Below are 115,343 nucleotides of genomic sequence, written 5' to 3'. Positions count from 1 at the left end.
TTACTGTTGAGTAATAAAACACGCTAAATTAAGTGATTAAAAAGCCCTGAGAGTCGTGATGACTCTCTGGGCTTTATTTTTACGCACAATTCAGTGCTTGCCGCTTATCATTTAAATTACTTTTGGATTAATACAACGCGGCATTCATACGGACGCAGTATTCCACCCTCTTGCGGTGGTGTAGATTCGACATCACCGTAGTTCGCTAAAATGTATTCCGATTGCTTCCCTGTTAAATCTAAAGTAATAGGAACGTCATTACCGTAAAAATTATGTACCGCAATCAAACGATGCGTCGTATTTTCACGTTGGTAACAAAATAGAGATTCATGCTCAGGCATAAGATCGCGATAATCCCCAGTAGTAATGACATCAATACGCTTACGCAACTGAATCAATTTCTGATAAAAGTAAAACACGGAGCTTGAATCACTGACTGCTTTTTCTGCATTTACACTCTTATAGTTAGTCGCAATCGACAACCACGGTTTTCCTTGAGTAAACCCAGCATTTTCCAAATCATTCCATTGCATTGGGGTACGGGAATTATCTCGTGATTTCTGGTCTAAAATCTCAAGCATCTCATCGTCTGAAACTGACTTATCTTGGTTCACCATGATGTTGTACATATTGGTACTTTCAAGATCACGATATTCATCAATAGAAGTGTAGTGTGGGTTGGTCATCCCAATCTCTTCACCTTGATATATATACGGTGTTCCTTGCATCATGTGTATTGAGGAAGCAAGCATCTTGGCTGATAATTCACGATACTCACCATCGTGACCTAAACGGCTAACCACTCTTGGTTGGTCGTGATTACACCAGAACAATGCGCCCCAGCCTTTACCATTCAAACCTGTTTGCCAATGATTAAAGATGGATTTCAATGATAAGAAATCAAATGGGAATTTCGTCCATTTATCGCCATTTTTATAATCGGCTTTAAGATGATGGAAGTTAAACACCATCGACAGCTCTTTGCCTTCTTTCGCTGAATATTGTTGGCAATGCTCTAATGTGGTCGATGACATTTCACCAACCGTAACAGAACCATACTTTTGAAAAACAGCGTCACTTATCTCTTGTAAATATTGATGTACCTTAGGGCCATCAGTATAAAATCGGCGGCCATCTCCCACATCGTCATTCAGAAATTCTTGTTGTTTTGAAATCAAATTAATGACATCTAAACGGAATCCATCAATGCCTTTTTCTGCCCAAAAGCTAATAATATTTTTCACTTCTTGACGAACCTTTGGATTCTCCCAATTTAAATCCGCTTGTTCTTTAGCAAAAAGATGCAAATAATACTGTCCAGAGGACTCATCTAACGCCCACGCATTACCCCCAAATTTAGACTGCCAATTCGTTGGTTCTTTATCATCAACGGGATCTTTCCAAATATAATAATCTCGATATTCGCTGTCTTTATTTCCCAATGCCGATTGAAACCAATGATGCGTTGTCGATGTATGATTAACAACGATATCCATAATAATACGTATACCACGAGACGTTGCTTGTTCAAGCAATTCATCCAGATCATCCATCGTTCCAAAATCAGTATTAATGGAATAATAATCTGAAATATCATAGCCATTATCAACCATTGGCGATTGATAGACAGGTGTCAACCATATCGCATCAATTCCCAGTTTTTGTAAATAATCCAGTTTTGAAATGATCCCTTGGATATCTCCGGTACCTTTATCGGTACTATCACAAAAGCTTTTTGGGTAAATTTGATAAACGGTCGCTGTGCGCCACCACTCTGTATTTGTCATTCTATGTTCTCTAAACCACTAAAAAAGAGAACACCTTTGCACTATTTCAATCAACATAAAGACAAAGGTGTTAAATAATTACGCTACGGAAACGTACAGCTGTTCTTTTACTTGCGCTCGTTTATACAAGGCAAGCGTTAACATCGCAGGAACGACGATCGCGACAAGCATAGCTACGCCATAAATACCCCAGTATTGCGGCTGAATAGAAAGAATACCCGGCAAACCACCAACACCAATACCATTCGCCATGACGCCTGCACTCCCACAAATAGCCGCCGCCATCGCAGAGCCAATCATCGCACTCAACATCGGAAATTTGTATTTCAAGTTAATACCGTACATTGCGGGCTCAGTAACGCCTAAATACGCAGAAATAGCCGCAGGTACTGAAATATCACGCTCACCGCTTTTTTTACTGATAATAATGATGCCGACAACGGCCGATGCTTGAGCAATATTTGATAACGCAATGAGTGGCCAAATTGGGGTTCCACCGAGTTCTTGCATCAATTGCAGATCAACCGCATTCGTCGTATGGTGGATCCCCGTGATCACTAATGGTGCATAAAAGAAACCAAAAATCACAGAACCAACAATTGCAAAGTCTCCTGTCATTGCTGCTTTTGCTGCCATTGCAACTCCGTCACCAACAATACGCCCAAACGGGCCGATGAAAGCGTGAGCTAAAATTACAGACAACAAAATAGAAACAAATGGCACAACAACAAGGTATAGATAAGAAGGAATGATGCGCTTCAAATTTGTTTCAATAAAGGCGAGAGCAACTCCAGCAAGCATCGCGGGTATGACTTGAGCTTGATACCCAACTTTCTCTATCACAAATAGCCCAAAATCCCATACATCAGGGACTTCTTTACCAATAAGGTACGCATTCATCAATTGTGGTGACACTAAAGTAATGCCTAGAGTAATGCCGAGAATTGGTGTACCGCCCAACTTTTTCACCGTAGACCAACACACACCAACGGGTAAGAAGAAGAAAATGGCTTCGCCAATCAACCACAAGAAAGAATGCACAGTGGCCCAAAACTGGCTAATTTGAACCAATGTCTGACCATCAAACATTTTGATGTCGCCAATGACATTTCTAAACCCTAAAATCAAACCACCTGTGATAATCGCTGGCAGTAAAGGAACAAATATCTCAGCAAGGTGCGATATTCCACGCTCAATAATATTCATATTTTGACGAGCGGCTAATTTAGCATTCTCTTTTGAGGTGCCTTTTTCACCCGTCAATTCATTTAAAATCGTAAAAACGTCATCAACTTCAGTACCAATAACAACTTGAAACTGTCCTGCATTGGTAAAACACCCTTTTACCATTCGAATTTTTTCAATGCTTTTTACGTCGGCACACTTCACGTCATTTAATACAAAACGTAAGCGAGTTAAACAATGGCTTACACTCGCAATGTTCTCTGATCCCCCGACTAGTTCTATCAAACGTTGTACGTCCTTTCTCTCTATTTTACTCATGCCTTTAATCCACGTTGATTATTGTTTTACATTGATGGGAATGTTCCCATTTTATTTTCGAGTATAATTACAAAGATGAAACAAGAAATAAATGAGAGTCTTCCCACAAGGTGAATTAGATCACAATAAAGTCTCTTTTGTAATAAGACTAAACCGTCAGTGACTGAGTAAGATGCGTGATCGTTACGTTGCCATCTAATTGCTGTAAAAGCTGCTTAGCGGCACTTTTTCCCGCTAATTGATAACCAGGGTTAATACTGATGATATTTGGAAATAAGAAAGAAAGTAGCTCATGCCCACCGACACCGGTTACTTGAATGTCATTACGGTGTAACTCCTGAAGCCGTTTTGCTACCCCAAGCGCTATCGTATCACTCGCACACACAATGGCCTGTAATTCTCGGTCTAAAACAGAATCAACTAACGCATACGCACTTTGGTGATCAAGCTGCCCTGTCGCAAACTTTGGGGGAAGGTTTCGCTCATGACACCACTCAAGGTAAGCCTCTAGACGCAATTTACCCGTTGTTTTGTCACTAGGATCAACGCCAATATAGGCAATGTTCTGCAAGTTCATGTCAGACAGATGGTAAAGCGCTTGTCGAATAACCCCTTCATTATCATAATTAATCGAGCTGACTTTATCAGTATCCATTGCGATCACAACCATGCGCTCATTCCAACGCTCAATCTCAGTCATATCACAATGTGTAAATCCGAAAAAAATCACACCATCAACGCTGCGTCGTCTTAATACCTCTAAATGTTCATTCGTTTTTTGAGCATCAAACTGACTTTCCATGATCACTGCATCATAACCATGTTGGTAGATAACCTCTAGAATACCGCTAACGGCTTTATTTTCAGAGGGAGAGTCAAGACGAGAAGTAATAACACCAATGACTTTCTGGCTGCCACCACGCATGCTTTGAGCCGATTTGGAAGGGATAAAACCAGATTCTTTAATTATCTGTTCTACTTTTTGACGAGTTTCTAACTTCACTTTAGGATCGTTCGTTAATACACGAGATACGGTTGATTTCCCAACGCCAGCCAGTTTCGCAACATCAAGGATCGTCAATTTCTTCGTCATGTTTACTTCATCCATCTGTGTTTATTTAATTTACAATAATACCGTTATCTTCTTTTTTCTGAATCTAATTCATCCAGATTTACAACCTTTCATAAAAAACGCACAAGCTATCTCGTGCGTTTTATTATTCAATGCGTCTTATGAAGAAATATTAAGACTTCCAGCCATCATAAGCACGAGTAATCGTCTCGTTTGCGGCTTTCCACTCTTTGCTGCTTCTCAGTGTTTTTCGATCAAAGCTTTGTGTTTTTAACAACGAATGAGCTTTCTCTACGGTTTGAATCGCGAGATTATCTAACACTTCAACCGCTGATTTTCTGTTATTACACATTAAGAGCATATCGCAACCGGCCTCTAATGCTTGCTGAGAACGTTCTGCAGGCCCCCCCATTATCGTTGCCCCTTCCATACTAAGGTCATCAGAAAACACCAAACCAGTAAAGTTGAGTTGTTTACGTAAGATGTCTTTTAACCAGAATGATGAACCACTGGCTGGTGATGAATCGTATTCAGGGTAAATCACATGTGCTGGCATCATCGCATCTAAAATACCGGCATCAATTTGTGCTTTAAAGATGGCCATGTCTAGCTCAACAATGTTGTCGCGATTATCATAAGGGGTTTCTAAATGAGAATCGGCAATCACACCACCGTGGCCAGGAAAATGCTTGCCCGTTGTCGACGTTCCTGCCGATTTCATTCCTTGCATAAAGGCGGTGCTGTACTTAACAATGGTATTAATATCATCGCCAAATGCACGATTACCAATCGCTTTACAATCAAAGCCGCTGTCTAACACTGGTGCAAACGTTAAATCGATGTCATGAGCGACTAATTCAGCACACAATAGCCAACCCGCTGTTTTCGCTAACTCGATACCATTGTTCATCTCGGCATACGCTTGAGCGGGTGGGATTAAGGTAAATTCATCTCTGAAACGTTGAACACGCCCACCTTCTTGGTCAACACCAATAATAATAGGGCGACCTGTCGCTTTACGAATTGACGCGATGAGCGCTGACAACTGTGCAGGATCGTGATAATTACGAGCAAAAAGGATTAAACCACCCACAGTAGGATGCTGAAGTAGCTCACGCTCTTCTGCATCAATTTCATACCCTTCAACATCTAGCCATAACGGACCCATTACATTCTCCAAATCATCTTAATTTTTATAGGCTTAAAGTATCACGCTCTTTGCCGTTTTAAAATCTTATATCTTGAACTTAGGTTCGAAATCTCAAACAAACCCTAGGTATATTTCACTTATTCTATGGCACAATGAGTTTCAGTTTTATTCACCATGATAAAATGCAGATAGCGACATTAAATATGGAGAGGTTAAGATGGAAAAATACGTAGGCTTAATGTCAGGCACGAGTTTAGACGGTGTCGATGCCGTATTAGTTGAAACCAACGGTACAGAAATCACACTTCTCGGTCACGCAGATTACCCAATGGATGCACAATTAAAATCCGATGTATTGTCTGTTTGTACTGGGCAAGCCACCAATTTAAAAATGATTGGGGAAATAGATCATCGCTTAGGGCATTTATTTGCAGACGCTGCCTTACATTTACTCAACACTCTCTCTGTTGATCCTGCCAGTATTACTGCGATTGGTAGCCATGGACAAACGCTCTTTCACTCCCCTGATACTCAATACCCATTTACGACCCAATTAGGGGATGCCAATATTATCGCGGCGAAAACGGGAATTAATACGATTGCCGATTTTCGTCGCAAAGACATGGCGCTTGGTGGTCAAGGCGCACCACTGGTTCCTGCATTTCATCACACCTTATTTGGCAAGCCAGAAAGCACACTTATTGTGCTAAACATTGGCGGTATTTCTAATATCTCGATTCTTCAAAAAAACTCGCCAGTCATTGGCTATGATACAGGCCCTGGTAATATGTTGATGGATGCGTGGATATATGAGCACAAGCAAAAAAATTATGATCACAATGGTGAATGGGCTCGCCACGGCATTATCATTCATCCATTATTAAGCAAACTAAAACAGCACTCGTATTTTGCTCGACCTTATCCCAAAAGCACAGGACGTGAGCTATTTAACTTAGAATGGTTTACTCAATACATTGAAAATCAATCGTATAAAGCACAGGACGTGCAAGCAACCTTATTAGAATTTACCGTCACGACTATTGTTGACCAAATAACCACGTTTCGCGTTGGTAGCGAGGCTAAATTACTGGTATGTGGTGGTGGCGCGCATAATCAATGTTTGATGGAACGATTGCAACAACACCTTCCTAAGTGGGCAGTATCCACCACCAACGACTACAATGTAGATAGTGACAATATGGAAGCGATGGCCTTTGCTTGGCTTGCTCACCAACGCGTTCACGATCGACCAAGTAATGAACCGGATGTTACCGGTGCTTCACGTTATGCAAGTTTAGGTGTAATCTACCCGGCGTTTTAAATACAAATAAGAATAATTACTAAGTAGTCCCTTTATGCATATTTCAGCTCAACTACAGCCAATTTGGCACAGCAAAAAGTCATCCGATCCATGCCATACTTTAGAAGATCAATTGGCATGGCTGCGCAATGCTGACGATAATATTAAACTTAAAACCTCTGATCCAAAGAAGATAGAGAAAGATCATCTAGCTTTAAATCAATGGTTACCACAACGCTTACATTCTGCCATTGAGTTGTTTGCTAAAAAGAATGAGGTTAATCAAAACGTTGCGGCTTCTATGTGGCTAAAATCGTTTAACAACCAATTTTTCACCAGTTTGGTGGCTCTACGTCTAAAGTTCAATCGTGTTCCTATTATTCAGTTTAATGATATTTTCATTTCAACCCCAAATGGTGAGAAAATAAAATCATTACAAATTAATAAACACTGCCCTTTTGTTTGTCTTTCTGATGATCCTCTTTCTTCTGAGTCGCAAGCGACAACCGTAAGCAATCATGAAGAGCTGGATCTGGCCTTTACGCACCTTTTACAGCAAGTCGGCGGTGGATTAAGCGTTCTCTTTGAACAAGAAAAATTGAAACATCGACCATTTTGGGGGGCCGTATCGTTAGCTGTCAGTGTTTTCTTTATGCGTTTAACCGAAAATGGCATATCCCATAAACAAGCGAATAATATTGCCCCAGAAGCCGATAAATGGGTCGACAACATCATGCCAGATATAGGCAAAGGATTGACTCATGTCCGAGTGGCCGAAAATACAACTCAAGCCATTTTGTATGTGCAACGCGAAACCTGTTGCATGAAGTACAAAATCGATGGCAAGAAGAATTGCGCGACATGCCAATTACTTGATGAAGACAAACGCCACAAGAAAAACATCAAACGCATCCCTTCTAAATAATACGCATCTTATCAATTGTAATGTGTCGGTCATTTGACTGACACATTACTTTTATAAATTTTAAACAAAAATTACATCAATCTTTCATATAGTTTTTTTATCTTAGATACCAAGCAAACAATTACACCAAAACGGATTGTTTTGGTTACTTTAAAGGTATGGAATCTAATGAAAAAATTATTACTATCAACGGCTATATTGTCTTCTCTTACATCAACCACTCTCTTCGCTGCAACCGTTTATGATCAAGACAATACTCAATTAAAAGTTGGTGGCAGAGCCGAAGCACGAGCGAATATCTCAGACAATAATGAAACAACGGACAACAGTTCATTTAAAGATAAAAGTCGTGCACGTATTAATTTAAAAGGTAAAACAAAAATCAATGAAAGCTTAGGTGCCTTTGGTACTTATGAAGTCGAAATTGGGAGTGGTAAAGACAATACAGTAAATACCCGTTACCTATTTGCAGGCTTAAGCACTACCGTTGGTAACTTCTCTTACGGCCAACAAGATTCAGCGCAAGTTATGCTCACCGATTACACCGATATTCTTGCTACGTTTGGTGGTGACGCTGCCGATTTGACGACTGGCAACAAAGATAAGCGTGAAAACAACTTTTTATACTCTGGTGAATTTGATGCATTAACAGTGCAGGCAAACTACATTGCCAGCAATGAAAAAGACGATGATAGCTTTGGTATTTCGGGCATGTACGCCTTACCAATGGGATTGGACTTTGGCCTAGGTTACACATCAGGACAGCAAGCCTCAACAGGGTTAAATTCTGTCGATGCCGACCAAATCAACCTCGCAATTCGCTATACAGTAAATGCTTTCATGGTATCAGGCTTATTTACTACTGGTGAAATCGATAATAAAGACGCCAATGGTTACGAACTGGCTGCGGCTTATAAACTTGACCAATGGGTTTTCCAAGGCGTATATAACTTTCAAGACGTAGACAGTACCGACACAGAAAACAACGTGGCTATTGAAGCCATTTACAAACTCAATAAAAGTTTCCGCACGTATGCAGGCTACAAATTTGAACAAATCGACAATAAAGACGACCAACTGCAATTTGGTCTACGTTACGATTTCTAAGTAAAATCGTTAACAATAGTAAATTTTAGCACTCTGGGTGGAGGCTAAATACAAATCCGAAACGGTTATTTTACGGTTTCGGATTTTCATTTTGGCACATCGTACCAATTTCTGTTATAACGTAGCCTCAAATCACTATTTAACGGTTAATCATGAAATTACTAGTTCGCAATTTACCTCGTACAATGACTGAATATGAATTAAGAGAAATGTTTAAAGCTCACGGTTCACTTGGTTATTGCACATTAGTTTTAGACGAAGCGACTGGCGAATCTAAAGGTTTTGCATTTGTTGACATGCCAAACGATGAAGAAGCTCTAGCTGCTATCGAAGCTGAAAATGGTAAAAAGTTTGATAAAGACAAGATTCGCGTAAAAGCAGCAGAATAATTCCATTATTTTGTAGGCTAAACGCATTCTAGTGATTCAAATATCATGGCTCTCAAGCTGGTATTTGAATCACTTATTTTGATCACCCACTCCCCTAAAAACTCTGCCAATTAGATAAGATGATGCCAATGTCTGATCCTTGCTTTACTTCTTTTGTACACCCTCTCGATAGCTATTCTTTACCTGAGCGATTCACTTTCCCGTTTTACTATGAACCGCATCCATTATGTGAGCTCGCCGCCAAGCAGTTACAGGGTCACTTAATATCCCAAACAGAATGGCAACACAACTTTGGATTAGAAGAAAGCAACGATAAAGCCATTGGTAAAATGTTTGGAGTATTACTTGTACGCCACCCTTCTGGTGAAGTCGGATTTTTATCTGCTTTTTCAGGAAAAATTGCTGACAGTAATCACCTCCCACATTTTGTTCCTCCCGTATTTGATATGCTCAAGGAAGACGGTTTTTTTAAAACTGAATTGGCAGACATTACCGATATAAACACGGCGATAAAACAACAACAAAGCAATCCGTTATTGGGCGAATTAAGCACCACTCTATCTATAGAAAACACAATCTCTCAAGAACAACTTGAAGCCCAGCGCCAAGTCATGATCGAAGGCCGAAAATCACGAAAAGAACAACGTGCAGATGCAGAACGTAATGCATCATCAGAATCCGGCGAGCGCTTAAAAATAGAATTAGGAAAGCAGAGTGTTCAAGAAAAGAACGCCCTGAGAGATTTAAAAATACATTGGGACACAAGAATCAATAAAATTCAGTCTCAATTAGATGACTTAAATAACGCTATTAACGCATTAAAAACACGTCGTAAAGTGTTATCTTCTGCCTTACAAAAAAAATTGTTCCAACAATACAAATTCCTAAACATCCATGGCGTAGAAAAAGATCTTAACGATATTTTTAAAGATACCCCAAATCATGTTCCTCCAGCAGGCTCTGGCGAATGTGCCGCACCAAAATTGCTTCAATACGCATTTGCACATGGTTTTACCCCACTTGCTTTGGCTGAATTTTGGTGGGGAAGCGCTCCAAAATCAGAAATACGTCAACACAAAAAATTCTATGCGTCTTGTCAAAGTAAATGCCAACCAATCTTAGGGCATATGTTGGATGGTATTGAAATGGATGAAAACCCACTGTTAATCAATCCAGCAGAAGGCAAAGACATCGATATTATTTATGAAGATGAATTTATGCTCATCATCAATAAGCCAGCGGATTTCTTATCGGTACCGGGTAAAAATATTAATGACTCTGTTTATACCCGCGTACAGCAACGTTACCCAAATGCAACTGGTGGGCTAATTGTGCATCGCTTAGACATGGCAGCCTCTGGTTTAATGGTTTTAGGGTTAACCAGTAAAGCGCATAAACGTCTGCAGAAACAGTTCATCAATCGTACTGTAGAAAAACGCTACACCGCATTACTTGATGGTTTATTACCACATCGCGAAGGACAGATCACGTTACCATTGCGTGGGGATCTTTATGACAGACCGCGTCAGTTAGTCTGCTTTGAATACGGAAAACAGGCAGAAACAACGTATAACGTGATTGAATATAAAGAAAAGCAAACTCTTGTGCACCTTTACCCAAAAACAGGGCGAACTCATCAATTACGTGTGCATTGTGCCCACCACTTAGGATTAAATATGCCTATCATCGGTGATGGTTTATATGGTCAAAAAGCGGATCGTTTATATCTGCACGCGGGCTATTTATCAGTGACTCACCCAATAACAAAAGAGCCTATGGAATTTGTAGTTGAGGCTCGATTTTAATATGACACAACATCAATTTACCCGATTCTCGACGAGCATTGATCAGTACTCATTACCTGCGAATTTTACGTTCCCATATTACTATGTCCCTCACCCATTAGCGTTACTAGCAATGAGTGAGCTACAGCATTACCTAGACACTCAACAAGAATGGCAATACGACTTTACCGCGATTGGACACATGTTTGGCGTGCTTGTCGTTAAAAACCAACAAGGAGATATCGGTTATTTATCTTCTTATGCAGGAAACGAGTTAACTAATCATAAAATACACAGTGACACTCCTAGCCTTTTTGTCGATACAATTGTTGACCATCACTATGATCAGCCTTACTTTACTGAAAAAACACAACATATCAATACGCTTCGCCACCATATATCTACATTAAAAAGCACCCCAGAATTTAGTGCCCTTACTGACAAATTGGTGTTAAAAAATTCACAAGCTGAGCAAGAAATCACTGCATTTCAACAATCGATGGCAAAAAGTAAGAAGCAGCGTAAACAATTACGAACAGAAGCAGAATCAAACCCTGCATCAACAGTAAACACAGCACAACTTGAAGCGTTAATTCACGATCTTGGTAACCAAAGCAGCCGAGAAAAAAGAGAATTAAAAGCCTTAAAAGAGCAATGGAAAGCCAGCCTTGCAGAATTAACGATTCAACATAATACGATGCTTACTTCAATTGCTCAGAAAGAAAATGAGTACAAACAACTGTCTAAAAATCTAGACATCGAAAAGTTACGAGCTTGCCAATTTACAAACCAATTGGGCTCAACAAAAAGCTTATATGATTTATTCACTGCTGTTGATGATGAATCATCTCCGATTTCACACTCAAGTGAAGAGAATGCACCCAAATTACTTCAAGCGGCCTTTAAAATGGGACTAACCCCTTTAGCGCTCGGAGAGTTTTGGTGGGGTTCTTCACCTTATGAAACAATCAGACAACACAAAAATGTCTATCCTGCCTGTCAGAGTAAGTGTTTTGAAATCTTAGAGCACATGCTTGAAGGAATAGAACTGGATGACAATTCATTAAAACAAACGCCCTCTTATGGAAAAGATCTTGAGATCGTTTATGAAGATGAGGCCATTGTTATCGTAAACAAACCGGCTGAATTTTTATCGGTTCCAGGGAAATTTATTACAGACTCAGTACAGACTCGCATTAAAGCGCGTTATCCACAGGCAACAGGTCCATTAATCGTACACCGCTTAGACATGTCGACGTCAGGTCTATTAGTATTAACTTTAACGGCTGAAACAAATAAGCAGGTACAAAAGCAGTTTATTGATAGAACGGTAGAAAAACGCTACACCGCGCTTCTTGAGGGTAACATTGCCTTAAATGATGGCATCATAGATTTACCTCTCACTGGTGATTTAGAAGACAGACCACGACAAATGGTAGACCATAAGCAAGGCCGAAAAGCAGAAACCACTTTTCAAGTAATAGAGCGAAACAACAACCAAACAAAAGTCTACCTTTACCCAAAAACAGGTCGAACTCACCAGTTGCGCGTACATTGTGCTCATCAAGCGGGTTTGGGCACCCCTATTGTCGGTGATGACTTATATGGGTTTAAATCTAACCGATTGCATCTACATGCTGGGTACCTAAAATTTACGCACCCTATCACTGGTAACGAGGTCGAATTTTCAGTGAAAGATGATTTTTAATACATTATCGATAGTAATGTCAAAAATTGAATGTTCATTCATCTGAAAAGATTGCTTTTTTTCATAAAATCGTTAATTTAGCTAACTTCTGCATCTCACAGTGCAGAAGCCTTGAACAGTGTTCATTTATTAATCCATACTCATATAGAACAAGCATGAAAAAACATTTTACATTACCGCAGATAACTCTTTTTCTGTTTAGCTTATTGCTTGTATCGTTATGCATTAATATTGCTATGTCATCCATTCAAACACAATTTGAACCTACTGATACCTCGTCTATGATGGATAAAAATAGACTTAATGGCAGTGAGATGAACATTCATCATGCTGATCAAAGATTACTATTAACCCCTTTTTCACACCCTTTACGAATAGAACCTCTCTCTTTTTTAAAACCTAGAGTGATTGATGCGCCAACGAAGCCACCATCAAATCCCCCTACCGTGACTGTTGCAGACAGACGCCTACAAGTAAAACAGTGGGTTTCTTTGGCGATGACCGTCATTATTATTCCATCAACATTCTATAAGCAAACTATTGATAACAATCGATTGGGTGGCTGGAAGGAATCGAATCTCCAATATAAAACCGTTAAATAGATAGGCCGTTTTATTACGACTGAACTATCGCTCTATACATTCTCATTCTGAGTCTCTTTTACGTTTTATAATGAATAGTATTTATGTTTAATTACAGACCACGTATCGATTACCCTTTATTGTTTGCTATATTTGTATTGATTTTACTCGGCTCTCTAACGGTATGGAGTGCTAGTGGATTCAGTGAGCCTATGTTACAGCGTCATCTTATCCGAGCAGTAATGGCGATTGGATGTATTGTTTTTATGTCCGCTATTCCTCCCTTGAATTACCAACGCATGACGCCTTTTTTATATGGCTTAGCAGTTATTCTTTTATTAGGTGTTATTCTGATTGGTGACAGTACAAATGGTTCTCAACGTTGGTTAGTTATTGGACCGATTCGTTTTCAACCCTCTGAACTGGTTAAGGTAGCAATACCACTGATGGTAGCTTGGCTTTTGGTTGTTGATGCCGGACGTCCTGATTTAAAAAAGATAGCTATTTGTTTGCTCGTAACTGCCGTCCCTGCCAGTTTGATTTTCATTCAACCCGATCTTGATGGGGCAATTTTCACCGTCATCTATGCCCTTTTTGTATTGTATTTTGCAGGCATGAGTTGGAAAATTATTGGTTCTTTTCTTGGCGGTCTCGCAATCACGATCCCCGCCTTATGGATTTTTGTTATGGCGGCTTACCAAAAGAAACGAGTCACCCAGTTTCTGGATCCTGAATCTGATCCTCTTGGTGCTGGTTACCAAATTATCCAATCACTGATTGCGATTGGCTCTGGTGGCTTACGTGGAAAAGGTTGGATGAACGCTACACAAGGACACCTTGGTTTCATTCCAGAAAGTCATACTGATTTCATTTTTTCAACTTACGCTGAAGAGTGGGGATTTTTTGGCAGTGTATTGTTGCTAGGACTGTATTTATTCATCACTGGTCGTGTCATTTGGCTGGCTTGTCAGTGTGAATCTCCCTTTAATCGATTGGTCAGTGGCGCATTTGCCCTTAGCTTCTTCCTTTATGCCTTTATTAATATGGGAATGGTCAGTGGATTGCTTCCTGTGATGGGAAGCCCATTGCCATTTTTTAGTTATGGGGGAACCGCGATGATAACCCAAGGGATCTGCTTTGGTATTATTATGTCACTTTGTCTTTATAAACCTTATAAGACTAAATAACCGCCTATCCATTAACTAAAAGCGCGATACCTTCGCGCTTTTAGTTAAATGGAAATACTACGTTAATTAATGAAATTGTGACGTTACCTCTCCAAGCACCAGTTTAAACTCCTTAACCACATAAGTTAAAGCTAAGTGGCTTTGAGGTATTCGATTTATTTTCATGGCAACATCAACAACGTCAATTTCAGATAACCCCCCTTCAATTTCAATTCGCGATTGATAAAGAGAAATAAGATCATTCATTATACCAACCTTATTTGTACTGTCTGTTTTCGTATATTGAATCACCGTGTCATTAATCGCATATGCCGAAATGGTTTGAATACTAACGCCTTCCGCTTTCATTTGTAAACACAGCCCTTCCAGAAAGTGTTTTCTTAACGTTTTAATGTGTTCTTTTTGAATACCGACAATAATGAATGAGAACAATGTTCTCTCTTCCATAAACACCAACACATTATGATTATCTTCCTCAAAAGAATGCACAAACCAATTACCTAATGCAAATTTCTCAGGCACTATAACCTTAAGTTCACTAGGTGTAATACCAATAAAATCTTGAACTTTTTTGGTACATTTAAATTGAAACATCGCTCAACCTCTGAGACTAAAAATCATAGTTTACATTGGTAATATAGTCGCAGCATAACCCTTTCTTATCATGCACATCTATTTACACCAATTCCAATAAACATCTGTTTATTCTTACTAAATCAATTACATAATTATAGAATAACTGCTTATCAGGTTTTTATTCTTAGTGATTTTTCTACTAATAAATAGAGTATTCAGTTAATTGCATTAATAGTAAATTTACGCCTTAAAACAAAAAACACTCGGTAAGCAAAGAATACCGAGTGTAATAAATTATAGTGTTAGTAGAATTATGCGCTTAACTAAGGGCTCATAATCATGTTATCTTTTTTAGATTAGTAATTTCTCAACCAAACATCTTCATCTGCTGATGCTCTATTTTTACGTTTTTTCTTACCAGTGCCTTCAGGTTTTGCCATCGGCTTTTCTACGTCTGATAAAGAATCACTTACTGCTTCATCGACTTCAAAACCTTCAACTTCTTCACGTTCTAGTCGAATTTTGTTCTTCTTCTCGATGATTTTAAAGTGATGGTAATCTTCATGATCGATAAGTGATAATGCTAAACCAACTTCCCCAGCACGACCACTTCGACCAATACGGTGCATATAATCTGATGGACTTCTTGGCAAATCAAAATTAATAACAACCGGTAGTTTTTCGATATCTAAACCACGAGCAGCAATATTTGTCGCAATTAAAACTTCAATCTCACCCAATTTAAATGCTTCAAGTATACGAGTACGCGCACCTTGGCCTTTATCACCATGAAATACTTCAGCGGTAATTCCACGTTTAGACAGTTTATCCGCTAAATGCTCACAACTATTTTTCGCATTAACGAAGATAAGTGCTTGTCGCCATTCGTTTTGTTTGATCAAATGCGCTAGCAATGCGGTTTTTTCACCTTTATTAACGGTAAAAACACGCTGTACCAAAGTACTTGCATCTGCGCTTTGCACTTGAATTTCAATAGGATCGTTAAGCAGTTCTTGAGTTAATGTTTGTACTTGTTCAGGAAAAGTCGCTGAAAACAATAACGTCTGCTTTTGCTTTGGTAATAAATCCAATAACGCTGATAGCTCTTCAGTAAAGCCAAGGCTTAACATTCGATCGGCTTCATCAAGCACTAATGTTTTGACTTTATCAAGCTTAATAGCATTACTTGAAATAAGATCGAGTAATCGACCCGGTGTGGCTACTAAAATATCAGTGCCGCCACGTAAAGCCAGCATTTGAGTATTTGCAGATACGCCACCAAAAACAGCAACGGTTTTAATTGCACCGTTAAAATGCACAGCATAAGATTTAATACTGTCAGCAACTTGTTTTGCCAATTCACGAGTCGGAACTAAAATCAATCCAGTAACATAGTTACCTTTCCCACTTTTAGTGCTAAAAGGCTTATCTTCATGCAACTGCTGTAATATAGGCAGTGCGAACGTTGCTGTTTTACCTGAACCTGTATTTGCCCCTGCAATTAAGTCACGCCCAGCCAATACACTTGGAATAGCTTGCGCTTGAATTGGCGTTGGCTGTTGATATTCCAGCTCAGTTAATCGAGCTAACAAAGGTGTAATAAGGCCAAGTTCTGTAAAGTTGGCAGGCGTTGTGATAGTGGTCATTAATATAAAGGGCTCAAAGCTAAGATAATAGCCAGCCATTTTAGCCTATTTATGCCCGATTCAGTTAATTAAATATCTCAAACGCCCCCGTAATACCACCTACACCGTATAAATCACGCTTAATCTGCACCAAAATACTAAACGTAGGACAAACAAAAGGACCTAAATTTCTTTAGGCCCTTTTTAAAAATAAGTCTACGTGGGTAATAAATAACCACTTAACTATTACGACAACTTAGCGGGATGAGATCCTCGCTTACTATCATTTGTTCTTATTTATAAAAAGCTTCAACTTTACCTTTCAATGTGATCATAAGAGGTTGACCACGACGATCCAATGCTTTAGGTGATGGGATTTTTACCCAACCTTCACTAATGCAATACTCTTCAACATCAGTACGCTCTTTGTCATTAAGTTTAATACCAATGTGATGTTCAAAGCATTCTGCCACATGATGTGGGCTACGAGGATTGCCCGAAAGGTGATCTGGTAAAGCTGGTTGCGATTTAGCGTCGTTCATGTTCGTGACCTGTAGTCAATAAAAGTGCGCTATTGTAGACAATATAGACCTAACGCTCAAGATATGTTGTAATAAATCGTGCTCTTATATTTCATCCACTTAGCTCTTTGGTAGGAACTCAACCAATACGCTTTCATTCCTATAGGTAATGGCCCTGCTTTACTGGAGACTTTTTAAGCCGCTTTTTCAAATTCTATATACTTTCCATGCGGAGTTAAATAATCCAACCCACTATGGCTACGTTTGTAATTGTAAAAGGTAATATAATTTACCACTTCACTAATCACGGACTCATGATTAAAAAAGAGCAGTAAATTAAGATGCTCACTTTTTAATGATCTAAAGAATCGTTCCATTACAGCATTGTCTAAACAATTCCCACGACGACTCATACTTTGCGTTATTTTCAATGTTCTTAGGTAGTCTCTGTAGTCTTTTGTAGTGGTCAAGTAAAACTGGCCACCGATTTATATTCTAACTAATACTGTTGCTCTGCAAGGTTAGGTGGTAATCCATCATTGTGCTGATGAGGCCTAGTACTGCTGAAATAACCTATGATATATTTAGTTATTGAATGTTTTGCTTCAGCAAAACTTTTATATCCATTCTTAGGAACCCATTCACTTTTTAAACTTCTAAAAAACCTTTCCATTGGGCTATTATCCCAACAATTCCCACGACGACTCATGCTCTGAATTATTTGATATTGCCACAATTTCTGCTTGAATTTTAAACTGGTATAGTGACAGCCTTGATCGCTATGGTACATGACATTTAATGGCTTTCCTCGTAACTCATAAGCCATTGAAAGCGCATTGCTTGTAAGGTTACTATCTGGGGAAAGTGATAATGGCCAACCAATCGGTTTTCGTGAAAATAGGTCAATAACAACAGCCAAATAAGCCCATCTTGTACCTATCCAAATGTAAGTCACATCTCCGCACCAAATTTTATTTGGTTGTTTAACATCAAATTGTCGTTTCAATAAATTAGGAGCAATAATACTTTCATGGTTTGCTTTCTTATAGCTATGCTTCGGTATTTGCGTACTTACTAAGTTGAGTAATTTCATTAACTTAGTTGCACGGTAGCGACTAAGTGGCATCCCTCTCTGGGATACCATTTTAGCTATACTTCTCGCCCCTGCAGAACCATTACTACAGCGATATACCTCTTTAACTTCCGAGCATAAGTCTAAGAATTCACGGTCTATGTTTCTTGGTTTTGCCTTCCAATACTTATAGCTACTCCGATGTATACCAAAAGTTTCACAAAGAATACTTATGCTGTGGCTCTGTCTGAGTTTATCTATTAATGCGAATTGTTCAGTGAGTCTGACATCAACAGAGCCGTAGCCTTTTTTAGTATTTCATTATGCTCCTCAAGACGAGCAAGTTTTTTCTTTAACTCACGAATTTCTATTTGCTCGGGAGTTATAAGTGATGCCGTTGGCATCACTCCGCTTAATTCACTTTTTAGCTGTTGAACCCAATTAGTCATCGCTGATTTACTTACGTTCATAGCTTGAGAAGCTTCAGTAATTGAGTAACCTTGCTCGGTGACTAACTGAGCTGCTTCTAACTTGTATGACGCGCTATAGTTCTTTCTTGGACGTTTTGTCATTATGTACACCTAATTAATTCTGAGATGATTATAACATCTCTAACTAGGTGGCCAAATTCACTATGCCACTACATACTTAAAATTGACGCCTTAAAACGAGAAACACCCGGCAAACTGAGATTGCCGAGTGTAGTAAATCGTGTTGATGCATTTGTTAAACGTACATCTAACGGCTAGTGCGATACTTAACCAATGACGGACTTTCACAATCTATTGTTTCTATGTAGATATTACGTTCCTTCCACATGACTTCAATATCATAAAGACAAAACGAATATTTAGTTGGATCTACAACCCAAACCCCATTAACTTGAACTGATACTGATGTAAATAATTCATTATCATTACCCCAACAAGCTAAAACCAAATACTTACAACTTGCACCATTATGAAAAATAACGAACGCAGCCGTTTGATCCCATTCGAGAGTTATTTCAGATTTAACCTCTGTTAGTCGTTGATGAAAAGCGACCATATTGATTGGTTCTTCATTTGCTGAAATGGTATAAATCTTAACTCCATCCACATCTAGCCAATCTTGCTCACCTTCCAGTTTTCGTAATTTATACATTGTACCTCCTTGTACGATTAACGCCGCAATAACACGTGCGAAAGACTGACTTACCAAACCAATTATACTCTAAACCGCGAATGCCGAGTGTAATAGCATCGTGTTGATTGCTTTGTTACACGATCTTTGTCAACGCTTCGCTTTAATTGGTAAAGAACTGATTTACCAAGATTTACTATAAACTAAGTTTAATTAGACTGGCTCAATTAAGCGAGCAAAATATCTAATCAACGGCAATAACTGTGAAACGAAACAATCCCTTTTTCTTACACCATTTGTACGACTTGGTTTCAACAAGTTTGGAGCTAATAAACCAAACATCCAAACCACAATTGGGATTGAAAATACTGCGAGCAAAACACTGATTCAGGATAAAATGAGGCATAACCAAAGAACAATTGAAGCGTAAATTAGCCGCTGAAACGCCTGAACTTGGGGCAATAATAGTTCAATGCCGAACCTGATGAAATGAAAACTAAAAGGCAACAAAGAAGAAATTCACGCTTACTAAGCCGAAACTACGAAAACTGAGATTCTATTGATGAACCGTGAAAAAATTTCGGACTCAGTACGCACAACGCCTGCATAACACGTTTACTACTATGCAATTATACTTAATATTGACGCCTTAAAACGAGAAACACTCGGCAAACTGAGATTGCCGAGTGTAGTAAATCGTGTTGATGCATTTGTTACATGCGACTCAAAGAATGAGCAGATACTCTATCTTTAGCCAACTCAATTACTGCATGCCCTAATTGAACCAAAGTACCAAAACTTGGTGTCGTTTCAGGTTTTAATGAACGATAAGCACTCGTTCTACTTTTAATTCCTGCACGCTCAATTACAACACTGTGGCCAAATTGTTCAACATAAGAACGAATGGCCGCTTGCAAAATGTCAGCTCGACCTTCTTGCATTGAATCCCATGAAGCCTGCTTGATTACCATTTCCATTTCTTTAACGTCAAAAGGCGTTAAATCAGATTCAGTATAACTACCAACCGTGATTTCTTTTAACGTTGCAGCAGATAATTCAGCACCACTCCAATCAAGAGAGCCGTCAGCCGTTAATGCAAACTTTTGAAAATTAGCCACATGGCTAAATGCTTCTTTTTGGAAATACTCAGTTAAGTTTGCTTCACCGGTATAACCGTCACTAAAAGTAAGCTCAAGTGTAAAATTAGCTACCAAATCAACATCAATTACTTTCAACATACGTCACCTATAATTTACCCGGATTAATACCAGCAACTGCTTGTTTCCACATTGCCATCAATTTTACTCGATTGCTTTCAATGTGAGCTTCTGCTCGTTTTCGTTGCTTATTTGGTAAATAACCCTCTAAGCACTCACCTGTTTCAATTGCTATAATTAGCTCATAGCTACCATATTTGACATGAATATGAGGCAATTTATGCTGCTTGTTATCGAAAAAATACAGACAAAATGAAAGCCCAAGCAATGCATCTATCTCTGGCATAGCAACCTCTAATTATCAAATCTGGTTAAACTATAGCACCGTATCTCAAAAGAGACAACTTTAGCATGTAACGCCTAGAATAATGCGTGTAAACGACGGATTAATAGCACTAAATACACTTTAAACCACAAACGCCGAATGTTATAAGCATCGCATTGATTCGATTGTTAAATTTGCCACTAGTGACTCGGTTACAGCAGCTGTTAAATTTGACGAGCAAGCCTGCGCCGATGTCTTTGTGATTTCTATATGCTAAAACAAGGGAAATACTCATTTCACTTATCTAAATATCTATTTATTTCAAGTAAATAAACCAACTACCACACGATAACTGGAACCGCTTGCAGCAGCAAGCTTTCTACACGAAATAGAATAATCCTTATCACATTTTCAATGAAAAAATAAATTCACCGTTTATCACTTTGAATCGAGCCAATACCGTAACCTTGCCTCCACATTCATCACAACATGGTACCTGCTCTTTGCTTTCCGCGTATTCTCGCCATAATAAAGGACTAATGTCCTTTATCCGCTCTTGGCCAAGATACTGTCGAGCTTTATTCAGCCTCTCTCGACATCGATTATGATACAAACCAACAAAGTGGTATTGCTGCTTTTTTGGTATCGCTATATGACTTAATATACGCTCAATAAAATGATTAGGCTCTAGCCTAATCATTTCTGTTTTCTTTGTTTGATGAGATTTGTACTTAACTCGCACTTCCTTGTTCGACACGTGCATAATTTGACTGTTTTTTATGGCTCCGCCACGAACATATCGCGCTAAATATTTAACAACGCCAGCACCATGTGAGTACGGTTTTGCACAATGAACAACCCAGTCCAAAACACCCCATTTATTAAAAAGATTTAGAACATCTTGTTTTGAAAGCGTGTCAGGATAATTTAACTCTCCTTTATTCATTGCTGCGCGTAGCGCTGCAATGAACTTACCGCGAAACAGCTTCATCATAACTCTGGCAGGAAATAGAATACTTTTCTTTGGTTCAACCCAACCGTCATCACTCAATCCACCATGAGTAATTAAGCAATGAAGATGAGGATGAAAAGTTAGATTTCGAGCCCAGGTATGTAGAGCCAAAACACACCCAACCTTAGCACCTAGAAATCGCTCATCCGCGCTTAATATCTGAATCGTTTTACGTACAGAGTCAAACAGTGTTTGCTGACATAATGCTCTGTTATATCGCCATATTTCATGTAACTCATGCGGAAGAGTAAATACCCAATGATGATGAGAAGTATCTAAAATAAACGAATCAACTTTCTTAAGCCATTGCTCTCTTTTAAGAGCACCACATTGTGGGCAACTTCGATGCCCGCAGCTGTTGTACCAATAGCCATTGAGATGACCATTATCACAATACAGCGCATGACCTCCCATCGATGAAGTTCGACAAGATGAAAGCCGACTGATCCCCTTAAGTTGATATAAAGGGAGTCGATGGTTCTTCGAATATGATTCAAACCTTTTTTGTAAAAAGGTTTGAACTGTATGTTTACTCATACAGTAAATCTAACCATGAAGGAGATGTTTAAGAGGGATAATTACGAGGCAGCGCACTCTTCGAGCTTGCTCGGCAGATTTAACGCCGCAATAACACGTGCGAACGCCTTAATTACCAAACCAATTATACTCTAAACCGCGAATGCCGAATGTAAATAGCATCGTGTTGATTGCTTTGTTACACGATCTTTTTCAACGCTTCGCTTTAACTGGTAAAGAATTGATTTACCAAGATTTACTGTAAATTGAGTTTAATTAGACTGGCTCAATTCAGCGAGCAAAATATCATTTCAACGGCAATAACTGTGAAACGAAACAATCCCTTTTTCTTACACCATTTGTACGATTTGGTTTCAGCCAGTTTTGAGCTGATAAACCAAATATCCTTACCACAATTTGGATTGAAAATGCTGCGAGCAAAACACTGATACAAGATAAAATGAGGCATAGCCAAAGAACAATTGAAGCGTAAATTAACCGCTGAAACGCCTGAACTTGGGGCAATAATAGTTCAATGCCGAACCTGATAAAACGAATATTAAAAGGCAACAAAGAAAGAGGAAATCCACCCTACTTTCACGACTAAAAAACTAACGGCTCAATCGCTGAACTGAGCCAAAAAACTGCAATCTTAGAGTTCGTGTAACGCCTGCATAACACGTTTACTACTATGCAATCATATCTAAAATTGACGCCTTAAAACGAGAAACACCCGGCAAACTGAGATTGCCGAGTGTAGTAAATCGTGTTGATGCGATTGTTAACTGCGCTTCAAATTAATAATGATAGCGACAGGAAATTATTGTCAAATGTGCATCATTAACTGCATAAACTAATCGGTTGGTGTCATCAATTCTACGTGACCAAAAACCTGCCAAATTTTCTTTCAATGGCTCAGGTTTACCAATACCTTCGAAGGGAGAACGCTTCACATCAGTAATTAATTTATTGATGCGTTTCAGCGTTTTCTTATCCTGACCTTGCCAATACAAGTAATCATCCCAAGCATCGTCAGTCCAAGCTAACATTCGACTCATTCAAGCAAGCCTCTTTCCGTAGTTTGACCAGCATTGTATTGAGCAATTGATTTGTTTAGATGAGCAGCATTAGCTGGAGAACGAGATAAATAAATCGTTTCCATTAAGCTATTATAATAATCCATAGACATTACAACTGCATCTTCAGAATCTCGACGAGTGATAACTGTGCAGTCCGCATCATTAACTACGCCATCAAGAACAGATTTAAGACCATTTCGAGCTTCAGTAAAAGAAACTATACGCATAATTACCTCTTTGTTAAGTTGTACTTAATATTGAACAAGTCTAACTCATTAAAATTGAAATGTACAATTTATTGCACAGGTAACAAAGAAGCAGTTAACGCCGCAATAACACGTGCGAACGCCTTAATTACCAAACCAATTATACTCTAAACCGCGAATGCCGAATGTAAATAGCATCGTGTTGATTGCTTTGTTACACGATCTTTTTCAACGCTTCGCTTTAACTGGTAAAGAATTGATTTACCAAGATTTACTGTAAATTGAGTTTAATTAGACTGGCTCAATTAAGCGAGCTTAATATCACATCCACGGCAATAACTGTGAAATGAAACAATCCCTTTTTCTTACACCATTTGTACGATTTGGTTTCAGCCAGTTTTGAGCTGACAAACCAAATATCCTAACCACAATTGGGATAGAAAATGTCACGAGGAAAACACTGATGCAAACTAAAATGAGGCAAAACCATGAACAATTGAAGCGTGAATTGGTTTCTGAAATCCATGAACTTTTGGCAATAATAGTAAATTGCCGAGCCTGATAACACGAATATTAAAAGGCAACAAAGAAAAAGGAAAACCACCCTACTTTCACGCCTAAAAAACTAACGGCTCAATCGCTGAACTGAACCAAAAAACTACAATCTTTGAGTTCGTGTAACGCCTGCATAACACGTTTGCTACGATACAGACTTACCTGAATTTTACCGCCTTAATCACTGAAACTAAAGGCAAACTTATAACGCCGAGTGTAGCAAATCGTGTTGATGCATTTGTTATATTTTATTAACCAAACGTTCTTCCAGTTTCTTCAAAAGTTCACCATTTTCAGTTTTCCAACTTTGAGGCCCACTTCTACTATTTCCAGCGACAAGAGCAGCGGCATAAGATGATGAACTAAGGAGCTTATCTTTATTTAGCTCATAATATGTTGGGAATGCTGTCAAAGTACCTTCATTAATCATTTGTTCTTTAATACTTAAACTTTTCCCGGGCATGCTAGTTGAATTATTAAGTGAGATTTGTGAACCTTTTAGTAATAAAAAACCATCATCAGAGACACGACCTGTCGCTATGATTTTATTCACATTAAACTTGAGTAAATGATTACTTAAAGTATCCATTTTCTCTTCAGGAGCAGCTACTTGAGCAGATATTGACTCTAATATTTTATGCCCTAAACTACCTAGTACTAATTTAATATTATCTATAAATTCTTCCATTGCCGCTGCATCAGCTCGAGGAAGGCTTGATTTTGTTGGATTATTAGAGTTTTCTAATTTATAACGTTCTGCAGATTTACTTAATTCAACCAATCTTGCTTCAAGGTATTTCACGTGAGCTTTAGTCAAATTCTCATCTTTGCTTGTGAAAATAATAACTTCATTCCAAAAGTCTTTTTCACGATCATGATTAACTAAACGCTTAAAAACATCCTCTGATTCTCCAATATAAGCAGAATGACTGTCATCATTCGATGTTTTTTCAAAGAGGAAATAAACCCCTGGTCTTTTAGATTCATCCCAGCGATTAAGCTCAGAGAAACGACTTCTTGGACAAGCTAATGCTTGACCTGACCAATTTGCGATTTCAACGTGTCGTAAACCTGTAGGAGTACCGTCTGCCAAGAAAATCCTTATACTTCGACCAAATTTAGACATAAATCCTCAATACTAAAATTAAAATATAACGCCTGCATAACACGTTTACTACTATGCAATTATACTTAATATTGACGCCTTAAAATGAGAAACACCCGACAACCTGAGATGCCGAGTGTAGTAAATCGTGTTGATGCATTTGTTATGCGATAGTTTACTTGCGTTCTATAACTTTAATCTCTGCGTCAAAACGAAAATTTACCATTCTAATATAGCCATTATGGTAAACTGGAATACCGTATGTTACACCATCCCCAGTAACCTGACCCACAACCTCACATACAACTTCTTTATCATCTAATGCGCAAAGAATTTTCCAGCCAATCATATTGTTTTTCCTTTAATAATTATAACTAATAAAATATAACGTTTAAAACTAATTAACATTGTAGCTAATTTCAAATAATCCTATTATTTTTACTCGAAAATAATCATTAAACAAACTAACTTTTTGATTTCAAATGTGATTTCCATCTGAAATATCGCATAACACGTGCTGACGACCAACTTTACCAAACCAATTACACTTCAAACCAAAAACGCCGAATGTAATAAGCATCGTGTTGATGCGATTGTTGTGCGTGCTTACTTTCGGCTTGGCCTACTTGGTAAAGAACTGCCCTGCCAAGATTTTCTATGCCCTGATTCTAATTTACCGGTAGTAATTAAGCGAACAAAATGTTCTTAAATTGCGAGATAAAGTGAATGGAAAACAGATACATTTTTTACGTCATTTGAACGGCTTGGTTTCAGCCAGTTTTCGGCTGATAAACCAAATACCCTAACCACAACTGGGATTGAAAATGCTACGAGCAAAACACTGATGCAGAACAAAATTAGGCATAACCAAAGAACAATTGAAGCGTAAATTAGCCTCTGAAACGCCGGAACTTAGGGAAATAAGGGCTAATTTGCCGAACTTAATAATACGGAAACCAAAAGGCAACAAAGAAGAAAGGAACGCTTACGAAGCCAAAACTACGAAAGCCGCGATCCTATTGATGAACCGTGCAAAAAATTTCGGACTCAGTACGCACAACGCCTGCATAACACGTTTGCTACCATGCAGATTAAGCCTAAATTTACCACTTAATACGGTAAACTCAAAGAAACCTATAATGCCGAATGTAGTAAATCGTGTTGATGCATTTGTTATGTTTTTATTAGCTATTTCTTCTAAACATGCTTTACATCACATAAAAGTAAATACTTATCAATATACTCATTAAACTATAATAATTTCAGTTGGTTACAAAATGCGCTACAATCAGAAAAGATCTTTTTATGAAGCTTTAACTCGATATAATTACTTTCCAAACCAAAAAAGTACAATTGGTGAGTTACCACCCTGTTTAAGTACTCGTAGATTTACCCCCGAAATAGTCGAAGAAATAGCAGCAATTCCTAAAGGTGATAATCCCGAACCCCGTGGAAAGGGTTATGACTTAGTTGAATATAAGGCTACTAGATATAATAATGTTCCAAGAGTACTTTCTTTAGTTCACCCTAAAGCTCATTCGTTACTATGTAAGCATATCTATGACAATTGGGATAAACTTAACCATATAGAAACTAACGAAAATAGCAAAATTAAACCTGAATACCATGAGGATGGTCGATATGTAATCATGGGATATGGGTGTGCTATAGATAAAATAGACGCTATACACTCTAAGAGTTTTGGAAAAAAATTTAGAGTTCATACCGATATATCAAATTGTTTCAATAGTATTTATAGCCATTCTTTGTCTTGGGCATTGGTCGGAATTGATGAAGCTAAAAAGAAATCAGGCAACAAATTTAACTCGGAATGGTTTAATCAATATGATTTTCATTTACGCAATACAAAAAGGGGAGAAACTCAAGGTATACCAATAGGACCAACAACATCAAATGTTGCTGTAGAAGTAATATTAGGTAAAGTTGATGGTGTATTAATCGAAAATAAATTCGATTTCCAGCGCCACATAGATGACTATGAATGCTTTTGTCTTACTAGAGAAGACGCTGATAAGTTCATTCTAATTCTTGGTAAAGAATTAGCAAAATACAAACTCACGTTACATTTAAATAAAACCAAAATTATTGAACTCCCTCATCCCCATGAGGATGAATGGACAATTGAACTCAAATCTGCCCTTCCAAGCAGACTTCAAAATGACAATGATGCTCCTAAATTAAGCCCATCAGAAGCCTTGTCTTTTTTAAATAAGGCCGTTTTACTAAATAAAGCTACACCTGATGGTAGTGTCTTAAAATATGCTATACATATTATATTAAATTATTTACAAGATAATACAGCCCCATCGGTTTATTCATGTGTATTAAATTTAGCATGGCACTACCCAATATTAATTCCTTTTTTAGATACCTTAATTGAAAAATCTGATTTAAGACCTGATTCTTACACCGAAAATTTAAACCAAATAATTATTGAAAATGCTAAGCATAGTCGCTCCGATGGCATGTGCTGGCCATTGCATATTTTCCGTAAATACGAAGTTGTCCCTTCGGATGAAATTATAGATATAATCCTCGAAAGTAAAGACTGCGTTGCAATTACAATATTAAATTCCTTTATTAAAGATAACAATAAAATTAAAGAGTTTGCAAAATCAATAATAGAAACTGATGACTTATATGAAAAAGACCGATATTGGTTACTTTTATATCAATTATTTTTTAATGGCGATATTAAAAATGCATATAAAGATAAAAAAGTGTTTGAAATAATGAAAAAAAACCAAGTTGACTTTATTCCTACGGATGAAATTTCAGAAGCAGAAAAGGAATGTGAACGATTAAAATTGGTTGGTATATTTGGCCCTATTGAAAAGCTGATTTTTTAAATAATAAACCGACCTTTAAACTTCTTTGAAGGTCGATTTAAAAACATAACGCCTGCGTAACACGTTTATTACTATGCAGACTAAGCTGAATTTTACTGCCTTAAACACCAAAACTAAAGACAAACCTACAACGCCGAATGTAAGAAATCGTGTTGACGCATTTGTTATATGCATATAGACTCTGTACAACTATGTATTACAAAGTATAACTTATTAAGGTTTAATTATGAGAAATGAAATGCTAAGCACCCGCATAGACCATGATACCAAACTTGCTTTCACTAGCATCTGCGGTGAAGTTGGCCTAAGCACATCACAAGCAATTAAACTATTTGCTAAAGCTGTCATTAACCATGGTGGTATTCCATTTGATCTACGAGTTCCGCAGCCAAATGAAGTTTCTGCTGCTGCAATGAAAGAACTTGTTGAAAATAAAGGACATAAAGCCAACTCTATAGATGAGATGTTTTCTGAGCTCACTGAAGGCAAAGTGACAAATGTATAACCTAGAATACTCCACGCAATTTAAAAAGGATTTTAAGAAGATAACTAAAATGCCAATCTCCAATATCATCGAAGTTGGCAATATCATCTCAAAATTACAAAGAAATGAAACATTAGACCCTAAAAATGTAGATCATTCTTTAACGGGAAATTGGAGTGGTTTTCGCGACTGTCATATAAAACCAGACTTAGTTCTCATTTACCGTATATTTGATGGGCAACTACAACTAGCAAGAATTGGGTCACATAGCGATCTATTTTGAACCTGACACTGCATATAACGCCGCAATAACACGTGCGAACGCCTTAATTACCAAATCAATTATACTCTAAACCGCGAATGCCGAATGTAAATAGCATCGTGTTGATTGCTTTGTTATACGAGCCTTGCTTTCGCTCCGCTTAAATTGGTAAAGAACTGATTTACCAAGATTTACTGTAAACTGAGTTTAATTAGACTAGCTCAATTAAGCGAGCAAAATATCATTTCAACAGCAATAACTGTGAAACGAAACAATCCCTTTTTCTTACACTATTTGTACGATTTGGTTTCAGCAAGTTTTGAGCTGATAAACCAAATATCCTAACCACAATTGGGATTGAAAATGCTGAGAGAAAAACACTGATGCAGACTAAAATGAGGCATAACCAAAGAACAATTGAAGCGTAAATTAGCCGCTGAAACGCCTGAATTTGGGGTAATAATAGTTCAATGCCGAACCTGATGAAACGAACACCAAAAGACAACAAAGAAAAAGGAATCACCCTGCTTTCACACCTAAAAAACTAATGATTCAATCGCTGAACTGAACCAAAAAACTGCATTCTCAGAGTTCGTATAACGCCTGCATAACACGTTTGCTACCATGCAAACTAAGCTGAATTTACCACTTAATACGGTAAACTCAAAGAAACCTAGAATGCCGAATGTAGCAAATCGTGTTGATGCAATTGTTAACTGCGCTTTTCAGCTTTAGTTACACAAACAGAAAACAGCTCTTTCATTGGCACATAGTTACAATGATAACCATGGATATTTGCGGCTACCCACTGCTCAGAAGTAATCCCAGTAAAATTAATATTGTAACCACAGTTGATTGCAATATGTTCAAACAATAAACGTTGGGCACGACCATTACCTTCACGGAATGGATGTAGAACATTAATATCGCAATAATACTCAGCTAACTTAGTAAGAAATTCATCGTATGGTAAATCTACTAAATACTTATCTTTTTCTAACATTGAAAATAGATTATTTGCTTCTTTTTCAATCCTAGCCACATTACAGAAACGTGTATTTCCCTTTGAAATATCAATCGTTCTTAACTCGCCAGCCCATTCAAATAGATCGGAGAATAACATATGATGAATTGAACGCAGATAGCTGAAATCGTAAGGAGGCAATTGAAACTCTACATACATTGCAGCTAACGTTGTTAAATCACGTTCTGCAGCCTCTAATACCGCTTCATTGTTGATATTGAGCTTATTAACAAGAACCGTACTATTTTCGTAAGTGTAAGGATCTTGTGTTGTGCCATATTTATCAGCCATTGAGCGCCTCTAACGAATTTACGTTTGAGTATTTGTTTAACAAAATTTGACGTTGTTGCTCTCTGTCGAGTGATAAATCGAAATTACTAGCAACATCATGCCCCTCTAAACGCATACTTTCTTTAAAGTTATCCATTTTAACTTGCTCGAAATAGGCATACTTTTCTTCGTAAGAAGAAAGCATTGAATTACTTGGCATAACTAAATCAATATCATTAAGTTGAGATTGGATCGCTTTCCCTGATTCAAAAACACCCCAGCTATTAATAGAAAAACGGAAGGTTCGGCCCTGGCGCTCTCTTTGAATGTTTAAGCCTAAATTTTCAACTAATGAGTTAACTACGGATTGTACTTTACGTTCAGAAATCCCAGTTGCAGCCACGATAGCTTGAGTATTTGGAGATTCCAATCGTGTCATTGCAGCTAAAACTAATAATTCGTACTTCATGCTTACCTCGCACATTTATGCGGAAATAGTATTAGTCTACTACTCAAAGAGAATGATTACCATATTTGAAAGCTAAATTAACAAAGAAGCAGTTAACGCCTGCATAACACGTTTGCTACCATGCAGATTAAGCCCAAATTTACCACTTAACACGGTAAACTCAAAGAAACCTAGAATGCCGAATGTAGCAAATCGTGTTGATGCGATTGTTATGGTGATTGTCTTGCACCTAACTGAAATGAGCAATATAACAGTTACTTTAAACTTGCTTGGATGATTAGCAATTCAATGTCTTCGGTAGAATCATTTAATAAGCCATGAGTACCAAAACGTTTATTCACAATCATGTCGCCAGCAATAACTCGTTTAGTTTCACCCTCAATAATCATTGAGCCTTCACCTTTGAGGATTATATACATTTCTTCATCATTTTCGTGAGAATGATCCCCCATTGAACTACCTGGCGGCATAATGACACGAATAGCAAAATCCCAAGCACCATCAAAATCTTTACGTCTAAATGCACGGTAAATATCAATAGAGCCAACACCATCATGGCTATTGTTATCAACTTCTTTATCACAATTGTAGAAATTACGAATCATTGCTATCCCTTTCTATTCTTGTCCAATTAATAATATTTCTTACCGCTAAGATGTTAAATTAAAAACAGTTTACGCTCTACCAAAACCACATAGAAAATGTCACAAAAATTACCATAACGCCTGCATAACACGTTTACTACTATGCAATTATACTTAAAATTGACGCCTTAAACCGAGAAACACCCGGCAAACTGAGATTGCCGAGTGTAGTAAATCGTGTTGATGCGATTGTTAAACGAACTCTTACTGCAAACCACGGTCATTAAGAACAAATTGGCGTAACTCGCGCTCTTCTCTCATAACGTAAAGGATATACACAACATCGTCATTGGTTACTTTGTAGAAGATACGACATGGCGGTAACACTATTTCACGATAATCTAAATGAGGAAGCTCCGGCACATTACGACCTGAAAATGGAAAGTCTTCCAAACGTTCAACACAATGAAAAACTGACTTAACTAACGCTTTAGCCGCTAAGATATTATTAATGGCTATGTATTCCGCAATTTCGTCTAAATCTAGTAATGCTGATTCAGTCCAATTAATTACAGCCATTTATTCATCTTCTCTTTTGCTACTTCATGAGAAACGACACGATTATCTGAAATAGCTTTTTCACCACGGGCGATGCCTTCAAGAATGGCAATACGTTTTTGCATAAATTCATAATCATCGACATCCAACAAATACGCAGATGGTTGACCATGCTCTGTAATTAATACCGGCTCTTTTGAGGCATGAAGCTCAGAAAGAATTTTAGTAGCTTGACGCTTCAATGTAGTGACTAATTCAACTTTCATATTCAGTTTCCATTATCGAAAGAACAAAGTATCACTATTGTATCACTTAATTAGCCATTGAGACAGTTCATTTAACGCCTGCATAACACGTTTGCTACCATGCAGATTAAACCAAACTTACCACTTAATACGGTAAACTAAAAGAAACCTAGAATGCCGAATGTAGTAAATCGTGTTGATGCATTTGTTATATGGTTATGACCTCACCGGAGTTCCAACACCATACCCAAACTGCAATATTAGAGATAGATGATTCTCTCCAAAAATAAGATGAATAACGCTCAAAGCACAAATTTTGAGGTTGAGTGTTTTGAATGTTTAAAATAACTTTATTCTTTTTAGAATCGTCTCTATTTGGCTCAGAATCAAATACTCCGACAAGAAAAAAGTAGCGTTTGGAATTAATATCAACAGTAGATAATTTGTTTAAATCCGCTTCCCAAGTCTTTAATTGTTCACCAGGTTTATTAACCCAAGATGATAAATGCCAACACCGTTTAATTTCCATCCAAACTGGCTGTTCTCCGGAATTGGCGGCCCAAATATCACATTCTATATTTTTACCATTATCAACAGATTGATAATTTCTTTCACAGCAAACATAATCAAATTTATTCTTTAAAGCGAAGAATATACAAGATCGTATTTGTTCTTCTTTTGGAAGGCGTTCATTCGGTTCAGATTCTGAAACTTTTTTTAAATCATCAATAACCGTATTTATTAACTTGTCGACTTGCATATTTACCTCAAAACCATATAACGCCTGCATAACACGTTTGCTACCATGCAGATTAAGCTCAAATTTACCACTTAACACAGTAAACTCAAAGAAACCTAGAATGCCGAATGTAGCAAATCGTGTTGATGCATTTGTTATATTCACTCTTACGTCTAAGTGAATAACTGACCGACTGTTTTCATCGGAATGAACATTCTTACACGACCATTGATTTCACAAAGAACCTCGAAACCATATTTTGCGTAGAATGACTCAGCTTGTTCAGTTAAACAATCAACAACAATGGCATATGCTCTCATGTGAGAGTTAATTTCCCAAAGATATTCTAGAGCTTTGATTAAGCTAACTTTACCTAACCCACTTCCATGAAATTCTTTATGAACTGCCAATTGAGCTAAAAGAAAAACAGGAATTGGATAGCGTGGTAATTTTTTAGCCATGGCTTGTGGCAACGTATCACGGCTAATTGAACTTGGCGCAATACTATAAAATGAACAAATTGGATATTTTTGATTTGGTAGAGGCACAGAAGCAGGCAAAACCATAGTGCGGCTGATACCTGCTTGCATATGTTTAGCGGCTTGAGTTTGGATAAAATCATTTAACTCTTTTTCACCGCAGTCAAATGATGCTCTATCGTGTTGTGATTTATCCAATTCTTTAAAAGTCTTGGAATAACTCACTTAAACTCACCACTTTTAGTAAATGCAGCAGCTCCAAGTAATGCTTTATTCGGAGCTTTAGCCTCGTCACAAGCAATCATGAATTGGTCAAATACATTTGCTTCAACAGTGATGCTTTCATATTCAGAAATCACCTGAGTTGAATCTTCGTCCATTAAACGAACAACGTATTCAGTTAAGCTTTTTAAACCAAGTAAAGCTGAAGCTTTCTCAGCCTTAGCTTTGATTTCTTCATCCAAACGGATATCAAGTCTTGCAGTAGCCATAAAACCTCCAATCGTACGGAGTAATTCCGTAATTAACCTGAGTATAAGATTTAAACAACCAAAGCGCAACTTGTACGGAACTAATACGGATTTAATTTTTAAGCTTTGTGAATATAACGCCTGCATAACACGTTTGCTACTATGCAGATTAAGCTCAAATTTACCACTTAATACGGTAAAACCAAAGAAACCTAGAATGCCGAATGTAGTAAATCGTGTTGATGCATTTGTTATGTGTTTGAACTTAAAGTAAATTCCATTTCTATTAACCCATTCACTTCCACGGTTTGCGTAAACCCTTTTTCTTTATATAACTTGATTGCTGGATTTTCGCTGAACACACGAAGAAGTAACTTTTTTGATTGATGCTGTCTAGCGTGGTTTATAATCATATCGAGACTTTTCGCACCAATACCCTTCCCGTGAAATTCTGGGCTTAACTGTAAATCTCGCAGAAAAGTGGTCGATTCATTATAGCTAAAACGAACAATACCAACTCGATGATTATCCGCGAATATTTCAAAGTTATCCAAGATAGTCCAATTGTTGATAAACAGATTGCTGTCCCAAACGATATTCCGAGTTAAATAATAACTAGCCATATTGGATTGAGTTAGTGACTCAGCATATTTTAGCTCAGAAGCTCTTTTAAACTGGATATCCATACTTACCCCTTGGGAACACATAACGCCTGCATAACACGTTTGCTACGATACAGACTTAGCTGAATTTTAACGCCTTAATCACTGAAACTAAAGGCAAACTGACAACGCCGAATGTAGCAAATCGTGTTGATGCATTTGTTATGTGTAATTATGTTATTTAGTAAGGATCTCGAGATCTTTCAAACTCAAAATTGATCTTAGAAGCATGGAAGAGAGTGCATGAAACAATATCAGCAGATTCAAGATCAAACAAAGCAATATTATGCCCTCCACCTAAAGAACTTCTGTAAGCTATTCCATCATACCCTTTTGATTTTATAAACTCTGATATTATCTGCGTAGGAGCATAATCTGATTTCAAATCAGAAGTTTTAGTTGGTTTAGAAAACGCGTTATCAATATGAAACCAAACAGATTTAATAATTTCTTCATCTGATGGTTCAGAAAAGTAAAATGAATGATTATGAATACTTTCTTCTTTATCTGTAGCAAAAACTATAATTCGTAAATCTCTAGTTATTTTAAATAGCCCTACCGACATTACAGAGCCAAGCCACGGCCTTACCTCTGACATTGCTGTTTCTTTATCCGTTGCGACATATAAGCATGGAATACCCTTTGGGTTAGCTCTACCTTCCGAAGCACTATTTTCTAATGGTTTCATTCTTTTATATTGATAAGGACGCTCAATATCATCAACATGAATGTCCTCTCCAGTTTCTGGGTCCTTTTGGTAATACGGTTGTAAATCATATCCATTTTGCGCTCTCACTACAGATGAACCTTTTTTCAAGATTTGCGTTCGTTCTTCGCAAGTATCTATTATTGAATTCAAAAAATCTTTAGATTCATCATCTAAGATATAACGCAATTTCGTATGAACAGAATGGCTAAATTCCCAATAACTATTCCAAGATTTAAAACTCGAGACTAACTCCTTCTATAAAATTACACATAACGCCTGCATAACACGTTTACTACTATGCAATTATACTTAATATTGACGCCTTAAAACGAGAAACACTCGGCAAACTGAGATTGCCGAGTGTAGTAAATCGTGTTGATGCATTTGTTATATTTGAGCGTCATAGCCTGATGCTCGACTACATTTTTCAAAATTTGCTATATTTGAAATTAATTTTATTGCACTCTCATTAACTTCCTTTCCAATTGATAACTGTTTAAGAAAAAACAAAATGTTCATCCATGATTTCATATGCTGACTACTCAATTCAGTGCATGATTGTGTTATTGACATTAGCAATTCAAGCTCGAATTTAGCTAGATTTGCAGCTTCTTCATAAAAAGCACTATCAACAGTTTCTTCAGAAACTTTAGACATAAGCTCGACAAAAAGAGTCTGATTTTCTAGGTATTTATTTGCGTGGAATTTAAAATCAGCACAGGTTTCTTCATGTATGATTTCAACATCTTCAAATATCCTTCTGATTAAAACTCTCAATTGATGCCTCAATCGCCGTTCAATTTCTATTTTTCTACGTAACTCAGACAGTTTTTGATTTTCTTCTAACCGCTTTAGTTCTAATTCTGCTTTCTTCTCTAATTTGACGCGTTCAAATTCCCGTATAACATCAATAACAAATAGAAATAGTAAGACCTCAATAACCATTCCCGATATTTCCGGTAACAAATTACCTGAAAAATAGTCCCACAATGGGTAAGTTATACCATTTTCATTTTGTTCAGTCGTAGGGTAAATCTCAAGGGTTATCCGTAGTAAACTCAAAAAGAGTAAAATTAAACCAATATATACATTTTGCATCGCTCTACTTGAATCAAAGAATGCTCGGAGAATTGTCCTTCTCACCTATTTACCTCATTTTTAGCCAAAAGCTAGATTAAAAATATAACGCCGCAATAACACGTGCGAAAGACCGACTTCCCAAACCAATTATACTCTAAACCGAGAATGCCGAATGTAATAGCATCGTGTTGATTGCTTTGTTATACGAGCCTTGCTTTCGCTCCAATTAACTTGGTAAAGAACTGATTTACCAAGATTTGCTGTTAACTGAGTTTAATTAGACTGGCTCAATTAAGCGAGCAAAATATCATTTCAACGGCAATAACTGTGAAACGAAACAATCCCTTTTTCTTACACCATTTGTACGATTTGGTTTCAGCAAGTTTTGAGCTGATAAACCAAATATCATTGCCACAATTGGGATTGAAAATGTTGCGAGCAAAACACTGACACAGGCTAAAATGAGGCATAAACAAAGAATAATTGAAGCGTAAATTAGTCGCTGAAACGCCTGAATTTGGGGCAATAATAGTTCAATGCCGAACCTGATGAAACGAATATCAAAAGGGAATAAAGAAAAAGGAAAACCACCCTACTTTCACGCCTAAAAAACTAATGGCTCAATCGCTGAACTGAACCAAAAAACTGCATTCTCAGAGTTCGTATAACGCTGGCATAACACGTTTATTACTATGCAAACCAACCTGAATTAACCGCCTTAATCACGAAACCTAAGACAAACCCAGAACGCCGAATGTAATAAATCGTGTTGATGCGATTGTTGTGCGTGCTTACTTTCGACTTGGCTAACTTGGTAAAGAACTGCCCTGCCAAGATTTTCTAAGCCTTGATTCTAATTTACCGATAGCAATTAAGCGAACAAAATGTTCTTAAATTGCGAGATGAAGTAAATGGAAAACAGATACATTTTTTACACCATTTGAACGGCTTGGTTTCAGCTAGTTTGGAACTGATAAACCAAATACCCTTGCCACAACTGGGATTGAAAATGCCAAAAGGAAAACACTGATACAGGCTAAAATGAGGCATAACCAAAGAACAATTGAAGCGTAAATTAGCCGCTGAAACGCCTGAACTTAGGAAAATAAGGACTAATTTGCCGAACCTGATAATACGGAAACCAAAAGGCAATAAAGAAGAAAGGAACGCTTACTAAACCGAAACTACAAAAGCCTCGATCCTATTGACGAACCGTGCAAAAAATTTCGGACTCAGTACGCACAACGCCGCCATAACACGTGCTGACGACCAACTTTCCAAACCAATTATACTTTAAACCAAAAACGCCGAATGTTATAAGCATCGTGTTGATGGCTTTGTTACACGATCTTTGTCAACGCTTCCATTAACTTGGTAAAGAATTGATTTACCAAGATTTACTGTAAACTGAGTTTAATTAGACTGGCTCAATTAAGCGAGCAAAATATCCAATCAACGGCAAAAACTGCGAGATGAAACAATCCCTTTTTCTTACACCATTTGTACGACTTGGTTTCAGCCAGTTTTGAGCTGACAAACCAAATATCCTAACCACAATTGGGATAGAAAATGTCACGAGGAAAACACTGATGCAAACTAAAATGAGGCAAAACCATGAACAATTGAAGCGTGAATTGGTTTCTGAAATCCATGAACTTTTGGCAATAATAGTAAATTGCCGAGCCTGATAAAACGAATATTAAAAGGCAACAAAGAAAAAGGAAAACCACCCTACTTTCACGCCTAAAAAACTAACGGCTCAATCGCTGAACTGAACCAAAAAACTACAATCTTTGAGTTCGTGTAACGCCTAGAATAATGCGTGTAAACGACGGATTAATAGCACTAAATACACTTTAAACCACAAACGCCGAATGTTATAAGCATCGCATTGATTCGATTGTTAAATTTGCCACTAGTGACTCGGTTACAGCAGCTGTTAAATTTGACGAGCAAGCCTGCGCCGATGTCTTTGTGATTTCTATATGCTAAAACAAGGGAAATACTCATTTCACTTATCTAAATATCTATTTATTTCAAGTAAATAAACCAACTACCACACGATAACTGGAACCGCTTGCAGCAGCAAGCTTTCTACACGAAATAGAATAATCCTTATCACATTTTCAATGAAAAAATAAATTCACCGTTTATCACTTTGAATCGAGCCAATACCGTAACCTTGCCTCCACATTCATCACAACATGGTACCTGCTCTTTGCTTTCCGCGTATTCTCGCCATAATAAAGGACTAATGTCCTTTATCCGCTCTTGGCCAAGATACTGTCGAGCTTTATTCAGCCTCTCTCGACATCGATTATGATACAAACCAACAAAGTGGTATTGCTGCTTTTTTGGTATCGCTATATGACTTAATATACGCTCAATAAAATGATTAGGCTCTAGCCTAATCATTTCTGTTTTCTTTGTTTGATGAGATTTGTACTTAACTCGCACTTCCTTGTTCGACACGTGCATAATTTGACTGTTTTTTATGGCTCCGCCACGAACATATCGCGCTAAATATTTAACAACGCCAGCACCATGTGAGTACGGTTTTGCACAATGAACAACCCAGTCCAAAACACCCCATTTATTAAAAAGATTTAGAACATCTTGTTTTGAAAGCGTGTCAGGATAATTTAACTCTCCTTTATTCATTGCTGCGCGTAGCGCTGCAATGAACTTACCGCGAAACAGCTTCATCATAACTCTGGCAGGAAATAGAATACTTTTCTTTGGTTCAACCCAACCGTCATCACTCAATCCACCATGAGTAATTAAGCAATGAAGATGAGGATGAAAAGTTAGATTTCGAGCCCAGGTATGTAGAGCCAAAACACACCCAACCTTAGCACCTAGAAATCGCTCATCCGCGCTTAATATCTGAATCGTTTTACGTACAGAGTCAAACAGTGTTTGCTGACATAATGCTCTGTTATATCACCATATTTCATGTAACTCATGCGGAAGAGTAAATACCCAATGATGATGAGAAGTATCTAAAATAAACGAATCAACTTTCTTAAGCCATTGCTCTCTTTTAAGAGCACCACATTGTGGGCAACTTCGATGCCCGCAGCTGTTGTACCAATAGCCATTGAGATGACCATTATCACAATACAGCGCATGACCTCCCATCGATGAAGTTCGACAAGATGAAAGCCGACTGATCCCCTTAAGTTGATATAAAGGGAGTCGATGGTTCTTCGAATATGATTCAAACCTTTTTTGTAAAAAGGTTTGAACTGTATGTTTACTCATACAGTAAATCTAACCATGAAGGAGATGTTTAAGAGGGATAATTACGAGGCAGCGCACTCTTCGAGCTTGCTCGGCAGATTTAACATTTAATTATACCAACTAGATTCGTAATATCTCTACTATCTATCTCAATACAATCAAGTCATCACATTCTACTTTAAAACCAATATCATAGCAGCCATCGCATCATAAAACGTGATAGAAATAGCAGAATGTAATTCGTATATCCTGATTAAAACCCTATTCGCATGTAACTGATTAATTTAACATTTCCAGTAAAATCATAAGTCAGCCATAAATATGCGAAACTACATGGAAAGTTATTATCAAGTAACTACACTACCTTCATTATTTATCAAAAATCAGAGATTATGGACATTCCATTAAACCTCAATCCCACCTCACAACGCTTTATTGATCAACTTCGTATTTTCATTCGCACTCGTGGTTTAGCTTACAATACAGAAAAGCACTATATTTATTGGATAAGTAGTTTTATTCGCTTTAAAAACTACACCTCTAAAGAAGAAATTGAAGCCTTTGACATCCCAAGTTACCTTGAGCATCTCGTCATAAAACAAAACGTATCGCCTAATACACAGAAAACGGCCCTTAATGCGCTTGTCTTTTTATGTCGAGAATTTTTACAACAATCCGTTGATAGTTTAGATTTTAAACGCTCAAAAAAGGCCACAAAACTGCCAACCGTATTTACGCATAAAGAAGCCATGGATGTTATTCACAATCTAAATCACCCAATTAAGCTCATTGCACAACTGATGTATGGCAGTGGATTGAGGATCAATGAAGCGCTTCGACTTCGAGTTAATGATATTGACCTAGATAAAAAGATAATCACGATTAAAAGCGGCAAAGGGAATAAAGATCGCACCTCAATATTGCCTGAAAGTGTTGTCGACGCGATAAAAACACAACTTGCGTTTGTTAAACAACAGCATAAACTCGATGCGATAAACGGTAATGATGAAGTCTATATGTCCTACGCTTTGGCTGAAAAATACCCAACGCAAGCAAAAAGTTATGGTTGGCAATATGTCTTCCCATCCCCACAAATCAGTAAAGACCCACGATCAGAGAAACATCGTAGACATCATTTGTTGGATAGAACAATTCAATCCGCAGTAAAAAAATCCATACTAAAAGTCGGCATTGATAAAAAAGCAAGTTGTCACACATTTAGACACAGCTTTGCAACGCGAGTATTAGAAAGAGGGGCAGATTTAAGAACAATACAAGAACTTCTAGGTCATTCTGATATTAAGACGACTCAGATCTACACACATGTAATCGGTTTGCATTTTTCAGGAACTAAGAGTCCGTTAGATTTTGATTAAAACCTAACGAATCAGCTCAATTAATTACAGTTCATATTGGCGATGTTTTAGCAATAACACAATAGATCGAATTGCTTTCGCCAAAAAGAAGACAGCCACCACCACAAAAAACTTGCTCACCATAAAATCAGGTGATAGATAAGACACAATCACACAAAATGCCCCAATAAGTGCAGACACATCCATTCTCTTTGCATAGTTAAATTACTAATCGAGCCATTTCAACGCCCGAACCTCTTACTTCATCAAGGCTACCAATCACATCGGTATTTAAAAATAATATATCCGCTTCAATCTGCTCAGATAGCCATACTTTTTTAGCATCAAACGTTTCTAATCTATCCCAATCACGATTAATCGCATTAGCCAAACGAATCGTAGCCGCTAATGGTGAATAAATGTTATCCACTTTTGGTTCATACTGCTCTGAAATAGCAAAAACAAGCTCTTCAGAAAAGCGCCAACTCTCAGCTAATTTAGCGCCTAATATCGCACTATCAGTACCAATGGTTGACCTCTGCGCATTCACTTTTAAGCTGCCCGCTTCTATTTTCTCAAAAATCGCAGGAACGTGATCTGTCATAACGGTATAAATCATCAAATCGCCAATATTATGCATCATTCCAGCCGTAAAAGCATCGTTTGGATTAACCGCACAACTTTGGGCAATCGCTTTACTTAGCACTGCAATTTCAAACGTTTCTTGCCAAAAGCCTTCTAAATCGATGACTTCAACATACGGGAAGGCGCTAACTAACGAAGACGCAATGATCAACGTTTTTAATGGTTCAAGACCTAAACGAACCACCGCTTGGTTTACTGAAGACACACTTTTCCCACGGGAGAAATGTGCCGAATTAGCCAAACGCAATACACGTCCGCTCACAACTTGCTCTAATGAGATGGTTTGTGATAGTTCTTGCAGTTCAACCTCAGGATCATTCACTAATTCCATCATCTCACGGATAACTTTAGGAATTTTTGGTAGCTCATGAGCGTGACTTAGAATTTCATTTTCTTCCATACATATCTCCACAACAAGTCGCTACTTTTTTCTCTTCATCACAGCCACAGTAAAGCGGCTTGTGCAGACTAAGCGTTCTCGTTGATCTTTAATATCAATCACCCAAACCTGAGTGGTTGCACCTAAGTGCAAAGGTTTTGCAGTCGCGAAGACAGTGCCTTCACGTACTGCACGAATATGATTGGCGTTAATCTCTAAGCCAACACAATATTTAGATTCATCAACACACCAATTGGCCGCAATTGAAGCAACCGATTCAGCAAGCGCTACCGAAGCACCACCATGTAACATGCCTAGCGGTTGATGTACCGTAGGGGTCACTGGCATTGATGCGGTAATCGACTCGTCATCGTAAGCGCAATATTCAATATTAAGCGCCTCCATTAAGGTATTTCGAGAGGTCGCGTTTAAAACACTTAAATCCATCACTCGCTTCCAAATACTCATCGTTATCTCCTTAATGTGTGCCATGACGGTGTGTCTTGACAGTTTACACTCAACAATCGAGTTGAAAAACATATTTTCGCTTGTTGAGCCCTTTTACTAACTGATAAACTTCATAAAATTTTTAGCCCTACCCTTACATCAGGATTGATATGTTAAATAAAAGCATGATCACTAACTTAATCTCATTGGCATTGTTATCAGTTGGTTATTACACGCAACAAAATACCGTATATTACATTGGTTTGTTTGCTTTCTCTGGCGCGTTAACAAACTGGTTAGCCATTCACATGTTGTTTGAGAAAGTACCAGGTTTATATGGATCAGGAGTGATTCCTGCACGCTTTGAAGAATTTAAAGCAAGCATCAAACGCCTAATGATGGATCAATTCTTTACTAAATCGAACGTTGATAAGTTTTTATCAAAAGGAATGGGTTCATCACTTAATATCAACCTAGAACCCGTCATTGATACGATTGACTTATCACCGACGTTTGATTCTTTAGTCGACGTGATCATGAACTCACAATTTGGCGGGATGATCGCGATGATGGGTGGCAGTGAGGCCATTCAACCTTTGCGTGAACCCTTCATGGAAAAGATGAAGCTATCAATCACTGAAATCAGCCAACAAGAGCAATTTAAAACGGCATTAAAGGCTCAACTTGAAACGCCAGATATGATGGATGATATTCAAAAGACCATTGAAGAGATGATTGACCAACGCCTTAGTGAACTAACCCCAAAATTAGTTAAAGAAATGGTTCAAGATATGATTAAGAAGCATCTTGGCTGGCTTGTGGTCTGGGGCGGTATATTCGGTGGTGTGATCGGCTTGCTATCAACCCTAATCTAATTTGTATTTATAGATATTCTTATTATTACAAACAAATAAAAATGCCAGCATCGAGAGAGACTGGCATTTTTTATTGATGTCACCCAAACATTAATTAATGAATTGGGGCATCGTCATCGGTATTGAACTTACCAAAATGTGCTTCAAGTATTTCAGGGGTTAATTCCCCCGCGGCTTCAAGACGTTTTAGTTCGGCAACAATCGCTTTTTGATCTTCAATTGAAGGCAATGCCACTTCTGGTTCATTTGAACCCTGCTGTACCATTTCTTGAAGTTCTTTTTCAATATCACTCATGATTATTTTCTCAATTCATTAAAACAATTAGGGGGATTCTACAAGAGTTCCCCATAAAAGTTAAACTTTGAATGCACCAACTAATTGATCTAATCGTTGTGAAAGCGAATTAAGCTGCTGACTTGAATCGGCAAGCTCTTGCGCTGTCGCCGTGGTTAGCTCATTAATGCCATTAATCTCTTCAATATTTTGATTAATCGTATAAACCACGGTTGATTGCTCTTCTGTTGCGGTGGCGACTTGTGTATTCATGTCTGAAATATCAGTAATGCTTAATGCGATACCCGCAAGCACCTCTGTTGCCGTGTCTGCTGATTTTACACCACGCGCAGTAACTGCGTGACTGGCTTCCATCGCATCAACGGCATTTTTGGCTTCACTTTGGAGTTGATCAATCATCTTTTGAATTTCATCAGTAGACACGGAAGTACGGCTCGCTAACTGACGCACTTCATCCGCAACAACAGCAAACCCACGACCATGTTCCCCCGCACGTGCTGCTTCAATCGCCGCATTCAGTGCCAATAAATTAGTTTGGTCTGAAATACCACGGATCACATCAAGGATTGAACCAATGTCTTGAGTGGATCCGTGAAGGCTTTCAAATACTTCATCGACAGGCACTTCAGTCACAATAAACCACGCCATCGAAGGAATGTAATGCGAGGCAATAAAGATCTCTTTGCCATTTTTGTCCATGCGGCTTAAATTGAAGTTTTGTTTTTTCAGTAATACCGCGGCTTCTTCTCTTCCCACAACATCACTGATGGATTGTTTACCCATAATGGCGCTGTTTTTATGGATTTTAATGTTACCTTCGCCATCCATTAAGTACACAAAACCCGTTTTCTCAATACGAAAACCGTTTAATAATGAAACCATGTCATCTAAGGATTTAGAGAAACCCGCCATGGATAACCCATTCAATTGCTGAAAGTTAACAAACAGCTTCACATCGCCATTTTGTTCAGTGAATACGTTCAGCATGCGCTCAGGGCCACTTTGAATAAAATCGAAGAACCATGCATCTTGCTGTGGCGTTAATCGGCGCAAGAAGCCATCTTGATTCCAATAATCCGCCGTTTTACGGTTAGCAACCGAAGCATCATTCAGACTAAACTGTTGTTTGAGTTGATCGATAAGGATCGTTTCTTCGTCTGCGGTCATATCAGTATCAGCGATGGCATTAAGAATAAACGGGTTATTCGCCATTTGTTCAGCGGCTGATGAGATAATAGAGACTTCTTTGTCGACTTCACCACCAATGCGGTCAAGAATGGTCGGCAGTTCTAGCGTTGTTAGCCTTTCATCAAGGGTTTCATACGCTTTTTTTGAGCAACAATGCCCACAAGAGACGTTGAAGCAATAATAGCGATAACAATACCGCCCACGAGTTTCTGTTTTATTGTTAGATTAATCATAATTTTTCCACAGCTAAAATAGACCCTTTGTATAACGACCGAGCCAATCATTACTTTAATAAATAATTGGATTTAAATTCATTTACTAAATAGTTGAATAATCGTAATTAAACCCAATATTATTAGGAACTAATGTGGCTTTCATCAGTCACAACACAATAATTACGAAACAATCGATACATTGGGTGAACTATGCCAGCGTTAAAAATTCAGCAATTACAAACTTATCTTGAATCTCAAGTTATTGGTCAACCGGATTTAGTAAAACAATTATTGATTGCCTTGCTTGCCGATGGACATATCCTCGTTGAAGGCCCTCCAGGTCTTGCAAAAACACGTGCCGTTAAAATTTTAGCCGATTCTATTGAGGGGGATTTCCACCGCATTCAATTTACCCCTGATCTATTGCCATCGGATTTAACGGGAACGGATATCTATCGCCAAGAAACCGGCGAATTTACTTTCCAACCGGGGCCTATCTTTAACTCTTTAGTGCTTGCGGATGAGATCAATCGTGCGCCAGCCAAAGTTCAAGCCGCCATGCTTGAAGCCATGGGAGAAAAACAAATCACCGCAGGTCGCAATACGTATCAACTGCCTGATTTGTTCTTAGTAATGGCAACGCAAAACCCGATTGAGCAAGAAGGGACTTACCCACTGCCAGAAGCACAACTTGACCGCTTCTTAATGCATTTGGATGTGGATTACCCTGGCGCGGAAGACGAGCTTGCCATTCTTCGTTTGAACCGTGGTGAAGCATTAGGCGAACAAGCAGAGAAACCACAACCATTAGCGCAAAGTGAGATCTTCTCGGCTCGTAAAGAAGTGCTGTCTATTTATATGGCACCTGAAATTGAGCAATACATTATTCGTATTACCATGGCGACACGTAAGCCAATGCAATACTGCCAAGAGTTAGCAAGCCAACTTGAAATGGGTGTCAGCCCTCGTGCCACACTCGCGTTAGATCGCTGTGCTCGAGCGCATGCATGGTTAGCTGGCCGTGATTTTGTTAGCCCTGAAGATGTGCAAGCAATGGCCTACCCGGTATTGCGTCACCGTCTGCTTCTTAGCTTTCAAGCCCAAGCAGAAGGCATGACGGCAAATAAAGTGGTTGAGCGTTTATTGCAAATGGTTGCCGCGTCTTAGTTAGTGATTACGTATCGCTAAACACAACGCTAATAAATAAGCAGATATTGTGAAGAAAACAAATACTCTATCACTGCCACCACACAGTAACGGCGTTACATTGTCACTTAATGAAATGGTTCACTACAAGAACCATTCATTACAGTGGTTACCGCCTTCTCAATCTGTTTGGTCAAAAATGAATGGCAGTCATCAAAGCCGACAAAAAGGCCGTGGCATGAACTTTTCTGAAGTACGTCAATATCAACCGGGCGATGACATTCGTTCGATTGACTGGCGCGTTACCGCACGTACAGGAAAAACACACACGAAGTTATACAGTGAAGAACGTGAGCAGCCAACCATGCTGTTTGTGGATGTCAGTGACACCATGCGTTTTGGTTCTCAATTACTGTTTAAATCCGTACAAGCCGCGCACTTTGCCAGTTTATTAAGTTGGATAACCTTAGCAGAGAAGGATCGTGTCGGAGGGATCATTTTTGATGGTCTTTCGACTCTTGATTGTAAACCGTCTTCTCGTCAAAAAGTGGTGTTGCAGTTTCTTCAAAAAATCATAGAAAAACACAACACTAGCACAAGTAGTGAAACGAAAAACGCGGCAGAGCAAGCGGATTCTTTTGTGAAAGGATTACAACAACTTCACCGTCTTTGCCCTAAAGGCAGCGAGATTGTGATCATCAGTGATTTTTACGCCCTCACTGGTGAGTGTAAAGCCATCTTCAGCCAATTGAGTAAGCACAATCGAATTCAATTTGTGATGATTAACGATCCTCTTGAGCAAGGTGTTACCCGCTTTAATGGCGTTGAGCATGTGTCTGATAATAAACGAACCGCGTGGTTGGATTTCTCTTCTCTTTCCACCAAGAATGCATTGCAACAACAAGCGAATTTACATAAAGCGTACGTGCACAACATGGCAATGCAATTAGGTATTCATCTTCATACGTTGTCATCAGGCTTACCCCTGTTAAGTCAACTGACCTCGTTATCGGATAAAGGAGCGAAATAATGTCTTTATCTTCCATCGCAGATCCCGGCGCTGCACCGCAGTCTCCCGCTTTACCTTTAGCGGATATTCACTTGCCAGCGGCTCCAAGCCTGTCTTTATCATGGCAAGGTTACGGGATGATTATTTTCATCATCTTAGTGATCGCCCTACTCGTCTGGGCTTTGATTCGTTATCGTAAAAAACGTCAATTACAACGTGTTGCTTTAGCTCAATTATCAACGCTAAAACCAACACAAACCCGAGAAATTGCGACTTTATTAAAGCAAGCGGCATTGAGCCATTTTCCTCGCCAAGACATTGCGGCATTACATGGCCTTGCATGGTGGCACTTTATTGAGCAAAAACTGCCCGTGAAGAAACAAGCAAACGTGCATTTCTCTTCCCGTTCAGAAATGTTAGAACAGGCACTGTATGGACAACACGAATTATCAGAAATCAATCAACAACGTTTCTATGATGACACTCGTTATTGGTTGACCCATGCACTGCCCATTAAACGAGTAGGCTCACTACTCTCATCAAGATCATCAAAAGGAAAACAACATGATTGAGTTTGTGTGGTGGTGGGCATGGTTTTTATTGCCAATTCCTTTTCTCTTTTATTTCTTTGTGCCAGAAGAAAACGTAGGCGAAGCGATTCATCTTCCTCGCTTACCAGAGCAAGGCGAATATAAGCAACCGAATAAACGCGTCAATATCGGTTTGATGTCAATCGCTTGGGTTTTATTGGTTGGCGCATTGGCTCGCCCCGTTTGGTATGGCGACCCTGTTGATATTCAACCAGAACACAGAGACATGATGTTGGTGGTCGATTTATCCGGTTCAATGTCAGAAGAAGACATGAAAACAGATTCCGGTTTTGTGGATCGCTTAACGGCGGTAAAGCGCGTAGTGTCTGATTTTATCGAGAAACGCAAAGGCGACCGATTAGGGTTAGTCTTATTTGGCGATCATGCGTATCTACAAACCCCCCTTACGTTTGATAGAAACACAGTACAAGAACAGCTCAATCGTACGGTACTTGGTTTGGTAGGACAACGAACCGCCATTGGTGAAGGGTTAGGATTAGCCACCAAAACCTTTATTGAGAGTAACGCACCTCAGCGAACCATCATTCTATTGAGTGACGGTGCAAATACCGCTGGCGTATTAGATCCAATTGAAGCGGCACAACTGGCCAAAGACAATAACGCCAAAATTTATACGGTGGGTATTGGTGCTGGTGAAATGCAGGTACGTGGATTCTTTGGTAATCAAACCGTCAACACGGCGCGAGATTTAGACGAAGACACACTAACAAAAATAGCAACGATGACCGGTGGACAGTATTTCCGTGCACGTAATGCCGATGAATTGGCAGAGATTTATCAAACCATTGATAAGCTAGAACCAGTGACTCAAGCAACTCAAACTTGGCGACCTCATGAGGAATGGTTCCGTTACCCTCTCATGGGCTATTTATTCATTATTTTCATTATCGTAGGAGTAAGAAAACGCCATGGCTGATTTTACTTTCCTTTATCCGATGTGGTTTTTAGCGCTTATCCCTTTGGGATTGTTGGTTATTGTTCAGCGTAAAAACCGCCATCATGTGGGCTTAATTGCGCCGCACATTGCTAAACAACTTGGAATGGTTCAGAAAAAGCAATCCAATACGTTTTTATCTGGCTTAATATTGACGTGGGTATGTATTACGACGGCATTAGCAGGCCCAAGTTTTGGCTATAAAGACACGCCGAGCTTTCAGCTTTCTGGTGCTCGTATTTTAGTGATGGACATGTCTCGCTCGCTTTATGCGACAGACGTAAAGCCCAATCGCTTAACGCAGGCAAAATACAAAGCGAATGATCTTCTGCCTTATTGGAAAGAAGGCATGACAGGGTTAGTTGCCTACGCCAATAACAGCTATTTGATTAGTCCATTAACCGAAGACAGTAAAACGTTAGAGAACTTGATTCAAAATTTATCGCCAGAAATCATGCCCTACAAAGGCAAAGGCAGTAATTTATCTAGCGCGATTTCTCAAAGTATTGAGATGATGAAAAAATCAGGCCATCAGCAAGGGGACATTATCGTTATCACCGATGGCATTTCAAACGCACAGCTAGATAAAGTCACCGAACGGGTAAAAGGCACAAAATGGCGCATTAGCTTGTTAGGTATTGGGACTAAAAATGGCGCGCCCATTGAATTGCCTTCAGGTCAATTATTGACAGACCGTTCAGGAAAAACCGTTGTTGCAACCTTGGATCCTCAACCGCTCATTACCTTAGCGAATGAAACCAAAGGCATTGCTGAGTTAATTCAATCAGACAACAGTGACATTGAAGCCATTGCTCGATTAACCAAAACTCCCGTAGAGCAAATCACTCAAAACAGTGATACACAAGTAAATAGCCGAGCGAATCATGGGTATTGGTTACTCTTCCCTATTGTCTTATTAACTCTGCTTTCTTTTAGAAAAGGGCTGATCTTAGCCTTATTGTTGGTATTGCTTCCGGTAGATAAATCGATGGCAAATACTCTGTTGTCTGATGACTACAATGCGCATCAACAATTTGAACAAAAGAATTACCAAGAAGCCAGTGGGCAATTTAACTCGAAAGAGTGGAAAGGCGCAGCACAATACAAAGCCGGTGATTATAAAGGAGCCATTGAAAGTCTGTCTGGATTAAAAGACCCTCAATCTCAATATAATCTGGCAAATGCATTGGCACAAAGTGGTCAGCTTGAAGAAGCAAAAGAAAAATACGAGTCGTTGTTAAATAACAATCCTGACATGGAAGATGCGAAAAAGAATCTTGAGGTTGTGAAAAAAGCGCTAGAGCAAAAACAGCAACAGCAACAGCAACAGCAAGATGACAAAAACAAAAAATCAGATAACAAACAAGACCAAAAGAAAGATCAGAAAAAGGATCAAAAAAAGGATCAAAAACAGAATTCAGATAAGCCATCCGACTCTAAAGATTCTAAGTCTCAAGATTCACAGCAGAATCAGCAGAATCAGCAGAATAAAGAATCAAAGTCTGAAAAGTCTGAAAAGTCTGAAAAGTCTGAAAAGTCTGAAAAAGATGCCGCGTCAAAAGAAAAAGAACAACAGCAAAAACAAGAAGAAGAGAAATCAGCCGCAGCTAAAGCTGAAGAAGACAAAAAAAGCGAGCAAGATAAAGCAGACGAGAAACAACAAGCTCAGATGCAATCACAACAAGTGCCACCAAACAGTGATGTGATAAAAACCGATCCTCGTTTACAGAAACTAGAGCAATCTGGCGCAAAAGAAGATCAATTACTTCGTGCCCAACTCTATTTACAAGCTCAACAACAAGAAGCGCCACAAGCTTCTGAAAATGAATGGTAATTTTGATGAGTATAAAACAAGTCACCCTATCTTCCATGATGAAGGCTTCTACAATGCGCTTTTCTATTATTAATACGTCTCTAATAAAAAAAGTCGTCTTATTTGCAGTGCTGTGTGTAAGTGGCATCTCGTTAAGTTACGCTCAAGCGACAGCAACCGTGAGCAAAAACCAAATTACTGAAAACGAAGTGATTCAGTTAATGGTGTCAGTCGATAAAAGTGCCGATCAAAGTAAGTTTGATACAAGCCAGCTTGGTAACGACTTCCGCTCAGGCCAAGTGAGCTTTGGTAGCTCACGATCACTCGTCAATGGCGATTACAGTGTACAAAGTCAATGGACGGTCTCTATTGCTCCAACAAGAATGGGCACGCTAACCATTCCTAGTTTGAACGTTGGCGGTGAGAAAACCAATCCAATCACAATTCGAGTCAACAAAGACGCCACTGCACCAAAAAGCAGTGATGTGATTAAAGTCAGTGGTGAATTAACCAAGTCAGAATTATACGAAGGTGAAACGGCACAATTTCATGCCAAAATTGCCATCTTTGCTGATACACGTCGTTTAAAAGATCCCAACATCATAACCCCACAAGGCAATGGCGTTGAGTTTTCCCCTGTTGGTGAAAGTAAACAATACCAAACCGTGATTGATGGATTGCAAGCCACCGTCGTTGAACAGACTTTCAATGTCAGCGCAGATAAAGTAGGTGAACTGCATTTTTCAGGCTTGGCTTTTACTGGCGGCCTGATCCAAACGGATCGTTATGGACGTAGCACTAAACTGATCCCATTAAACATCTCACCAGAGAATTATCAATTAACCGTATTAGCAAAACCTGCCGACTTTAAAGGCACTTGGTTACCAACCTCTAGCTTAAAACTAGGTCAACAATGGCTAATTGATGGAAAACCAATGACATCGACAACCATTGAGGCCGGCACTGCTATCACTCGTCAGATAATTCTGAACATGGCTGATGTTCCGCCAGAAAAATTACCAACACTGTCCATTGAGTACCCTAAATCGGTTCGTATGTACGATGAAAAGCCAGTGATAGGCACAGACAGTGAAGGAAACAGTGTGATGACAATTAAACAAGTTATCATTCCACACAAAGCGGGAAGCGTGACATTACCGGCAGTTTCCGTTCAATGGTGGAACAGTAAGACACGACAATCAGAGACCGCAACCCTTGAATCATTGCAGTTAATTATCACACCAAGCACTCAAACTGATGAGCAAAAGATCCAGCAGCAAACATATGCGCAGCCTGTTGACGTAGAAAAACGTGATGAAGCTCAAGGTTTTTGGCCTTATACCACCGTTCTGTTCGCTTTATTATGGTTGATAACGCTTCTTGCATGGTACATCCACCATACAAAAGTTCAGTCTTCTAAAAAAGAAGAAAAGCACACAGTAGGTACAAGTACTATTGACACAAAAGCACTCATTCGTGCAGTAAGTGATAACAACAGTATATTAGCGCATCAAATTTTAACGGATCTAGCCCCTTTACTTTTAGAACAAAGCATTGATGTAAGTGCAATTAAAATGTGCATCACTGCACTTAGCCAGCAACAATACTCAAAAGAAAACAATAAGTTAAGCTCAACAAAATACATAATCACTGAGATTAATGCTTTATTGAATAAGAAAAGTATCGCAAGTTCAAAAGGGGTCACCTTAGAACAACTATAGCGCTAAGTGCTCTCTTTTAATCATCCCAAATAGCCAGTTGAGTAAACTGGCTATTTTTTATTACGAATGATCATCTACCCCTTATTCCCCCTCACTTTTATCACTATTCTTTATTTACGATTTGAATTAAGCCTCTATTGGTTTTTGTTCCTAGTTTACGCAAACGATCTCTATCAAATTTTCAAATAAAACTTCTTCTTATTCTCTTTATTTTATTATTTACCATTGACATCTATCCCATAAAGCTCAATTATTGATGCATCAAATGTTCACTGCCATTTCATTTGTTCAAGCAAATGAGAATCAATGGCAGCGAAACGGACTTTAAAGAAGATGCTAAACAGCATGTGATCAGTAAGGGTAAGTAGTATGACAACTCAATTAGAACAACTTCGTAAACTAACAACAGTAGTAGCAGACACTGGTGATATTGAAGCAATTGCGAAATACACACCTGAAGATGCAACCACTAACCCTTCTCTAATTCTAAAAGCAGCACAAATTGCAGAGTACGCGCCATTAATTGATGCTTCAATTGAATACGCAAAAGCACAAAGCAACGACAAAGCACAGCAAGTACAAGATACGTGTGACATGCTTGCAGTGAGCATTGGTAAAGAAATCTTAAAAGTAGTTCCTGGTCGTATCTCTACAGAAATAGACGCTTGTCTTTCTTACGACACAGAAGGCAGCATTGCAAAAGCGCGCCAACTTATCAAAATGTACAACGAGGCGGGCATCACTAACGATCGCATCCTTATCAAACTGGCTTCAACGTGGGAAGGTATTCGCGCTGCTGAAGTGCTAGAAAAAGAAGGCATCAACTGTAACCTAACGCTTCTTTTCTCTTTCGCTCAAGCGCGTGCATGTGCTGAAGCAGGCGTTTTCTTAATCTCTCCTTTTGTTGGTCGCATTATGGACTGGTACAAAGCAAAAGAAGGTCGTGATTTTGAACCAAGCGAAGATCCAGGTGTTATCTCTGTTGCTGGTATCTACAATTACTACAAAGAGCACGGCTACAAAACAGTCGTAATGGGCGCAAGCTTCCGTAACATCGGTGAAATCCTTGAGTTAGCAGGTTGTGACCGTCTAACAATTAGCCCTAACCTACTTCAAGAACTTGAAGACGCGACTGGCGAAGTGGTTGAGAAACTGATTGATACTAACGGCAATAAAGAATGCCCAGCAGCAATGACTCACGCGGAATTCTTATGGGATCACAACCAAGACCCAATGGCGGTTGAGAAACTGGCTGAAGGCATCCGTAACTTTGCGGTTGACCAAGGTAAGCTAGAAGAAATGATCGCAGCTAAGCTATAAAACTAGAACGCTTCGCTACTATAAGAGCAAAAGCAATCACGTTATAAGTAACATTCTCAACGTGCCTATTCCATGCTCTTATAGTTTCTAGAAGCGAAGCGTCTATCGTTTCTAGCTCGCCACCATATTCAAATCGGGTTGAGCCTCTCAGCCCTTCATTTTCAAATATTCGAGTTAATCATTATGAACCGTAAACATTTAGCTAATGCTATTCGTGCTCTAAGCATGGACGGCGTACAACAAGCAAACTCTGGTCACCCTGGCGCACCAATGGGCATGGCTGACATCGCTGAAGTACTTTGGCGCTCTCACCTAAACCATAACCCTGCAAACCCTGATTGGGCTGATCGCGACCGTTTCATTCTTTCGAATGGTCACGGTTCTATGCTGATTTATTCTCTGCTTCACCTTGCAGGTTATGAATTATCAATTGAAGATCTTAAAAACTTCCGTCAATTGCATTCTAAAACACCAGGCCACCCTGAGTATGGTTATGCACCAGGCATCGAAACAACGACCGGTCCTCTAGGCCAAGGCATCACAAATGCCGTTGGTATGGCGATGGCTGAAAAAGCATTAGCCGCGCAGTTCAACAAAGAAGGCCACGACATCGTTGATCACTTCACTTATGCCTTCATGGGTGATGGTTGTTTGATGGAAGGTATCTCTCATGAGTCATGCTCTCTAGCGGGTACGCTTGGTCTTGGTAAGCTGGTTGCTTTCTGGGATGACAACGGCATCTCTATCGATGGTGAAGTGGAAGGTTGGTTCTCTGACGATACGCCTAAACGTTTTGAAGCGTACGGCTGGCATGTAATTCCTGCGGTTGATGGTCACGATGCAGATGCAATTAATGCAGCAATCGTAGCAGCAAAAGCAGACCCTCGCCCTACTCTGATTTGTACTAAAACTATCATCGGTTTTGGTTCTCCAAACAAACAAGGTACACACGACTGTCACGGTGCTCCACTAGGCTACGACGAAATTAAAGCAGCGAAAGCACAATTAGGTTGGGAGTACGGTTCTTTTGAAATCCCGTCGGAAGTTTACGCAGAATGGAACGCGAAAGACGCAGGCGCAACTAAGGAAGCGGCGTGGAATGAGAAGTTTGCAGCTTATGAAGCAGCCTACCCAGAACTTGCAGCAGAATTTACTCGCCGCGTAAACGGTGATTTACCAGCAGAGTGGGAAGAAAAAGCAAATGCAATCATTGCAGAGCTTCAAGCTAATCCTGCAAACATCGCATCACGTAAAGCATCACAAAATGCATTAGAAGCGTTCGGTACCATGTTACCTGAATTCATGGGCGGCTCTGCTGACCTTGCTCCTTCTAACCTAACAATGTGGTCTGGTTCTAAGTCACTAACCGCGGATGATTTCTCTGGCAACTACATTCACTACGGTGTTCGTGAATTTGGTATGACAGCTATCATGAACGGCATGGCGTTACACGGTGGTTTCGTACCTTACGGCGCAACATTCCTAATGTTCATGGAATACGCGCGTAACGCAATGCGTATGGCTGCACTGATGAAAATTCAGAACATTCAAGTGTACACACACGATTCAATCGGTCTAGGCGAAGATGGTCCAACTCACCAACCGGTTGAGCAAGTGGCTTCTCTACGTCTAACACCAAACATGAGCACATGGCGTCCATGTGACCAAGTTGAATCTGCTGTAGCATGGAAACTTGCTATTGAACGTCGCGATGGCCCATCAGCACTTATCTTCTCTCGCCAAAATCTTGCACAACAAGAGCGTGATGCAGAGCAAGTAGCGAACATTGCTAAAGGCGGTTATATCCTTAAAGATTGTGAAGGCCAACCTGAGCTTATCTTTATTGCGACGGGTTCTGAAGTTCAACTTGCTGTTGAAGCCGCAGCGCAACTTACGGCTGAAGGTAAAGCGGTACGTGTTGTATCAATGCCTGCAACTGATGCATTTGATAAACAAGATGCAGCGTACCGCGAAGCGGTTCTGCCATCATCAGTAACGAAACGTATTGCAATTGAAGCCGGCATTGCTGACTTCTGGCACAAATACGTTGGTTTTGGTGGTAAGATCATCGGTATGACAACGTTTGGCGAATCAGCACCGGCTGAAGAGCTGTTCAAAATGTTTGGTTTCACTACTGAAAATGCAGTGAAAACAGCAAAAGAGCTTTTAGCTTAATGCTAGATCGTAACAATAACCGACACACTCTTACCGTTTAAAAACTCGCTCGGACTCAGAAAATTTAATGTCTTTCTAGGTCGAGAATTAATCAAAAACTCTGCCTGTTTAATCTCTTTTGCAGTAAGTTCTCCAATGGCCATTCCCTTTGGGAAAAAACGTCTTAGTAAACCATTGGTATTTTCATTCAAACCTCGTTGCCAAGAATGGTAAGGTTTAGCAAAATAAATGTCACAGTTCAGATGCTTAGCTATCTTAGCATGACCTGCGAACTCTCCGCCATTATCAAATGTGATTGTTTTGCAAAGCTCTTTAAAGGGCTTCATCATGCGATTTATCCCGCGAGTAACGGCCTTTTTGGATTTATTGCGTACTTTGCACGTAACTAATAGCTTAGACACTCGTTCTACCATCGTTACTAAATACCCGTCTTGACCATAAACAGTGTCACCTTCCCAGTGACCAACCTCAGATTTATCATCGACAATAGCAGGGCGTTGAGATATATCAATGCGGTTAGGAATGAGTCTTGCTCCTGCTTCTACACCTTTGCGTTGTTTGTATTTTTTGCCTTTTCGAGCAAGCATCCTTTGCCACTGCTCTCTTTTAATTGCGTTGTAAATAGTACTGCAACATATTGTATTTTCTATTTTTTCTCTACGCATTCGTCCAGATATTTGCTCTGGGCTCCAACCAAGCTGAAGATATAGGTGAATTATTTTTTTATTCTTTTGGCTGCATTTTGTGTGCTTAATCGAAAGTGTTCTTTTTTGGAAAGCGTGTTTATGCGCTTGCTCGGCAGAATAGCTTCCAGCAGGACAACGTCGTAGTTCCTTTGAAATGGAGCCATTGCTCCGTTTTAATTTTTGTCCTATTTCACGAGCAGAAATACTATGTGTATTCCACGCTTCAATCTGGTATCTTTCACCTAGTGTCAGTTGCTTATATTGGTATCCCATGGGGTTACCTTAGTTGATTGTGTGAGAGCTTGAAGCTTATAGGCAACTGACTCTCAAATCTATACCAAAGTGTGTCGGTTATTCTTGGAACCTAGGAATTAAGCAAATCGCTTCACCGAACAAACAAAACAATACAAAAAAGGACTTACTATTACAGTCAGTCCTTTAACAAAAAACCTCGTAGGATCTCCAGTTTATACTTGAGCCTCGCGAGGTTTTTTTATGCTTTCTTTTATAGTTAAGCCGTCCCCTTAATCGTGCAGGATCACATTCTTATATCTGTCTTGATCTTGTGCACTCTCAGGTTGAGTTTTAAAACGCTTATGCAACCACATCCATTGAGAGAGCCCTTTATTAATTAAACGCTCAATCTCATGGTTCAATACTTTAGCGGCGGTTATCGCGTCTCTGCGAGGGATTTCATCGCTTAAATCATTACCCACTTCTAACGTATAGTGACTGCCTTTTCGAATACTCGATCCTGACATCACCGCACATTTAGACATATCAATTAAGAAACTAGATCCCGTCGTTGTTGCCGCTTCTTCTACAGCAAAAAATGGAACAAATACGGCGTTTTTCTTGCCATAATCATGATCAGGCAAATACCAAAGACGATTGCCAGATTTAAGTACTTTAACCATACTTTTTACATCATGACGATCGATCATCTGGTGGCCTTTACGGGTACGACCTCGGTGTTGAATAAACTCAAATACAGGGTTACTGTTAGCACGATAAACGCCATAGCCAGGAGCAAATAGACTGAATATTCGAGCCGTCATTTCCAAGTTTAAAAAGTGACAACATATAACTAGTACGCCTCGCCCTTCTTTTTCTTGCTCTAATATTTTTTCTTTACCAATGATCGATACGTGACGTCTAACTCGCCAATCAGGCCAAAACCACGCCATTCCCATTTCAATAATGGCTAAGCCTGTGTTTTTAAAATTCTCTTGAACGATCTTTTCTATTTCTAATCGCGAATAATGAGGAAAACTGAGCGTTAAGTTTTTTCGAGCAATATCTCCCCGCTTCTTTAAAAATAGCTGAAAGACTTTTCCTATTCCACTCCCCAATAATTTAAGGATAAAAAAAGGAAGGACATTAACTAAAAGAGCAAGAACAGCAAAAAAGCCCCATAAAAACCAATATTTCGGAGACAATAGATTCCATGTAAATTTAGGGCTTGGAACGGTTTTCATCATTCAACCTTATCAAAACTGAGATTAGTATCAGTATAATACAAGTGTCATGAAATTTTAGTGAAAATAGCAGTCATAATAGAAATTCTTACTTCAACTAGCCTAAAGCCTAATGAATTTCGTTTATCTATCTTGTGATGACAACAATTATGGCTGATAACTACGCTATGACGTGCCTTATACTTACTTATTACATGGTCATTCGAATGGAAGCCATGAACAAAAAAACCAGCAATTAAGCTGGTTTTTATTATTTAAACGCTTACAAAACAGTAATTACATCATCAAACACTTTACGAGATTTTGGTAAGCCTGCGTTGTAGTCTTCACTGGCATGGTGGTAACCAATAGCAAGCGCAACATGACACTCATAACCGTCTAATTGTTCTGAAAATAATTCACCCACAAGTTGAGGATCAATGCCTTCCATTGTCGTCGAATCGATATTCAAGCGAGCAAGCGTATGCAGTGCATTTCCAAGTGCAAGATAGGTTTGAGACTTAGTCCATGCCTTATGCTCACCCTTTTCATCTTTATTCAGTTCAACAAAACCGTATGCACCAAACGCCGCTTCTTTCTTATCTTCAGGCATACGTTTATCCGCAATGCCTTTATCAACCACAACTTCGTAATCTTCACGCGTGTACTTAACTTTATGAGCAAATAAAATCACATGAGAAGAGGCTTTAACATGAGGCTGGTTGAATTGGTGCATATTCGCGAATGAGTCATGCATGCGTTGTTTCGCTTCATCGGATTCAATCACAACAAATTTCCAAGGTTGAGAATTAATTGATGACGCAGACAAACGCAATGCTTCTAGCAACACTAACGTAAGCGTGCGGGGAACTACACCTAACAAATAAAATTCATTATGCGTATCTTACGATCTTTCATTTAACGAGAACGTAATTATGCAAAAAGATAAAAAGAGAACACCAGAGCAATGGCACGCTCTATTTGAATCTCAGCAATCTAGCAAGCTTAGTGCCGCTGAATTTTGTCGTAACCATAATATTCTGCCAAAGACATTTAGTGCACGTAAAGCACGATGGAAACAAAAGATTAACGCTTCTACTTTCTTGAAAGTAGAAGCGTTAACATCAACTATCATCGCCACTCCACAATTACCAGATATTCAACTTTCTATCGGAAAATTGCGATTAACATTGCCAGCTAATACTGAACCTCACTGGATAGGACTCTTATTAAAAGGGTATCAATCATGAATGTATTTACTGATGTTTCCACCATTTATCTTCATCGTGATTTTGTCGATTTTCGCAAGGCCATTAATGGCCTTGTCGTGATTGTTGAGCAAGAAATGCAACTATCACCGTTTAGTGATGCTCTATTTATATTTTGCAATAAGCCTCGTGATAAACTCAAAATATTGTATTGGGATAAAACAGGATTCGCTTTATGGTACAAGCGATTAGATGAAGACCGCTTCAAATGGCCACGAAATATAAATAACGATACGTTAGCATTATCAGAGCAGCAACTGACACTGCTATTACAAGGTTTTGATATCTTAGGACATCAACCGGTACATTATCAAACAACCCTTTAAATAGTTGATTCTCAGTCAAGAATAGGAGGCAACCGATTGATTACCTGTATTATCGTTATATAGTCATCTACATGACTGATAAAATAAAACCACTTCCTGATACCATTGACGAGCTGAAAGCACTTGTGCTTCAGCTTGAAAATAAATATAACCGTCTTCTAGAGCAATTTCGACTGGCTCAACATCAGCGCTTTGGTAAAAGCAGTGAATCTGACTCGACTCAATTTGATTTATTCAATGAAACAGAAGAAGAAATCATCATTGAAAATGATGACACACAAACGATTACCTACACTCGTCAAAAGCCAAAACGCCAACGCTTACCTGAAGACTTACCGCGTACTGTTATTATCCACGACATAAAAGATAAAACTTGTAAGTGTTGCGGTCTAGAGATGCATGCGATGGGTAAAGACATCAGTGAAAAGTTGGAATTTGTACCAGCTAAAGTGGAAGTTATTCAACATGTTCGTCCTAAATATGCTTGCCGAAATTGTGAAAAAAACAATACTTCAGTAGACATTAAACAAGCCCCAATGCCAGCGTCACCAATCCCTAAAGGGATTGCGACCGCAAGTTTACTTGCTCAAATTATTACGGCTAAATTTCAATACAGTCTTCCACTTTATCGTCAAGAAACGTTATTTCAGCAATGGGGTATCATTATTGGACGGCGAACGATGGCGGATTGGTTAATAAAATGCTCGGTACTATTTACCCCTCTTAATAACGAGTTACATCGTATTTTGCTTGAACAACCCACTCTGCATTGTGATGAAACAACGGTAAATGTGTTGGATGTTGAAAAAGCAAAATGTTATATGTGGGTCTACTGCTCTGGCTATGATTCTCCAGGCTCTGGTGTTTTGCCTGGAATTGTACTTTATGATTATCAATCTAGCAGGCATGGCTACCATCCAGTTAACTTTTTAAAAGGTTATAACGGGTATTTACATACCGATGGTTACCAAGGTTATGAACAAACTGAAGCGATTTTAGTTGGCTGTTGGGCACACGCACGTCGACGATTTATTGAGGCTCAACGTGTTCAAGTAAAAGGGAAAACAGGGAGTGCAGATTGGGTATTGAGTAAAATCCAAAAGCTATACCGGATCGAATCGTTATTAAAAGAGGCTTCCCCTGAAGCCAAGTATGTTGCTAGGCAGACAGAAGCCCGCGATTTACTTAAAGAGCTCCGTGATTGGCTTGATAGCGCAGTTAGTCGAGTATCACCTAAAACAAAATTAGGTGAGGCGATTAGCTATACATTAAATCAATGGGATAAATTAGTTCGTTATATTGATGATGGATTGTTATCTATTGATAACAATCGAGCAGAGCGAGCGGTTAAACCGTTTGTTATCGGCCGGAAAAACTGGTTATTTTCGGGTTCAACGGCTGGTGCAGATTCAAGTGCAATGCTTTACAGCATTGTAGAAACAGCAAAGGCAAACGGATTAATCCCTTACGATTATATTAGGTATTGTCTAGATCGTTTATGTGTTGGATCGCCAGATATCGATTCACTTTTACCTTGGAATGTAAAAGACAAGGTGTAGTTCCCCGCACACTTACAATACAACAAGATCGTCTTGAGATACTTTCTTGCTTGAGTCGTATTTTTTAGCGGTATAACGGTTTTCTAAATCTTGAATAATTTGATGCTTCATTGTAATTCTGCCTGTCATCTGTTTGATTGATTCAAATGTAGTTAAGCTTTGATTAAATAAGTTTTGCACCAGTAGAGAATGAAGTCAACCAGTTAACTTTTAGTAACCTAGTTTCTTTTTTACTCATTCCATTGTATTTATGGCACCTCGACAAAGTCACTCACAATAGTCACTTTATTTCGTCCACTCTCTTTCGATGTATAGAGTGCGGCATCCGCTCGTTTGTAAGCATAACTAAATGACGTATCTCGGCTTACCACACCACCGATAGAAATCGTAACTTCAATCCCTTTAATCTCATGCTTTTCAATCACAGCTCGAATTAGATCCGCTTTAATGGCTAACTGATCGTCTGTTAAGGGCTCAAAAGCGACGATAAACTCTTCGCCTCCCCAACGAACCGCGATGTCTTTAGGGCGAATTTGATTCAAAATACGTACGGCAACTTCTTGGATCACTTCGTCACCAATTTTATGCCCGTAAGTATCATTAATACGTTTAAAATGGTCAATATCAATAAGAAGTAGCGAATGCGATGTCTTTTTCTGTAAACGTTTCTCGTAAAAATCACGTCGATAAAAGCCAGTCATGCGATCAAACTGCACTAATTTTTTACGATGATTGAAATTTAATCGTAAAAGGTAAAAACTTAACGACAATAATAACGAAGGTATTAAGATCGCTTTGATAAGATCGATCAATCGTATCCCTAGTGTGATCTCATCTTGAGCTGAGCAAGGTAAAAGCATCGATTCTTGATAACTGTTATTCATGCTATTGCTGTTAATAACAGTGTTATTTTCATCATTAAATATCCTAACTTTATCAGAAAGTAACGACGCTTTAATATCAACAATTAATAATGAATCAAGGTGTTTATTATTGTATATCGGGTAATAGACAGAACGAATGATTTCATTCATGCCTTTCTCTGTATACTTTTCTGTTAATTTTAAATTACACCCATAAAAAGATTGATAGGTGGCATTTAAACTTTCTTTATCTACAATTTCTTCGATGACATTTTCGCTATTCACTCCGTCATAAAACATTTCATAGCTTTTTCTCAATGGATCAAAATGCACATATTGAGACGGATTTTCAAAAACAGCAATCGTCCATAAGCTATTTCCAATTAACTTTTCTAATTCGGTCCGTAATTTTTTAATACCAGTAGACAACACTTTTACTTCAGTATCCGCGTTAACAACAATATGGACGCCATTACGGTTGTATTCACCTTTATCTAAAAAGATAGAATCGACATTATTATAATAAGATGAGAAACGACGACTGATGGAATAAATGCCTTTGTAATCTTCGACCACACCACGCTCTAATCGATGCAAAGAAACGATATTAAAGAAAAAATAGAATACCCAAAGTACACACAGAATTATCCCCCATATTTTCAAGAAAACAAAAGTTTCATGAGTAAGTGCATAATTTTGTTTACTATTCGGCATTTTATTCCTCACAAAAAATCATCAAATATAAACCAAGACATAGATAATACAATCAGTATTTTTATATAAGATGGGACAAGATCATGATTTAAATAAAAGAGTTTCAATTCAACAACATAAATTCAGAAAATAAAACCTCTGTAACACACTCTTTAAACATAAAAAGGCCGCTCAATGCGACCTTTGATTTCTACAGTTAGTATATACCGCTGATTATTTAGCGATTGTTGCTAATGCCAATTTATTAAGTACCGTAGATACTTTACCAATAACAGCATCGCATCCTTTCATGTTATGACGCTCTTTAAGGTAACTCGGATTATTATATGATAACCATACTTTTTGATTTACATCTTCGGTAATAAGCACCTTTTGAGGCAGATCAATGGCAACATCTTGCGCGCACTGCATTAAGAGTGTTCCAACCTTGGGGTTACCAAAAATAATCACCTCGGTTGGTCTTAAGTCCATATTCACACTGGCTGCATTTTTTTGATGATCTACCCTTGTGAACAGAGTAAACCCTTTACTTTCAGCAATAGATTCAAATCTATTAGCGGTTTCTTTTACAGAGTACGAACTCTCGTATTTAATCACACTTTCTTCTGCACTTACTGCAAAAGAAGCGGTAAACATAATGACACCAAGCGAAATAAACTTAATCATAAACATACCTTTTATTTTAATTATATGAAGACGTATTCATTCTCAATTTTCATCGATTTATTACTTGATAACACCACACACTAAACGAGCGCCACCGCCACCCAGAGCTTTAGGATGGTCAGAATGATTATCACTGCCAGCATGTATCATTAATGCACGACCAGATAAGTTAGCAAGCGTGATTTTAGGTGATAAGACGGGTTGCACTGCATTGCCGTCCATATCGACGTAAAGCGGAGGCAGATCCCCTAAATGGCTATCATTAGACCATGGAAAACCATGTTGCCCTGTTTTCATTGGGTCATAATGGCCTCCTGCTGCACCGCCTAAAATAGTTTGACCATTCTTTTCAGAGGTATCACAAGAAGGATTTTCGTGGACATGAAAACCATGTAAACCTTGTGGTAATCCTGACAAATTAGGTGTAAATACCACGCCATACTCATTTTGCTCTGCTGATACATAACCCACGATTTTACCTGAGTCTAAATCTTTCATCTCAATTGAAATGTCTGAGGCACTCGCTCCAGCTGACGCGACGAACAAGGTAGTAAGTAAAAGTTTTTTAAACATGAAATTATCCTTAATATAAAAATTTCACCGCATTTATAGCATGGCTCCGAAATTATAAATAACGATTAATTTATCAGTTATCAATCGATTTTTTCGATTGATGTGGCAAATGATACTTTAGGTGCGTTTCATCGAGTAAATATCTGTAACACAACCCCAACATTAAGACGCAGCGACGATGAATACCCCGTAGTGGTCTAACTCACCATTAAAGAAGAGCATCGCTTTTTTGTTTAACTATTGGGTATAAAAAAACCACCCTGAGGTGGTTAATGGTATTAAAGTTCAATTCCCGTAAACTCCATTTGTGTATCATCAAACATAAAGGTCACATGACTGCGCCCTTCAAACTCGCGAATCATAACTTGATTAGTATTTGCTGAATCTGTATTAATAATCGTCATGATATCTTGAACCGTATCCACTTGCGTATCACTACATAAACGATACTTCTTAACGATTTCAACGTTATTATCCGTCGTAGATTGAAGATCCAACTCGGCATGCACTACTTGGATGCCCGATAGCTCCGCTGTAATTTGAATATCAAATCCACTTACATCATATTTAACCATTTCACACTCTAATGCCTTAAATTTCGAACTCTCTTATACCAAATAAAAAACAAAACTGTGAGCTTTATTATTAAACTAACTCATATTTCAGCGCTTCTTTGAAAGCAACCACCACGTATTTTACACTCTCAATATTAGAGTCAGTTTCGCTTTCATAACGAGATCTTAGCTCAAGCGTTCTAAACGTTATTTCATTAATTATTGGTATGATTTCTTATGAATCATCACTCAGCTACTCCTTAATAACGGTGTTGCAGTGTAAATTATCCACTCTACTTTAGAGGTAATATTTCTGTGAAGCTGGTTTACTTTCTGCTACAGAATTTATGCTAGGGTTTTACATACTTAATATAAAAAGGAGAAATATTATTATGAAACCAGAGTTTATATACGAAATACCTGAAGGATTAGGATCTGCAGGCCAAGCAACAGCGGAAAGAGAAGCTGAGCAACTTTACTCCGATTTAATCGGTAAAGGCGCCAGAAACATGACAGAGATTAAGATTGAAATAAAAGACATGAACGTCATTGCCAGCTGGGTGATTGATGGCGAAAGGTATTACAACAACTAGTGCGTAAATTAATACGATGAACCTATCTCTGTAGGTTCATTCCCCTATTTTACTTTTCATTCCAAAAATACATGTCGTATTTAGTTCCAGATTATCTTCTCTATAAACTAAGGTTAAATAAGTCTAATTTACTGCGTATGATATTAAAAGAAATCTGATTTAAGTCGAAATCTCTTTGACTTTTTAGGCTCTACAATTGATTTTCTATCATCAAACTCATTACAATATCGCTCTGCCATTTTATAAATACTCGACCGAATATGTTCATAACCTTTACCTGAATACAATTGATATTTAAACATCATTTCTGCCATTTCTGCCGCTGTAAACCCTTCTTCATGCCATTCAATCGCTTGATTCAAAAAGAACGTTACATTCTCATTTGGGCGTTTAAGTTTAAAACTTGATACTTGTTTGAAATTTTTAATAAGCATGGCGATTTTCCTTATAGAACTGTTTAGAGCTTTCAACAAACATATCTTCTTGAATGAATACTTACTATCGTGAATTCCAATCATTCCATCCGAGCGTTGGATTATGTTAGCCATATTACCTCATACTAACGATCATTTATCATCATAAAATTCATATTTAGAGAAAAGAGCCTTACACGCTTCAATGCTATGTTTTGCAGATGGTGCTGAATTTGATGCTTGTGTTAACTGATCCATGATTAGTTCCTCACAATAAACCATATTGAGACTAAGCAAAAGGCTATTAATGATGCAGTAATTATCGCTTGCTTCCGTAATCGCTACGTAACATGCATTGTCAAAAGCATTTTGTTTAGGCTCACGTAAATCGTACATTGAGCTATTCCTCTACCTATCCGATACTCAAATGACAAAACCAAAGGAAACCAGAATATTTAAAATCCTCCTGATACGTCATAAATGAAGCTGGAACAACAACTTGAAATGACAAAGGGTTATTCATGGTGGTATCCTCTAAGGTAATTAAATGTTCAACTCTGCTTGAGTTGATAAGGCAACTTTAGCCCTAGAAGGCAACTTATACAGGCTCCATGCTACTTAGCTGGTCGAGATGTCGTAGAGGATTAAAAACCGTGACGAAAAGTAAATATTCATTAGGTATTGGCGAGGCTTTTCCTGAAAGTGAAGAATCCCAAGTTGCAAATGCAACATCGATTGGAAGCTTTAGATTACGCTCAGGGACCTTAGAAGAAACAAACTCATTTGTTTTAGATAAGAGCATCAGTGAAGAATTAGAGACTGAAAATCTAATTCTGGTAAAAGAAGACACTCAAAGACTACTTGTTGATAAAGAGTCTACACATGCAACATCAGGAAAGTATTTAATTGATATGGATGGTTCGTTCTCGATCAACGAACTACAGCGCCTACCGGGTAAGAAGTTAGCAATCAGCTTTAATGGCTCGACTATTAATGTGGAAGAAGATGATATTAAGGTTGTTGGTCGTGTGGCAATGGTGATGGGCAAGGAGTGAACAGAATAAAAACTATGTTTATTAATAAGTCTTATCATCAAAAAAGCGGCTCATGGCCGCTTATTTTATTTTACCCGTGATAATCTAAACCAATTCGAGATACATGTTCACCAGATGTTTTAGAATGATGTAGCGCATATTCATACCTTAACTGACCAACAATTTCGTACTCGCAGCTACGAACTTGAGGAGGGGTTAAACTTAAGTTCAAATTATAAGCTAAAACCTTATTTTCAGCGTTTAAAATACCATCATTTGCTATGGCTAAACTCATTAGACTTGGATTAGCATTATTAAATGGTTTAGAAGTCGAAGCATATACATCAACAACCCCATCGATCGATAAAAAAACCAGTTGTTTTGAATTAACTAATTCTTTACATCGATTAAATAAATCCTCTTCTTTTAACTTAGTAGTATCTGAATCTTTCTTTAAAGCAGAGGAAATTGGATATAGTCTTTGGACAACAATATCTATTTTTTTATGCTTACTTCTGCCTGGAACTAAATCACATGCTGGTGTAACAACTAAATATAAGTTTTTTGAGATATCGCTTAATATATGACCCGTTGTTAAATGCCAGCCATCAAAAAAGATAGCATTATTAAATGCATTAACCGATTTGAAAATATCATATTCATTTTCCAATACATCAGACTTTGAATATTGCTGTTCAATTTCTTTAAGATCTCTGCCTGAATCAGTTAAGCTACGAACAGTATCAGCTAAAAACCGACTTAAATCGCCTTTATAGCGACTAGAGAACTCTTCAAGATGATTTTGAGCAGTTAGCCACGATTTCCCCTCAAGTTCATGTGGTTGGCATTTAAGAAGCTCTCTTAGCCAACCAGCTTGTACATGCTTCTTATCAAGCATATCACTAGCAAATGAAAAACCATGTTCATCCAATTTATGTCTCAATTTTGCAAGTAACATACGATGAGGGTGAGGACACCAATGCTCCAAAGCTCCTAACAATTTAATCGGTAGCTCAGCTGTTGAAGTTCCTTTACCAACAACAACAACAACGAATAAATTCCCAGCTTTTACCCATAAACTTGTATTATCGTAACTCCACTGTAAATCACCAAAATATTCAAAACCAAATTCATCCCTTAATTTATTTCCTTTTTGAATAAGAATATACCAAAGTAATAATTTAAAGTTTAATCTATCTAAAATTTCATCCTCCCCCATCGGGCGTGAATCATATATAACTTTAAGACCTAGCAATTCGTTTTTTTCTGTTTCTATTTTCATCGGAGAACAATTTAGTGCCAACAGTTTTAAATAATCTAAATCAGCCACACTGTCTATAAGGCTTTCTAAAATACCAGACTGTTCTTCATCCCAAAAATCAATCGCATTTATTACTTGAGTTAATAATTTCTCAGGCAGTTCTAGAAATGTTTTTTCTTGTTGTAAATGAAAAACAATATCTTTAAATACAGCTCTGTATCCTTCATCGCCACCAATATCCGCATAACCTTTAGTGTGCACAATAACTAAATTAAAATGCTCTTTCTTAGCTAAAGTAGAGAGGACACTTAAAGACTTCAATCCTTTACCGTCATCACCAGTGCCTTCTAAGTGATAATCCAATATCAATAGATCGCTATGGTGTAAATTATCAACATCACCAGTACCAGTAAACTGCCCATCATGAACATCTAGCATCCAATTATTCTCAGGTAAGCGACAGACTTGAACTACATCATGCAATCTATTTTTATCATGCGGCTCTGAAGTATCTTGTCCTAAGATTAATTTTGACAGTGTTGGATATTCATCATCAACAACCATAACGCTACGGATAGGATCAATATAAGCTTCTTTTATTAAATCCGTCATATTCATTTTAGAAGCCCTCCGATCTTTATCGCGAAATTAGCACCATTTAGTGATTTTTCATCATCATTTGTAATATAACGAATCGTATGGCCAGATAAGGCCAAATTTGATTTACTAAGATATAACCCAACCCCTCGGCCTCCTCTCTGCTTTTTAGTAAAGAACAATGTAAATAACCGTTCTAAATCAACTAAATCGACACCGGGGCCGTTATCAGCAATGACCACTTCACCATTTTTATAATCCAGACAAATTTCTTTAACGTTATCGCCTTTAATATTTAACCAATATCTTGAATTGTTTATTAAATTTATAAATACAGGATATAACCTTGCTGGTGAGTCATGCACATTAAACTGCTCAAAAGAACTTGTAGTAGTTAAACTAATATTTCGTTTTGCTAAACTATCTCCATAAAAATTCCGAACATAATCAATAATTGCAAGACCAGTAACATTAGTTTTAGTATGTTCACCAGAAAGTTTTAATGGTGTTAAAAAACGCCATTTATCACTTAGGCTTTGGTGTGCAAAATCGACAGAATCAACTAACTGATTCTGAACATCATTTAAATGGGTTTTTCTTAAATCAGAGATCCCACGAGCCATAGTGATATCAAGCCCTTCGATTTCATGACCAATGATTTCTACAGTAATACCTAACTGAGCTAAGCCATTTAATCTAGTAGCTTCTTGTTGCCATTTATTAGATTCACGTAAACTTTCAATGGCTAATCCTTCTAAATCTATTGCATTTTTAATACTATTTAAGGCTGTTACATATGGCTTTAATGCTTGTTCATTATTTATTTCTTGTTTTTGATACTCATCATCAATTTGCTTCATAGCCTCAGATGAAGTTAGTTTACCAAGCTCTAAATCTCGCATTACCTCAGATAAGGCAATATCATAAGCCTTATTACAACTAGTTACTAATTGTTCAAATCTTTCTAACTCACTTTTTAATAAGGTTCGTCCTTCCAGTGCCAATTTCTTAACTTTTGCCGTAATATATCCTCGATTAGTATTTAACTGTGATTTAGCAACTTCAGTGTCGGTTTTAGTTATGTATTTATTGATCGCGGTATCTGCAGTAACATTCAATCTCCTTGTAATTTCTTGCGATCTTAGCTCTAAAGAACGATAACCCTCATAGTTTTCTTTTATAGTACCTAAACTTGGTGGTACAGGACTTAAAGAAAAACTTTTAAGCTTTTCATTATATTTATTCGATAAACCTTTCAACTCTTTAGCTTGCTGGAGATTAATTATTTCCTCTCCATGAGCTAAATCGGCCTGTAACTCTTCAAGCTCATCTAAAAATGCGGATAATTCTGGTTGTTGAGTCTGTATTCCTTTTTTAACTCTATTTCGCTCGTTTCTTAAAAGTTTTTTTCTGTCTAACTTAGCTTTTTCTTCCGCTCGTTGTGCGGCAATATCTTCTAAAGCCTCTTGTCTAATATCTGACTTTCGGCCAAAATATTGTTCTGCTGTTTGGATCAAAATTCCAATAATTATCTCTCTAAACAACATTGCTGCACGATTATCAAGCAATCCTTCACGACCTGCTTTATCTTTTAAATTAGGGTTGCCTAAACGAGATATACTAATACGCCCATATGTTTTACGAGACGACCAGAAGTAACGACCAGCATTATTTGTACGTCTTTTTTCTATTTCAAAAAAATCACTATCATCACGCCCATAAGGCATTACTCGTAATCCATCTCTATAAATCCGTAAACCGCCATGTAAATCAGACTTATTTTGAATATTATTCCACAAGGTTTCAGGCATACTTGATCTATTTTTTTGCCCTTCAAAACCACCAATTCTAATATCAAATGCACCAAATCTTGAGTCAATTCGTGTTCTATATTTTTGCTTCGGCTTTATGACTTGGTTTTCATATACTTGACCAAATGCTTTAATAGTTCCTCTGAAATAACCTTCTTCATCCACATGCCCATCAACTAAGTGTTCCATTTGCTCTAAATCACTAATATCAAACTCACGAATATCACTTACTAATTCTCTTTGTAACTGCCCATTCCATGCAGTAACACTCGTGAGAAATGGATCATTCTTTTTCTCTTTAGGTTTTACAAATGGGTCCGTAAAATTTGACAATGTTTCAAGTAATTTAAGCTTTGCTCGAGCTGTTGCATCATCTACATCTTGAATTGATTCAAGTACCAATTGATCTTCTAAGTCATCAGGAATACCAACCATAAACATTGCTGTACCTGTGGAAGACGTATCATTTGCAACTTGCCAAGTTCTTACTACACGCTCAGTAAATAAAGAACTATTTGTCTGTTCTATAATCAAATCATGCGTAGATTTAAATCCAATTAATTCAGAGTTCTGCTTTTTTTGTTCATTTATTTCATATTCTGCGTACATTTTCCATGCATCACGAAGTCTGCTAGCTCTTGCTGAATTATCTTCTCGAGTAGGCGTAACATTGAATAGCAAACGCTCACATAAATGAACTATTTCACCATATAGTTCTTCAATGCTAACAACTTCTGCCACAGGAATTGAAATATCATGTAACATAATGAAAGGGTTTTCAAACAATCGCCAATCTATTAAGCTAACAACAAATGGATGACCTTCAGCCTTACTTATTAACAATAAAAGATGACCAAGTGCAGCACAGGAAAGACGCCCAATTCCTTTTTGTCCTTGTTTCTGACGGTTATATTTACGTATAACTTGTTCGTTCGAGTTTAGAGACTCTATTTTAGATTCAGTACCAACAGTCAACCATTTTTCTTCAAAATCACTAGCATTCATGCCAAAACCATTATCTACGATTGCGGCAATTGATTTCTCTCCATCTAATATATGAAGAGCAACTTCATCAGCATCAGCATCGTAAGCATTTTTCCACAGTTCAGAGATTGCTGTCGGACAGTCTGCAATTTGTTCTCGTCCTAAGTGATCGATAGTCCTAGCTCTAGTTTTAAAATATAAGTCAGTATTAGCCATAAATATAATTCCAATGCAATAAGCTGATTATTTGACTTAGCTTACTGAAAACAAAAAAAAAGTGCCTAACATTGTAGGCACTTTTTTCATTTCAATCTACTGCAGATATCACTAATGAGGACATTTCCAAGCAAAGGTGGGACTGCATTACCTATTTGCTTGGCCTGCTCTGTCGATGAACCATAAAAAACAAAGTCATCGGGAAAAGTTTGAAACCTTGCAGCGTGTCTCAGCGTCATGCCATGATTCTTCCAAGGATGAACAAAACGCCCTTTCGATGGGTTATTACAACCTGTAGTAATCGTATTACTTGGTTGATGTATAAAGATTCGACCATATACATCTTTATGACCTTTATACCCATTAGAATGGCATTTTAGTCGGTGCTGTTCTCCTGCATCTTCACGGCTACCATTTAATGGAGTATCAACAAAGCGTTTCACCATCATTTCGCTTGGTTTCATAAATACATTACATGGATCGTTTTTATCAACGTCAATACCAAACTCTAATTTTCGCAACGAATCTAAAGCTTGTTCTTCAGTTAATTTCGTTTTCTTTAAGAAATACTCTTTAACAAAACGATTTAAATACTTTTCAGGTACAGGTTCAAAAACCGTTGATGCAGTTTTCCAACAAGGCGCAAGTCCTGATGTTGGTGAAAAGTGAGTCGCTTCAGGTGGAAAACTAACTGTGCTTTTTATATCTTTTCTAACACCATGTATAAAAACTCTTTTTCTATTCTGAGGGACACCAAAATCTTTTGCGTTTAAAATACCGCAAAATGTTATTTCGTAGCCTTCTTTAGCTGCAAGCTGTAAAAATTTATTTAAAAAATCTTCATGTCGCTTCCATAATAAACCAGCTACATTCTCAACTAAAAAAGCTTTTGGCTGAAACTCATGAACAAATTCAAAATAGCGTAACAAAAGCGCATTTCTAGGATCATTCACGCCAGCATTATTAATTCTATGTGTTGAGAACCCTTGGCATGGTGGACCACCAAGAATTAAATCTAGTTCCCCTGCCTTTAAATTTAAAGACTCTCTCAAACCTGTAGGATCAACTAGATTAATATCTTCATTAAGAAGTTTAATTGGCTTCTTATCTTTCAAAATAAAATTTTTTTTATAAGTATTTGCAGCTGCCTTATCAAATTCTATTGCGGCCACAACCTCAACTCCAGCATTATGAGCTGAAAGAGTAAAACCACCTGCGCCGGCAAACAAATCTATTGCTTTTACTGTCATTAAAAATACCTACAAATTACTAACCGACACATTCTACCGAGTTATTTCATAATTACCATGCTTACTCAATTAAACGCTGATTATATAATCGTTCTATGTACTATTTGTACGATATAAAACATTGTTAAACACTGAACATGATCTATACTGTATAAAAACACAGTTAATATAGATTTTACTATGACTATCCGCAACTTAAAAGACAATTCAAAGAAACCTTGGTTATGCGAGTGCTACCCTACTGGCCGCGAAGGTAAGCGCATTCGTAAATGTTTTGCCACCAAAGGCGAAGCAACTACCTTTGAGCAGTACACAATGAAAGAGATTGATGATAAGCCTTGGCTTGGCGATAAACCTGAGCATCGTCGTTTATCTGCTCTCATTGAAATCTGGCTTACTATGTACGGCACAAACCTATCAAACGGCCAAGTTATCTATCAAAAATTTGAGCACATGGTTAAATCTATGGGTAATCCTGTTGCCTCTACTTTCACTGCAAACATGTATGCTGAGTTCCGCCGTAAACGTATGGCTGGTGAAATTATCTTTGTAGATAGTAAATGGCAAAAAGGTTCACCAAGTATTGCGACATTAAATTCTAAGTTAGCTCGTTTTAAAGCTGTATTTGAAAAGCTTAAAGAACTGGGCGAATGGAAAGGTCCAAACCCATTAGAAAGTATTAAGCCATTTCGTGATCATGAAAGACCAATGAGCTTTTTAGCAAAAGAAGAGATCGCCCTACTCCTTGCAAAAGTCTCGGACCATAAACGCCAAGATATGCTGAAAATAGTAAAGGTATGTCTATCTACTGGTGCGCGTTGGAATGAGGCAGCGCAATTAACGGGTAATCAGCTGTCTAAATTCAAGATCACTTATACCAATACGAATAATAACAAAATATCTGTCGCCACTTTGTCGCCATTTTCCATTTTTAGGCCAAAAAAAAGGCCGCTCAATGCGACCTTTAATTATTCGTTATTTCCGAAGTATCGAGTTATCACTCTTTACCGTAAACGTTATTCTCTTGCTCTTGTACACGGATGAAAGTTGTGCGCTTAGTTAGCTCACGAAGCTTTGCTGCGCCTACGTATGTACACGTTGAGCGTACACCGCCAAGAATGTCAGAAATCGTTGTATGAACGGAACCACGGTATGGCAATAACACAGTTTTACCTTCAGCTGCACGGTACTTAGCAACACCACCAGAGTGTTTGTCCATCGCGCTTTGTGAAGACATTCCGTAGAATTTCATGAATTGCTTACCGTCTTGCTCGATAACTTCACCGCCTGACTCTTCGTGACCTGCTAGCATACCGCCTAGCATTACGAAATCAGCACCGCCGCCGAACGCTTTAGAGACGTCACCAGCACATGAACAACCGCCATCACCGATAATACGACCACCAAGGCCATGCGCTGCGTCAGCACATTCAATGATTGCAGAAAGTTGTGGGTAACCAACACCTGTTTTAACACGAGTTGTACATACAGAGCCAGGGCCAATGCCCACTTTAACGATATCGGCACCAGCAAGGATAAGCTCTTCAACCATATCGCCAGTAACAACGTTACCTGCAGAGATGACTTTATCTGGAAATTCAGCACGTACTTTTTCTACGTATTGAACTAAATGCTCTGAGTAACCATTTGCGATATCAACACAAATGAAGATCAAATCATCAGTCAATGCCATGATATCTTTTGTTTTTTGGAAATCAGCGTCAGAAGTACCCGTAGAAACCATTGAGTTGTTAAGAACAGAAGCGTCGTTCTCTTTTACAAAACCAGCCCAATCTTCAACCGTGTAATGTTTATGAATCGCAGTCATCACACCATGCTCAGAAAGTGCCTTCGCCATAGCGAAACTACCTACAGAATCCATGTTAGCTGCAATTACAGGTGTACCAGACCATTGACGACCGCTATGCTTAAATGTAAACTCGCGGGTTAATTCGACTTGAGAGCGACTTTTCAGTGTTGAACGCTTAGGACGAAACAGTACATCTTTGAAGCCTAACTTTAATTCTTGTTCGATACGCATGATAAATTCCTCGTATAATCGATAATGGCTCTACTATCTCTTGTTGCCTTTGGCAGAAGGCAGTTAACAAACCAAGATGGCAGGCACAAAAAAACCGGGGCGCTGGCAGGCGCTCCGGTTTTCAGTATTATAGGGTCCGAAACTTATTTCGCAAGTCTGATAATTCATTTTTTTTTGTGATATTATTGATAAATCTGCAAACAATACAGCAACGACAACACAAAACCCCGCAACAAACAAAACAATCAACCAACAAATAAATTTAGACCATATAAATAACTAGCCGCATTTATTGAATCAACTGTCAAAAAGCAATAAAGGTAAACGTTTGCTATTTGAGCCAATAAAACATGAGTGATCTACTTCGCAAATTTTTAATGTATTCATGAATGTTAATGAAAAAAGTTGTGATATAATCTCGGAAAATTCACTTATTAATGACATTTAATTCATGAAGTTTCCTGGCCAACGTAAGTCTAAACACTATTTTCCTGTTCACACTCGCGATCCACTAGTGAATCAAATTAACCAAACACCAAAACTTGAGAGAACTCATCTTATTGGTGTTGGTCAAACAATTGTTGATATCGAAGCGAAAGTCGATGATGATTTTTTAGAACGTCATCAATTAAGTAAAGGCCATTCATTAGTTCTTGAAGAAGCGAAAGCCGAAGCATTGTATAAAGAACTCTTTGAAAGAAACTTAATAAGCCATGAATACCCTGGCGATACGATTGGTAATACCCTTCATAACTACTCAGTACTTGCCGACAGTAAATCTATTTTATTGGGTGTCATGAGTGAAAACATCAAAATCGGTTCTTACGCTTATCGTTACCTCTGTAACACGACAAGCCGTATGGACTTAGACCATTTACAACCGGTTCAAGGCCCTATTGGCCGCTGTTATACGTTGATCACTGAAGATGGCGAACGTACGTTTGCAATCAATGAAGGTGACATGAACCAACTGTGTCCTGCACACGTACCTGAACATATCTTTGATAAAGCCTCTGCATTAGTGATTTCTTCTTACCTTGTTCGAGGTAAAGAAGGCGACCCAATGATGGATGCCGTTCAAAAAGCGATTGATTGCGCGAAAGAGCACGGTGTTCCTGTCGTTTTAACGCTTGGCACAAAATACGTCATTGAAGGTAAAGCGGAATGGTGGCAGAAATTCTTGAAGGAAAATGTCACTGTTGTGGCAATGAACGAAGAAGAAGCAGAAGCGTTAACCGGTGAGAAAGACCCCCTACTCGCGGCGGATAAAGCCTTAGAATGGGTTGATTTAGTGCTTTGTACCGCAGGCCCTGTCGGTCTTTACATGGCTGGCTTCACTGAAGAAAGCATGAAACGTGAAACTGATAAACCACTTCTTCCTGGTAACATTCCTGAATTCAATCGTTTTGAATACAGCCGTCCAATGATGAAAGCATTCTGTACTAAACCAATTAAAGTCTCTTCTCACATTGCCCCTTACATGGGTGGCCCAATGGAGATTAAAAATACCAATGGTGCAGGCGATGCGGCATTGTCAGCATTACTGCACGACATGGCTGCCAACTTCTATCATAAAGAAAATGTGCCTAACTCAAGCAAGCATGATAAAGAATATTTAACTTATTCCTCTTTCTCTCAAATTTGTAAATACTCAAATCGCGCAAGCTACGAAGTGTTAACTCAGCACTCTCCACGTCTTTCTAAAGCAATGCCAGAGCGTGAAGATTGTTTAGAAGAAGCGTATTGGGAGCGTTAATCTCTCTACTATAGTTTTTATAAATAATAAAAATCCGACGTCATGCGTCGGATTTTTTGTATTTATTGATTCAACGTTCAGTCAGCCAATTTAAGTACGGTAAAGTACTTTAATCACATGCCAACCAAATTTGGTTTTCACTAAATGAGGCACTAACGTTTCACCACTAAAACACACTTTATCAAACTGCGGTACCATTTGGCCTTTTTTAAACTCACCCAAATCGCCCCCTTTTTTACCTGATGGACAGCTCGAATATTTCTTTGCTAGCACATGAAATTTTGCGCCTTTATTTAGCTGTTTGATGATGTCTTCAGCTTGCTCTTTATGTTTTACAAGAATATGTAGTGCTGATGCCGTATTAGCCATGAATGCCTCAAGATAATGTCATGTAAATATCGCGTAATTATACCGTTTATCCTTATACAAATGATACCCTCTCCTTTCAATGTCGTCTCAAAAAAACTACAATGGTCTCTATAAAAAGAAACTCCATTTACCTCATTAAAGGCTAGCATAGATGAAAAGTAAGGCGAACCAATCACAAGGTATGTTGCTATTTAAGCTTACGTTAACCCAACGTTTTGCTATTGGTACATTAAAAGTTCGCGAGATCGTTCCCTTTCAGGCATTAACGTCTATCCCTTATTCTCATCATCATGTATTAGGAACGGCAACGATCAGAAACATGGCGATTCCTATCATTGATATATCTGCTGCTGTGGGTTTTCGCCCCCTTCAAAAAGAAGAGTTCGACGATTGCTACATTATCATTACTGACTGTATGCGTACGGTCGTGGGATTTGCAGTAAGAGCCATTGATAAGATCATTGAATGCGATTGGAAAGCCATTGAACCCTCCCCAGAAACGGCAGGGAAAAATGTCTTTGTAACAGGAATAACACGAGTTGAAAATTCCATTGTGCAATTGCTTGATGTTGAATTGTTGCTTTCAAAAATCTTCCCTGAAGACACATCAAATTTATACCCAATTCTCTCCGATGTAGAAAGAGAAAAGCTCAAACCTTTGCAAATAATGCTCGTCGATGACTCTGTCGTTGCCAGAAAACAACTTTCTAGTGCCTTAGACAGTATTAACATTCCGTATCAGGTAGCAACCAATGGTTTAGATGCGTATGAAAGACTGAAACAAGCCTCTCAGGAGCAGAGACCATTTGATATTATTGTTAGCGACATTGAAATGCCCGGTTTGGATGGCTATGAATTGGCCTTTGAAATCCAAAATGACGTTCGTTTAAAAGACGCGTATATTATCTTACATACTTCACTTTCGAGCGAGATCTGTGTAGAACAAGCACACCAAGTCGGCGCACATGAAGCCCTAACCAAATTTGAGGCGACAGAGCTCGTCCAAGCAATGTTACGTGGCGCAAAACACAGAGAAAGTATTGTTTCGTCAATGCAGTAATAAACAGTTAATATAATAATAAACAATAGACACAAAAAAGCCGCTGTATTCTTTATACAATAACGATAAAGAATACGGCGGCTTTTTCATTTAATAGCGATAAAGTAAGCAGTCTTTACACTCTTAGAAATATAAACGGATCACCGAAACAGCAACACACCCTGGGCGGCGACATTTCTCGATCTCAACTTTTACTTCTGTTTCAATTTCTAAGCCACGTTTAATCGGCGTCACTGATAGCAGTGTGCTCCTTGAACGAATACGCTTACCTGCTTTTACTGGGTATGGGAAACGAACTTTGTTTAATCCGTAATTCACCGTCATTTTAGCAGTAGGGAAAAGTAAATTATCATTACCTACATTATCGGTCATCTTAGACAACATTGATAATGTTAAAAAGCCATGTGCAATAGTGGTTTTAAAAGGTGATTCTGCGGCGGCTCTTTCTGGATCGGTATGAATCCATTGTGGATCTTCTGTAACAGCACCAAAATTATTGATACGTTCTTGATCCATTACAGACCAACTGCCTACGTGAATTTCATCACCTAGTTGCGCAGTCAGTTCTTCGTATAGTGCTTGTGTATCTGCATTCATCTCAACAGGCTCTGGTTGAATAGCTTCTTGCGTACTATTAACGGTACGCTTGTGCTCTTTCACCCAAGAAATAATGTGAATATTATTGGCTTTTTGTAAAAACTCAATCCAGTAATCCTTAATGGTTGGTGACATCCAGTCTTTTAATTCAAATGGATGTTTCGCCAGATATTCACGCTTATGCTTCAGAAAATCGACAACCTTCATAGAGAAACCTTATTTGATATCTAATCGTAAAAACAATGCTTAATCGCCAGAAGTACAATTGTGTTACACGTCACGTTTTTTTGCAAATACTTCCGAGCTTACAAGTGTTCGCCAGAATCAACTTTATATCTATATAACAACAACTTGACATTAATGTACACTGTACAAAAAATTCAGTCATAAAAGCAAAAACTCACCATTCTTCTCATATTTGCTAATAATGTCGTAATAATAAAAATAATCACAAATTTGAAATTGATCCAAAATGCGATTCTCTTTTGTTTACATTCCTATTAAAATTTAGTGTAAAACTCATGAATTTTCCAATAAATTTACACGTTAACGGTAATTTTCATCGCTCACTTTCTTTTTAACATATAGAAAAATCTCTTTAAGCGATTATATATATCAATGACACCACATTACTTGCTCACCGTTAAATTATTGAAATAGGCGCTTTACCATAAGCTAACGTAGATCCCAATATTGATAAATACTCTCACGTCACGATGTATTAATCGGCGACACACCAACAACACGCGTCTTTTAGGTGAGAATACAAACAAGGTTATTACCTGTTCTATCATCCAAAATAAAAGCCCCCAAACTCAAGTAAGTCTGGAGGCTTTCTTTACTCTTTAAAAGTGAGAGCGTAAATTAACGCACTCAAGATTAACCGCGATAATAACGCTGAGGTACAAACGGCATTTTTTCAACGGTCATTGCTAATTTTTTGCCTCGAACTTCAGCGAACACTTCAGTGCCAATAACAGCAAGATCGGTTCTTAAGTATCCCATTGACACCGGTTTACCTGCTGTCGGACCTGCAGTACCAGAGGTTATAACACCAATTTCAGTATCATTCGCATCGAACAATTTACAGCCCTCACGAACAGGGGCTTTAGTTTGACCAACCAAACCAACTCGTTTGCGGTTCACATCTTTGGTTTCTATTTGCTTAAGAATGATATCAGCACCAGGGAAACCACCGGCTCTTTCACCGTCCGCACGACGGTTCTTACTGATACCCCACAACAAGCTTGCTTCAACTGGTGTGGTGGTGGTATCTAAATCATGACCGTATAAACACAGACCGCACTCTAAGCGCAGTGAATCACGCGCACCAAGACCAATCCATTCCACTTCTTCAAATGACGTTAATGTCTCTGCTAGTTCTGCTGCTTTATCATTGGGTACAGAAACTTCATAACCATCTTCGCCAGTATAACCAGAGCGGCTAACATAACATTCGATGCCATTAATATCGATCGTGATTGAATCCATGAACAACATGTTTGCCACAGCAGGTTGAAGCCTTGATAACACATCTGCGGCTTTTGGTCCTTGAAGTGCGAGTAAAGCACGATCTTCAATCACTTCAAGTTCAACGTCTTTTGGTAAGTGGGCTTGTAAATGCGCAATATCTTGTTCTTTACATGCCGCATTCACCACCACAAACAGATGATCACCAAAATTAGCCACCATCAAATCATCCATAATGCCGCCTTCTTCGTTAGTGAAGAACGCATAACGTTGTTTCTGAGAAGGAAGGTCAATAATATCAACAGGTACTAGAGCCTCTAAAGCAGCAGCTGCCCCATCACCTTTTAATCGCAGTTGTCCCATGTGCGATACATCAAACAACCCCGCCGAATCACGTGTATGAAGGTGTTCTTTTTTCACACCAAGTGGGTACTGGACAGGCATATCATAACCGGCAAATGGCACCATTTTTGCGCCAGCAGCTACGTGCATATCAAAAAGTGCAGTTTTATTTAGTTGTTCTGACATTCTTCTTTCTCCATGTGCCATCACTGGCTGATTTAATCGTTATTGTTCTAATTAACCTGAATTCTGGATAAGGCTGAACTAATTGCCCACCTAACGATCAGATCTTTCGACCAAGAATTATTTGAACGTATTTTAAAAGGTGGGCAAGATGAATAAATTAGTTGATATATTTTGTGATGTCGATGATTTTTGTTATCAATTCTTATCTCAATGGGAAAAATACCTTGTTGAGGCTAGTGAGAGAAAAAGAAAACGTCAGTCAGTAATGTCTACTAGTGAATGTATGACTATTGTCATCGCTTTTCATCAATCAAATCATAGAGATTTCAAGAACTTCTATATCGGGTTAGTTCATCAATATTGGAAAGGATACTTTCCAAATTTACTTAGCTACACTCGATTTGTGAGCAAAATGCCTAGCCTAATCGCCCCAATGTGTGCCTATTTTCAATCTATCAAAGGTAAGCCGACTGGCATTGCTTTTGTTGACTCCACGAGTCTTAAAGTATGCCATAACATTCGAATTCCTCGCCATAAAGTCTTTGATGGTGTTGCGAAAAGAGGAAAAGGTACCATGGGATGGTTTTTCGGCTTCAAACTTCATTTATTGATTAACCATCTTGGAGAAATTATTTCGCTGAAAATCACAGCTGGCAATGTAAATGATAGGACTCCTGTACCTGATTTATGCAAAGAACTCTCGGGGAAATTGTACGCTGATAAAGGGTACATAGGTAAAAAGTTGAGTGAGAGCTTAAAGAACTCTGATGTCGATTTAGTGACTACCTCGCGAAAAAACATGAAAGCAAAAGAGATAAGTGCTTTTGATAAGGCTATGTTATCAAAGAGATACATTATCGAAACGATAAATGACCAATTGAAGAATATCTCTCAAATTGAACATAGCCGTCATCGTAGCGTGACTGGTTTCATGCTAAATGTAATTTCAGGCGTTGTGGCTTATTGTTTAAAAAAACAAAAGCCACGAATTAAGCTATCAGAATGTGAATTTGAACTAATCCTCGCTTAAAGCATGTTTTATCCAGAATTCAGGTTAGGTTAGATTATCTAATAGATTATTGATACGAGTATAGGCTCGACTTAAGCGGAGTTCTTTGTCTATCAACTCATTTTCAATCGTTCCTTGCTCTTGAACTACAAAATCAAAATGCTCGGATAAACACAATAACTCATTAGTACCAGAGAATTTTGCGCCACGCTTTCTTTCTACATACTGTTGAGTCGATAGCAATAAGGTTTGAATCGGTTTAATCACACTTTGATTAAACCCCAATAATAGAATTAATAAAAACAAAACACTGCTAATAATAAATAGCGTAACATTTCTAACTAAGGTATTCATGACCCCTTGATAAGCGTCATCAAGAGGTAAAGCAATAACAATTTGACTGTGATTATTTAAATCATCAGGAAATAGAGGAACGCTAACCGCAAGAAGTGAAATGCCTTTCTTGTCTTTCGTTTCAAAAATAAACGGTTCATTAATGTTTACTCGTTGTTGAATAGAGGACGGGATCTTTCCTTCATAGCGTGTAATCGTATTGTTATTTGAAGTAATAATATTACTATTATTATCAACTAATACCGCCACGGTATTCTCGGGTAAGCGGAATCTCGCTAATCGCTTACTCCACCAATCTAATGAAATAACCGCAACAACCGCACCAACAACATCCCCTTCAGTACCGTAAACAGGATAAGCAAAATTAACAGAGGCTTTTTGAACCACACGATCAATCAGAAAACCACTTACTGTGAATTCTTTCTCATTTATCGCTTTTTGAAAATATTCCCGATCGGTAATATTGATGTCTTTATTTAACGCGATGGCTGTGCAATTTAGGTTTCCTATCTTGTTTGGCACACCGATGTTTGCATAACTAATCGTTAACTTAAGCGCTTGCTGGACTGTTTGTATACACAATAAGGAAGTCGGATCTTTAATGCTGTCCATTTGGCTTAATTGAGAAAGAAAGACTTTCGCTTCACTTACAAGCTCAAGCTGTTCATAAGCCAAACTTGTCGCTATTTGTAATGCTTCTTTTTCTACGTCTTCTTTTGCGGTTCGGTATTCATAAAAAATATTAGACGAGACGATGATCCCAGCGGGGACTAATGAAAAAAGAATAATCATCCAAAGTTTAGTTTTTAATGAGTGATAAAACTGCATGTAAATCGATATCCTTGATCATTAATTTTCATTCGATTTATACCATATTCAATATTTTCTATAATTTTTATAAGGTTAATAACAAAAACATACTATTTACTCGCCTTTATCCTTAATCAATACACTTACGTTATACACGATACATAGTATGGTTAAAATCTACGCCCTTTCAAACAATATAACAACATGAAGCACGTAACTTTTAACGAGTTATATTTATAAAAATAACCGACTATCACAAAATTACATTAATTCGTTCATTTCATTAAACGTACATGCAAATTTATCGTTTATTTTTCGTTGAAAATTAAGTAGGCTTAAGCTTCACAGTATACAATTCGATTAGGCTAACATGACTGAACCTAAAATCCCTTTAATCATCTCTGGTATTGCTACTGCTCTTTTAATAGGGGTTATTGCCATCAGTCATTATGTGGGTTTTGATTCTATATCTGACCTTTTTTTTGAAGGTGCCATGCTGATCTTATTGAGCTATATATTTCTTACTGTTAAATCCCATTTAACCCTATATCCAAAGCTTCTTATTGGTGCTTACTTACTTTTATTTAACAAGTCTTATGATTTACTAACAGAAATTCCTTTTTTGGATCACTACGCTGATAATAATGAAATATCGGATACCTTGCTTGACGACGGTACGTTATTACTCGCTTTTTTACTGATTGCTGTCGGGTTAACAAACATTGTAAAAAGCCTCATTAAAGAAAGCATGAAAGACGATTTGACCGGGCTCTATAATCGTAAGAAATTCCCTGAAATCAAACTATCCTCATTTGATCTTATCTATTTTGATTTAAATGGATTAAAACAAGTGAACGATATTAAAGGCCACGCCGTCGGTGATTTAATGATCATTCGCTTCGCTCAAATATTAAAGGCAAGTTGCTTAAAGCAAGAAATGGCCTTTCGCATCGGTGGTGATGAATTTATCGTCACGATCGATTCAGAACGAGCAAAAGACTATATTAACGACGTATATACCTCATTAAATAATGAACCAATTTCATTCTCATACGGGATTGAAAAAGCAACGAAAGAAAACTTTGAAGAAGCATTAATACAATCAGATAAAGCGATGTATAAAATGAAAAAAGCACTAAAAAAGAGCACCTAAAGTGCTCAAATTTCATATTGATAAACTAACTAATAGAACAATTAACGTCCCATCAATTCAAGTAACCCTTCACTTGCCTGCTTTGGCGATGTTGCATGGCAAATTGCCGACACTAAAGCAATACCATCCACTTGAGTATCTGCTACTTTCTTAATGTTCGTTTCGTTAATGCCACCAATAGCCACAAGAGGAAGTTTACTTTCTTTAACGGCTTTCGTTAAACCGTCAATGCCCCACTCTTTAATAATATTAGTCTTAGTTGGCGTAGAAAATATCGCACTGATACCAAGGTAATCAACAGGTAGATCTTGCGCTTCACGCAACTGCGTTTCATTTTCAACAGACAACCCTAAAATCATATCAGGGCCAATCAATTGGCGAGCAAGGTTTGCAGGCATATCGGATTGACCTAAATGCACTCCATCCGCTCTCACCGCCAATGCCACATCAACACGATCATTTATGATTAATGGTACACCACTGTCTTTTAATACATTCTTTACTGCAATTGAACGTTCAATAAATGCGCGTATATCTCCGTGTTTTTCACGGATCTGTACCATGGTGACACCTCCTTTAACTGCCTCTTTTACTACATTACATAAGGTGTCTATATCTTGCTTGTCATCTGTCACCAAATACAGTTTATAAGGGTTATTCATGCTTATTACCTATGCATTAACTGTTAATTTTAATCGATTCATCAACGTCTCTTCATCTAACTGATATAGCGTATCTAATAGATTTATTTGCAAGCTACCTGGGCCTGCTGATTGCTCTGCGGCGATTTCCCCTGCAACGCCTAAAACAGCTGTCGCAGCAACCCCTGAATGATCACCTATTGCCGCAAAAGCCCCAGTTAATGCGGTATGAGTACAACCCATACCCGTAACAAAAGGCATCATCGCATGACCATTATTCAGTTTATACTGTGCCTCTTTTGTGACAACGTAATCGGTTTCGCCCGAAATAACGACGCTACATTGATACTGCTGCGCGACATAACAAGCCGCACCTAATGCAGAATCACTGCTGTCTAATGCATCTACGCCTTTGCTTTGTGCGTTTTCACCTGCTAATGCGATGATCTCAGAGGCATTACCTCGAATAATCAGTGTATTCGCGGCTTCTGCGATTTGACGAGCGGTTTGGGTACGAAGTTGACTTGCACCACATCCCACTGGATCAAGCACCACCACTTTATTATTAAGGTTTGCTTGCTCTACCGCGAAATGCATTCTTGGTGTCCATACGCTGTCTAATGTACCGATGTTAATCACCAACGCACCAGAGAAACTCATCATCTCTGCCATTTCTTGTTGGCTGTGCGCCATGATTGGTGAAGCACCTAGCGCCAATAACGCATTCGCAGTGTTATTCATCACGACGTAGTTGGTAATGTTTACAACTAACGGTTTTTTCTCGCGTAACATTGCCAATGCTTCAATAATTTCTTGCGTGTTCATGATTGTCATTGTTCTTCCTTAATTCGTTCGCTTATTCATTAATAGAGTACTAATCATCAACAATTAGGCTTCATCTAATCCTTGCTGCCAAAACGCCACTTCCATCCGAGTCGCCGTTTTAAAAATATGACACAAACGCTGCCCACGCTGACTATCAAGGTCGATATCGGCAAGCAATTCATCTAACTGTGTAATGCTTTTTTGCACGCCTGATTGAAACTCTTCACCACCATACATCTTGATCCAATTCGCATACGGATTGCCTTCAAGCTTAGTTGATTCTCTTGCTAGTAGCTGCGCGCCAATCACACCATAACCAATCGAACACGGTGCTAATGCTGCGTATAAATCAATGACATCACCAGACATGCCAGTATCTAATACAAATCGAGTGTAAGCGACCGTGCCAAAAGCTTCTGGCTCTGCTTCCATCTCTAATTCTGACACGCCCCACTCACCACAATAAGTCACATGGTGTGCAATTTCAGAACTCAATAACGCTTGTACACTCGGTAACGCCATTCGCATTTCCGCTAACGTTCTCGCTTTATAAATCGCTAAGGCATACGCTCTGGTGTACTGCTTTAAAAACAAAAAGTCTTGCTTTAAATAATGTAGAAATGACGAATGCGCCAACTCTCCAAGCGCTAATTGTTGAACGAAGCTATGCTCGGTATATTCGGTCCACTCGTTTTGACACGCTTGAATTAAGTCTTGATGATTCATACTGATTCTCTAAAAATAAACAGGGAAAATGGATTACAACACCGGCACAAAATCTTGGGCTTTAGGTTGTGTTTTTATGATCTTATGCTCGAACATAAATTCAGAGAAGCGATTGTAGCGTTCTAAATCAACCGCTGATGGGCGTAAGGCAAAACGCGTTAACGTGTCATTCCATGCGCGTTTATTTAATTCATTGTTTAGAGTGTCTGGCGCGTAAGAAACAAAGGTTTTCCACGATTCATCAGGGTGATTCACAATAAACTGTGTCGCTTTTTCGATAGCGTGGTTAAATTTCTTTAGCGCATCGGCATCGTACGTCTTAGCGTTCGCAACAAAAACAAGCTCATCATACGAGGGCACACCGTGCTCTTCTGGGAAAAACGATTTCGCTTTGTAGCCTTCTAATGCCAATTGATTGGTTTCGAAATTACGTAATCCTCCCCAAATAGCATCCACTTTTCCTGAAGCTAATGACGACGATAATGCCCAGCCTACATTGATGATTTTAACCTCAGAGAAATCAACCCCTTCTGTATTCAGCATCGTTCCTATCGTAGCGTCTTCATTACCCGCAATCGCAATACCAATCTTCTTGCCTTTCAAATCAGCTAAAGAATTTATCTTGCCGTTATCAAGTACCATTAAGGTGTTTAATGGCGTAGCGATAAGGGTAGCTGAACGAATTAACGGTAAACCTGCCGCTACATCAATCGTTAAACTGGTTTGGTAAGAAATGGCTAAATCAATGTTATTGGCCGCCACTAATTTTGCCGGCATGCTTGGATCGGCGGGTTCTTGAATCGTCACATTTAGGCCTTCCTCTTTGAAGTAGCCTTTTTGTTGTGCGATAACCACTGGCCCATGGTTCGGATTTACAAACCAATCCAACATTAATGTCATCGCTTTATCTTCCGCGCTTGCCATCATGGAGTAGCTTGAAATAAGCAGAGCCATCGCCCCTTTAATTACTCTATTTTTCATTATTCAATGAGTCCTTTTATTATGAATTTATTTATCGTGTTGCCACGGTATGAGTTTTTGAATCAATACATCCGCAAGAAAATACAAACTGACGGATAGCGCCGCGAGAATGAATAACGCAGCAAACATTTCATCTATCATCATTCGAGCATTCGCTTGCAGCATTAAATAGCCGAGGCCTTCGCTTGAGCCTACCCATTCTCCAACTACCGCACCAATAGGCGCGACAACAACAGCAACACGGATACCCGACGCTAACGCAGGTAAAGCCGCAGGTAAGCGAACGTATTTTAATAATTGCCATTTTGATGCACCCATCGTGTGGGCTAAATCAAGATAACCACTTGGGGTATTTCGCAGCCCGTCATAACAACAGGTAGTCACAGGGAAAAAGATAATTAATGCCGCCATCACGACCTTTGATGCGATGCCATAACCCAGCCACAACATCAAAATAGGCGCGATAGCAAAAACAGGGATCGCTTGGCTCGCAATTAAAATTGGCAATAACCAACGTCGAAGTGGATCAAACAACAGCATTTGAAGCGCAAATAGCAGCCCCATAGAAAGGCCCAAACCAAGACCAAGTAAGATCTCTTGAGCCGTTACCCATGAATGAGCAAGTAGCACATCGTATCGCTGTATTAATTTAGTAAAGACAGCCAATGGATTCGGTAAAATGAAGCTTGGTAAAGCAAAAACTATTACGATGAATTGCCAAAACCCGAGAATAACCACCGCACTGATTAAGATTCTTATCATGGATTTCACGCTTTGTAGCATTGGTTTTGACGTTACCTTTCCTATCGTTGCTGATGTCGAATTTATAAGGAATGATTTAGACATAATCGACCTCTAAGGTATCAATTATCTGTTGTTGAAGTGCAGCTAGCTCAGCATCAATCTTTCGAGGTATCTGCGTACTAGGGACAGGTAAAGAGACCGCTGAAGCAGGTTGTCCTTGCATGATATAAACCGCATCACTCAGTCTTAACGCTTCTTGTGGATCATGCGTGATCAATAAAACGGTTTTATCTGCTAGCACTTGAGCAGCAAGATCTTGCAGACGATAACGAGTGACGGCATCTAATGCGGAAAAAGGTTCATCCATTAATACCATTGGTTTGTCTTGCATTAATGTTCGAGCTAACGCCACACGCTGGCGCATCCCGCCCGATAATTGTGACGGCATCGCAAACGCATGCGCTTTTAACCCAACTAACTCTAAAAGTTCATGCGCTCTGTGTTTATCCGAATTCGGTTTGGTTGAATTAAAGCGGGAGTTCGTTGCAAACTTATCGGCAAAGCAGACGTTATCTATTACGTTTAGCCACGGCATCAATAAATCTTGTTGCGCCATGTACGCAATATTGCCTTCTAATACGTCTACGCCATCAATCGAAACATCCCCTGACCACACCACTTTATCGGTCAATAATCCGGCGAGATAACGCAATATCGACGTTTTTCCACAGCCACTCTTTCCTAATATGGCGGTCCATTTTCCTTTAGGAATCGTCATGTTTAGATTGAAAATAATAGGGTATTCGCTGTCTTTATATTGTAACGTCCCATTAGAAATGACGGCACCAATGCGATTATTCATCCCCATTACTCTGGAGTATGTAAAGCAAAAAAGTGATTCACAGGCCCATGTCCCTGACCAATATTCAGTTCATCGGCATGGATAATGGCTTGAGTAATGTATTGCTTACCTAATGCTACCGCAGCCAGTAATTCATGACCTTGCGCTAAATACGAAGCAATCGCTGACGATAACGTACAGCCCGTGCCGTGTGTATTGCGAGTTTCAATTCGAGGTGTCGATAAGCGTTCTATGGAATCAGATAAAATCAGTAAATCGGTACTGTTTTCATCCTTTTCTAAATGCCCGCCTTTCAGTAAGACTGATTTAGCACCTAATTGACGAAGTTCATCAATCATTGCCGTCATTTCAGCTTCACTTTCGGGAACTTTAGCATTAATGAGTGCCGCCGCTTCAGGAAGGTTTGGCGTGATAACATCGGCAAGGGGAAGCAGTTCAGATTTAAGGCTATCAATAGCTGATGCTTGCAGAAGAAGATCACCGCTGGTCGCGACCATAACAGGGTCAACCACAAGATAGCGAGGAGAGTATTGTTTTATTTTTTTCGCAACAGAGCGGATAATATCAGAATCACTTAACATGCCGACTTTAACGGCGATAACATTCAAATCAGAGAAAACAGCATCAAGTTGCTGCTCAACAAATTCACTGCTGATTGGATAAATGCCCGTAACGCCTTGCGTATTTTGAGCCGTTAATGCGGTAATAACAGAACACGCATAACTGCCGGTTGCAGAAATTGCTTTAATGTCGGCTTGGATGCCTGCACCGCCGCCACTGTCAGAGCCAGCAATGGTTAATACAATCGGTGTGGTAGAAGATAATGTCGATAAAAGTGCGGTAGTGTGTAACGAAGGCATACTTATTTTCCCTAACTAACGGTCAGGAAAAACAGTCACATGAGATAAAGATACCGAATAGGTGCTATCTCATTAAAAGAAACCAATCAGAGAAATCGTTTCAAGAAGACCATTAGTTCCCTACGTCAGTACTAACTGAATCAGGTTCAACGGGTTCGCTATTGCGATCTCAGCCTATTGGCTCCCCGACTAATGCCGTCATACTATCACTAATCGATTTGTAAATAGTATGCTTTTTTATGAGAATGCTAACTAGAGTAAACTAATTCTCAACTTATGAATTAAGTTTGGATACTAATTGAGCAACAATGGTTTTACGCATATCAGAAAGCTTAGGCGCTTCTCCGGCTTGCCATGGCAATGGACGCATTAGATTCATGGTTCTTAATCCAAAACGGGCCGTTAATAAACCAATCCCCAAACCCTGTGCTGCTCTGGTTGATAATTTACCTGCAAGGCCCGTTGATAACATATCAACACCAACGTCCGTCACCATTTCGGTTGCTCCGGCAAATGCCATATTTTGCAGTACCATTTTGAACAAACGTAAACGACCCCAATAACCTAACTCAACACCATAAACTTGAGAAACCTGCTCGATTAATCGAATATTACGCCACGCAACCAACAACATATCCACCACGGCTAATGGACTTAATGCCACCATTAACGCTGATTCACCTGCATGTTTACTAATTAATGCTTTGGCTCGTTTATCTTGCTCGACCACAACCATGCTGTCGTACATTTCAAACACTTCAGCGTTGTTATGATGTGATTCAATGCTGTTCTGCCAACGAGAAAACTCGGCAGTATGAGTGGTTAGCCCTTTTTTAGCTAACGTTTCACAGAACGGTTTTGCCTGACCAATGCCATTGCCTTCCATCAATTCGGTGGCTTGATGTTGGATCTCGGCACGGTTTTTAAGTTTACGTAGCGTCCATAGTTCACGACCAATGGCCGTCACCCCCATTAACGCCGCTAAACTGATTAATCCCGCCCAACCCAATGATAAGAAATCAGCGGTTTGAATCGCGGTAATAACATGATCAACACTTTGCCATACTGTTAATCCAAGGAATCCACCAATCAGTGTTTTAATACTCCAGTGGGTTTTCTTTTTCACTAATGGCGTTTCAATATCAAGATCATCCAATTCACTTTCTTCTTCAATGGCTTGAGGAATAAAAGTTTGTGTTTCTTCGAACAATTTTTGAGTATTCAGCGATTCTGTTGTCTGCTCATTTTCTGTAAATTGAGGCTCAGATTGAAATACGCGCTGCTTTTTTAATTCACTCATACTAATTTGTCTCCTAATAAGAACTGCATCGCTTTATCCATACGGATATGTTGTAGCGGTTTATCAGTCTCACTTTCTAACGGCTGAAAACTCATGAAATTAAAAGGTTTTGTTTCCCAATACGCTTTACTTGGAATACGTTTAGGCACCTCCCCCGGAAACATCATCATCGGTTTTTGATCGGCGGTGATCCCTGATATTGCGGAAAATAATTCACCGTCGTCCTCAATCATTCCCGCGGTTGTTGCTTGAATTGAGGCAATGCTCATGCACTCCATTTTAATGCCTTCGTAAGCGGTTTCTTGCCATGTTTGATGGATCATTTGTTGCAACAGCGACACCATGTTGGGGTGCTGTTCAGGCGTAACGTGATCGGCTTTGGTGGCAGCAAACAACACTTTATCTATCTTTGGTGAAAACAAACGTTTAAGGATTGAGCTTTTGCCATACTGGAAACTACGCATCAACTGATCGACCGCTTGGCGCATGTCATTAAATGATTGTTCACCCGCATTCAGAGGCTGTAAGCAGTCAACCAATACAATTTGACGATCAAAATGTCTAAAATGCTCGTTATAAAACTTTTTCACTACCTGTTGTTGGTAGTGCTGATAACGCTTTTTAAGCACAGCGATGTTTGAATCTTTCTTCGATTTTGCCAACTCTTCTTCTGTGTATTTATGCAAAAACATAAAAGGAAAGAATTGCAAAACAGGCGCGCCTGCTAACTCACCCGGTAAAACAAATCGCCCCGGTTGCACCCAATGTAATCCTTTTGAATCTTTACAGGTATGAAGATATTGAGTAAACGCATCCGCAATATGCGCAAGCTGTTTTTCATCAACAGGCGCAAGAGGATCAAGCTGCTGAGCTTCTTTTAACCATTCTTCAGATAGCACTTTTCTATGCCCTGTTAAATTCGCCTGCTGTTGCTTAGACCACTCAATATAATCCATATCTAATAACGGTAAATCCAATAACCATTCACCCGGATAATCGACAATATCCACATACAATGTTGCATTGTCTTTAAGGTGTTTTAGTATGCCTGATTTAGGTTTGAATTTGATGGCTAAACGAAGTTCACTCACATCACGAGTAGGCTCTGGCCATGTTGTTGGTTCTGATAACAATGACGCCATACCATCATCATAAGTGAAGCTTGGAATGGACAAATTTGATTGCGGTATGCGTTTCGCCCCAATCATGCGACCTTCGCGAGTCACTGACAATAAAGGCAACTTATCGCTTGAACCCGCATGCAAACATTGATTAACCAAAGAGGTAATAAATGCAGTCTTACCTGCGCGCGATAGCCCTGTAACCGCCAATTTGACGTGGCGATCCATGCTTCGGTTAACTAATTTATTCATTTCTTTGGTTAATCTGCTCATTCATATTTCTCTCTTTTCTATAAACAACAAATGGAGTGTACAGAACTGATTCTGAACACCCCATGAACAAGATAGTAATCCTATGTGTCATATCAATCTACATAAGTTATTGACTGCTCTTGTTAATTAATCCAATTATAGGTTTCGAAATTCACGGCGAACCTTGTATTCAGAAGACGTAACATAGCCTTCCATTCGACGAATTTTCTCTTCCATTCTCGCCATGTCTTTATCAACACGCTTAATTACTTCTGATGGCGATTGACCTGCTTGCCATGGCTTACTTTTTACCGTGTGCTCACGGCTTTCTTCAGCTCGGTAATACATTTCAGCCGGCGCTTTATCTAAGAATAGTACCGCCGCAAAGTAGGCTAACATCACCAGAAAACCAGCACTAAATAAGGCTGCTGAGACGACTAATATACGTACTATCCAAGGTTCAATACCAAAGTACTGAGCAATGCCTGCACAGACGCCACCAATTTTTCCATTTCGAGTATCTCTATACAGTTCTTTTGACATTAGCGCTCCCTCCAACTCGGGGATTCTGCATCTAAAATTTTCTCTAACGTTTCAACACGACGCTGCATTTTATCCGCACGCTCTGTCATTGTTTTAAGTAACTGCGTGTCTTCATGCGACAGACCTTGCGCTGTTTTACCTTTACTTCGGTAATGTAAAAACAACCATAACGGTGCAACGAAAATAAAAAATATAACCAATGGGAAAGCAAAAAAGCCGCTCATTGTTTTCTCCTTAGTAAGTTAAATTAGTATCGACTATGCGTCTTTCTTCATTTGTTCTTTTAGACGCTCAAGCTCTTTTTCAATTTCATCTTGCGCTTGAAGCTCTGCAAATTCTTGCTCTAGTGAGTTCGCTTTGCCCATTGAGTACGTATCTGCTTTTGCATCTAGCTCATCAATGCGTCGCTCATATTGCTCAAACTTTGCCATTGCTCGCTCTGTTTTACCAGAATGAGTGTGCCCTTTAATCTCATTGCGATGTTGCGCTGTTTGTTGACGGATCACTAACGCTTGTTGACGAGCACGTGTTTCTGTCAGTTTAGTCTCTAATTCGGTTAATTCTGTGGTTAACTTCTCAATGCACTCTTCAACAAGAATAAATTCTGTTTTTAAGCTTGATAATACATCCTGAACTTTCTGTTTTTCTATCAACGCCGAACGAGCCAAATCTTCACGTTGTTTAATTAACGCTAAGCTCGCCTTTTCTTGCCAATCGGTGACTTGTGCTTCAATTGATCCAATTTTACGTGTCAGTTCTTTTTTATCCGCGATAGATTTTGCTGATGCGGTACGAACTTCAACTAACGTGTCTTCCATCTCTTGAATGATCAAACGGATCATCTTTTCTGGATTTTCAGCCTTATCCAATAATGAAGTAACGTTAGCATTAACGATGTCTGCAAAGCGTGAAAAAATACCCATAATTGATTCCTTTTTAATAAATGATAACGCGACTTCGTCATCTAAATTCAATGTGTTGAAACTTACTATGACTATTACACAATACATGCCAACTTTTCATCTATTACAAATCAATAGGTTACAAAACATTGACCTCTTGTGAAAATTAAGTAATGATTAAATAAACCATTTAATGGTCAATTTAGCCAAGTTATAATGAGGTCAATGATGAGAAAAGACAGTTTAATTGGTGAATCTGATGCGTTTTTATCGTCATTGGATCATGCCTCCCAACTTGCAGGCATTGATAGACCTATTTTAATTCTTGGTGAACGAGGAACGGGTAAAGAGTTAATAGCACAACGTCTTCACTTTTTATCCAAACGATGGGACGAACCCTTGATTAGTTTGAACTGCGCAGCACTCAGTTCAGGCACATTAGATTCTGAATTATTTGGTCATGATGCGGGGGCTTTTACTGGCGCAAAACAGCGTCATCAAGGTCGATTTGAACGAGCCGATGGCGGTTCTCTATTTTTAGATGAGCTTGGTACTGCACCTTTAACCGTTCAAGAAAAGCTACTTCGTGTTATCGAATATGGAGAGTATGAACGTGTCGGTGGTTCACACACCTTAAAAGCCAATGTTCGTTTAATTTGTGCGACAAATCAGAACCCACAGGAGATGGTTGAGGAGAAAAAATTCAGAGCGGATTTACTTGATAGACTCTCTTTTGATGTCATTCACTTGCCGCCATTGCGTTACCGCGAGCAAGACGTACTCCTTCTTGCAGAACACTTTGCCATCAAGATGTGCCAAGAAATGAACTTGGCATACTTTGCTGGTTTTTCCCGCTACGCTCAGCATCAAATTTTAGATTATGACTGGCCGGGTAATGTTCGTGAATTAAGAAATTGCATCGAGCGCGCTGTGTTTAAGCACAATCATGAAGAAGCACAAATTGAATCAATACAAATAAACCCGTTTCTAACCCCATGGGAAACAACACCAACACAAGAGTCATCTTCGTCTATACTCATTGAAGATAAACCGTTAAACGAGGGTTATCACTTCCCTTTGAATTTAAAACAATTTCAGTTGCAACAAGAAAAAGAATTGCTTGAACAATCACTTTCAAAAAGCCAATTTCATCAACGTAAAGCGGCTGAATTGCTAGGTATCACCTACCATCAATTTCGTGGACTCCTGAAAAAACATCAATTATTAGCCACTAAAACCGATATTTCTTGATAAATAAGTGCAGAACCAGTCACTTGAGTATAAAATGACAGGTTCATTAATTAAAAATTATAAGAAAGCTGCGGCCATTATGAAAACCATTGCGCGCATACTCATTGCTACAACTGGATTGTTAGGCCTAACAGGCTGTTACGATACTGAATTAAAACAAACAATCCACCAGCAAGGGTTTATTTATTGTGAATCAGGCAATGTGGACTTCTTTAATCCACAAACGTCTGATGGCAATAGCCTTCTTGAAGCCATCAGTGCTCAAATATACGACGGCTTGCTCATTATCGATCCGGTGACTCAGAAACCGTCTCCTAATCTAGCCACCTCTTGGACAGTAGATGAAACCGGCACCGTATATACGTTTAATTTAGCGTCTGATGTGCAATTTCAAACCACAGATTGGTTTACGCCAACCAGAACCATGAATGCTGATGATGTTGTTTTCAGTTTTAATCGGGTTCTTGACCCAGAAAATCCATATCATAATGTCAATTCTGGACAATACCCTTGGTTTGACAGCATTAATTTTTCTCATATGGTGAAATCAGTTAACGCCATTAATGAACACAAAGTTCAATTCGAATTGACCTCTCCTGACAACACATTTTTATCTGCACTTTCTACGTCATACGCGGTCATTCATTCCCAAGAATACGCTCACCAATTAGCCGCGGCTGATGAAAAAGAATTAATGGACATAAAACCAATTGGAACAGGTCCGTTTAAACTCAAACAATTTCAAAAAAGCGAGCTTGTTCGTTTAAAAAGGCACGATGGCTACTGGCAAGGGCCAGCCAAAATATCTCAAGTAGTGTTTGATATTTCAAGCCGAGGCACTGGATCTTTAGCTAAATTACTTCGTAAAGAATGCGATGTCGTCGCAAACCCTATATCAAGCCAATTACCTATCATTATTGACAATGAATCACTTACCTTGTTTTCACAGACGGCAACCAATGTGGCTTACATTGCCGTTAATATGAAAAATCCACGGTTACAAGACCAACGTGTTCGCCAAGCCTTAAATTTAGCTATTGATCGCTCAAGCTTAATCAATTCTGTGTATTACAACTCAGGTATTGAGGCTCAAAGTATTCTGCCACCAACGTCTTGGGCGTATGGCAGTGACTCATCATTAATTCGTTATGATCTCAATTATGCAAAAGCTTTACTGCGTGAAGCCGGAGTAAAAGAAGGGTTAGAATTAACCATGTGGGTGCCTTTAGATAATCATCCCTACAATCCAAGTCCGAAAAAAGCGGCTGAAATTATTCAAAACGACTTTGCAAAGTTAGGGATAAAATTAATTCTTATCACTAGTGACATTATGGCAAAAAGCGAATTGACTGAAACTAACATGGATTTAATTTTAACCGGTTGGAATGCCAACAGTGCCGATCCCGACACCATGTTAAGACCTCTACTTTCTTGTGATGCAAAACGAGCAGGCTTTAGCTCTGCCAATTGGTGTAATGAAGAGTTCGATTTCTTATTGGATCTCGCAAAAGAAACCAATCAACCTCGATACAGAATGAACATTTACCGCCAACTTCAAAACTTGTTGAATGAAGAGTTACCCATCATTCCACTTGCTCATGGCGTCAAGTATCAAGCCAATCAATCATCATTAGAAGGTTTTGTATTAAGTCCTTACAACACCTATTCTTTTCATAATGTAAGCCGAATTGAGGAGGTGAACTAATGTGGATTTATACGATTCGACGTTTTAATCTGTTCATCATTACGTTGCTGATCTTAACCTTAATTGGTTTCAATATTTTACGCCTTGAACCTAACTCAGTTTGGGGGGACACTTCATTTTTTTCGGGCTGGATAACGTATCTAGGCCAATTAATTGATGGCAACCTTGGGGTTAATCAATATGGCGTTAATATGTCAGATGAAATATTACGCGTCTTCCCTGCAACGATTGAGCTCTGCTTTTTTGCCTTTTTCATTGCCTTAATTATCGGAACGCCTATTGGTACCATTGCTGGAATGCGTCAAGGTAAACCTTTAGACACGATTATTTCTTCTGTGGCTTTGATTGGCTATTCAATGCCTTTATTTTGGATTGCACTCTTAGTTCTGATGTTCTTTAGTTTACAACTTGGTATTACCCCTGTTTCTGGGCGATACAGTTTATTGTATGAATTCGATACGAAAACCGGCTTTGCTTTTATTGATGTATTGTATTCTCAATCACCTTATCGTACTGAAATGCTAGAAAACATCATTGAGCATCTTATTTTACCAACCTTAGTCTTATCGATTGCTCCTATGACAGAAGTTATCCGTTTAATGCGCTCATCCGTTGCAACCGTGATCACTCAAAACTACATTAAGGTGGCTCATACCAAAGGGCTGTCTAAATTCGAAATCATGGCGAAACACATCATTCGAAATGCACTCCCCCCAATTATTCCCAAGCTAGGTATTCAATTATCTGGCTTATTTACGGCCGCAATCATTACTGAATCTATTTTTAATTGGCCCGGTGTTGGTCGTTGGCTATTAGATGCCATTATTAATCAAGATTTCGTTGCTATTCAAGCGGGTGTGATTACCGTCGCTTCCTTTATTTTATTAGCGAATATTTTATCGGATCTACTGGGTGCTGCTGTTAACCCACTAGTAAGGAAAGAGTTCTATGCGCTCAAATAGTGTTTATCAAGAAGAGCACATCCCAACCCAAATGGAACGATTTTGGTTAAGCTATCGTGCTAACTCATTAGCCATGTTCGGGGTTTGGTGTTTATTATTGATTCTTCTGGTTACCTTATTTTCTCCTTGGTTAAGTCCATATGATCCACAATGGCAGTCAGAAAACTTATTAATGCCCCCCTCATGGAGCACTGAAGGCGATGTTGCCTTTTTCTTAGGCACCGATGACTTAGGCAGAGACATTCTTTCTCGTTTGCTAATGGGCTCTCAGCTTACCTTTGGTTATGCACTAGTTGTTGCTTTATTCTCTGGCTTCGTTGGTTGTGCTATCGGTATTTTTGCTGGCATGACAAAAGGGTTATTGTCGAGTACGTTAAACCACTTACTTGATACGATCTTATCTATCCCTTCTCTATTGCTGGCCATTATTTTTGTGGCCTTTTTAGGTTTTGGGGAATTCAATATATTAATCGCAATTTGGCTTGCTTTGATCCCTCGTTTTATTCGAGCCGTATACACCGCAGTACACAATGAAATCGAAAAAGACTATATATTGGCGGCTCGTTTAGATGGCGCCAATGATTTTTATTTATTGTGGAACTCTGTGTTGCCAAACATATTAACCATCATCATTGCGGAAGCAACGTTAGCCATTTCTGTCGCTATTTTAGATATCACAGCATTAGGATTTTTAGGCTTAGGCGCTCAAGCTCCTAGCCCTGAGTGGGGCTCAATGTTAGGTGATTCTATCGAACTTATTTACACCGCCCCATGGACAGTAACCCTACCTGGTATTGTGATTACCTTCACCGTTATCATCGTCAATTTAGTTGGTGACGGAATACAACGCGCGTTAAATGCGGGGATTGAATAATGCCATTATTAGATATTCGTCATTTGACTATCGAGTTAGAGACCCCGCAAGGGATGGTGAAAGCCGTCAACCGCATGAGTTTAACCATTAATGAAGGTGAAATTCGCGGACTTGTGGGCGAATCAGGATCCGGTAAATCTCTGGTCGCTAAAGCGATTCTTGGGATCACAAAAGATAATTGGAAGATCACCGCCGACAGAATGCGCCTAGGCAATATAGATCTCTTGGCACTGTCTCCAAAACAAAGACGACGCGTCATTGGCCGAGAGATGGCAATGATCTTTCAAGAGCCATCAACGTGTCTCGATCCTTCAGAACAAGTAGGACAACAACTTGAAGAAGCGATCCCGTCAAAGTACTTTTCTGGTAAATGGTGGCAACGTTGGAATTGGCGTAAAAAAGGAGCCATCGCCTTATTGCATAAAGTCGGGATTAAAGAGCATAAGCGCGTAATGCGATGTTACCCTTATGAGCTTACTGCTGGGGAATGCCAAAAAGTAATGATCGCAATGGCAATTGCGAACAAACCACGAATTTTGATTGCTGATGAACCGACCGATGAACTCGATGCGGTGACACAATCACAAATATTTCGTCTATTAAGTCGAATGAATCAGGTCAATAATACGACGATTCTATTGATCAGCCATGATTTGATCACTCTGACTCAATGGGTAGATAGAATTACCGTTATGTACTGTGGTCAATCGGTTGAATCTGCGGGTCGTAAAGAAATTCTTGAGGCTCCAAAACATCCTTATACCAATGCATTACTGCGTGCGATGCCTGACTTTAGTAAAGATGGAATCCCTCATAAAGCAAAGTTAGAATCATTACCGGGGACAATCCCTCCCTTACAGCATTTACCTATTGGTTGTCGTCTTGGGCCTCGTTGTCCTTACGCTCAACGCAAATGCGTACAAGTTCCTGAAGGTCAAAAAGTGAAAGATCATAAATTCAGTTGCCATTTTCCATTAAATTTCGAGGAGAAGAAAAATGACTGCACTTCTTGAAGTCACTGATCTTAAAAAAGATTACGTATTCCGATCTGGTTTGTTTCGAAAACAAATAAAAGAAGCGGTTAAACCAGTCAGCTTTTCTTTAGAAGCAGGACAAACCATTGGTTTTATTGGTGCAAATGGGTCAGGTAAATCAACATTAGCAAGAATGTTAGCCGGTGTTGTAGAACCAACGTCTGGCGTTATTAAAGTCAATGGCGAAGTCTTAGACTATAAAGATTATCAGACTCGCTGTAAGTTGATTCGAATGATCTTCCAAGACCCTAATTCATCATTGAATCCACGGATTCAGATAGGTCGAATTTTAGAAGGTCCTTTAAAACGTAATACCAGCATGTCACCAGAAGCTCGTCAAAGCCGAGTTAAAGACACCTTACTACGTGTTGGCTTATTACCTGAGCATGCCTACTTCTACCCACAAATGCTTGCAACGGGTCAAAAACAGCGAGTATCTTTAGCCAGAGCCTTAATACTTCAGCCTTCCATAATTGTTGCTGATGAAGCGTTGAATGGTTTGGATATGGCAATGCGATCTCAAATCATTAACCTCTTCTTGGAACTACAACAAGAAATGGCGATTTCATTCATTTATGTTTCTCAGCACATTGGTGTTGTAAAACACATTACAGACAAAGTAATGGTTATGCATGAAGGAGAAGTGGTTGAAAAAGGGGTGACTCAAGAGATATTCACAAACCCACAGCATTCAATTACTCAGCGTCTATTAGAAAGCCACTTTAATGCACCAACGCACGATAGAAAACAGCGTATCAGTGCGGCGACTCCTAAGATCGAGTGCTAGAAGAACAAATGAATAAAAAAGAAATAATAGAAACAACAAACATGACCATTGATTATGAGAGCTTAACTGTACTCATAAAAACTAATGGTAATGAAATTAAGCTTACTCTTAACGAAGCTAATCTATTATTTCTTCTTTATAGTAACCCGAATAAGATTTATACAAAAGATGATGTTTATCAAGAATGTTGGCAAGACACTTCCGTTTCAAACAGTGTTGTAACTCAAACCATTTCATTACTGAGAAAGAAATTTCTCAAATACGATATTGTCATCATCGATACCATCAAACAAAAAGGCTATAAATCAGGTGATCGTTTAAAGACAGTAACTCAAAAATCACGCTACTATCTATTACTTCCTATCTTGCTTTTTTCTGTCGCTGTCCTTTTTATGAACTATTACAAAAAAGAAAGCCGTGGTCCAATAGAACAAAACCTCATCCCTCTTCAGACGAATGTTTATATGCTTTCAACCTCTGAACACATTGATTTGAACGGCATTGAATTTAATCCTGATTATCTTTACTTCTTCAACAAAGAAAAAAAATATCTCTCAATATCAACTTGCTTAGTTGTTGACGATATATGCAATAACTCATTTAATACATTCATAATGCTAGATAGTGAAAACAAAAATTACACCAATATTATTAATGACGTTATTAGCGTAAAAATAAAGAAAAGAAAAAGAGTAATAAATAATTCAGATACTTATGGATTCTTTAATCTACAAAGCAATATAAGTGTGTCTTCAATAAAAGAAAAGTCTTATCAAGCTAAGGTTTCTTATAGCTTTTACTTTAAAGAAACTTCTCATGAAAAGTACAATGTGAATAGGTCAATTAATATTAGTGAATCTGGTTACAATGGAAACTACACGAACTACAGCGATGTAACGGTAAATTTTGATAAATCTTCTTTAATCGCCGAATTCGTTAATTCAGATGACCAAGACAGCCTTATACAAAATGGGCACATTCAAGAAGCTGCAAGATTGAAAATATTTCCCTTACGTTTCAACCGGTTAAATAAATATAATTATATGCACTTCTATATTATCGATGATACTTATAGCCTCGCTTACAATGAAAGTGAAGGATTTTCATTTATCGTAAACGAGAACTATTAATTATTTACGTCTTTATAAAAGAGACTTTCTTATCGACTGATTAAGTTCATTCGTTATTATTATAGTCTTCATATTAACGATCTCATTAATAAAGGTTTTCTCTTCAGAAGTTAACCCTTTGGTGCATAATGAGTCTTTCCCTTTACTCTCTATTGTTTCTTTACGACTCATAAATACCTCTAATGCTTGAGTTTATAATGAAAAGAATTTTAATTGATTCTCTTGAGATACAGAAAGCTCAGATAAAGTATCTGCGTTAGAACTGATATTATTCATTTCATTAATATTATGTAAGCGTGCGGGGAACTACACCTAACAAATAAAATTCATTATGCGTATCTTACGATCTTTCATTTAACGAGAACGTAATTATGCAAAAAGATAAAAAGAGAACACCAGAGCAATGGCACGCTCTATTTGAATCTCAGCAATCTAGCAAGCTTAGTGCCGCTGAATTTTGTCGTAACCATAATATTCTGCCAAAGACATTTAGTGCACGTAAAGCACGATGGAAACAAAAGATTAACGCTTCTACTTTCTTGAAAGTAGAAGCGTTAACATCAACTATCATCGCCACTCCACAATTACCAGATATTCAACTTTCTATCGGAAAATTGCGATTAACATTGCCAGCTAATACTGAACCTCACTGGATAGGACTCTTATTAAAAGGGTATCAATCATGAATGTATTTACTGATGTTTCCACCATTTATCTTCATCGTGATTTTGTCGATTTTCGCAAGGCCATTAATGGCCTTGTCGTGATTGTTGAGCAAGAAATGCAACTATCACCGTTTAGTGATGCTCTATTTATATTTTGCAATAAGCCTCGTGATAAACTCAAAATATTGTATTGGGATAAAACAGGATTCGCTTTATGGTACAAGCGATTAGATGAAGACCGCTTCAAATGGCCACGAAATATAAATAACGATACGTTAGCATTATCAGAGCAGCAACTGACACTGCTATTACAAGGTTTTGATATCTTAGGACATCAACCGGTACATTATCAAACAACCCTTTAAATAGTTGATTCTCAGTCAAGAATAGGAGGCAACCGATTGATTACCTGTATTATCGTTATATAGTCATCTACATGACTGATAAAATAAAACCACTTCCTGATACCATTGACGAGCTGAAAGCACTTGTGCTTCAGCTTGAAAATAAATATAACCGTCTTCTAGAGCAATTTCGACTGGCTCAACATCAGCGCTTTGGTAAAAGCAGTGAATCTGACTCGACTCAATTTGATTTATTCAATGAAACAGAAGAAGAAATCATCATTGAAAATGATGACACACAAACGATTACCTACACTCGTCAAAAGCCAAAACGCCAACGCTTACCTGAAGACTTACCGCGTACTGTTATTATCCACGACATAAAAGATAAAACTTGTAAGTGTTGCGGTCTAGAGATGCATGCGATGGGTAAAGACATCAGTGAAAAGTTGGAATTTGTACCAGCTAAAGTGGAAGTTATTCAACATGTTCGTCCTAAATATGCTTGCCGAAATTGTGAAAAAAACAATACTTCAGTAGACATTAAACAAGCCCCAATGCCAGCGTCACCAATCCCTAAAGGGATTGCGACCGCAAGTTTACTTGCTCAAATTATTACGGCTAAATTTCAATACAGTCTTCCACTTTATCGTCAAGAAACGTTATTTCAGCAATGGGGTATCATTATTGGACGGCGAACGATGGCGGATTGGTTAATAAAATGCTCGGTACTATTTACCCCTCTTAATAACGAGTTACATCGTATTTTGCTTGAACAACCCACTCTGCATTGTGATGAAACAACGGTAAATGTGTTGGATGTTGAAAAAGCAAAATGTTATATGTGGGTCTACTGCTCTGGCTATGATTCTCCAGGCTCTGGTGTTTTGCCTGGAATTGTACTTTATGATTATCAATCTAGCAGGCATGGCTACCATCCAGTTAACTTTTTAAAAGGTTATAACGGGTATTTACATACCGATGGTTACCAAGGTTATGAACAAACTGAAGCGATTTTAGTTGGCTGTTGGGCACACGCACGTCGACGATTTATTGAGGCTCAACGTGTTCAAGTAAAAGGGAAAACAGGGAGTGCAGATTGGGTATTGAGTAAAATCCAAAAGCTATACCGGATCGAATCGTTATTAAAAGAGGCTTCCCCTGAAGCCAAGTATGTTGCTAGGCAGACAGAAGCCCGCGATTTACTTAAAGAGCTCCGTGATTGGCTTGATAGCGCAGTTAGTCGAGTATCACCTAAAACAAAATTAGGTGAGGCGATTAGCTATACATTAAATCAATGGGATAAATTAGTTCGTTATATTGATGATGGATTGTTATCTATTGATAACAATCGAGCAGAGCGAGCGGTTAAACCGTTTGTTATCGGCCGGAAAAACTGGTTATTTTCGGGTTCAACGGCTGGTGCAGATTCAAGTGCAATGCTTTACAGCATTGTAGAAACAGCAAAGGCAAACGGATTAATCCCTTACGATTATATTAGGTATTGTCTAGATCGTTTATGTGTTGGATCGCCAGATATCGATTCACTTTTACCTTGGAATGTAAAAGACAAGGTGTAGTTCCCCGCACGCTTACGAATGGATAAATCAGAAGTGATTTTATATCGATGTGAATTAATGCCAGTTGGATAAAAAGTAACAGATACGACAAAACACGCCATTAAGCGCTTAATTTTCAATAAGTTGGAATTTTAAATCAGGAACAATCTCTTGAGGAAGACATAAAGAGATTGGAGCGTACAGCGGGAATCGAACCCGCATCATCAGCTTGGAAGGCTGAGGTAATAGCCATTATACGATGTACGCACATCGTCGAACGAGATAGATAATGCCACACTGAGCGGATACGTAAAGCACTTTCTTTCACTTAACTTACTGATTGATGGTTATTTAATCGTTAGTGCTCATTTTTTAATACATTGGTCACAAAAAAGCCCTATTCAAAGTCAACGAGACGTTACGCTGCTTTTGAATAGGGCTCTTTATGCCCTTTATACTTCTCTTTTCTTGAAAAACTCCCCTTACCTTTTTTCGCTTTAGTGACTCGAGTGGTAAATAATTGGCTGGTAACCACCGCTTTTAGTGCGTTGTCTTTAATGACGCCTCTCCCGTGATCATGATCAGGAGTGACTGCCTTTTTATTACTTTTCATAAGACCTCTTAGTCAATATTTTCTATTTGTACAAAAAACGATCGGATTGTGTTCTCTTTTACCTTTTAAGTCAAATTGCTCATTAATTTTTACTTTATCCTATTTGTTTTAATCATTTTGCTTTAGAATCCTATCGCCTAAGCAAACGATTAACTCAATGAATTACTTAGGCTCTTATTTCTTTTTCTGGTGGGAGCAGCAAATGACAACTTTAACAATTACTCGTCCTGATGATTGGCATTTACATCTACGTGATGGTGACGTATTAACTGATACTGTACGTGACTCTGGTCGTTATAATGGCCGTGCGTTAATCATGCCAAACCTAGTGCCACCAGTTATCACAACCGAACAAGCTCTCAGCTATCGCGAACGCATTCAAGCGGTAAACTCTTCTAATACTTTCGCTCCAATCATGTCTTTATACTTAACAGAAAAGACAACTTCTGATGAAATTCGTAAAGCAAAAGCAACTGGCTATATTGTCGCGGCTAAATTATACCCTGCTGGTGCCACCACGAATTCTGATTCAGGTGTAAGCGATGTTCAAAAGGTGTACCCTATTTTAAAAACCATGCAAGAAGAAGGTATGTTGCTTCTTATTCATGGTGAAGTGACAACACATGATATTGATATTTTTGATCGCGAGAAAACTTTCCTTGATACCGTATTAGCACCAATCGTAAATGATTTTCCTGAATTGAAAATTGTTCTTGAACACATCACAACAAAAGATGCTGCAGACTTTGTTAAAAATGCAGGCCCGAATGTGGCAGCAACTATTACGGCTCATCATTTATTATTTAATCGTAATCATATGCTTGTTGGTGGTATCAAACCTCATTTCTATTGTTTACCAATTTTAAAACGCAATACACACCAACTTGCTCTAATAGAAGCAGCAACAAGTGGTAGCCCTAAATTCTTTTTAGGCACAGACTCTGCCCCTCATTCAAAAGAGAAAAAAGAAGCGGCTTGCGGTTGTGCTGGCTCTTATACTGCGCACGCTTCTATTGAATTGTATACAGAAGTATTTGAGAACGAAGGAAAATTAGATAACCTTGAAGCTTTTGCAAGTTTCAACGGCCCTGATTTCTATAACTTACCACGTAATACAGATACGATAACGCTAGTCAAAGAAGCGTGGATCACTCCTGAAACCATGTCTTTTGGTAATGATGTTGTTGTGCCTATTCGTGCTGGTGAAGCGGTTGAATGGTTAGTTAAATAACGATAACTGCCTAGTGTTAGTTATTATGTTATAACCATAAAAAATGGGATGCTGTGATAAACAAGCATCCCATTTTTGTCGTTGATTAAAGACTATGGCACACCGTGACCTTTAGATTCAACCCAAACACGATACCATTGCTCACGAGTCAGCGCTAAGCTCATGGCTTTAATTGCTGATTGAACACGCTCAATCTTACCTGAACCAATAATTGGCACAGGGTTTGATGGCAGTTTAGCAACCCACGCATAGATCACTTGATCAATACTATCGGCACCAATCTCTTCTTTAATCTCTTCTAATACATGACGAACTCGAATCGCTTGCTCTGACGTACCAGAGAAAATATCGCCGCCCGCAAGACAAGACCATGCCATTGGCTTAATACGATTCATTTGTAAATGGTCTAACGTTCCATCATGAGCAACATCAAAGTTTAATGGATTGATTTCCACTTGATTCGTTACTAATGGTTTATCTAAACGCGACTGCAATAAATCAAAATGAGAAGGCGTAAAGTTAGAAACACCAACGTGTTTTACTTTCCCTTCTTTTTGTAATTGATTGAATGTATCTGCGACTTCATCTGCATTCATTAATATATCAAGGCGATGAATAAGAAGAACATCAATTTCATTAATATTTAATCGAGACAGTGAGTTATTAACAGAATTGAGTATGTGTTCTTTCGATGTGTCGTAATGATTGATTTTACGATTTGGCAAATCAGCCGTACATAAATTGATATCGCATTTCGTTATGATTTCAATCTTGTCACGAACCGAAGGATCAATCGCTAACGCTTCACCAAATAAAGCTTCACATTGATAACCGCCGTAAATGTCCGCGTGATCGACCGTTGTTATACCAAGTTCAATATGTTGCTTTAAAAACGTTAAGCGCTCTTGAGCTGTCATATTCCAATCAGAAAGACGCCAATATCCTTGTACAAGCTCTGAAAATTCAGGACCTTCCGGTGCCATTACTACTTTTTTCATTATGATTCTTCCATTAAATATCTTCCTTCATACTAGATAGCGAAGAAGACGAATGCAATCACAACATAGCGAGCGATCTCAAGTTTCAAATAAAAAGGTGTTTAACCTCAATTCCTTTTAAAAAGTAAGTAATTATTTCGGCCTAAATATTGCACTCCCTATACTGTAAACGTAGAATCGAATCGTTAATTACAATAAGGTTTATAACATGATGAAGAAGAGCCGTTTTTACGCCTTATTCTTGGCACTTATCTCTACCGCCTCTTTTGCCGATATAACAGCAACACCGGATAATGAAGACATTTGTAAAGAGAAGTACATTAAAGAAGTCTTTGATCAACAAGTGCAATACAGCAACCCGACAAATACCGCTCAAGTGCGTCGTACTGCAGAAAGGCATATTGATCGTTCTCGTGAAATTTATAGCGAAACGAACAGTTTTTGTTCTGCTTTTAACTATTTAACCTGAATTCTGGATAAGGCTGAACTAATTGCCCACCTAACGATCAGATCTTTCGACCAAGAATTATTTGAACGTATTTTAAAAGGTGGGCAAGATGAATAAATTAGTTGATATATTTTGTGATGTCGATGATTTTTGTTATCAATTCTTATCTCAATGGGAAAAATACCTTGTTGAGGCTAGTGAGAGAAAAAGAAAACGTCAGTCAGTAATGTCTACTAGTGAATGTATGACTATTGTCATCGCTTTTCATCAATCAAATCATAGAGATTTCAAGAACTTCTATATCGGGTTAGTTCATCAATATTGGAAAGGATACTTTCCAAATTTACTTAGCTACACTCGATTTGTGAGCAAAATGCCTAGCCTAATCGCCCCAATGTGTGCCTATTTTCAATCTATCAAAGGTAAGCCGACTGGCATTGCTTTTGTTGACTCCACGAGTCTTAAAGTATGCCATAACATTCGAATTCCTCGCCATAAAGTCTTTGATGGTGTTGCGAAAAGAGGAAAAGGTACCATGGGATGGTTTTTCGGCTTCAAACTTCATTTATTGATTAACCATCTTGGAGAAATTATTTCGCTGAAAATCACAGCTGGCAATGTAAATGATAGGACTCCTGTACCTGATTTATGCAAAGAACTCTCGGGGAAATTGTACGCTGATAAAGGGTACATAGGTAAAAAGTTGAGTGAGAGCTTAAAGAACTCTGATGTCGATTTAGTGACTACCTCGCGAAAAAACATGAAAGCAAAAGAGATAAGTGCTTTTGATAAGGCTATGTTATCAAAGAGATACATTATCGAAACGATAAATGACCAATTGAAGAATATCTCTCAAATTGAACATAGCCGTCATCGTAGCGTGACTGGTTTCATGCTAAATGTAATTTCAGGCGTTGTGGCTTATTGTTTAAAAAAACAAAAGCCACGAATTAAGCTATCAGAATGTGAATTTGAACTAATCCTCGCTTAAAGCATGTTTTATCCAGAATTCAGGTTATTTAAAGAATGAAGCATCTGACCGATTAGCTCACGATTTTAACAACGCGAAAGCGGGTGAATCTCAATTTAAATAAAAAGCGATATACGGTGACACAATGCTAGGTAACTGACTCATCAATTTACCTAGCATTCGTTTATTAAAGTGTTAACTACGATATTTTAGCGGTCGAATCACTTCATCGAGCCCTTCAATTTTCATCGCTAAACATAAGGCCATTAGCTCCCCTAATTCTCCTTTTGGAAAGCCATTTTTACGCTCAAACCACAATAAATACTCTTCTGGTAAATCAATCAGCACTCTGCCGCCATATTTACCAAAAGGCATCTTCATTTGAGTTAATTTAACGATTTGTTCTTTTGTGAACATTTATAGGCACTCTTTTACAATTAAATGAAGTAAGAACGTCTCACGCTCAATGCTCATGCCTTTTTTATCACTGTTTATTAGAATATGTTCATTATGCGCAATGGCTTCATGAATATTAATCCAAACAGGACGCATTCCATTTCTGATTTCATAACTCTCATAGCTTGTTTCGCCAAGAGTCCTATCTGCATTACAGGTATAACAATAAGAAATCATATGCAATACATTACATTCATGTTTATACCAAGGTCGGAATTCTTCATATATACCAAAAGGCACAATGTTTGAAATATTTTTAGCCCCTGTTTCTTCTTCAATTTCACGTACTAACCCTGCAATTACGTCTTCACCTTCATCAATACCACCACCTGGTAAAGAATAATCATGATAACGCTCTGTATACAGTAGAAGAATCTCTTCTCCTTTTAAAATAATTGCTCTGGTTGCATTACGTTGAAGAATTTTCTGATTGTCTAGATGTTCTAGATCGGGATGCGTTGTAATATTTAAAATGCGCATAAAACTGACTAGCCTAATTGGAAAATACCTTAACATTATACGCAAATGAGAATTAGATGCAGCAATCAAATTAGGTGTTGAATTAAAAGCATATGAACAAGCCGAATGTAAAGACAATGTAAATAATGTGGTTTAAATCTATTTCTTTTAATTTTAATTTCATATAATTAAAGCTTAATAATAATGACAAGCCAAGGAAGCCTTATGTTCACAAAAAATAACTCAATAAAAACACTAATTATTGCCTCAACCCTGTTCGCTTCAACCTCTGTCTTAGCACATACCTTTAATGAAGCCGATAAAGCCATTGCTTACCGTCAAGCCGCATTCACTATGATTGCAGGTAATGTCAGTGAAATGGGTGAGATGATCAAAGGAAAGACAGATTGGAGTGACGCGATCTTTTCAAAACGCGCAAATCAATTATCACAGTTAACGTTAATGCCATTAGATGCTTTTTATGTAGAAGGATCTGATAAAGGAAAAACAAACGCATTACCTAAAGTATGGACAAACTTTCCTGATTTTGAATCGCGTTTAGCTCAATTTCAAGAAGATGCCGCCGCTTTAGCAAGTATCTCCGATAAAGGTGATAAAGACGCAATACGCAAAGCGTTTGGCAAAACAGTAAAAAACTGTAAGGCTTGCCACACCGATTATAAAGCAAAGTAATTAAAGGGAATTCATGAAAATCTGGGATAGTTTTATCCGAGTTTATCATTGGAGCCAAGTAGTTTTACTTGGCTCTCTTTGGTATACAGCGGACGAAGGATTAATGGAGTGGCATTTTGCGCTCGCCTATCTTTTAATGGTGTTTTTACTCACTCGTATTGTTTGGGGAATTATTGGCAGTGATACGGCAAAGTTCACTCATTTTATCACCTCGCCCAAGAAAGCGATTACTTATCTAAAAGCAAGAAAAGCATCACATGCGATAGGCCACAACCCTGCTGGTGGCTATATGGTATTAGGTCTATTTTTCTTACTTACATTACAATTAGTGACTGGATTATTTAGCAATGATGACATTCTCTCTGAAGGACCTCTAGCCTCTTTAGTGAGCTATGATACAAGTAGTTTTCTAACTACGATTCACCACCAAAGCTTTGATGTTTTACTTGGTTTTATTGGGTTGCACATTGCCGCTGTATTATTTTATCGTATTAAAGGCATTAATCTAATTTTACCTATGTTTACTGGGTCTGCGGATTTGACCGGAAATGCCCCCAAAATGAAACATACCTTAATAGCATGGTTAATTTTTGCGGTAATATTATCATTTGTATACTATTTTTGGGCAAGTGAAGTGCTAAACTACCTTTTTTAATTATTGAGTAGTAAATACATGACTCCTTTCTTAAATTGGTGGAATGCACTTCTGAATTTTCAAGAGAATGATTGGGTACAGAACGTACTCGTCATTACTCTGTTTAGTGCATTTTTATGGGTCGTATGGCGCATTGTAGTCAACCGTCTTCAACATATTACAAAAAAAACCTCATTACCTTGGGATGACGCGGTAATTACAGCGCTCTCCTCCCCAGTCAGTCTGATTATTTGGGTCTGGCCAGCAACTGCCTCGTTTAAAATAATGCTGTCAGGGCATTTAAAGTTAGTACCCGATTGGATCCCCACCCTTCAAGTATTCATTCTGGTTTGGGGTTTTATTTGGACCGCGTTACGGTTAACAACGTTAATTGAAAAACAAGTTCTTACCAATCAAAAACATGACATTACAACCGTTTTAGCCCTTGGGAAAGTCGTCCGCTTAATCTTTATTTCTCTTGGTTTATTATCATTAATGCAGGGGATTGGACTCAGTTTATCCGGTTTATTAACCTTTGGTGGCGTCGGTGGCTTAGTGGTCGGTTTAGCGGCTAAAGATCTCTTGTCCAACTTTTTTGGTGGAATGATGATCTATTTTGATCGCCCTTTCAAAGTCGGAGATTGGATCCGCTCTCCTGACCGCTCGATTGAAGGAACGGTTGAAACCATCGGTTGGCGTATGACGGTAATACGTACTTTTGATAAACGCCCTCTTTATGTGCCCAACTCCGTATTTAGTAGCATTGTGGTTGAAAACCCATCTCGTATGCTAAATCGAAGAATTAAAGAAGACATTGGTATTCGCTACGATGACATTAGCAATATTGAGCAAATTGTAATCGAAGTAAAAGCAATGCTTGTTAATCATGAAGGCATCGATTCGAATCAGACCTTAATTGTTAACTTCAATGGTTTTGGCCCTTCTTCATTAGATCTATTGGTCTACACTTTTACAAAAACGGTCAATTGGATTGAATACCACCATGTTAAACAAGATGTATTAATCAAAATTGGGGACATTATTGCCCAACACGGTGCAGAGATTGCCTTCCCGACTCAGACTCTAAAAATTGAACAATTACCGGCTAATTAATACTTTCTATTGAAGAAATTAGTCACTAACAAAAAAGGGCATTACACGTTTTGTGCAATGCCCTTTTTAATGTGGTATTAATCCGAATTATCTACCCTGTTAATACATTTTCTTCTGGGTATTTCACGCACGAAGATTCAGGTCTAGCTAACATATACGCTAATGTTAATGGCCCAATTCGACCAATAATCATAACAATAACCATAATAAATTTACCCGGTTCAGATAACTCCGCCGTTAAACCCGCCGTTAAGCCTACCGTTGCAAACGCTGAGATAACCTCAAACATGACTTTGTCAAAACCAGCATTTTCTGTCAGCATTAACGAAAACATAGCAATAGAAAGCAACAATCCACTCACGACAATAATAGCTAACGATTTAGTTACTATTGGCCAGCCTATCGTTCTTTTAAACATCACAACGTTTTTCTTCTGACGTAAAAAAGTCCATGTTGCCACTGCCGCTACTGTCACTGTTGATACTTTTAAGCCCCCCCCTGTCGATGTAGACCCAGCACCAATGAGCATTAATATAATCATAATAAATAACGCAGGTTGAGTGAACTGTGTTAAATCGACACTATTAAAGCCCGCAGTACGTGCACTCGCTGATTGGAAAAAAGCCGCCAACCATTGATCACCCACAGATAACGAAGCCAAGGTATTCGGATTATTATATTCAAGTACATAGAAAAATAACGTACCGATAAGTAACAATGTCGGCGTTGCTATGAGCATGATTTTGGTATGCAATTGCAGTCGACTGAATCCTTTAGAGCCATTTTTAACTAAATCAACAATAACCGTAAACCCAAGACCGCCCCCAATAAAGAGGAAAGACAGAGTAAATATAACAAGTGGATCGCTAACATACCCCATTAAGCTGTCTGAAAATAAAGAAAAGCCTGCATTATTAAACGCCGATATGGAGTGAAAAGCAGCATAGAACATACCTTTTGCCAGTCCTAACTCTGGTACCCAACGAAATGAAAGAATAAACATCCCAATTAACTCAGCCGCCAGTGCAAAGTAAATAATATTCTTAATTAATTTGCGTAAGTTTATCTTCTTCTCTTGCCCCAAGGCTTCTTTCGCTAACGCTTGTTGACGTAAACTTAACCTCAAACCAAAAACATACAGCAATACCGCTGACAATGTCATTTGGCCAAGACCACCAATCTGCATTAAAAACATTAAGACCACTTTACCACTGGTCGTGAAATGTGTACCAGTATCAACAACACCCAAACCTGTCACACTGATGGCTGAGGTTGCAGTAAATAAAGCGTCCATAAAGCTTAAGCCTGACACTGAAAATATCGGCAGTGTTAATAGCAAAGCAGAAGGCAACAGAATAGCCAAAAATGAAAAGAGAATGATCCTAGGTTCTGACCACTCTTTTGATTTTTGACTATTCTTTAACGGGAATAGACCACGTTTGGGTAAATAATTCATAATGTTCTGATTTTTTGTGCCAGTTTCACTTCTGGACCAACAATAATAAGAATATCTCCCATTTCTAATTCTTTACTGTATTCAGGCGCTGATATGATTTCAGGTCCGCGCTTAATGGCTAATATCTTCACGTCTGACATTTGACAAAAATCAAGCTGCCCTAACGATTTTCCCATATTTTGGCCACCCACCACAATTTCGGTAATAGCCAGTCCACTGCCTAGAAGATGGAAATCAAATACACGGCGATCGAGCATTTTCCTTGCGACTCGGATACCCATGTCTCTTTCAGGAAGAATAATATGATCAGCGCCGATCTTAGTTAAAATTTTCGCATGAAATTTATCATTCGCTTTCACCCAAACGGTTTTAACACCCGCTTCTTTAAGTACCAATGTGGTTAGGATACTGGCATTGATATCAGAACCAATGGCTACCATTACCATATCGTATTCATCTAATTTTAGCTCAGCAACGGTCTCTTCGCTCGCGCAATTTGCCACCACAGCGGTAGACACAAAATCAGTCGCTTTTTTTACTCGTTCTTCATTAATATCAACGGCTAAAACTTGTGAACCATATTGATGTAACTCTTCACAAACTGTTAAACCAAAACGGCCTAAACCAATTACAGCGTATTGTTTATTTTTTGCTTTCATCAATTTACTCACTTTTAATATCATAGATAAACTTGGTATATCATCCTCTTAGAAGACAATAACTTCAATTTAAAATAGAACCACTCAGAATGAAACCAATACTCTGTATTAAAGATAAGAACAGACCAAGCGTTTACGATTGCCTCTTTAGTTTCAACAGATTTCGTTATCAAGGATAAAAATAATGTACATTTCTGATAAAAAATGTGACATCAATCTCATGACACCTTAAAATATAGGCCTAAAATAGCGTCATATCGAACAAAAATGTTCAACAAATTTAGTTAAACTTGAATTTTTATACCTTATAGACTGGAGACCTTGATTATGGCTACACCACATATTAATGCACAAGTTGGTGATTTCGCAGAAACGGTTCTAATGCCTGGAGATCCACTACGAGCTAAATTCATTGCTGAAAACTTCTTGGAAGACGTAACTCAAGTGTGTGACGTTCGTAATATGTTCGGTTACACCGGTACTTATAAAGGTAAAAAAGTCTCCGTTATGGGTCACGGCATGGGTATCCCTTCTTGTTGTATCTATGTACACGAACTGATCGCGGAATTTGGTGTTAAAAATATCATTCGCGTTGGCAGCTGTGGCGCAGTACACGATGACGTGAAACTAATGGACGTTGTTATTGGAATGGGTGCTTCTACCGATTCAAAAGTTAACCGTATTCGTTTTAACAACCATGATTTTGCAGCCATTGCTGATTTTGGTTTATTAGAAACGGCGGTTGCTCAAGCTCGTAAACTTAATGTACCAGTAAAAGTAGGTAACGTATTCTCTGCGGATTTATTTTACTCTCCAGAAACTGATCTGTTCGACAAAATGGAAAAATTAGGCATCTTGGGTGTTGATATGGAAGCGGCTGGCATTTATCGTGTGGCAGCGGATCTAGGCGCAAAAGCACTTACTATCCTAACGGTATCTGACCACATAAAACGCGGTGAGAAATTAAGTTCAGAAGATCGTCAAAAATCATTCAATGATATGATGACAGTGGCACTAGAAACCGCCATTAAACTGTAGTCCTATCCTCAACGCCAGAACATTCTGGCGTTTTAAAAACATAAGGGGTGTCTAGTGCCAACTGAAAAACTGCCGTTGGCTGCTAAAGGGTTACAACTCAATTTTTGTAAAACATTGGCGTGTGACAATTTTGGTGATAGCGATGAACAACATTATTTAGTTCAACGCACAAACCCGAAGCGACCTGCATTAGTTTGTCGGAAATGTGGTGCTTTTCCTCCCTTAATCAATAACAATGAAGTATTGAACGAACTTGCACGTCAGCAAAAAGTGCAATGCCATTCTTTACCTGCTTGTAATAATTCCCATTGCTCTCACTTTGGTTTAGATGTTCTTACTCATCGTGAGCTTTATCATGCCTTCGGTTATAGTGGTGATCGTCAACGTTATCGTTGTAAATCTTGCGCTTCTACCTTTGTCGATAAATGGTCTGGTGAAAACCAAAAAAGCCCTATTCAACAAAAGATTTTAGGTTTTTTATTTACTGGGTACTCTGTACGCGAGATTTGCCGTCGTTTACATATAAATCCTAAAACCTTTTATGACCATATTAACCAAATAGCCAGTCGTTGCCGACGTCATATGTCTTTGTTTGATGTCCGTTTACAGCATGACAGAACCCAAATTCAATTAGCATCAAATGCCACCCCATTGCAGCCTCTAAGTAATAATGGGGTTTTCTGGTACTGTACAGCAGAAATGAGTTCAGGTTATCTCATCGCTCAACATATTAACTATTCAGAAAATGACCAACCTGGTAATCAGTTGGATCACGACCCGTTCTTACCCGAAGCACAATATTTATCGAATACCTTTATTGGTGAAGCCAATTCTCAATCAGCTATCGCCACAAACAGTATATTCAGCCGCGTAGACAGCAAATATCAAGAGATAT

General features: G+C 38.5%; 116 protein-coding genes, 1 tRNA gene, 6 pseudogenes and 1 riboswitch (2 of these 124 running past the window's edge). Of the genes and pseudogenes, 51 read left to right on the top strand and 72 right to left on the bottom strand.

Translation table 11 applies throughout. The features are described from left to right. Positions 1-14: the final stretch of a pyruvate kinase gene (gene pyk, locus VSAL_RS19065; protein ID WP_012551901.1), read on the top strand. The gene continues 1,432 nt to the left of window position 1, outside the view; the window shows 14 of its 1,446 coding nt (coding positions 1,433-1,446); its start codon lies off the left edge, out of view; the stop codon is at positions 12-14. Between the two features lie 102 nt (positions 15-116). Here the strand turns inward: pyk and treC are convergent, their stop codons facing one another. The 4 genes from treC to nagZ form a co-directional block, all read right to left on the bottom strand. Beyond that, entirely contained in the window at positions 117-1,787 is a 1,671-nt protein-coding gene (gene treC, locus VSAL_RS19060) for an alpha,alpha-phosphotrehalase (RefSeq protein ID WP_012551900.1), read from the bottom strand. Positions 1,788-1,865: 78 nt separating this feature from the next. Further along, positions 1,866-3,290 carry a PTS trehalose transporter subunit IIBC gene (gene treB / locus VSAL_RS19055; protein ID WP_012551899.1) on the bottom strand — a complete coding sequence of 475 codons (1,425 nt, stop codon included), beginning with the start codon at positions 3,288-3,290 and terminating at the stop codon, positions 1,866-1,868. 148 nt (positions 3,291-3,438) lie between these two features. After that, a complete protein-coding gene (treR, locus tag VSAL_RS19050; protein WP_012551898.1) occupies positions 3,439-4,383 on the bottom strand; it encodes a trehalose operon repressor TreR in 945 nt (314 codons plus the stop codon). A 151-nt stretch (positions 4,384-4,534) separates the two neighbouring features. After that, positions 4,535-5,530, bottom strand: a complete 996-nt coding sequence (gene nagZ, locus VSAL_RS19045) for a beta-N-acetylhexosaminidase (RefSeq protein ID WP_012551897.1) — start codon at positions 5,528-5,530, stop codon at positions 4,535-4,537. Positions 5,531-5,729: 199 nt separating this feature from the next. Here nagZ and VSAL_RS19040 point away from each other — a divergent pair, with 199 nt between their 5' ends. From VSAL_RS19040 to rodA, 8 genes are all read left to right on the top strand, one after another. Then, positions 5,730-6,833 carry an anhydro-N-acetylmuramic acid kinase gene (locus tag VSAL_RS19040; protein ID WP_012551896.1) on the top strand — a complete coding sequence of 368 codons (1,104 nt, stop codon included), beginning with the start codon at positions 5,730-5,732 and terminating at the stop codon, positions 6,831-6,833. Between the two features lie 34 nt (positions 6,834-6,867). Further along, positions 6,868-7,737, top strand: coding sequence for a (2Fe-2S)-binding protein (locus VSAL_RS19035; RefSeq protein ID WP_012551895.1), 870 nt, complete (start codon positions 6,868-6,870; stop codon positions 7,735-7,737). A 168-nt stretch (positions 7,738-7,905) separates the two neighbouring features. Further along, positions 7,906-8,844, top strand: coding sequence for a porin (locus VSAL_RS19030; protein ID WP_012551894.1), 939 nt, complete (start codon positions 7,906-7,908; stop codon positions 8,842-8,844). A gap of 152 nt (positions 8,845-8,996) precedes the next feature. Next, positions 8,997-9,233 (top strand): RNA recognition motif domain-containing protein, encoded by a 237-nt coding sequence (locus tag VSAL_RS19025; RefSeq protein ID WP_012551893.1) that lies wholly within the window; start codon positions 8,997-8,999, stop codon positions 9,231-9,233. 122 nt (positions 9,234-9,355) lie between these two features. Beyond that, entirely contained in the window at positions 9,356-11,038 is a 1,683-nt protein-coding gene (locus VSAL_RS19020) for an RluA family pseudouridine synthase (protein WP_044583572.1), read from the top strand. A gap of 1 nt (position 11,039) precedes the next feature. Then, a complete protein-coding gene (locus VSAL_RS19015; RefSeq protein WP_012551891.1) occupies positions 11,040-12,725 on the top strand; it encodes an RluA family pseudouridine synthase in 1,686 nt (561 codons plus the stop codon). 155 nt (positions 12,726-12,880) lie between these two features. Next, complete coding sequence (locus VSAL_RS19010; protein ID WP_129546102.1) at positions 12,881-13,327, top strand: hypothetical protein; 447 nt, start codon at positions 12,881-12,883, stop codon at positions 13,325-13,327. Between the two features lie 83 nt (positions 13,328-13,410). Further along, the gene (gene rodA / locus VSAL_RS19005) at positions 13,411-14,493 is read left to right on the top strand and encodes a rod shape-determining protein RodA (RefSeq protein ID WP_012551889.1); all 1,083 of its coding nucleotides are present in this window, start codon (positions 13,411-13,413) and stop codon (positions 14,491-14,493) included. 66 nt (positions 14,494-14,559) lie between these two features. Here the strand turns inward: rodA and VSAL_RS19000 are convergent, their stop codons facing one another. The 13 genes and pseudogenes from VSAL_RS19000 to VSAL_RS23575 form a co-directional block, all read right to left on the bottom strand. Further along, positions 14,560-15,087 (bottom strand): DUF6933 domain-containing protein, encoded by a 528-nt coding sequence (locus tag VSAL_RS19000; protein WP_012551888.1) that lies wholly within the window; start codon positions 15,085-15,087, stop codon positions 14,560-14,562. A gap of 338 nt (positions 15,088-15,425) precedes the next feature. Continuing rightward, complete coding sequence (locus VSAL_RS18995) at positions 15,426-16,715, bottom strand: DEAD/DEAH box helicase (protein WP_044583649.1); 1,290 nt, start codon at positions 16,713-16,715, stop codon at positions 15,426-15,428. A gap of 272 nt (positions 16,716-16,987) precedes the next feature. Continuing rightward, positions 16,988-17,236 carry a DUF3297 family protein gene (locus VSAL_RS18990; protein ID WP_012551886.1) on the bottom strand — a complete coding sequence of 83 codons (249 nt, stop codon included), beginning with the start codon at positions 17,234-17,236 and terminating at the stop codon, positions 16,988-16,990. A gap of 173 nt (positions 17,237-17,409) precedes the next feature. After that, positions 17,410-17,640: pseudogene (locus VSAL_RS23010) on the bottom strand (integrase core domain-containing protein); the annotation flags it as partial. A gap of 74 nt (positions 17,641-17,714) precedes the next feature. Next, a protein-coding gene (locus VSAL_RS18985; protein WP_085941879.1) for an IS3 family transposase occupies positions 17,715-18,859 on the bottom strand; the annotation gives its coding sequence in 2 pieces (ribosomal slippage) (positions 17,715-18,592 and positions 18,592-18,859; 1,146 coding nt in all). A gap of 166 nt (positions 18,860-19,025) precedes the next feature. After that, positions 19,026-19,430, bottom strand: coding sequence for a hypothetical protein (locus VSAL_RS18975; protein ID WP_012551883.1), 405 nt, complete (start codon positions 19,428-19,430; stop codon positions 19,026-19,028). A gap of 692 nt (positions 19,431-20,122) precedes the next feature. After that, positions 20,123-20,647, bottom strand: a complete 525-nt coding sequence (gene dhiA / locus VSAL_RS18970) for a type II toxin-antitoxin system antitoxin DhiA (RefSeq protein WP_012551882.1) — start codon at positions 20,645-20,647, stop codon at positions 20,123-20,125. Beyond that, positions 20,641-20,912 (bottom strand): annotated as a pseudogene (dhiT, locus tag VSAL_RS18965) (type II toxin-antitoxin system toxin DhiT). Before dhiT ends, dhiA begins: the two are co-directional and overlap by 7 nt. A gap of 382 nt (positions 20,913-21,294) precedes the next feature. Continuing rightward, positions 21,295-22,440: an IS91-like element ISVsa10 family transposase gene (locus VSAL_RS18960; protein WP_012551880.1), complete on the bottom strand. Its 1,146-nt coding sequence runs from the start codon at positions 22,438-22,440 to the stop codon at positions 21,295-21,297. 776 nt (positions 22,441-23,216) lie between these two features. Next, on the bottom strand, positions 23,217-23,477 hold the full coding sequence (locus VSAL_RS18955; protein ID WP_012551878.1) for a Txe/YoeB family addiction module toxin: 261 nt from the start codon (positions 23,475-23,477) through the stop codon (positions 23,217-23,219). Then, positions 23,474-23,725: a type II toxin-antitoxin system Phd/YefM family antitoxin gene (locus VSAL_RS18950; RefSeq protein ID WP_012551877.1), complete on the bottom strand. Its 252-nt coding sequence runs from the start codon at positions 23,723-23,725 to the stop codon at positions 23,474-23,476. Before VSAL_RS18950 ends, VSAL_RS18955 begins: the two co-directional genes overlap by 4 nt. 775 nt (positions 23,726-24,500) lie before the next feature. Then, the gene (locus VSAL_RS18945) at positions 24,501-25,385 is read right to left on the bottom strand and encodes a GIY-YIG nuclease family protein (RefSeq protein WP_012551876.1); all 885 of its coding nucleotides are present in this window, start codon (positions 25,383-25,385) and stop codon (positions 24,501-24,503) included. 154 nt (positions 25,386-25,539) lie between these two features. Then, the gene (locus VSAL_RS23575; RefSeq protein WP_012551875.1) at positions 25,540-25,713 is read right to left on the bottom strand and encodes a hypothetical protein; all 174 of its coding nucleotides are present in this window, start codon (positions 25,711-25,713) and stop codon (positions 25,540-25,542) included. A gap of 165 nt (positions 25,714-25,878) precedes the next feature. Between VSAL_RS23575 and VSAL_RS23570 the strand changes: the two genes are divergently transcribed. The 4 genes from VSAL_RS23570 (at position 25,879) to VSAL_RS18925 (ending at position 29,001) form a co-directional block, all read left to right on the top strand. Further along, complete coding sequence (locus tag VSAL_RS23570; RefSeq protein ID WP_012551874.1) at positions 25,879-26,073, top strand: hypothetical protein; 195 nt, start codon at positions 25,879-25,881, stop codon at positions 26,071-26,073. Positions 26,074-26,641: 568 nt separating this feature from the next. Then, positions 26,642-28,234 (top strand): antiviral reverse transcriptase Drt4, encoded by a 1,593-nt coding sequence (drt4, locus tag VSAL_RS18935; RefSeq protein WP_012551872.1) that lies wholly within the window; start codon positions 26,642-26,644, stop codon positions 28,232-28,234. A gap of 226 nt (positions 28,235-28,460) precedes the next feature. Further along, complete coding sequence (locus tag VSAL_RS18930) at positions 28,461-28,739, top strand: type II toxin-antitoxin system RelB/DinJ family antitoxin (RefSeq protein WP_012551871.1); 279 nt, start codon at positions 28,461-28,463, stop codon at positions 28,737-28,739. Next, positions 28,732-29,001, top strand: a complete 270-nt coding sequence (locus tag VSAL_RS18925) for a type II toxin-antitoxin system YafQ family toxin (RefSeq protein ID WP_012551870.1) — start codon at positions 28,732-28,734, stop codon at positions 28,999-29,001. Before VSAL_RS18930 ends, VSAL_RS18925 begins: the two co-directional genes overlap by 8 nt. Positions 29,002-29,692: 691 nt before the next feature. Here the strand turns inward: VSAL_RS18925 and VSAL_RS18920 are convergent. The 12 genes and pseudogenes from VSAL_RS18920 to VSAL_RS22980 form a co-directional block, all read right to left on the bottom strand. After that, a complete protein-coding gene (locus VSAL_RS18920) occupies positions 29,693-30,295 on the bottom strand; it encodes a putative adenosine monophosphate-protein transferase Fic (RefSeq protein ID WP_012551869.1) in 603 nt (200 codons plus the stop codon). Next, positions 30,288-30,743, bottom strand: a complete 456-nt coding sequence (locus VSAL_RS18915) for a YhfG family protein (RefSeq protein WP_231850924.1) — start codon at positions 30,741-30,743, stop codon at positions 30,288-30,290. The genes VSAL_RS18920 and VSAL_RS18915 overlap by 8 nt, the downstream gene beginning before the upstream one ends. 254 nt (positions 30,744-30,997) lie before the next feature. Beyond that, positions 30,998-31,348 (bottom strand): cupin domain-containing protein, encoded by a 351-nt coding sequence (locus VSAL_RS18910; protein ID WP_012551867.1) that lies wholly within the window; start codon positions 31,346-31,348, stop codon positions 30,998-31,000. A gap of 243 nt (positions 31,349-31,591) precedes the next feature. Beyond that, positions 31,592-31,906 (bottom strand): type II toxin-antitoxin system RelE/ParE family toxin, encoded by a 315-nt coding sequence (locus VSAL_RS18905; RefSeq protein WP_012551866.1) that lies wholly within the window; start codon positions 31,904-31,906, stop codon positions 31,592-31,594. Beyond that, complete coding sequence (locus VSAL_RS18900) at positions 31,897-32,151, bottom strand: type II toxin-antitoxin system Phd/YefM family antitoxin (RefSeq protein WP_012551865.1); 255 nt, start codon at positions 32,149-32,151, stop codon at positions 31,897-31,899. The genes VSAL_RS18905 and VSAL_RS18900 overlap by 10 nt, the downstream gene beginning before the upstream one ends. A 187-nt stretch (positions 32,152-32,338) precedes the next feature. After that, positions 32,339-33,034, bottom strand: a complete 696-nt coding sequence (locus tag VSAL_RS18895; protein WP_012551864.1) for a basic helix-loop-helix domain-containing protein — start codon at positions 33,032-33,034, stop codon at positions 32,339-32,341. Between the two features lie 8 nt (positions 33,035-33,042). Next, complete coding sequence (locus VSAL_RS18890) at positions 33,043-33,573, bottom strand: GNAT family N-acetyltransferase (protein WP_012551863.1); 531 nt, start codon at positions 33,571-33,573, stop codon at positions 33,043-33,045. Further along, a complete protein-coding gene (locus tag VSAL_RS18885; protein ID WP_044583569.1) occupies positions 33,570-33,839 on the bottom strand; it encodes a type II toxin-antitoxin system TacA family antitoxin in 270 nt (89 codons plus the stop codon). Before VSAL_RS18885 ends, VSAL_RS18890 begins: the two co-directional genes overlap by 4 nt. Positions 33,840-34,069: 230 nt before the next feature. Then, complete coding sequence (locus VSAL_RS18880) at positions 34,070-34,504, bottom strand: GNAT family N-acetyltransferase (RefSeq protein ID WP_044583568.1); 435 nt, start codon at positions 34,502-34,504, stop codon at positions 34,070-34,072. 157 nt (positions 34,505-34,661) lie between these two features. Beyond that, the gene (locus tag VSAL_RS18875) at positions 34,662-35,375 is read right to left on the bottom strand and encodes an RES family NAD+ phosphorylase (RefSeq protein WP_012551860.1); all 714 of its coding nucleotides are present in this window, start codon (positions 35,373-35,375) and stop codon (positions 34,662-34,664) included. Between the two features lie 201 nt (positions 35,376-35,576). After that, positions 35,577-36,287: a hypothetical protein gene (locus VSAL_RS18870; RefSeq protein ID WP_231850977.1), complete on the bottom strand. Its 711-nt coding sequence runs from the start codon at positions 36,285-36,287 to the stop codon at positions 35,577-35,579. A gap of 2,100 nt (positions 36,288-38,387) precedes the next feature. Further along, positions 38,388-39,533: pseudogene (locus VSAL_RS22980) on the bottom strand (IS91-like element ISVsa10 family transposase). Between the two features lie 371 nt (positions 39,534-39,904). On the opposite strand from VSAL_RS22980, the gene VSAL_RS18860 reads away from it, so the two are divergent. Continuing rightward, on the top strand, positions 39,905-40,888 hold the full coding sequence (locus VSAL_RS18860; protein ID WP_012551858.1) for an integron integrase: 984 nt from the start codon (positions 39,905-39,907) through the stop codon (positions 40,886-40,888). 24 nt (positions 40,889-40,912) lie between these two features. Here the strand turns inward: VSAL_RS18860 and VSAL_RS23630 are convergent, their stop codons facing one another. The 3 genes from VSAL_RS23630 to VSAL_RS18850 are packed head-to-tail and all read right to left on the bottom strand — an operon-like array spanning position 40,913 to position 42,359. Further along, the gene (locus tag VSAL_RS23630) at positions 40,913-41,068 is read right to left on the bottom strand and encodes a hypothetical protein (protein WP_162467884.1); all 156 of its coding nucleotides are present in this window, start codon (positions 41,066-41,068) and stop codon (positions 40,913-40,915) included. Positions 41,069-41,087: 19 nt separating this feature from the next. Beyond that, complete coding sequence (locus tag VSAL_RS18855) at positions 41,088-41,912, bottom strand: HDOD domain-containing protein (protein WP_012551856.1); 825 nt, start codon at positions 41,910-41,912, stop codon at positions 41,088-41,090. A gap of 21 nt (positions 41,913-41,933) precedes the next feature. Then, complete coding sequence (locus VSAL_RS18850) at positions 41,934-42,359, bottom strand: hotdog fold thioesterase (RefSeq protein ID WP_023604663.1); 426 nt, start codon at positions 42,357-42,359, stop codon at positions 41,934-41,936. Positions 42,360-42,508: 149 nt separating this feature from the next. On the opposite strand from VSAL_RS18850, the gene VSAL_RS18845 reads away from it, so the two are divergent. Then, a complete protein-coding gene (locus tag VSAL_RS18845) occupies positions 42,509-43,213 on the top strand; it encodes a hypothetical protein (RefSeq protein WP_012551854.1) in 705 nt (234 codons plus the stop codon). 94 nt (positions 43,214-43,307) lie between these two features. Here VSAL_RS18845 and VSAL_RS18840 read toward each other — a convergent pair whose 3' ends face one another. From VSAL_RS18840 to VSAL_RS24295, 3 genes and pseudogenes are all read right to left on the bottom strand, one after another. Next, positions 43,308-43,508, bottom strand: a complete 201-nt coding sequence (locus VSAL_RS18840) for a hypothetical protein (protein WP_012551853.1) — start codon at positions 43,506-43,508, stop codon at positions 43,308-43,310. 60 nt (positions 43,509-43,568) lie between these two features. After that, positions 43,569-44,594, bottom strand: a pseudogene (locus VSAL_RS18835) (methyl-accepting chemotaxis protein); the annotation flags it as partial. A 212-nt stretch (positions 44,595-44,806) separates the two neighbouring features. After that, positions 44,807-44,929 (bottom strand): hypothetical protein, encoded by a 123-nt coding sequence (locus tag VSAL_RS24295; RefSeq protein ID WP_407921300.1) that lies wholly within the window; start codon positions 44,927-44,929, stop codon positions 44,807-44,809. 192 nt (positions 44,930-45,121) lie between these two features. Between VSAL_RS24295 and VSAL_RS18830 the strand changes: the two genes are divergently transcribed. The 8 genes from VSAL_RS18830 (at position 45,122) to tkt (ending at position 55,640) form a co-directional block, all read left to right on the top strand. Next, positions 45,122-46,078 (top strand): AAA family ATPase, encoded by a 957-nt coding sequence (locus VSAL_RS18830; protein ID WP_012551852.1) that lies wholly within the window; start codon positions 45,122-45,124, stop codon positions 46,076-46,078. 49 nt (positions 46,079-46,127) lie between these two features. Beyond that, a complete protein-coding gene (locus tag VSAL_RS18825) occupies positions 46,128-47,087 on the top strand; it encodes a DUF58 domain-containing protein (protein WP_012551851.1) in 960 nt (319 codons plus the stop codon). Further along, complete coding sequence (locus VSAL_RS18820) at positions 47,087-47,638, top strand: DUF4381 domain-containing protein (RefSeq protein ID WP_012551850.1); 552 nt, start codon at positions 47,087-47,089, stop codon at positions 47,636-47,638. Before VSAL_RS18825 ends, VSAL_RS18820 begins: the two co-directional genes overlap by 1 nt. Beyond that, positions 47,631-48,593, top strand: a complete 963-nt coding sequence (locus VSAL_RS18815; RefSeq protein ID WP_012551849.1) for a vWA domain-containing protein — start codon at positions 47,631-47,633, stop codon at positions 48,591-48,593. The genes VSAL_RS18820 and VSAL_RS18815 overlap by 8 nt, the downstream gene beginning before the upstream one ends. Next, entirely contained in the window at positions 48,586-50,445 is a 1,860-nt protein-coding gene (locus tag VSAL_RS18810) for a vWA domain-containing protein (RefSeq protein ID WP_012551848.1), read from the top strand. Before VSAL_RS18815 ends, VSAL_RS18810 begins: the two co-directional genes overlap by 8 nt. A 5-nt stretch (positions 50,446-50,450) precedes the next feature. Next, a complete protein-coding gene (locus VSAL_RS18805) occupies positions 50,451-52,145 on the top strand; it encodes a BatD family protein (RefSeq protein WP_231850976.1) in 1,695 nt (564 codons plus the stop codon). 369 nt (positions 52,146-52,514) lie between these two features. Continuing rightward, positions 52,515-53,465, top strand: a complete 951-nt coding sequence (gene tal / locus VSAL_RS18800; protein WP_012551846.1) for a transaldolase — start codon at positions 52,515-52,517, stop codon at positions 53,463-53,465. A 183-nt stretch (positions 53,466-53,648) separates the two neighbouring features. After that, complete coding sequence (gene tkt, locus VSAL_RS18795; RefSeq protein ID WP_012551845.1) at positions 53,649-55,640, top strand: transketolase; 1,992 nt, start codon at positions 53,649-53,651, stop codon at positions 55,638-55,640. A gap of 2 nt (positions 55,641-55,642) precedes the next feature. On the opposite strand, the gene VSAL_RS18790 is transcribed toward tkt, so the two are convergent. The 3 genes from VSAL_RS18790 to VSAL_RS18780 all read right to left on the bottom strand — a co-directional run bounded on the left by VSAL_RS18790 (position 55,643) and on the right by VSAL_RS18780 (position 58,666). After that, on the bottom strand, positions 55,643-56,599 hold the full coding sequence (locus VSAL_RS18790; RefSeq protein ID WP_012549047.1) for an IS30-like element ISVsa7 family transposase: 957 nt from the start codon (positions 56,597-56,599) through the stop codon (positions 55,643-55,645). A gap of 251 nt (positions 56,600-56,850) precedes the next feature. Then, the gene (locus VSAL_RS18785) at positions 56,851-57,804 is read right to left on the bottom strand and encodes a Kdo(2)-lipid IV(A) acyltransferase (protein ID WP_044583566.1); all 954 of its coding nucleotides are present in this window, start codon (positions 57,802-57,804) and stop codon (positions 56,851-56,853) included. A gap of 262 nt (positions 57,805-58,066) precedes the next feature. Then, positions 58,067-58,666 carry an NAD(P)H-dependent oxidoreductase gene (locus tag VSAL_RS18780; protein WP_044583565.1) on the bottom strand — a complete coding sequence of 200 codons (600 nt, stop codon included), beginning with the start codon at positions 58,664-58,666 and terminating at the stop codon, positions 58,067-58,069. 52 nt (positions 58,667-58,718) lie between these two features. On the opposite strand from VSAL_RS18780, the gene tnpA (VSAL_RS18775) reads away from it, so the two are divergent. The 3 genes from tnpA (VSAL_RS18775) (at position 58,719) to VSAL_RS18765 (ending at position 60,936) form a co-directional block, all read left to right on the top strand. Beyond that, positions 58,719-59,033 carry an IS66 family insertion sequence element accessory protein TnpA gene (gene tnpA, locus VSAL_RS18775; protein ID WP_012548925.1) on the top strand — a complete coding sequence of 105 codons (315 nt, stop codon included), beginning with the start codon at positions 58,719-58,721 and terminating at the stop codon, positions 59,031-59,033. Then, positions 59,030-59,377, top strand: coding sequence for an IS66 family insertion sequence element accessory protein TnpB (gene tnpB, locus VSAL_RS18770; protein WP_012548924.1), 348 nt, complete (start codon positions 59,030-59,032; stop codon positions 59,375-59,377). The genes tnpA (VSAL_RS18775) and tnpB (VSAL_RS18770) overlap by 4 nt, the downstream gene beginning before the upstream one ends. Before the next feature lie 71 nt (positions 59,378-59,448). Further along, positions 59,449-60,936 carry an IS66-like element ISVsa2 family transposase gene (locus VSAL_RS18765; protein WP_012549008.1) on the top strand — a complete coding sequence of 496 codons (1,488 nt, stop codon included), beginning with the start codon at positions 59,449-59,451 and terminating at the stop codon, positions 60,934-60,936. A 15-nt stretch (positions 60,937-60,951) separates the two neighbouring features. On the opposite strand, the pseudogene VSAL_RS23455 reads toward VSAL_RS18765, so the two are convergent. The 5 genes and pseudogenes from VSAL_RS23455 to VSAL_RS18745 form a co-directional block, all read right to left on the bottom strand. Then, positions 60,952-61,047, bottom strand: a pseudogene (locus VSAL_RS23455) (NAD(P)H-dependent oxidoreductase); the annotation flags it as partial. A 137-nt stretch (positions 61,048-61,184) separates the two neighbouring features. Beyond that, complete coding sequence (locus VSAL_RS18760; protein WP_044583564.1) at positions 61,185-62,513, bottom strand: GGDEF domain-containing protein; 1,329 nt, start codon at positions 62,511-62,513, stop codon at positions 61,185-61,187. Between the two features lie 213 nt (positions 62,514-62,726). Then, a complete protein-coding gene (locus VSAL_RS18755; protein ID WP_023604558.1) occupies positions 62,727-63,179 on the bottom strand; it encodes a DUF302 domain-containing protein in 453 nt (150 codons plus the stop codon). Between the two features lie 60 nt (positions 63,180-63,239). Next, complete coding sequence (locus VSAL_RS18750; RefSeq protein WP_012551841.1) at positions 63,240-63,752, bottom strand: superoxide dismutase family protein; 513 nt, start codon at positions 63,750-63,752, stop codon at positions 63,240-63,242. 278 nt (positions 63,753-64,030) lie between these two features. Further along, positions 64,031-64,327 (bottom strand): hypothetical protein, encoded by a 297-nt coding sequence (locus VSAL_RS18745; RefSeq protein WP_012551840.1) that lies wholly within the window; start codon positions 64,325-64,327, stop codon positions 64,031-64,033. 371 nt (positions 64,328-64,698) lie between these two features. On the opposite strand from VSAL_RS18745, the gene VSAL_RS18740 reads away from it, so the two are divergent. After that, entirely contained in the window at positions 64,699-64,899 is a 201-nt protein-coding gene (locus tag VSAL_RS18740; RefSeq protein ID WP_023604561.1) for a hypothetical protein, read from the top strand. A 143-nt stretch (positions 64,900-65,042) separates the two neighbouring features. On the opposite strand, the gene VSAL_RS18735 is transcribed toward VSAL_RS18740, so the two are convergent. Next, a complete protein-coding gene (locus VSAL_RS18735) occupies positions 65,043-65,333 on the bottom strand; it encodes a hypothetical protein (RefSeq protein WP_023604562.1) in 291 nt (96 codons plus the stop codon). A 132-nt stretch (positions 65,334-65,465) separates the two neighbouring features. Beyond that, the gene (locus VSAL_RS18730) at positions 65,466-65,708 is read right to left on the bottom strand and encodes a hypothetical protein (RefSeq protein WP_012551837.1); all 243 of its coding nucleotides are present in this window, start codon (positions 65,706-65,708) and stop codon (positions 65,466-65,468) included. A 257-nt stretch (positions 65,709-65,965) separates the two neighbouring features. On the opposite strand from VSAL_RS18730, the gene VSAL_RS18725 reads away from it, so the two are divergent. Then, positions 65,966-66,367 (top strand): S24/S26 family peptidase, encoded by a 402-nt coding sequence (locus VSAL_RS18725; RefSeq protein ID WP_049940458.1) that lies wholly within the window; start codon positions 65,966-65,968, stop codon positions 66,365-66,367. A 70-nt stretch (positions 66,368-66,437) separates the two neighbouring features. Here the strand turns inward: VSAL_RS18725 and VSAL_RS18720 are convergent, their stop codons facing one another. From VSAL_RS18720 to VSAL_RS18710, 3 genes are all read right to left on the bottom strand, one after another. Continuing rightward, positions 66,438-68,225, bottom strand: coding sequence for a response regulator receiver domain (locus VSAL_RS18720; RefSeq protein ID WP_012551835.1), 1,788 nt, complete (start codon positions 68,223-68,225; stop codon positions 66,438-66,440). After that, complete coding sequence (locus VSAL_RS18715; RefSeq protein ID WP_012551834.1) at positions 68,222-71,215, bottom strand: ATP-binding protein; 2,994 nt, start codon at positions 71,213-71,215, stop codon at positions 68,222-68,224. The genes VSAL_RS18720 and VSAL_RS18715 overlap by 4 nt, the downstream gene beginning before the upstream one ends. An 86-nt stretch (positions 71,216-71,301) precedes the next feature. After that, entirely contained in the window at positions 71,302-72,465 is a 1,164-nt protein-coding gene (locus VSAL_RS18710; protein ID WP_012551833.1) for a DNA cytosine methyltransferase, read from the bottom strand. Positions 72,466-72,645: 180 nt separating this feature from the next. On the opposite strand from VSAL_RS18710, the pseudogene VSAL_RS18705 reads away from it, so the two are divergent. Continuing rightward, positions 72,646-73,362 (top strand): annotated as a pseudogene (locus VSAL_RS18705) (phage integrase); the annotation flags it as partial. A gap of 100 nt (positions 73,363-73,462) precedes the next feature. Here the strand turns inward: VSAL_RS18705 and VSAL_RS18700 are convergent. Continuing rightward, complete coding sequence (locus tag VSAL_RS18700) at positions 73,463-74,506, bottom strand: GMP reductase (RefSeq protein WP_012551832.1); 1,044 nt, start codon at positions 74,504-74,506, stop codon at positions 73,463-73,465. A gap of 451 nt (positions 74,507-74,957) precedes the next feature. On the opposite strand from VSAL_RS18700, the gene VSAL_RS18695 reads away from it, so the two are divergent. Beyond that, positions 74,958-76,262: an inosine/guanosine kinase gene (locus VSAL_RS18695; protein ID WP_012551831.1), complete on the top strand. Its 1,305-nt coding sequence runs from the start codon at positions 74,958-74,960 to the stop codon at positions 76,260-76,262. Between the two features lie 90 nt (positions 76,263-76,352). On the opposite strand, the gene VSAL_RS18690 is transcribed toward VSAL_RS18695, so the two are convergent. Further along, complete coding sequence (locus VSAL_RS18690; protein WP_012551830.1) at positions 76,353-76,631, bottom strand: peptidylprolyl isomerase; 279 nt, start codon at positions 76,629-76,631, stop codon at positions 76,353-76,355. 151 nt (positions 76,632-76,782) lie between these two features. Between VSAL_RS18690 and VSAL_RS18685 the strand changes: the two genes are divergently transcribed. Further along, a complete protein-coding gene (locus VSAL_RS18685; protein WP_012551829.1) occupies positions 76,783-77,691 on the top strand; it encodes a chemotaxis protein in 909 nt (302 codons plus the stop codon). A gap of 123 nt (positions 77,692-77,814) precedes the next feature. On the opposite strand, the gene VSAL_RS18680 is transcribed toward VSAL_RS18685, so the two are convergent. Together VSAL_RS18680 and gcvT are read right to left on the bottom strand one after the other, a co-directional pair. Then, the gene (locus VSAL_RS18680; protein ID WP_012551828.1) at positions 77,815-78,495 is read right to left on the bottom strand and encodes a MaoC family dehydratase; all 681 of its coding nucleotides are present in this window, start codon (positions 78,493-78,495) and stop codon (positions 77,815-77,817) included. A gap of 672 nt (positions 78,496-79,167) precedes the next feature. Beyond that, the gene (gcvT, locus tag VSAL_RS18675) at positions 79,168-80,286 is read right to left on the bottom strand and encodes a glycine cleavage system aminomethyltransferase GcvT (protein WP_012551827.1); all 1,119 of its coding nucleotides are present in this window, start codon (positions 80,284-80,286) and stop codon (positions 79,168-79,170) included. A gap of 148 nt (positions 80,287-80,434) precedes the next feature. Between gcvT and VSAL_RS18670 the strand changes: the two genes are divergently transcribed. After that, a complete protein-coding gene (locus tag VSAL_RS18670) occupies positions 80,435-81,316 on the top strand; it encodes an IS982-like element ISVsa6 family transposase (protein WP_012548944.1) in 882 nt (293 codons plus the stop codon). 24 nt (positions 81,317-81,340) lie between these two features. On the opposite strand, the gene VSAL_RS18665 is transcribed toward VSAL_RS18670, so the two are convergent. Continuing rightward, the gene (locus VSAL_RS18665) at positions 81,341-82,477 is read right to left on the bottom strand and encodes a cache domain-containing protein (RefSeq protein ID WP_044583563.1); all 1,137 of its coding nucleotides are present in this window, start codon (positions 82,475-82,477) and stop codon (positions 81,341-81,343) included. A 352-nt stretch (positions 82,478-82,829) separates the two neighbouring features. Here VSAL_RS18665 and VSAL_RS18660 point away from each other — a divergent pair, with 352 nt between their 5' ends. Continuing rightward, on the top strand, positions 82,830-83,612 hold the full coding sequence (locus tag VSAL_RS18660; RefSeq protein ID WP_012551826.1) for a GGDEF domain-containing protein: 783 nt from the start codon (positions 82,830-82,832) through the stop codon (positions 83,610-83,612). A 41-nt stretch (positions 83,613-83,653) separates the two neighbouring features. On the opposite strand, the gene thiE is transcribed toward VSAL_RS18660, so the two are convergent. From thiE to pspA, 12 genes are all read right to left on the bottom strand, one after another. Then, positions 83,654-84,274, bottom strand: coding sequence for a thiamine phosphate synthase (thiE, locus tag VSAL_RS18655; protein ID WP_012551825.1), 621 nt, complete (start codon positions 84,272-84,274; stop codon positions 83,654-83,656). A gap of 9 nt (positions 84,275-84,283) precedes the next feature. After that, positions 84,284-85,087, bottom strand: coding sequence for a hydroxyethylthiazole kinase (thiM, locus tag VSAL_RS18650; RefSeq protein WP_083799315.1), 804 nt, complete (start codon positions 85,085-85,087; stop codon positions 84,284-84,286). A 54-nt stretch (positions 85,088-85,141) separates the two neighbouring features. Continuing rightward, positions 85,142-85,804 carry a thiaminase II gene (tenA, locus tag VSAL_RS18645; RefSeq protein ID WP_012551823.1) on the bottom strand — a complete coding sequence of 221 codons (663 nt, stop codon included), beginning with the start codon at positions 85,802-85,804 and terminating at the stop codon, positions 85,142-85,144. Positions 85,805-85,837: 33 nt separating this feature from the next. Continuing rightward, a complete protein-coding gene (locus VSAL_RS18640; protein WP_012551822.1) occupies positions 85,838-86,785 on the bottom strand; it encodes an ABC transporter substrate-binding protein in 948 nt (315 codons plus the stop codon). A 27-nt stretch (positions 86,786-86,812) separates the two neighbouring features. Continuing rightward, entirely contained in the window at positions 86,813-87,631 is an 819-nt protein-coding gene (locus VSAL_RS18635) for an ABC transporter permease (protein WP_012551821.1), read from the bottom strand. Next, complete coding sequence (locus tag VSAL_RS18630) at positions 87,624-88,397, bottom strand: ABC transporter ATP-binding protein (RefSeq protein WP_012551820.1); 774 nt, start codon at positions 88,395-88,397, stop codon at positions 87,624-87,626. Before VSAL_RS18630 ends, VSAL_RS18635 begins: the two co-directional genes overlap by 8 nt. Then, positions 88,397-89,251, bottom strand: a complete 855-nt coding sequence (gene thiD, locus VSAL_RS18625; RefSeq protein WP_012551819.1) for a bifunctional hydroxymethylpyrimidine kinase/phosphomethylpyrimidine kinase — start codon at positions 89,249-89,251, stop codon at positions 88,397-88,399. Before thiD ends, VSAL_RS18630 begins: the two co-directional genes overlap by 1 nt. A 100-nt stretch (positions 89,252-89,351) precedes the next feature. Continuing rightward, positions 89,352-89,449: riboswitch (TPP riboswitch) on the bottom strand. A 76-nt stretch (positions 89,450-89,525) separates the two neighbouring features. Further along, the gene (locus tag VSAL_RS18620) at positions 89,526-90,551 is read right to left on the bottom strand and encodes a YcjF family protein (protein ID WP_012551818.1); all 1,026 of its coding nucleotides are present in this window, start codon (positions 90,549-90,551) and stop codon (positions 89,526-89,528) included. Next, on the bottom strand, positions 90,548-91,945 hold the full coding sequence (locus tag VSAL_RS18615; RefSeq protein WP_012551817.1) for a YcjX family GTP-binding protein: 1,398 nt from the start codon (positions 91,943-91,945) through the stop codon (positions 90,548-90,550). Before VSAL_RS18615 ends, VSAL_RS18620 begins: the two co-directional genes overlap by 4 nt. Before the next feature lie 135 nt (positions 91,946-92,080). Then, positions 92,081-92,467 (bottom strand): envelope stress response membrane protein PspC, encoded by a 387-nt coding sequence (gene pspC, locus VSAL_RS18610; RefSeq protein WP_012551816.1) that lies wholly within the window; start codon positions 92,465-92,467, stop codon positions 92,081-92,083. Next, positions 92,467-92,691: an envelope stress response membrane protein PspB gene (gene pspB / locus VSAL_RS18605; protein WP_012551815.1), complete on the bottom strand. Its 225-nt coding sequence runs from the start codon at positions 92,689-92,691 to the stop codon at positions 92,467-92,469. The genes pspC and pspB overlap by 1 nt, the downstream gene beginning before the upstream one ends. Positions 92,692-92,724: 33 nt before the next feature. Then, on the bottom strand, positions 92,725-93,390 hold the full coding sequence (pspA, locus tag VSAL_RS18600) for a phage shock protein PspA (RefSeq protein WP_012551814.1): 666 nt from the start codon (positions 93,388-93,390) through the stop codon (positions 92,725-92,727). A gap of 207 nt (positions 93,391-93,597) precedes the next feature. On the opposite strand from pspA, the gene pspF reads away from it, so the two are divergent. The 10 genes from pspF to VSAL_RS18550 all read left to right on the top strand — a co-directional run bounded on the left by pspF (position 93,598) and on the right by VSAL_RS18550 (position 103,701). Beyond that, positions 93,598-94,620 carry a phage shock protein operon transcriptional activator gene (gene pspF / locus VSAL_RS18595; RefSeq protein ID WP_012551813.1) on the top strand — a complete coding sequence of 341 codons (1,023 nt, stop codon included), beginning with the start codon at positions 93,598-93,600 and terminating at the stop codon, positions 94,618-94,620. A 79-nt stretch (positions 94,621-94,699) separates the two neighbouring features. Further along, positions 94,700-96,325 (top strand): ABC transporter substrate-binding protein SapA, encoded by a 1,626-nt coding sequence (sapA, locus tag VSAL_RS18590; protein ID WP_012551812.1) that lies wholly within the window; start codon positions 94,700-94,702, stop codon positions 96,323-96,325. Beyond that, a complete protein-coding gene (locus tag VSAL_RS18585; protein WP_012551811.1) occupies positions 96,325-97,287 on the top strand; it encodes an ABC transporter permease in 963 nt (320 codons plus the stop codon). The genes sapA and VSAL_RS18585 overlap by 1 nt, the downstream gene beginning before the upstream one ends. Then, on the top strand, positions 97,274-98,161 hold the full coding sequence (gene sapC / locus VSAL_RS18580) for a putrescine export ABC transporter permease SapC (protein WP_012551810.1): 888 nt from the start codon (positions 97,274-97,276) through the stop codon (positions 98,159-98,161). Before VSAL_RS18585 ends, sapC begins: the two co-directional genes overlap by 14 nt. Beyond that, positions 98,161-99,174: a peptide ABC transporter ATP-binding protein gene (locus VSAL_RS18575; RefSeq protein ID WP_012551809.1), complete on the top strand. Its 1,014-nt coding sequence runs from the start codon at positions 98,161-98,163 to the stop codon at positions 99,172-99,174. Before sapC ends, VSAL_RS18575 begins: the two co-directional genes overlap by 1 nt. After that, the gene (locus VSAL_RS18570; RefSeq protein ID WP_023603011.1) at positions 99,158-99,982 is read left to right on the top strand and encodes a peptide ABC transporter ATP-binding protein; all 825 of its coding nucleotides are present in this window, start codon (positions 99,158-99,160) and stop codon (positions 99,980-99,982) included. The genes VSAL_RS18575 and VSAL_RS18570 overlap by 17 nt, the downstream gene beginning before the upstream one ends. Before the next feature lie 8 nt (positions 99,983-99,990). Next, a complete protein-coding gene (locus VSAL_RS18565; protein WP_012551807.1) occupies positions 99,991-101,112 on the top strand; it encodes a winged helix-turn-helix domain-containing protein in 1,122 nt (373 codons plus the stop codon). 371 nt (positions 101,113-101,483) lie between these two features. Beyond that, entirely contained in the window at positions 101,484-101,798 is a 315-nt protein-coding gene (gene tnpA, locus VSAL_RS18560; protein WP_012548925.1) for an IS66 family insertion sequence element accessory protein TnpA, read from the top strand. Next, complete coding sequence (tnpB, locus tag VSAL_RS18555) at positions 101,795-102,142, top strand: IS66 family insertion sequence element accessory protein TnpB (RefSeq protein ID WP_012548924.1); 348 nt, start codon at positions 101,795-101,797, stop codon at positions 102,140-102,142. Before tnpA (VSAL_RS18560) ends, tnpB (VSAL_RS18555) begins: the two co-directional genes overlap by 4 nt. Positions 102,143-102,213: 71 nt before the next feature. Further along, positions 102,214-103,701 carry an IS66-like element ISVsa2 family transposase gene (locus VSAL_RS18550; protein ID WP_012549008.1) on the top strand — a complete coding sequence of 496 codons (1,488 nt, stop codon included), beginning with the start codon at positions 102,214-102,216 and terminating at the stop codon, positions 103,699-103,701. A 171-nt stretch (positions 103,702-103,872) separates the two neighbouring features. On the opposite strand, the gene VSAL_RS18545 is transcribed toward VSAL_RS18550, so the two are convergent. Together VSAL_RS18545 and arfA are read right to left on the bottom strand one after the other, a co-directional pair. Then, positions 103,873-103,947 (bottom strand) — tRNA-Gly (locus VSAL_RS18545). 151 nt (positions 103,948-104,098) lie between these two features. Continuing rightward, a complete protein-coding gene (arfA, locus tag VSAL_RS18540; protein WP_012551805.1) occupies positions 104,099-104,293 on the bottom strand; it encodes a ribosome alternative rescue factor ArfA in 195 nt (64 codons plus the stop codon). 202 nt (positions 104,294-104,495) lie between these two features. Between arfA and pyrC the strand changes: the two genes are divergently transcribed. Then, positions 104,496-105,524: a dihydroorotase gene (pyrC, locus tag VSAL_RS18535; protein WP_012551804.1), complete on the top strand. Its 1,029-nt coding sequence runs from the start codon at positions 104,496-104,498 to the stop codon at positions 105,522-105,524. Positions 105,525-105,616: 92 nt separating this feature from the next. Here pyrC and VSAL_RS18530 read toward each other — a convergent pair whose 3' ends face one another. After that, the gene (locus VSAL_RS18530) at positions 105,617-106,522 is read right to left on the bottom strand and encodes an aldo/keto reductase (protein WP_012551803.1); all 906 of its coding nucleotides are present in this window, start codon (positions 106,520-106,522) and stop codon (positions 105,617-105,619) included. 208 nt (positions 106,523-106,730) lie between these two features. Between VSAL_RS18530 and VSAL_RS18525 the strand changes: the two genes are divergently transcribed. Both VSAL_RS18525 and VSAL_RS18520 read left to right on the top strand, forming a co-directional pair. Further along, complete coding sequence (locus tag VSAL_RS18525) at positions 106,731-106,991, top strand: hypothetical protein (RefSeq protein WP_231850975.1); 261 nt, start codon at positions 106,731-106,733, stop codon at positions 106,989-106,991. Positions 106,992-107,079: 88 nt separating this feature from the next. Further along, on the top strand, positions 107,080-107,961 hold the full coding sequence (locus VSAL_RS18520) for an IS982-like element ISVsa6 family transposase (RefSeq protein WP_012548944.1): 882 nt from the start codon (positions 107,080-107,082) through the stop codon (positions 107,959-107,961). A gap of 174 nt (positions 107,962-108,135) precedes the next feature. Here VSAL_RS18520 and VSAL_RS18515 read toward each other — a convergent pair whose 3' ends face one another. Beyond that, positions 108,136-108,357: a DUF3820 family protein gene (locus tag VSAL_RS18515; RefSeq protein WP_012551802.1), complete on the bottom strand. Its 222-nt coding sequence runs from the start codon at positions 108,355-108,357 to the stop codon at positions 108,136-108,138. Further along, positions 108,358-108,876 carry an NUDIX hydrolase gene (locus tag VSAL_RS18510; protein WP_012551801.1) on the bottom strand — a complete coding sequence of 173 codons (519 nt, stop codon included), beginning with the start codon at positions 108,874-108,876 and terminating at the stop codon, positions 108,358-108,360. A gap of 204 nt (positions 108,877-109,080) precedes the next feature. Here VSAL_RS18510 and VSAL_RS18505 point away from each other — a divergent pair, with 204 nt between their 5' ends. From VSAL_RS18505 to VSAL_RS18495, 3 genes are read left to right on the top strand one after another with little or no spacing between them, the layout of a single operon-like run. After that, positions 109,081-109,548, top strand: a complete 468-nt coding sequence (locus VSAL_RS18505) for a c-type cytochrome (RefSeq protein WP_012551800.1) — start codon at positions 109,081-109,083, stop codon at positions 109,546-109,548. 13 nt (positions 109,549-109,561) lie between these two features. Beyond that, positions 109,562-110,203 (top strand): cytochrome b/b6 domain-containing protein, encoded by a 642-nt coding sequence (locus VSAL_RS18500; protein WP_012551799.1) that lies wholly within the window; start codon positions 109,562-109,564, stop codon positions 110,201-110,203. A gap of 18 nt (positions 110,204-110,221) precedes the next feature. Beyond that, positions 110,222-111,295, top strand: coding sequence for a mechanosensitive ion channel family protein (locus tag VSAL_RS18495; protein ID WP_012551798.1), 1,074 nt, complete (start codon positions 110,222-110,224; stop codon positions 111,293-111,295). A 91-nt stretch (positions 111,296-111,386) separates the two neighbouring features. Here the strand turns inward: VSAL_RS18495 and VSAL_RS18490 are convergent, their stop codons facing one another. Together VSAL_RS18490 and VSAL_RS18485 are read right to left on the bottom strand one after the other, a co-directional pair. Next, the gene (locus VSAL_RS18490; RefSeq protein WP_012551797.1) at positions 111,387-112,751 is read right to left on the bottom strand and encodes a TrkH family potassium uptake protein; all 1,365 of its coding nucleotides are present in this window, start codon (positions 112,749-112,751) and stop codon (positions 111,387-111,389) included. Beyond that, positions 112,748-113,410, bottom strand: coding sequence for a potassium channel family protein (locus VSAL_RS18485; protein WP_012551796.1), 663 nt, complete (start codon positions 113,408-113,410; stop codon positions 112,748-112,750). The genes VSAL_RS18490 and VSAL_RS18485 overlap by 4 nt, the downstream gene beginning before the upstream one ends. Positions 113,411-113,737: 327 nt before the next feature. On the opposite strand from VSAL_RS18485, the gene deoD reads away from it, so the two are divergent. Together deoD and VSAL_RS18475 are read left to right on the top strand one after the other, a co-directional pair. Then, positions 113,738-114,448 (top strand): purine-nucleoside phosphorylase, encoded by a 711-nt coding sequence (deoD, locus tag VSAL_RS18480; protein ID WP_012551795.1) that lies wholly within the window; start codon positions 113,738-113,740, stop codon positions 114,446-114,448. Positions 114,449-114,502: 54 nt separating this feature from the next. After that, a protein-coding gene (locus VSAL_RS18475; RefSeq protein WP_012551794.1) for a hypothetical protein crosses the window boundary here: on the top strand, positions 114,503-115,343 show its 5' portion. The gene runs 629 nt beyond the window's last position; the window shows 841 of its 1,470 coding nt (coding positions 1-841); it begins with the start codon at positions 114,503-114,505; its stop codon lies off the right edge, out of view.

The sequence above is a fragment of the Aliivibrio salmonicida LFI1238 genome, assembly GCF_000196495.1.
Classification (GTDB): Bacteria; Pseudomonadota; Gammaproteobacteria; order Enterobacterales; family Vibrionaceae; genus Aliivibrio; species Aliivibrio salmonicida.
The sequence above is the reverse complement of the archived record's forward strand: the minus strand, read 5'-3'. Positions and strand labels throughout refer to the sequence as shown.

What these genes read in the sequence shown, in the direction of transcription:
- VSAL_RS18690 (WP_012551830.1), bottom strand. Translation starts at nt 76,631, where the DNA reads ATGGCTAATACGGCATCAGCACTACATATTCTTGTAAAACATAAAGAG.
- VSAL_RS18900 (WP_012551865.1), bottom strand. Translation starts at nt 32,151, where the DNA reads ATGAAAGTTGAATTAGTCACTACATTGAAGCGTCAAGCTACTAAAATT.
- thiE (WP_012551825.1), bottom strand. Translation starts at nt 84,274, where the DNA reads ATGAATAACCCTTATAAACTGTATTTGGTGACAGATGACAAGCAAGAT.
- VSAL_RS18550 (WP_012549008.1), top strand. Translation starts at nt 102,214, where the DNA reads ATGACTGATAAAATAAAACCACTTCCTGATACCATTGACGAGCTGAAA.
- nagZ (WP_012551897.1), bottom strand. Translation starts at nt 5,530, where the DNA reads ATGGGTCCGTTATGGCTAGATGTTGAAGGGTATGAAATTGATGCAGAA.
- VSAL_RS18640 (WP_012551822.1), bottom strand. Translation starts at nt 86,785, where the DNA reads ATGAAAAATAGAGTAATTAAAGGGGCGATGGCTCTGCTTATTTCAAGC.
- VSAL_RS18670 (WP_012548944.1), top strand. Translation starts at nt 80,435, where the DNA reads ATGAATAAATTAGTTGATATATTTTGTGATGTCGATGATTTTTGTTAT.
- pspC (WP_012551816.1), bottom strand. Translation starts at nt 92,467, where the DNA reads ATGTCAAAAGAACTGTATAGAGATACTCGAAATGGAAAAATTGGTGGC.
- VSAL_RS18820 (WP_012551850.1), top strand. Translation starts at nt 47,087, where the DNA reads ATGTCTTTATCTTCCATCGCAGATCCCGGCGCTGCACCGCAGTCTCCC.
- sapC (WP_012551810.1), top strand. Translation starts at nt 97,274, where the DNA reads ATGCGCTCAAATAGTGTTTATCAAGAAGAGCACATCCCAACCCAAATG.
- VSAL_RS18515 (WP_012551802.1), bottom strand. Translation starts at nt 108,357, where the DNA reads ATGTTCACAAAAGAACAAATCGTTAAATTAACTCAAATGAAGATGCCT.
- VSAL_RS18870 (WP_231850977.1), bottom strand. Translation starts at nt 36,287, where the DNA reads ATGCAAAATGTATATATTGGTTTAATTTTACTCTTTTTGAGTTTACTA.
- VSAL_RS18750 (WP_012551841.1), bottom strand. Translation starts at nt 63,752, where the DNA reads ATGTTTAAAAAACTTTTACTTACTACCTTGTTCGTCGCGTCAGCTGGA.
- VSAL_RS18880 (WP_044583568.1), bottom strand. Translation starts at nt 34,504, where the DNA reads ATGGATATCCAGTTTAAAAGAGCTTCTGAGCTAAAATATGCTGAGTCA.
- VSAL_RS18910 (WP_012551867.1), bottom strand. Translation starts at nt 31,348, where the DNA reads ATGATTCGTAATTTCTACAATTGTGATAAAGAAGTTGATAACAATAGC.
- VSAL_RS18665 (WP_044583563.1), bottom strand. Translation starts at nt 82,477, where the DNA reads ATGCAGTTTTATCACTCATTAAAAACTAAACTTTGGATGATTATTCTT.
- VSAL_RS18925 (WP_012551870.1), top strand. Translation starts at nt 28,732, where the DNA reads ATGTATAACCTAGAATACTCCACGCAATTTAAAAAGGATTTTAAGAAG.
- VSAL_RS18740 (WP_023604561.1), top strand. Translation starts at nt 64,699, where the DNA reads ATGAAACCAGAGTTTATATACGAAATACCTGAAGGATTAGGATCTGCA.
- tenA (WP_012551823.1), bottom strand. Translation starts at nt 85,804, where the DNA reads ATGAATCATCAAGACTTAATTCAAGCGTGTCAAAACGAGTGGACCGAA.
- VSAL_RS18615 (WP_012551817.1), bottom strand. Translation starts at nt 91,945, where the DNA reads ATGAGCAGATTAACCAAAGAAATGAATAAATTAGTTAACCGAAGCATG.
- VSAL_RS18635 (WP_012551821.1), bottom strand. Translation starts at nt 87,631, where the DNA reads ATGTCTAAATCATTCCTTATAAATTCGACATCAGCAACGATAGGAAAG.
- VSAL_RS18855 (WP_012551856.1), bottom strand. Translation starts at nt 41,912, where the DNA reads ATGGAAGAAAATGAAATTCTAAGTCACGCTCATGAGCTACCAAAAATT.
- tnpA (WP_012548925.1), top strand. Translation starts at nt 101,484, where the DNA reads ATGCAAAAAGATAAAAAGAGAACACCAGAGCAATGGCACGCTCTATTT.
- VSAL_RS18995 (WP_044583649.1), bottom strand. Translation starts at nt 16,715, where the DNA reads ATGACCACTATCACAACGCCTGCCAACTTTACAGAACTTGGCCTTATT.
- VSAL_RS18975 (WP_012551883.1), bottom strand. Translation starts at nt 19,430, where the DNA reads ATGTATAAATTACGAAAACTGGAAGGTGAGCAAGATTGGCTAGATGTG.
- tnpA (WP_012548925.1), top strand. Translation starts at nt 58,719, where the DNA reads ATGCAAAAAGATAAAAAGAGAACACCAGAGCAATGGCACGCTCTATTT.
- tkt (WP_012551845.1), top strand. Translation starts at nt 53,649, where the DNA reads ATGAACCGTAAACATTTAGCTAATGCTATTCGTGCTCTAAGCATGGAC.
- VSAL_RS18920 (WP_012551869.1), bottom strand. Translation starts at nt 30,295, where the DNA reads ATGGCTGATAAATATGGCACAACACAAGATCCTTACACTTACGAAAAT.
- gcvT (WP_012551827.1), bottom strand. Translation starts at nt 80,286, where the DNA reads ATGTCAGAACAACTAAATAAAACTGCACTTTTTGATATGCACGTAGCT.
- VSAL_RS19000 (WP_012551888.1), bottom strand. Translation starts at nt 15,087, where the DNA reads ATGTTTCAATTTAAATGTACCAAAAAAGTTCAAGATTTTATTGGTATT.
- pspB (WP_012551815.1), bottom strand. Translation starts at nt 92,691, where the DNA reads ATGAGCGGCTTTTTTGCTTTCCCATTGGTTATATTTTTTATTTTCGTT.
- VSAL_RS18790 (WP_012549047.1), bottom strand. Translation starts at nt 56,599, where the DNA reads ATGGGATACCAATATAAGCAACTGACACTAGGTGAAAGATACCAGATT.
- VSAL_RS18765 (WP_012549008.1), top strand. Translation starts at nt 59,449, where the DNA reads ATGACTGATAAAATAAAACCACTTCCTGATACCATTGACGAGCTGAAA.
- VSAL_RS19030 (WP_012551894.1), top strand. Translation starts at nt 7,906, where the DNA reads ATGAAAAAATTATTACTATCAACGGCTATATTGTCTTCTCTTACATCA.
- VSAL_RS19035 (WP_012551895.1), top strand. Translation starts at nt 6,868, where the DNA reads ATGCATATTTCAGCTCAACTACAGCCAATTTGGCACAGCAAAAAGTCA.
- VSAL_RS18565 (WP_012551807.1), top strand. Translation starts at nt 99,991, where the DNA reads ATGAATAAAAAAGAAATAATAGAAACAACAAACATGACCATTGATTAT.
- VSAL_RS19040 (WP_012551896.1), top strand. Translation starts at nt 5,730, where the DNA reads ATGGAAAAATACGTAGGCTTAATGTCAGGCACGAGTTTAGACGGTGTC.
- pyrC (WP_012551804.1), top strand. Translation starts at nt 104,496, where the DNA reads ATGACAACTTTAACAATTACTCGTCCTGATGATTGGCATTTACATCTA.
- VSAL_RS18495 (WP_012551798.1), top strand. Translation starts at nt 110,222, where the DNA reads ATGACTCCTTTCTTAAATTGGTGGAATGCACTTCTGAATTTTCAAGAG.
- VSAL_RS18945 (WP_012551876.1), bottom strand. Translation starts at nt 25,385, where the DNA reads ATGTCTAAATTTGGTCGAAGTATAAGGATTTTCTTGGCAGACGGTACT.
- VSAL_RS18585 (WP_012551811.1), top strand. Translation starts at nt 96,325, where the DNA reads ATGTGGATTTATACGATTCGACGTTTTAATCTGTTCATCATTACGTTG.
- VSAL_RS18960 (WP_012551880.1), bottom strand. Translation starts at nt 22,440, where the DNA reads ATGAGTAAACATACAGTTCAAACCTTTTTACAAAAAAGGTTTGAATCA.
- VSAL_RS18840 (WP_012551853.1), bottom strand. Translation starts at nt 43,508, where the DNA reads ATGAGTGATATTGAAAAAGAACTTCAAGAAATGGTACAGCAGGGTTCA.
- VSAL_RS18830 (WP_012551852.1), top strand. Translation starts at nt 45,122, where the DNA reads ATGCCAGCGTTAAAAATTCAGCAATTACAAACTTATCTTGAATCTCAA.
- VSAL_RS18500 (WP_012551799.1), top strand. Translation starts at nt 109,562, where the DNA reads ATGAAAATCTGGGATAGTTTTATCCGAGTTTATCATTGGAGCCAAGTA.
- VSAL_RS18745 (WP_012551840.1), bottom strand. Translation starts at nt 64,327, where the DNA reads ATGGTTAAATATGATGTAAGTGGATTTGATATTCAAATTACAGCGGAG.
- VSAL_RS18575 (WP_012551809.1), top strand. Translation starts at nt 98,161, where the DNA reads ATGCCATTATTAGATATTCGTCATTTGACTATCGAGTTAGAGACCCCG.
- VSAL_RS18815 (WP_012551849.1), top strand. Translation starts at nt 47,631, where the DNA reads ATGATTGAGTTTGTGTGGTGGTGGGCATGGTTTTTATTGCCAATTCCT.
- sapA (WP_012551812.1), top strand. Translation starts at nt 94,700, where the DNA reads ATGAAAACCATTGCGCGCATACTCATTGCTACAACTGGATTGTTAGGC.
- VSAL_RS19025 (WP_012551893.1), top strand. Translation starts at nt 8,997, where the DNA reads ATGAAATTACTAGTTCGCAATTTACCTCGTACAATGACTGAATATGAA.
- tnpB (WP_012548924.1), top strand. Translation starts at nt 59,030, where the DNA reads ATGAATGTATTTACTGATGTTTCCACCATTTATCTTCATCGTGATTTT.
- deoD (WP_012551795.1), top strand. Translation starts at nt 113,738, where the DNA reads ATGGCTACACCACATATTAATGCACAAGTTGGTGATTTCGCAGAAACG.
- arfA (WP_012551805.1), bottom strand. Translation starts at nt 104,293, where the DNA reads ATGAAAAGTAATAAAAAGGCAGTCACTCCTGATCATGATCACGGGAGA.
- VSAL_RS18850 (WP_023604663.1), bottom strand. Translation starts at nt 42,359, where the DNA reads ATGAGTATTTGGAAGCGAGTGATGGATTTAAGTGTTTTAAACGCGACC.
- dhiA (WP_012551882.1), bottom strand. Translation starts at nt 20,647, where the DNA reads ATGTTGAAAGTAATTGATGTTGATTTGGTAGCTAATTTTACACTTGAG.
- drt4 (WP_012551872.1), top strand. Translation starts at nt 26,642, where the DNA reads ATGCGCTACAATCAGAAAAGATCTTTTTATGAAGCTTTAACTCGATAT.
- treB (WP_012551899.1), bottom strand. Translation starts at nt 3,290, where the DNA reads ATGAGTAAAATAGAGAGAAAGGACGTACAACGTTTGATAGAACTAGTC.
- VSAL_RS18715 (WP_012551834.1), bottom strand. Translation starts at nt 71,215, where the DNA reads ATGGCTAATACTGACTTATATTTTAAAACTAGAGCTAGGACTATCGAT.
- VSAL_RS18660 (WP_012551826.1), top strand. Translation starts at nt 82,830, where the DNA reads ATGACTGAACCTAAAATCCCTTTAATCATCTCTGGTATTGCTACTGCT.
- VSAL_RS18710 (WP_012551833.1), bottom strand. Translation starts at nt 72,465, where the DNA reads ATGACAGTAAAAGCAATAGATTTGTTTGCCGGCGCAGGTGGTTTTACT.
- VSAL_RS18630 (WP_012551820.1), bottom strand. Translation starts at nt 88,397, where the DNA reads ATGGGGATGAATAATCGCATTGGTGCCGTCATTTCTAATGGGACGTTA.
- VSAL_RS18490 (WP_012551797.1), bottom strand. Translation starts at nt 112,751, where the DNA reads ATGAATTATTTACCCAAACGTGGTCTATTCCCGTTAAAGAATAGTCAA.
- VSAL_RS18735 (WP_023604562.1), bottom strand. Translation starts at nt 65,333, where the DNA reads ATGCTTATTAAAAATTTCAAACAAGTATCAAGTTTTAAACTTAAACGC.
- VSAL_RS18785 (WP_044583566.1), bottom strand. Translation starts at nt 57,804, where the DNA reads ATGAAAACCGTTCCAAGCCCTAAATTTACATGGAATCTATTGTCTCCG.
- VSAL_RS18915 (WP_231850924.1), bottom strand. Translation starts at nt 30,743, where the DNA reads ATGAAGTACGAATTATTAGTTTTAGCTGCAATGACACGATTGGAATCT.
- VSAL_RS18905 (WP_012551866.1), bottom strand. Translation starts at nt 31,906, where the DNA reads ATGGCTGTAATTAATTGGACTGAATCAGCATTACTAGATTTAGACGAA.
- VSAL_RS18955 (WP_012551878.1), bottom strand. Translation starts at nt 23,477, where the DNA reads ATGAGTCGAATGTTAGCTTGGACTGACGATGCTTGGGATGATTACTTG.
- VSAL_RS18510 (WP_012551801.1), bottom strand. Translation starts at nt 108,876, where the DNA reads ATGCGCATTTTAAATATTACAACGCATCCCGATCTAGAACATCTAGAC.
- VSAL_RS18730 (WP_012551837.1), bottom strand. Translation starts at nt 65,708, where the DNA reads ATGTACGATTTACGTGAGCCTAAACAAAATGCTTTTGACAATGCATGT.
- VSAL_RS18700 (WP_012551832.1), bottom strand. Translation starts at nt 74,506, where the DNA reads ATGCGTATCGAACAAGAATTAAAGTTAGGCTTCAAAGATGTACTGTTT.
- VSAL_RS18520 (WP_012548944.1), top strand. Translation starts at nt 107,080, where the DNA reads ATGAATAAATTAGTTGATATATTTTGTGATGTCGATGATTTTTGTTAT.
- pspA (WP_012551814.1), bottom strand. Translation starts at nt 93,390, where the DNA reads ATGGGTATTTTTTCACGCTTTGCAGACATCGTTAATGCTAACGTTACT.
- tnpB (WP_012548924.1), top strand. Translation starts at nt 101,795, where the DNA reads ATGAATGTATTTACTGATGTTTCCACCATTTATCTTCATCGTGATTTT.
- pspF (WP_012551813.1), top strand. Translation starts at nt 93,598, where the DNA reads ATGAGAAAAGACAGTTTAATTGGTGAATCTGATGCGTTTTTATCGTCA.
- VSAL_RS18810 (WP_012551848.1), top strand. Translation starts at nt 48,586, where the DNA reads ATGGCTGATTTTACTTTCCTTTATCCGATGTGGTTTTTAGCGCTTATC.
- VSAL_RS18530 (WP_012551803.1), bottom strand. Translation starts at nt 106,522, where the DNA reads ATGAAAAAAGTAGTAATGGCACCGGAAGGTCCTGAATTTTCAGAGCTT.
- thiD (WP_012551819.1), bottom strand. Translation starts at nt 89,251, where the DNA reads ATGCCTTCGTTACACACTACCGCACTTTTATCGACATTATCTTCTACC.
- treC (WP_012551900.1), bottom strand. Translation starts at nt 1,787, where the DNA reads ATGACAAATACAGAGTGGTGGCGCACAGCGACCGTTTATCAAATTTAC.
- VSAL_RS18525 (WP_231850975.1), top strand. Translation starts at nt 106,731, where the DNA reads ATGATGAAGAAGAGCCGTTTTTACGCCTTATTCTTGGCACTTATCTCT.
- VSAL_RS18860 (WP_012551858.1), top strand. Translation starts at nt 39,905, where the DNA reads ATGGACATTCCATTAAACCTCAATCCCACCTCACAACGCTTTATTGAT.
- VSAL_RS18845 (WP_012551854.1), top strand. Translation starts at nt 42,509, where the DNA reads ATGTTAAATAAAAGCATGATCACTAACTTAATCTCATTGGCATTGTTA.
- VSAL_RS19020 (WP_044583572.1), top strand. Translation starts at nt 9,356, where the DNA reads ATGCCAATGTCTGATCCTTGCTTTACTTCTTTTGTACACCCTCTCGAT.
- VSAL_RS18695 (WP_012551831.1), top strand. Translation starts at nt 74,958, where the DNA reads ATGAAGTTTCCTGGCCAACGTAAGTCTAAACACTATTTTCCTGTTCAC.
- rodA (WP_012551889.1), top strand. Translation starts at nt 13,411, where the DNA reads ATGTTTAATTACAGACCACGTATCGATTACCCTTTATTGTTTGCTATA.
- VSAL_RS18760 (WP_044583564.1), bottom strand. Translation starts at nt 62,513, where the DNA reads ATGCCGAATAGTAAACAAAATTATGCACTTACTCATGAAACTTTTGTT.
- VSAL_RS18990 (WP_012551886.1), bottom strand. Translation starts at nt 17,236, where the DNA reads ATGAACGACGCTAAATCGCAACCAGCTTTACCAGATCACCTTTCGGGC.
- VSAL_RS24295 (WP_407921300.1), bottom strand. Translation starts at nt 44,929, where the DNA reads ATGATTAATCTAACAATAAAACAGAAACTCGTGGGCGGTATTGTTATC.
- VSAL_RS18950 (WP_012551877.1), bottom strand. Translation starts at nt 23,725, where the DNA reads ATGCGTATAGTTTCTTTTACTGAAGCTCGAAATGGTCTTAAATCTGTT.
- VSAL_RS19010 (WP_129546102.1), top strand. Translation starts at nt 12,881, where the DNA reads ATGAAAAAACATTTTACATTACCGCAGATAACTCTTTTTCTGTTTAGC.
- VSAL_RS18755 (WP_023604558.1), bottom strand. Translation starts at nt 63,179, where the DNA reads ATGATTAAGTTTATTTCGCTTGGTGTCATTATGTTTACCGCTTCTTTT.
- VSAL_RS18570 (WP_023603011.1), top strand. Translation starts at nt 99,158, where the DNA reads ATGACTGCACTTCTTGAAGTCACTGATCTTAAAAAAGATTACGTATTC.
- VSAL_RS19015 (WP_012551891.1), top strand. Translation starts at nt 11,040, where the DNA reads ATGACACAACATCAATTTACCCGATTCTCGACGAGCATTGATCAGTAC.
- VSAL_RS18720 (WP_012551835.1), bottom strand. Translation starts at nt 68,225, where the DNA reads ATGAATATGACGGATTTAATAAAAGAAGCTTATATTGATCCTATCCGT.
- VSAL_RS23575 (WP_012551875.1), bottom strand. Translation starts at nt 25,713, where the DNA reads ATGATTGGCTGGAAAATTCTTTGCGCATTAGATGATAAAGAAGTTGTA.
- VSAL_RS18485 (WP_012551796.1), bottom strand. Translation starts at nt 113,410, where the DNA reads ATGAAAGCAAAAAATAAACAATACGCTGTAATTGGTTTAGGCCGTTTT.
- VSAL_RS18930 (WP_012551871.1), top strand. Translation starts at nt 28,461, where the DNA reads ATGAGAAATGAAATGCTAAGCACCCGCATAGACCATGATACCAAACTT.
- VSAL_RS18680 (WP_012551828.1), bottom strand. Translation starts at nt 78,495, where the DNA reads ATGAAGGTTGTCGATTTTCTGAAGCATAAGCGTGAATATCTGGCGAAA.
- treR (WP_012551898.1), bottom strand. Translation starts at nt 4,383, where the DNA reads ATGACGAAGAAATTGACGATCCTTGATGTTGCGAAACTGGCTGGCGTT.
- thiM (WP_083799315.1), bottom strand. Translation starts at nt 85,087, where the DNA reads ATGACAATCATGAACACGCAAGAAATTATTGAAGCATTGGCAATGTTA.
- VSAL_RS18620 (WP_012551818.1), bottom strand. Translation starts at nt 90,551, where the DNA reads ATGAGTGAATTAAAAAAGCAGCGCGTATTTCAATCTGAGCCTCAATTT.
- tal (WP_012551846.1), top strand. Translation starts at nt 52,515, where the DNA reads ATGACAACTCAATTAGAACAACTTCGTAAACTAACAACAGTAGTAGCA.
- VSAL_RS18805 (WP_231850976.1), top strand. Translation starts at nt 50,451, where the DNA reads ATGAGTATAAAACAAGTCACCCTATCTTCCATGATGAAGGCTTCTACA.
- VSAL_RS18885 (WP_044583569.1), bottom strand. Translation starts at nt 33,839, where the DNA reads ATGGCTACTGCAAGACTTGATATCCGTTTGGATGAAGAAATCAAAGCT.
- VSAL_RS18685 (WP_012551829.1), top strand. Translation starts at nt 76,783, where the DNA reads ATGAAAAGTAAGGCGAACCAATCACAAGGTATGTTGCTATTTAAGCTT.
- VSAL_RS18505 (WP_012551800.1), top strand. Translation starts at nt 109,081, where the DNA reads ATGTTCACAAAAAATAACTCAATAAAAACACTAATTATTGCCTCAACC.